Source organism: Vreelandella azerica (assembly GCF_013112225.1).
Classification (GTDB): Bacteria; Pseudomonadota; Gammaproteobacteria; order Pseudomonadales; family Halomonadaceae; genus Vreelandella; species Vreelandella azerica.
Window position 1 is genome coordinate 1 of record NZ_JABFHI010000004.1, and the last position, 115343, is coordinate 115343.

86 protein-coding genes, 4 tRNA genes, 3 rRNA genes, 21 pseudogenes and 1 riboswitch are annotated in these 115343 nt (G+C 54.2%); of the genes and pseudogenes, 49 read left to right on the plus strand and 65 right to left on the minus strand.

The window, feature by feature from the left end; genetic code table 11:
* Positions 1–721: peptidoglycan DD-metalloendopeptidase family protein (locus HLB35_RS10085; protein WP_171702495.1), on the plus strand; the 721-nt coding region annotated here is incomplete at its 5' end.
* 14 nt (positions 722–735) lie between these two features.
* Here HLB35_RS10085 and gcvT read toward each other — a convergent pair.
* Positions 736–1869, minus strand: a complete 1134-nt coding sequence (gene gcvT / locus HLB35_RS10090) for a glycine cleavage system aminomethyltransferase GcvT (RefSeq protein WP_171702496.1) — start codon at positions 1867–1869, stop codon at positions 736–738.
* Positions 1870–2018: 149 nt separating this feature from the next.
* Positions 2019–3428 carry an alanine/glycine:cation symporter family protein gene (locus tag HLB35_RS10095; protein ID WP_171702497.1) on the minus strand — a complete coding sequence of 470 codons (1410 nt, stop codon included), beginning with the start codon at positions 3426–3428 and terminating at the stop codon, positions 2019–2021.
* Positions 3429–3992: 564 nt separating this feature from the next.
* Here HLB35_RS10095 and gcvH point away from each other — a divergent pair.
* Positions 3993–4379 carry a glycine cleavage system protein GcvH gene (gene gcvH, locus HLB35_RS10100; RefSeq protein WP_171702498.1) on the plus strand — a complete coding sequence of 129 codons (387 nt, stop codon included), beginning with the start codon at positions 3993–3995 and terminating at the stop codon, positions 4377–4379.
* 94 nt (positions 4380–4473) lie between these two features.
* Positions 4474–7398, plus strand: a complete 2925-nt coding sequence (gene gcvP, locus HLB35_RS10105) for an aminomethyl-transferring glycine dehydrogenase (protein WP_171702499.1) — start codon at positions 4474–4476, stop codon at positions 7396–7398.
* Between the two features lie 61 nt (positions 7399–7459).
* On the opposite strand, the gene HLB35_RS10110 is transcribed toward gcvP, so the two are convergent.
* The gene (locus HLB35_RS10110) at positions 7460–8353 is read right to left on the minus strand and encodes a LysR family transcriptional regulator (protein WP_171702500.1); all 894 of its coding nucleotides are present in this window, start codon (positions 8351–8353) and stop codon (positions 7460–7462) included.
* A gap of 127 nt (positions 8354–8480) precedes the next feature.
* Here HLB35_RS10110 and ppnN point away from each other — a divergent pair.
* The 4 genes and pseudogenes from ppnN (at position 8481) to HLB35_RS10130 (ending at position 11441) form a co-directional block, all read left to right on the plus strand.
* Positions 8481–9862, plus strand: a pseudogene (gene ppnN, locus HLB35_RS10115) (nucleotide 5'-monophosphate nucleosidase PpnN).
* A 52-nt stretch (positions 9863–9914) separates the two neighbouring features.
* Positions 9915–10340 (plus strand): alternative ribosome rescue aminoacyl-tRNA hydrolase ArfB, encoded by a 426-nt coding sequence (gene arfB / locus HLB35_RS10120; RefSeq protein ID WP_171702501.1) that lies wholly within the window; start codon positions 9915–9917, stop codon positions 10338–10340.
* Between the two features lie 25 nt (positions 10341–10365).
* Positions 10366–10731 carry a CidA/LrgA family protein gene (locus tag HLB35_RS10125; protein WP_171702766.1) on the plus strand — a complete coding sequence of 122 codons (366 nt, stop codon included), beginning with the start codon at positions 10366–10368 and terminating at the stop codon, positions 10729–10731.
* Positions 10722–11441: an LrgB family protein gene (locus tag HLB35_RS10130; protein ID WP_171702502.1), complete on the plus strand. Its 720-nt coding sequence runs from the start codon at positions 10722–10724 to the stop codon at positions 11439–11441. Before HLB35_RS10125 ends, HLB35_RS10130 begins: the two co-directional genes overlap by 10 nt.
* 36 nt (positions 11442–11477) lie before the next feature.
* Here HLB35_RS10130 and HLB35_RS10135 read toward each other — a convergent pair.
* Positions 11478–13063, minus strand: a pseudogene (locus tag HLB35_RS10135) (ABC-F family ATPase).
* Positions 13064–13292: 229 nt separating this feature from the next.
* On the opposite strand from HLB35_RS10135, the gene HLB35_RS10140 reads away from it, so the two are divergent.
* A tRNA-Pro gene (locus HLB35_RS10140) sits at positions 13293–13369 on the plus strand.
* A gap of 167 nt (positions 13370–13536) precedes the next feature.
* Here the strand turns inward: HLB35_RS10140 and HLB35_RS10145 are convergent.
* The 6 genes from HLB35_RS10145 to uraH all read right to left on the minus strand — a co-directional run bounded on the left by HLB35_RS10145 (position 13537) and on the right by uraH (position 18253).
* On the minus strand, positions 13537–14241 hold the full coding sequence (locus tag HLB35_RS10145) for an endonuclease/exonuclease/phosphatase family protein (RefSeq protein ID WP_171702503.1): 705 nt from the start codon (positions 14239–14241) through the stop codon (positions 13537–13539).
* Between the two features lie 78 nt (positions 14242–14319).
* The gene (locus tag HLB35_RS10150) at positions 14320–15645 is read right to left on the minus strand and encodes an integrase family protein (protein WP_171702504.1); all 1326 of its coding nucleotides are present in this window, start codon (positions 15643–15645) and stop codon (positions 14320–14322) included.
* A 478-nt stretch (positions 15646–16123) separates the two neighbouring features.
* Positions 16124–16291, minus strand: coding sequence for a hypothetical protein (locus tag HLB35_RS10155; RefSeq protein ID WP_171702505.1), 168 nt, complete (start codon positions 16289–16291; stop codon positions 16124–16126).
* Positions 16292–16461: 170 nt separating this feature from the next.
* The gene (locus tag HLB35_RS10160; protein ID WP_235937131.1) at positions 16462–16632 is read right to left on the minus strand and encodes a hypothetical protein; all 171 of its coding nucleotides are present in this window, start codon (positions 16630–16632) and stop codon (positions 16462–16464) included.
* 51 nt (positions 16633–16683) lie between these two features.
* Complete coding sequence (locus HLB35_RS10165) at positions 16684–17880, minus strand: urate hydroxylase PuuD (protein WP_171702506.1); 1197 nt, start codon at positions 17878–17880, stop codon at positions 16684–16686.
* A gap of 19 nt (positions 17881–17899) precedes the next feature.
* Complete coding sequence (gene uraH, locus HLB35_RS10170; protein ID WP_171702507.1) at positions 17900–18253, minus strand: hydroxyisourate hydrolase; 354 nt, start codon at positions 18251–18253, stop codon at positions 17900–17902.
* A gap of 91 nt (positions 18254–18344) precedes the next feature.
* Between uraH and uraD the strand changes: the two genes are divergently transcribed.
* A complete protein-coding gene (gene uraD, locus HLB35_RS10175) occupies positions 18345–18884 on the plus strand; it encodes a 2-oxo-4-hydroxy-4-carboxy-5-ureidoimidazoline decarboxylase (RefSeq protein WP_171702508.1) in 540 nt (179 codons plus the stop codon).
* On the opposite strand, the gene guaD is transcribed toward uraD, so the two are convergent.
* The 4 genes and pseudogenes from guaD to xdhA all read right to left on the minus strand — a co-directional run bounded on the left by guaD (position 18881) and on the right by xdhA (position 24940).
* Entirely contained in the window at positions 18881–20218 is a 1338-nt protein-coding gene (gene guaD / locus HLB35_RS10180; RefSeq protein ID WP_171702509.1) for a guanine deaminase, read from the minus strand. The genes uraD and guaD overlap by 4 nt on opposite strands.
* A gap of 63 nt (positions 20219–20281) precedes the next feature.
* A complete protein-coding gene (xdhC, locus tag HLB35_RS10185; protein ID WP_328731534.1) occupies positions 20282–21109 on the minus strand; it encodes a xanthine dehydrogenase accessory protein XdhC in 828 nt (275 codons plus the stop codon).
* A pseudogene (gene xdhB, locus HLB35_RS10190) lies at positions 21106–23500 on the minus strand (xanthine dehydrogenase molybdopterin binding subunit). The gene xdhC and the pseudogene xdhB overlap by 4 nt, the downstream one beginning before the upstream one ends.
* A pseudogene (gene xdhA, locus HLB35_RS10195) lies at positions 23484–24940 on the minus strand (xanthine dehydrogenase small subunit). Before xdhA ends, xdhB begins: the two co-directional pseudogenes overlap by 17 nt.
* 100 nt (positions 24941–25040) lie before the next feature.
* Between xdhA and HLB35_RS10200 the strand changes: the two are divergent.
* Entirely contained in the window at positions 25041–25757 is a 717-nt protein-coding gene (locus tag HLB35_RS10200) for a TetR/AcrR family transcriptional regulator (RefSeq protein WP_171702510.1), read from the plus strand.
* An 11-nt stretch (positions 25758–25768) separates the two neighbouring features.
* Here the strand turns inward: HLB35_RS10200 and HLB35_RS10205 are convergent, their stop codons facing one another.
* Entirely contained in the window at positions 25769–27064 is a 1296-nt protein-coding gene (locus tag HLB35_RS10205) for a D-amino acid dehydrogenase (RefSeq protein ID WP_328731535.1), read from the minus strand.
* A 12-nt stretch (positions 27065–27076) separates the two neighbouring features.
* Positions 27077–27182, minus strand: a riboswitch (glycine riboswitch).
* 382 nt (positions 27183–27564) lie between these two features.
* On the opposite strand from HLB35_RS10205, the gene HLB35_RS16510 reads away from it, so the two are divergent.
* The 3 genes and pseudogenes from HLB35_RS16510 to HLB35_RS10215 all read left to right on the plus strand — a co-directional run bounded on the left by HLB35_RS16510 (position 27565) and on the right by HLB35_RS10215 (position 29132).
* Complete coding sequence (locus HLB35_RS16510) at positions 27565–27741, plus strand: hypothetical protein (RefSeq protein ID WP_216601493.1); 177 nt, start codon at positions 27565–27567, stop codon at positions 27739–27741.
* Positions 27693–27842: pseudogene (locus HLB35_RS18895) on the plus strand (cupin domain-containing protein); the annotation flags it as partial. The gene HLB35_RS16510 and the pseudogene HLB35_RS18895, both read left to right, overlap by 49 nt.
* A gap of 315 nt (positions 27843–28157) precedes the next feature.
* The gene (locus HLB35_RS10215; RefSeq protein ID WP_171702768.1) at positions 28158–29132 is read left to right on the plus strand and encodes a hypothetical protein; all 975 of its coding nucleotides are present in this window, start codon (positions 28158–28160) and stop codon (positions 29130–29132) included.
* A gap of 64 nt (positions 29133–29196) precedes the next feature.
* Here HLB35_RS10215 and HLB35_RS10220 read toward each other — a convergent pair.
* Positions 29197–29957, minus strand: a pseudogene (locus HLB35_RS10220) (SDR family oxidoreductase).
* Positions 29958–30108: 151 nt separating this feature from the next.
* Here HLB35_RS10220 and HLB35_RS10225 point away from each other — a divergent pair.
* From HLB35_RS10225 to HLB35_RS10240, 4 genes are all read left to right on the plus strand, one after another.
* Entirely contained in the window at positions 30109–30630 is a 522-nt protein-coding gene (locus tag HLB35_RS10225) for an FxsA family protein (protein WP_171702511.1), read from the plus strand.
* Positions 30631–30864: 234 nt separating this feature from the next.
* Entirely contained in the window at positions 30865–31158 is a 294-nt protein-coding gene (locus tag HLB35_RS10230; RefSeq protein ID WP_171702512.1) for a co-chaperone GroES, read from the plus strand.
* An 85-nt stretch (positions 31159–31243) separates the two neighbouring features.
* Entirely contained in the window at positions 31244–32887 is a 1644-nt protein-coding gene (groL, locus tag HLB35_RS10235; protein WP_171702513.1) for a chaperonin GroEL, read from the plus strand.
* A 247-nt stretch (positions 32888–33134) separates the two neighbouring features.
* Entirely contained in the window at positions 33135–33440 is a 306-nt protein-coding gene (locus HLB35_RS10240) for a winged helix-turn-helix domain-containing protein (protein WP_171702514.1), read from the plus strand.
* 43 nt (positions 33441–33483) lie between these two features.
* On the opposite strand, the gene HLB35_RS10245 is transcribed toward HLB35_RS10240, so the two are convergent.
* The 7 genes and pseudogenes from HLB35_RS10245 to HLB35_RS10275 form a co-directional block, all read right to left on the minus strand.
* The gene (locus HLB35_RS10245; protein ID WP_422822448.1) at positions 33484–34284 is read right to left on the minus strand and encodes a DUF2797 domain-containing protein; all 801 of its coding nucleotides are present in this window, start codon (positions 34282–34284) and stop codon (positions 33484–33486) included.
* Between the two features lie 28 nt (positions 34285–34312).
* On the minus strand, positions 34313–34597 hold the full coding sequence (locus HLB35_RS10250) for a YeaC family protein (RefSeq protein WP_171702516.1): 285 nt from the start codon (positions 34595–34597) through the stop codon (positions 34313–34315).
* A gap of 14 nt (positions 34598–34611) precedes the next feature.
* Positions 34612–35469, minus strand: a complete 858-nt coding sequence (locus tag HLB35_RS10255) for a rhomboid family intramembrane serine protease (protein ID WP_171702517.1) — start codon at positions 35467–35469, stop codon at positions 34612–34614.
* Between the two features lie 189 nt (positions 35470–35658).
* Positions 35659–36644: pseudogene (locus HLB35_RS10260) on the minus strand (metallophosphoesterase).
* A gap of 2 nt (positions 36645–36646) precedes the next feature.
* Positions 36647–37576, minus strand: coding sequence for an NAD(+) kinase (locus HLB35_RS10265; RefSeq protein ID WP_422822444.1), 930 nt, complete (start codon positions 37574–37576; stop codon positions 36647–36649).
* 92 nt (positions 37577–37668) lie between these two features.
* Positions 37669–38538 carry a carboxylate/amino acid/amine transporter gene (locus HLB35_RS10270; protein WP_171702518.1) on the minus strand — a complete coding sequence of 290 codons (870 nt, stop codon included), beginning with the start codon at positions 38536–38538 and terminating at the stop codon, positions 37669–37671.
* Positions 38539–38647: 109 nt separating this feature from the next.
* A complete protein-coding gene (locus tag HLB35_RS10275) occupies positions 38648–39238 on the minus strand; it encodes a YqaE/Pmp3 family membrane protein (RefSeq protein WP_171702519.1) in 591 nt (196 codons plus the stop codon).
* A gap of 150 nt (positions 39239–39388) precedes the next feature.
* On the opposite strand from HLB35_RS10275, the pseudogene HLB35_RS10280 reads away from it, so the two are divergent.
* Positions 39389–39807: pseudogene (locus tag HLB35_RS10280) on the plus strand (CBS domain-containing protein).
* Positions 39808–39902: 95 nt separating this feature from the next.
* On the opposite strand, the gene HLB35_RS10285 reads toward HLB35_RS10280, so the two are convergent.
* Both HLB35_RS10285 and folE read right to left on the minus strand, forming a co-directional pair.
* Entirely contained in the window at positions 39903–41360 is a 1458-nt protein-coding gene (locus HLB35_RS10285) for an NAD-dependent succinate-semialdehyde dehydrogenase (RefSeq protein ID WP_171702520.1), read from the minus strand.
* A 136-nt stretch (positions 41361–41496) separates the two neighbouring features.
* Entirely contained in the window at positions 41497–42048 is a 552-nt protein-coding gene (gene folE, locus HLB35_RS10290; RefSeq protein WP_171702521.1) for a GTP cyclohydrolase I FolE, read from the minus strand.
* A gap of 372 nt (positions 42049–42420) precedes the next feature.
* On the opposite strand from folE, the gene HLB35_RS10295 reads away from it, so the two are divergent.
* A complete protein-coding gene (locus tag HLB35_RS10295; protein WP_235937133.1) occupies positions 42421–42969 on the plus strand; it encodes a TraB/TrbI/VirB10 family type IV secretion system protein in 549 nt (182 codons plus the stop codon).
* Between the two features lie 152 nt (positions 42970–43121).
* Here HLB35_RS10295 and HLB35_RS10300 read toward each other — a convergent pair whose 3' ends face one another.
* The 3 genes and pseudogenes from HLB35_RS10300 to HLB35_RS17280 all read right to left on the minus strand — a co-directional run.
* Positions 43122–44096, minus strand: coding sequence for a serine/threonine protein kinase (locus tag HLB35_RS10300; RefSeq protein WP_171702522.1), 975 nt, complete (start codon positions 44094–44096; stop codon positions 43122–43124).
* A gap of 29 nt (positions 44097–44125) precedes the next feature.
* Positions 44126–44611, minus strand: a complete 486-nt coding sequence (locus HLB35_RS17275; protein WP_328731752.1) for a ComF family protein — start codon at positions 44609–44611, stop codon at positions 44126–44128.
* Between the two features lie 42 nt (positions 44612–44653).
* Positions 44654–44860 (minus strand): annotated as a pseudogene (locus HLB35_RS17280) (double zinc ribbon domain-containing protein); the annotation flags it as partial.
* A gap of 118 nt (positions 44861–44978) precedes the next feature.
* Between HLB35_RS17280 and HLB35_RS10310 the strand changes: the two are divergent.
* Positions 44979–45063: transfer RNA gene (locus HLB35_RS10310), tRNA-Leu, on the plus strand.
* Positions 45064–45285: 222 nt separating this feature from the next.
* A complete protein-coding gene (locus tag HLB35_RS10315) occupies positions 45286–45573 on the plus strand; it encodes a sll1863 family stress response protein (protein ID WP_171702524.1) in 288 nt (95 codons plus the stop codon).
* A gap of 407 nt (positions 45574–45980) precedes the next feature.
* On the opposite strand, the pseudogene HLB35_RS10320 reads toward HLB35_RS10315, so the two are convergent.
* Positions 45981–47112 (minus strand): annotated as a pseudogene (locus tag HLB35_RS10320) (IS3 family transposase).
* A gap of 270 nt (positions 47113–47382) precedes the next feature.
* Here HLB35_RS10320 and HLB35_RS18390 point away from each other — a divergent pair.
* Positions 47383–48465: a helix-hairpin-helix domain-containing protein gene (locus tag HLB35_RS18390; RefSeq protein WP_328731542.1), complete on the plus strand. Its 1083-nt coding sequence runs from the start codon at positions 47383–47385 to the stop codon at positions 48463–48465.
* Positions 48466–48484: 19 nt separating this feature from the next.
* On the opposite strand, the gene HLB35_RS10330 is transcribed toward HLB35_RS18390, so the two are convergent.
* From HLB35_RS10330 to HLB35_RS10375, 10 genes and pseudogenes are all read right to left on the minus strand, one after another.
* Positions 48485–49594 carry a flavin monoamine oxidase family protein gene (locus HLB35_RS10330; protein ID WP_171702525.1) on the minus strand — a complete coding sequence of 370 codons (1110 nt, stop codon included), beginning with the start codon at positions 49592–49594 and terminating at the stop codon, positions 48485–48487.
* 258 nt (positions 49595–49852) lie between these two features.
* Positions 49853–50145: pseudogene (gene ihfA, locus HLB35_RS10335) on the minus strand (integration host factor subunit alpha).
* 69 nt (positions 50146–50214) lie between these two features.
* A pseudogene (gene pheT, locus HLB35_RS10340) lies at positions 50215–52595 on the minus strand (phenylalanine--tRNA ligase subunit beta).
* Between the two features lie 26 nt (positions 52596–52621).
* Positions 52622–53639 (minus strand): annotated as a pseudogene (gene pheS / locus HLB35_RS10345) (phenylalanine--tRNA ligase subunit alpha).
* 195 nt (positions 53640–53834) lie between these two features.
* Positions 53835–54188 carry a 50S ribosomal protein L20 gene (gene rplT, locus HLB35_RS10350; protein WP_100820269.1) on the minus strand — a complete coding sequence of 118 codons (354 nt, stop codon included), beginning with the start codon at positions 54186–54188 and terminating at the stop codon, positions 53835–53837.
* A 65-nt stretch (positions 54189–54253) separates the two neighbouring features.
* Positions 54254–54448, minus strand: coding sequence for a 50S ribosomal protein L35 (gene rpmI, locus HLB35_RS10355; RefSeq protein ID WP_089725334.1), 195 nt, complete (start codon positions 54446–54448; stop codon positions 54254–54256).
* A gap of 80 nt (positions 54449–54528) precedes the next feature.
* Complete coding sequence (gene infC, locus HLB35_RS10360) at positions 54529–55020, minus strand: translation initiation factor IF-3 (RefSeq protein ID WP_171702526.1); 492 nt, start codon at positions 55018–55020, stop codon at positions 54529–54531.
* Positions 55021–55079: 59 nt separating this feature from the next.
* Entirely contained in the window at positions 55080–57002 is a 1923-nt protein-coding gene (gene thrS, locus HLB35_RS10365) for a threonine--tRNA ligase (protein ID WP_171702527.1), read from the minus strand.
* A 251-nt stretch (positions 57003–57253) separates the two neighbouring features.
* Positions 57254–58120 carry an OmpA family protein gene (locus tag HLB35_RS10370; RefSeq protein ID WP_171702528.1) on the minus strand — a complete coding sequence of 289 codons (867 nt, stop codon included), beginning with the start codon at positions 58118–58120 and terminating at the stop codon, positions 57254–57256.
* A 288-nt stretch (positions 58121–58408) separates the two neighbouring features.
* Positions 58409–58876: a DUF2489 domain-containing protein gene (locus tag HLB35_RS10375; RefSeq protein WP_171702529.1), complete on the minus strand. Its 468-nt coding sequence runs from the start codon at positions 58874–58876 to the stop codon at positions 58409–58411.
* Positions 58877–59097: 221 nt separating this feature from the next.
* Here HLB35_RS10375 and HLB35_RS10380 point away from each other — a divergent pair, with 221 nt between their 5' ends.
* The 4 genes from HLB35_RS10380 to HLB35_RS10395 all read left to right on the plus strand — a co-directional run bounded on the left by HLB35_RS10380 (position 59098) and on the right by HLB35_RS10395 (position 63087).
* The gene (locus HLB35_RS10380; protein WP_171702530.1) at positions 59098–59484 is read left to right on the plus strand and encodes a hypothetical protein; all 387 of its coding nucleotides are present in this window, start codon (positions 59098–59100) and stop codon (positions 59482–59484) included.
* A gap of 146 nt (positions 59485–59630) precedes the next feature.
* On the plus strand, positions 59631–59921 hold the full coding sequence (locus tag HLB35_RS18395) for a hypothetical protein (protein ID WP_328731559.1): 291 nt from the start codon (positions 59631–59633) through the stop codon (positions 59919–59921).
* A 10-nt stretch (positions 59922–59931) separates the two neighbouring features.
* Complete coding sequence (locus HLB35_RS10390; protein ID WP_171702531.1) at positions 59932–60264, plus strand: DUF6482 family protein; 333 nt, start codon at positions 59932–59934, stop codon at positions 60262–60264.
* A gap of 78 nt (positions 60265–60342) precedes the next feature.
* On the plus strand, positions 60343–63087 hold the full coding sequence (locus tag HLB35_RS10395; RefSeq protein WP_171702532.1) for a cation-translocating P-type ATPase: 2745 nt from the start codon (positions 60343–60345) through the stop codon (positions 63085–63087).
* On the opposite strand, the gene HLB35_RS18400 is transcribed toward HLB35_RS10395, so the two are convergent.
* The 3 genes from HLB35_RS18400 to HLB35_RS18410 are packed head-to-tail and all read right to left on the minus strand — an operon-like array spanning position 63084 to position 65547.
* Complete coding sequence (locus tag HLB35_RS18400; RefSeq protein ID WP_328731563.1) at positions 63084–64433, minus strand: ATP-dependent helicase C-terminal domain-containing protein; 1350 nt, start codon at positions 64431–64433, stop codon at positions 63084–63086. The two genes, HLB35_RS10395 and HLB35_RS18400, sit on opposite strands and share 4 nt — an antisense overlap.
* Positions 64430–64981 (minus strand): helicase-related protein, encoded by a 552-nt coding sequence (locus HLB35_RS18405; RefSeq protein WP_328731565.1) that lies wholly within the window; start codon positions 64979–64981, stop codon positions 64430–64432. Before HLB35_RS18405 ends, HLB35_RS18400 begins: the two co-directional genes overlap by 4 nt.
* Complete coding sequence (locus HLB35_RS18410) at positions 64978–65547, minus strand: DEAD/DEAH box helicase (protein WP_328731566.1); 570 nt, start codon at positions 65545–65547, stop codon at positions 64978–64980. Before HLB35_RS18410 ends, HLB35_RS18405 begins: the two co-directional genes overlap by 4 nt.
* A 525-nt stretch (positions 65548–66072) precedes the next feature.
* Here HLB35_RS18410 and HLB35_RS10405 point away from each other — a divergent pair.
* The 4 genes and pseudogenes from HLB35_RS10405 (at position 66073) to HLB35_RS10420 (ending at position 71449) form a co-directional block, all read left to right on the plus strand.
* Positions 66073–66432, plus strand: a complete 360-nt coding sequence (locus HLB35_RS10405) for a hypothetical protein (RefSeq protein WP_171702533.1) — start codon at positions 66073–66075, stop codon at positions 66430–66432.
* A gap of 23 nt (positions 66433–66455) precedes the next feature.
* Positions 66456–67282: pseudogene (locus tag HLB35_RS10410) on the plus strand (AraC family transcriptional regulator).
* A 153-nt stretch (positions 67283–67435) separates the two neighbouring features.
* A pseudogene (putA, locus tag HLB35_RS10415) lies at positions 67436–70623 on the plus strand (bifunctional proline dehydrogenase/L-glutamate gamma-semialdehyde dehydrogenase PutA).
* A 199-nt stretch (positions 70624–70822) separates the two neighbouring features.
* A complete protein-coding gene (locus tag HLB35_RS10420; protein WP_171702534.1) occupies positions 70823–71449 on the plus strand; it encodes an OmpW/AlkL family protein in 627 nt (208 codons plus the stop codon).
* Between the two features lie 67 nt (positions 71450–71516).
* Here HLB35_RS10420 and HLB35_RS10425 read toward each other — a convergent pair whose 3' ends face one another.
* On the minus strand, positions 71517–71849 hold the full coding sequence (locus HLB35_RS10425) for a YqcC family protein (RefSeq protein WP_171702535.1): 333 nt from the start codon (positions 71847–71849) through the stop codon (positions 71517–71519).
* Between the two features lie 307 nt (positions 71850–72156).
* On the opposite strand from HLB35_RS10425, the gene HLB35_RS10430 reads away from it, so the two are divergent.
* The 4 genes from HLB35_RS10430 (at position 72157) to HLB35_RS10445 (ending at position 75152) form a co-directional block, all read left to right on the plus strand.
* Positions 72157–73203 carry a DUF3549 family protein gene (locus tag HLB35_RS10430; protein WP_171702536.1) on the plus strand — a complete coding sequence of 349 codons (1047 nt, stop codon included), beginning with the start codon at positions 72157–72159 and terminating at the stop codon, positions 73201–73203.
* Between the two features lie 9 nt (positions 73204–73212).
* Entirely contained in the window at positions 73213–73653 is a 441-nt protein-coding gene (locus HLB35_RS10435) for an ATP-dependent zinc protease family protein (RefSeq protein ID WP_171702537.1), read from the plus strand.
* 43 nt (positions 73654–73696) lie between these two features.
* Complete coding sequence (gene rimK / locus HLB35_RS10440) at positions 73697–74605, plus strand: 30S ribosomal protein S6--L-glutamate ligase (RefSeq protein ID WP_171702538.1); 909 nt, start codon at positions 73697–73699, stop codon at positions 74603–74605.
* An 88-nt stretch (positions 74606–74693) separates the two neighbouring features.
* Entirely contained in the window at positions 74694–75152 is a 459-nt protein-coding gene (locus HLB35_RS10445) for a hypothetical protein (RefSeq protein WP_171702539.1), read from the plus strand.
* A 26-nt stretch (positions 75153–75178) separates the two neighbouring features.
* On the opposite strand, the gene HLB35_RS10450 is transcribed toward HLB35_RS10445, so the two are convergent.
* The 8 genes and pseudogenes from HLB35_RS10450 to HLB35_RS10485 form a co-directional block, all read right to left on the minus strand.
* The gene (locus HLB35_RS10450; protein ID WP_171702540.1) at positions 75179–75868 is read right to left on the minus strand and encodes a SanA/YdcF family protein; all 690 of its coding nucleotides are present in this window, start codon (positions 75866–75868) and stop codon (positions 75179–75181) included.
* Between the two features lie 87 nt (positions 75869–75955).
* Entirely contained in the window at positions 75956–76525 is a 570-nt protein-coding gene (sufT, locus tag HLB35_RS10455) for a putative Fe-S cluster assembly protein SufT (RefSeq protein WP_171702541.1), read from the minus strand.
* Between the two features lie 18 nt (positions 76526–76543).
* Positions 76544–77807: pseudogene (locus tag HLB35_RS10460) on the minus strand (SufS family cysteine desulfurase).
* 114 nt (positions 77808–77921) lie between these two features.
* Positions 77922–79270, minus strand: a pseudogene (gene sufD / locus HLB35_RS10465) (Fe-S cluster assembly protein SufD).
* Entirely contained in the window at positions 79267–80019 is a 753-nt protein-coding gene (gene sufC / locus HLB35_RS10470; RefSeq protein WP_171702542.1) for a Fe-S cluster assembly ATPase SufC, read from the minus strand. Before sufC ends, sufD begins: the two are co-directional and overlap by 4 nt.
* Positions 80020–80106: 87 nt before the next feature.
* Entirely contained in the window at positions 80107–81549 is a 1443-nt protein-coding gene (sufB, locus tag HLB35_RS10475; protein WP_171702543.1) for a Fe-S cluster assembly protein SufB, read from the minus strand.
* A gap of 68 nt (positions 81550–81617) precedes the next feature.
* Positions 81618–82082: an SUF system Fe-S cluster assembly regulator gene (locus tag HLB35_RS10480; protein WP_171702544.1), complete on the minus strand. Its 465-nt coding sequence runs from the start codon at positions 82080–82082 to the stop codon at positions 81618–81620.
* 427 nt (positions 82083–82509) lie between these two features.
* Positions 82510–82986 (minus strand): YbhB/YbcL family Raf kinase inhibitor-like protein, encoded by a 477-nt coding sequence (locus tag HLB35_RS10485; protein WP_171702545.1) that lies wholly within the window; start codon positions 82984–82986, stop codon positions 82510–82512.
* A 177-nt stretch (positions 82987–83163) separates the two neighbouring features.
* On the opposite strand from HLB35_RS10485, the gene HLB35_RS10490 reads away from it, so the two are divergent.
* The gene (locus tag HLB35_RS10490) at positions 83164–83625 is read left to right on the plus strand and encodes a flavodoxin family protein (RefSeq protein WP_171702546.1); all 462 of its coding nucleotides are present in this window, start codon (positions 83164–83166) and stop codon (positions 83623–83625) included.
* 257 nt (positions 83626–83882) lie between these two features.
* Here HLB35_RS10490 and rrf read toward each other — a convergent pair.
* The 8 genes from rrf to HLB35_RS17290 form a co-directional block, all read right to left on the minus strand.
* A 5S ribosomal RNA gene (gene rrf / locus HLB35_RS10495) occupies positions 83883–83998 on the minus strand.
* 176 nt (positions 83999–84174) lie between these two features.
* Positions 84175–87061 (minus strand): 23S ribosomal RNA (locus tag HLB35_RS10500).
* A 349-nt stretch (positions 87062–87410) separates the two neighbouring features.
* Positions 87411–87486: transfer RNA gene (locus tag HLB35_RS10505), tRNA-Ala, on the minus strand.
* Between the two features lie 109 nt (positions 87487–87595).
* Positions 87596–87672 (minus strand) — tRNA-Ile (locus HLB35_RS10510).
* An 87-nt stretch (positions 87673–87759) separates the two neighbouring features.
* Positions 87760–89292 (minus strand): 16S ribosomal RNA (locus HLB35_RS10515).
* Together the 16S, 23S and 5S rRNA genes with 2 tRNA genes alongside form the textbook arrangement of a ribosomal RNA operon.
* A 330-nt stretch (positions 89293–89622) precedes the next feature.
* Complete coding sequence (locus HLB35_RS10520) at positions 89623–90222, minus strand: protein-methionine-sulfoxide reductase heme-binding subunit MsrQ (protein ID WP_171702547.1); 600 nt, start codon at positions 90220–90222, stop codon at positions 89623–89625.
* Between the two features lie 34 nt (positions 90223–90256).
* The gene (msrP, locus tag HLB35_RS10525; protein ID WP_171702773.1) at positions 90257–91003 is read right to left on the minus strand and encodes a protein-methionine-sulfoxide reductase catalytic subunit MsrP; all 747 of its coding nucleotides are present in this window, start codon (positions 91001–91003) and stop codon (positions 90257–90259) included.
* Entirely contained in the window at positions 90991–91224 is a 234-nt protein-coding gene (locus HLB35_RS17290) for a twin-arginine translocation signal domain-containing protein (protein WP_171702548.1), read from the minus strand. Before HLB35_RS17290 ends, msrP begins: the two co-directional genes overlap by 13 nt.
* Before the next feature lie 264 nt (positions 91225–91488).
* Here HLB35_RS17290 and HLB35_RS17295 point away from each other — a divergent pair, with 264 nt between their 5' ends.
* The gene (locus HLB35_RS17295) at positions 91489–91776 is read left to right on the plus strand and encodes a hypothetical protein (protein WP_235937134.1); all 288 of its coding nucleotides are present in this window, start codon (positions 91489–91491) and stop codon (positions 91774–91776) included.
* On the plus strand, positions 91695–92465 hold the full coding sequence (locus HLB35_RS18415; protein ID WP_328731753.1) for a cytochrome-c peroxidase: 771 nt from the start codon (positions 91695–91697) through the stop codon (positions 92463–92465). Before HLB35_RS17295 ends, HLB35_RS18415 begins: the two co-directional genes overlap by 82 nt.
* Positions 92466–92527: 62 nt before the next feature.
* On the opposite strand, the gene HLB35_RS10540 is transcribed toward HLB35_RS18415, so the two are convergent.
* Entirely contained in the window at positions 92528–93508 is a 981-nt protein-coding gene (locus HLB35_RS10540) for a calcium/sodium antiporter (protein ID WP_171702549.1), read from the minus strand.
* A 178-nt stretch (positions 93509–93686) separates the two neighbouring features.
* On the opposite strand from HLB35_RS10540, the pseudogene HLB35_RS10545 reads away from it, so the two are divergent.
* From HLB35_RS10545 to HLB35_RS10575, 8 genes and pseudogenes are all read left to right on the plus strand, one after another.
* Positions 93687–95062 (plus strand): annotated as a pseudogene (locus tag HLB35_RS10545) (PqiA/YebS family transporter subunit).
* Entirely contained in the window at positions 95055–96749 is a 1695-nt protein-coding gene (gene pqiB, locus HLB35_RS10550; protein WP_171702550.1) for an intermembrane transport protein PqiB, read from the plus strand. Before HLB35_RS10545 ends, pqiB begins: the two are co-directional and overlap by 8 nt.
* A 15-nt stretch (positions 96750–96764) precedes the next feature.
* The gene (locus HLB35_RS18420) at positions 96765–97046 is read left to right on the plus strand and encodes a hypothetical protein (RefSeq protein WP_328731583.1); all 282 of its coding nucleotides are present in this window, start codon (positions 96765–96767) and stop codon (positions 97044–97046) included.
* Complete coding sequence (locus HLB35_RS18425; protein ID WP_328731585.1) at positions 97007–97354, plus strand: PqiC family protein; 348 nt, start codon at positions 97007–97009, stop codon at positions 97352–97354. Before HLB35_RS18420 ends, HLB35_RS18425 begins: the two co-directional genes overlap by 40 nt.
* Before the next feature lie 131 nt (positions 97355–97485).
* Positions 97486–97989, plus strand: a complete 504-nt coding sequence (locus tag HLB35_RS10560; protein WP_171702551.1) for a hypothetical protein — start codon at positions 97486–97488, stop codon at positions 97987–97989.
* 8 nt (positions 97990–97997) lie between these two features.
* Complete coding sequence (locus tag HLB35_RS10565) at positions 97998–99197, plus strand: MFS transporter (RefSeq protein ID WP_235937135.1); 1200 nt, start codon at positions 97998–98000, stop codon at positions 99195–99197.
* Positions 99198–99263: 66 nt separating this feature from the next.
* Positions 99264–100331, plus strand: a complete 1068-nt coding sequence (locus HLB35_RS10570) for an asparaginase (RefSeq protein ID WP_171702552.1) — start codon at positions 99264–99266, stop codon at positions 100329–100331.
* Positions 100332–100521: 190 nt separating this feature from the next.
* A pseudogene (locus HLB35_RS10575) lies at positions 100522–100760 on the plus strand (DUF2789 domain-containing protein).
* A 5-nt stretch (positions 100761–100765) separates the two neighbouring features.
* Here the strand turns inward: HLB35_RS10575 and HLB35_RS10580 are convergent.
* The gene (locus HLB35_RS10580; RefSeq protein ID WP_171702553.1) at positions 100766–101188 is read right to left on the minus strand and encodes an SRPBCC family protein; all 423 of its coding nucleotides are present in this window, start codon (positions 101186–101188) and stop codon (positions 100766–100768) included.
* Positions 101189–101239: 51 nt separating this feature from the next.
* Positions 101240–102650, minus strand: a pseudogene (trhP, locus tag HLB35_RS10585) (prephenate-dependent tRNA uridine(34) hydroxylase TrhP).
* Positions 102651–102828: 178 nt separating this feature from the next.
* Here trhP and HLB35_RS10590 point away from each other — a divergent pair.
* Positions 102829–103122 (plus strand): YkgJ family cysteine cluster protein, encoded by a 294-nt coding sequence (locus HLB35_RS10590; protein ID WP_328731754.1) that lies wholly within the window; start codon positions 102829–102831, stop codon positions 103120–103122.
* A 7-nt stretch (positions 103123–103129) separates the two neighbouring features.
* Here the strand turns inward: HLB35_RS10590 and HLB35_RS10595 are convergent, their stop codons facing one another.
* Positions 103130–107026 carry an ATP-binding protein gene (locus tag HLB35_RS10595; protein WP_171702555.1) on the minus strand — a complete coding sequence of 1299 codons (3897 nt, stop codon included), beginning with the start codon at positions 107024–107026 and terminating at the stop codon, positions 103130–103132.
* Positions 107027–107055: 29 nt separating this feature from the next.
* The gene (locus tag HLB35_RS10600) at positions 107056–107712 is read right to left on the minus strand and encodes a MiaE family protein (RefSeq protein ID WP_171702556.1); all 657 of its coding nucleotides are present in this window, start codon (positions 107710–107712) and stop codon (positions 107056–107058) included.
* Between the two features lie 425 nt (positions 107713–108137).
* Here HLB35_RS10600 and acnB point away from each other — a divergent pair, with 425 nt between their 5' ends.
* The 3 genes and pseudogenes from acnB to HLB35_RS10615 all read left to right on the plus strand — a co-directional run bounded on the left by acnB (position 108138) and on the right by HLB35_RS10615 (position 113389).
* Positions 108138–110741, plus strand: a complete 2604-nt coding sequence (gene acnB, locus HLB35_RS10605) for a bifunctional aconitate hydratase 2/2-methylisocitrate dehydratase (protein WP_171702557.1) — start codon at positions 108138–108140, stop codon at positions 110739–110741.
* Positions 110742–110942: 201 nt separating this feature from the next.
* Positions 110943–111437 (plus strand): ribonuclease E activity regulator RraA, encoded by a 495-nt coding sequence (gene rraA, locus HLB35_RS10610; RefSeq protein ID WP_171702558.1) that lies wholly within the window; start codon positions 110943–110945, stop codon positions 111435–111437.
* A 69-nt stretch (positions 111438–111506) separates the two neighbouring features.
* Positions 111507–113389: pseudogene (locus HLB35_RS10615) on the plus strand (glycerophosphodiester phosphodiesterase family protein).
* Between the two features lie 116 nt (positions 113390–113505).
* Here HLB35_RS10615 and HLB35_RS10620 read toward each other — a convergent pair.
* Complete coding sequence (locus tag HLB35_RS10620) at positions 113506–115188, minus strand: gamma-glutamyltransferase family protein (RefSeq protein ID WP_328731593.1); 1683 nt, start codon at positions 115186–115188, stop codon at positions 113506–113508.
* Between the last annotated feature and the right edge of the window lie 155 nt (positions 115189–115343).

Below are 115343 nucleotides of genomic sequence, written 5' to 3' on the forward strand. Positions count from 1 at the left end.
TCGGCGGTATAGCATCCCGGTAGAACGGCTACAGCGCTTTAATCCTGATGTTAACCCCCAACGTTTATTAGTTGGCCAACAGCTGCTCATTCCCCTGCAACAGGAACGCGCGCCTTCGGCTGGCCCCTATCGCTACCAGATTCGCGCAGGTGACACCTTCGCTGGCATCGCGCGCCATTTTGGTGCCCGCACCCAGGATTTGATCAACGCCAACCCTGGTGTCACCCCCACCGCCCTGCGAATTGGCCAACTGGTCAATGTGCCGCTTTCCGGCGCTGCCAATCGCCCGCAACCAACCTCCAACAACACAACAGCTAGCCGACCGCCGCCTACTGGCAACCTGCCCACATCCGCACGCCGCTGGCCCTGGCCATTGGACGACTACCGGATTGTGCGGCGTTTCGGGCCAGATGAGCGTGGCACTCTGCAGCCCATGTTACTGGCCACCCAGGCAGGCGCTCAGGCAACTGCCGTTGCCTCAGGGGATGTACGTTTTGCGGGCAGCATGCGACAGCTTGGTCAGGTCGTTATCGTTCACCATCCGGACAACCTGCAAAGCGTCTACGCCCTGTGCTCGGAATTACTGGTCGAAGAAGACACCCAGGTGGCCCGTGGCGATGCTTTATGTGAGGTAGGGCTAAACCGTAACGGGCGCCATGACTTGCTGTTTGACCTGCGCCAGGGCGGCAACCCTATCGACCCTCGCCGGGTACTGAAGTAAGCGTAAGCGTTGCCTCAGCCGCGATAATAACCGGGGGTGATAAACGGCATTTTTGTCACGACCATCGGCTGGTGTTTGCCACGTACCAGGGCAAATACCCGGGAACCTGGGCTTTCCCACTCGCGCTCCACATAGCCCATGGCGATCGGCTTGCCGACGCTGGGTCCAAACCCGCCGGATGTCACTACACCCAACTCGTTACCATCTGCATCGACCAATAAGGCACCTTCCCGCACCGGTGCTTTACCTTCTGCCACTAGGCCAACCCGCTTGCGCGTATGGTCTTTAGCGTCTACCTGATGCAGCACCAGATCAGCCCCTGGAAAACCAGCAGCACGATCACCGCCAAAACGGCGCGGCTTGCTGATAGCCCAAATTAGGCTTGCTTCAACCGGCGTTGTCTGGGTATCCATATCATGGCCATAAAGGCATAGGCCCGCTTCAAGGCGCAGTGAATCCCGCGCGCCCAGGCCAATGGCCTCTACTTCCGGTTCGGCCAGAAGGCGCCGTGCAAAGGCTTCTGCGGCATGCCCTGCTACCGAGATTTCAAAGCCATCCTCACCGGTATAACCACTGCGGCTCACCCAGATCTCCTCGCCTGCCAGCCCGTCACCTTCTTTCAGAGTGAAACGTTGATGCTGCATGAACACCAACGCACAGGCTTCAGGACAAAGACGCGCCATCACATCCTTCGCCTGCGGCCCTTGTAGCGCCAGCAAGGCACGCTCTTCCAGATAGACAATCTCCTGCTGGTCGCCAAGATTAACCCTCAGATGAGCAAGATCCTGCTCCTTGCATGCGGCGTTCACCACCAGATAAAAATGATCCCCTGCATTAACGATCATCAGGTCATCCAAGATGCCGCCTTCAGTGCTGGTGAACAGACCATAGCGTTGCGCTCCTTCTGTCAAACCAAGGATATCCACCGGCATCAAGGTCTCCAACGCAAGCGCCGTCTGTTCACCGCTAACAGTTATCTGCCCCATGTGGGACACATCGAAGAGCCCGCATTTTGCTCGGGTATGCTCATGCTCTTTCTTGACGCCCAACGGATACTGTACCGGCATGTCGTAGCCAGCAAAGGGCACCATTTTCGCACCCAGTTCCAGATGAAGATCATGCAGCGGGGTCTTTTTCAGCTCGTTCATTCAATTTTCCTCCTGGCTTAAAAAAACCCGGGAAGACACTCAAGGTGGCTTCCCGGCTTTTATTACCTATTTACCCTGCGGCGCTCCGGCGCCGCACAAGGTTCACTCAGTTTCAGGTGAGTGTTCACGCATGAACACTCACCCTTACCTTATGATTTCTTGTCGTGATCCAGCTCTTCGCCCGGCAGAATATCCTTGCCGTCAAAATAGTCACGGGTCAGCTTGAACACGACCGGCGACAGCAGCGCCAGGGCAATCAGGTTGGGAATTGCCATCATCGCATTAAAGGTATCAGCCATCAGCCAGATAAAGCCCAGGTTTGCCATGGCGCCAAGCGGAATCGCCAGCACGAACAATACCCGATAGAGCATGATGGAACGCGTACCAAACAGGAACTGGAAGCATTTTTCGCCGTAGAAGGACCAACCAATAATGGTCGTAAAGGCAAATACCGCCAGCGCAATCGACACGATCTGGTTACCCCAGCCCGGCAAGGCCGCATCAAATGACAAGGCCGTCAGTGAAGCACCGGCCTCACCATCCACCCAGACCGTTGAGGTCAGGATCACCAGTGCCGTGATGGTGCACACGATAATGGTATCGATAAAGGTGCCTAGCATGGCAATCAAGCCCTGACGAACAGGGTTCTTAGTCTTGGCGGACGCGTGCGCAATCGGGGCACTACCCAGACCGGCTTCGTTAGAGAAGATACCACGGGCTACACCAAAGCGAATGGCGGCCATCACCGCCGCACCGGCAAAACCACCCATGGCAGCATGCGGGTTGAAGGCGTAGTAGAAAATCATGCTGAAGGCTTCACCAATTTCACCTGCATTGATGATTAACACCAGAATACCCGAAAGTACATAGGCAATCCCCATGATCGGCACCAACTTGCCGGCCACTTTACCGATACGCTTGATACCGCCCAGAATGACCGCGCCTGAAAGCGCCATGATCACAATACCGGTCAACCAGGCAGGAATACCGAAGGTCGAATTCATCGCATCGGCGACCGAATTTGACTGAACGGTATTACCGATACCAAAGGCAGCTACGGCCCCGAAGAAAGCGAAAGCGCCGCCCAGCCATAACCATTTACGCCCCAAGCCATTTTTGATGTAGAACATCGGTCCGCCCACGTGAAAACCCGTGCTGTCTGTCTCTCGATAGCGCACCGCCAGTACGGCTTCAGCAAACTTGGTGGCCATGCCTACCAAGGCAGTAATCCACATCCAGAACACGGCGCCTGGGCCGCCCAGGGCAATCGCCGTGGCGACACCGGCAATATTACCCGTGCCTATGGTCGCCGAAAGAGCCGTCATCAAGGCATTGAAAGGCGAAATCTCGCCGTCATCATCGGTCTTGGTTTTACCATCAGGGGTATGTTTGGCATCACGCCCTTGCCACATCAGCTTGAAGCCCTCACCCAGCTTTCTGATCGGCATCAGTTTCAGGCCAATCTGCAGGTAAAGACCTACCCCTAATAATAAAATGAGCATCAAGGGTCCCCATACGACCCCGTTGATTGACCCAAAAATACTGGTCAGCATTTCCATTGTTTTTCTCCTGGAACCCTTTGCGATTGGTCTGCACAGCCGTCATACAGCGGCTGATGCAACGATTGGTATTGTAAGATGGCCATTGGCCACACATCGGCTTTTCAACAGCTGACCGAGACATTGGTACGCTTGAACCCCTTATCATCTGAATAACTCAGGATGACAGCGGCCAAGGTCGTACATTGCCCTATGTCCCGTTGCAGTATTGTCAAGAGGCGAATTTTATCAAGCCATTATTCCAACGCAATACGGTATTTTTATAGTGAGTGGATAGCATTTTAAACAGCATTATCAGAAAAACTGACTATATTTTCTGTCAGATCCAGTAATACCACCGCTATAAACTAAAACATGTCGTCCGTGCTGCAAAGGGCTAACAAGAAATTTGTTTCCTTTCGGAAACACGGTAATATGTGCTGATTACAGCAACTCACCACCTCCGAGGTGACGAGTGGAACCTGTCACGCAAGCCCATCAGGACAAGCATTGCCTCCCGGGTGGCTAATGGCAAGGTTCAACCAAAGCGCCCGTTTTTGATCCACATTCAATACAGGAAATATCATGAGCCAAGTTCCCGCGAATCTACATTACGCTCCTAGCCACGAATGGGTGCTAGACAACCAGGATGGTACCGTCACTATCGGCATTACCGACCACGCTCAGGAAGCTCTTGGAGACGTCGTTTTTGTTGAATTGCCCGAAGTCGGCAATACGCTGAGCAAAGGCGAAGAATTTGGGGTGATTGAATCCGTCAAGGCCGCCTCTGATCTCTATGCTCCTGTGAACGGCAAAGTGATTGAAGTCAACGAAGAGCTCGAAGACTCGCCTGAAACCGTCAACGAATCGCCCTATGAAAATGGTTGGATCATGAAAGTCCGCCTGGACAGCAGCATTGATGACCTGCTGGACGCCGAGGCCTATCAGGCATCGATTGACGCTGACGCCTGAGTCATCGCCCATGCTGTCTTCCGCTGCCCGCCAACCCTTGGCGGGCAGTTCTGTTAACACTGCCTGGCCTTCTTTAACGTCTGGATCTCGCACAATGTCTCCACAATCTATTGAAATGCGGCCTTTTGCGGCACGCAGATTGGCACAACTGGCTAATCACGACGCCTTTATCAAACGTCATAACGGCTCTGACGCCGTTGATACCCAGCGCATGCTGGACGCGCTGGACGTGCCCTCCATGGAAGTGCTCATTCAACAAACCGTGCCTGATGATATCCGTCTGGGACGTGAGCTGGATCTGGACGACCCTCGCAGTGAAGCGGAAGCACTTGATTACCTGGCCCAGCTGGCGCGCCAGAACCGCGTGGCCAAAAACTTTATCGGCCAGGGTTACTACGGCACTCAGATGCCCGCGGTTATTCAACGCAACGTGCTGGAAAATCCGGGCTGGTATACCGCCTACACGCCCTATCAGCCAGAAATTTCCCAGGGGCGTCTGGAAGGCCTGCTCAATTTCCAGCAGGTCATCATGGACCTCACCGGCATGGAGCTGGCCAACGCATCCCTGCTTGATGAAGCCACCGCTGCTGCTGAAGCCATGGCGCTTTGCAAGCGTGCCAACAAGAAGAGTAAATCCAATGCTTTCTTTGTGGCTGAAGACGTATTTCCGCAGACCCTGGATGTCCTCAAGACTCGCGCCCAGTACTTCGGCTTTGAACTGATTGTTGCCCCGGCTGACGCGCTGGAGCATCACGAGGTTTTTGGCGCCCTGCTGCAATATCCCGGCGAAAGCGGCCAGGTGAATGATCTGGCATCGCTGCTGGCCAACGCCCGGCAAAAGCAGGTGATGACCTGTGTCGCCACTGACCTTCTGAGCCTGGTGCTGCTAAAAGAACCCGGCGCCCTGGGTGCCGATATCGTGGTGGGTAATTCACAGCGCTTTGGGGTTCCCATGGGCTTTGGCGGCCCGCATGCGGCTTTCTTTGCTACCTCAGACAAGCTCAAGCGTTCAATTCCAGGGCGCATCATTGGTGTTTCCCGGGATAGCCACGGCAAGACGGCGCTGCGTATGGCCATGCAGACCCGCGAGCAGCATATCCGCCGCGAAAAAGCCACCTCCAATATCTGTACTGCCCAGGCACTGCTGGCCAACATCGCCGGGTTCTATGCCACCTATCATGGCGCTGAGGGCTTACGCACCATTGCCAACCGCGTGCAGCGCCTGACCACGATTCTGGCCCTCGGCTTGCAGCAGGCGGGCACCACTCTTGCCCACGACAGCTGGTTTGATACCCTGCGGCTGACCGATGTGGACAAGGGCAAGATTCACGGCCGTGCCATGACCCATGACGTCAACCTGCGCTATTTCGCCAACGGCGATGTGGGCATCAGCTTAGACGAGACCACCAGCGCTCATGATGTGGCCATGCTGTTCGATATCATTCTGGGCGACGAACATCAGCTATCCATCTCAGCGCTTGATGACCAGATTATCAGCAAGGGAATCACCGGCATACCGGCCAGCTGCCAGCGGGAAACCGATTTCCTGACCCACCCAACCTTCAAGCGCTACCGCAGCGAAACCGAGATGCTGCGCTACCTGAAGCGTCTGGAAAACAAGGATCTGTCCCTGGCGCATGCCATGATCCCGCTGGGCTCCTGCACCATGAAGCTCAACGCCACCAGTGAGATGATTCCTGTTTCCTGGCCGGCCTTTGCCAACCTGCACCCCTTTGCCCCACGGGAACAGGTATCCGGCTATCATCAGATGATTGATGAACTGGCGTCATTTCTGGTCGAAATCACCGGTTACGATCATATCTCCATGCAGCCCAATTCCGGTGCTCAGGGTGAATACGCTGGCCTGCTGGCCATTCGCCGCTATCAGGCGGCTCAGGGTGAAGCCCACCGTGATGTGTGCCTGATCCCCAGCTCTGCCCACGGCACAAACCCGGCGTCTGCCGCCATGCTGGGCATGCAGGTCGTGGTGGTGGAATGTGATACGGATGGCAATATCGACCTGGATGACCTGACCCAAAAGGCCGAAAAGCACAGCGACAGACTGGCAGCGGTGATGATCACCTACCCGTCTACCCACGGCGTATTTGAATCCCACGTCCGCGCAGTGTGTGAAGTCGTACACCGTCACGGCGGCCAGGTATACGTGGACGGTGCTAACATGAACGCTCAGGTGGGTATTACACGCCCCGGTGATTTCGGTGGCGATGTCTCGCACCTCAACCTGCACAAGACCTTCTGCATTCCGCATGGCGGCGGCGGCCCGGGCATGGGGCCAATTGGCGTCAAGGCGCACTTGGCACCCTATGTGGCCAACCACTCGGTCACACCGATTGACGGTATCGACAGGGACAGCGGCGCCGTTGCAGCAGCTGCGTTTGGCAGCGCCTCCATCCTGCCGATCTCCTGGGCCTACATCAAGATGATGGGCGCTCGTGGGTTGCGTGAAGCCACCGAGCTTGCAATTCTCAATGCCAACTACATCGCCAAGCGTCTGGAAGACAGCTTCCCGGTGCTGTATCGCGGTGAAAACGGCACCGTAGCCCATGAGTGCATCATTGATATCCGCCCGCTCAAGGCCGCTTCCGGAATCAGTGAAGAAGATATCGCCAAGCGTCTGATGGATTACGGCTTCCATGCCCCCACCATGTCATTCCCGGTGCCCGGCACCCTGATGATTGAGCCTACTGAGTCTGAGTCGCTGTATGAAATCGATCGCTTCTGCGATGCAATGATCGCCATTCGCGATGAAATTGCCAGGGTAGAGCGTGGCGAATGGACGCTGGAAGATAACCCCCTGGTCAATGCGCCACACACTATGGCCGACATCATGGCAAATGACTGGCAACGCGCCTATGACCGTGAAATCGGCGCCTTCCCGACTGAAGCCGTCAAGGCTGCCAAATACTGGCCTACCGTCAACCGCGTGGATAACGTCTTTGGCGACCGCCAGCTGATCTGTACCTGCCCGAGTATTGATGAGTATCGCGACCCGACCTAACAAGGCCTGAATAGTCGTACTCTACTCACTGCGCCCTCTACGCCAAGGCTACCCAGCCAGGCTATGAGGGCGTTTTCTCGATAAGACGCTGTTCTGTAAAGCCATTCAGAAGCTTCTCATAGCGTTTAGGTAAAGGCGCGCCTGCTCGATAGACGCAGTACAGCACCTCGTCCACGCTCTGGCTCAGCGCCAATTCCTTGACCTGGCGTTGCCAGGGCGATGTTTCCAGCACCAGCCGAGAGACCACGGTAAACCCCAGGCCGCGCGCCACGGCATCCAATACCATGGCAACTTCATTGGTGAACCCCTGGTGGCGGAAATGGCTCATCGAGCGAAAATCGTCCGCATAGTTGGCCTTCAACAAAGCGTTAGCATGGTTGATGCCATCGTAATAGTTGATAAAGCCAATCCCCATCAGATCGCTGAGGGTATTGCCCGCGAAATCGGCGGGAACCACCAGGCACAAGGGTTCCTGGTGCCATTTCTCACACACCAGATCAGGATGCTTGATCGCTTCCGTGACAATGCCGATATCATATCGGCCGCTGAGCAGATCCGCGCTGATCTCATGGTTAAAGGCAAAGCTGTAGTTCACAATCAGATTAGGCTGCATCTGCTGCTGGCCCAGGATGTAGGGGTACAACATCAGGCCCACGCTGCCGGGTGAGGCGATCCGGCATTCGCCGCTATCGAGCAGGTCATCATCCAGCCCATGGCGAAACTGCTCATGCTCAGCAAACAGCTTCAGAGCGTAGTCATAGGCCCGTCGACCGGCCTCAGTCAGGATGATTCGTCGCCCCTGGCGCTCAATCAATGCCTTGCCCAGGTAGGTTTCCAGTTTGCGGATATGCTGGCTCACTCCAGGCTGGGTCATCTCCAGCCGTTGTGCCGTACGCGTAAAACTGCCTGTCTCTACCAGGGTGATATAGGTTCGAAAGTACTGCGCATTAAACATAGCAAGCAGCCAACAGTGAAAATCTAATTATTTTAACATATTCATCCAGTTGCCCTCTGCCTCTGCCATCAGGCAACCCACATGCTAATATGGCGCACCTTGACGAAGACACAATGGAACCCGATCTATGAACAGCCCGCTTCAGTCGCGCCCGACGCTCTCCACGATCATTTCCCCGGAAGGTAGCCTGGAAGTGCTGTCCCAGCACGAGGTCAACCGCTTGCACTGCACCTCGAAGACGGGCTTGCATGACTTGCTGCGCCGCTGTGCCCTGGCCGTTCTCAATTGTGGTAACCCCACCGACGACAGCCTGGCCTTGATGGAAGCCTACAAGGATTTCGATATTGAGGTTCTCCAGCAGGATCGCGGCATCCGCCTCAAGCTGACCAATGCTCCGGCTGACGCCTTTGTTGACGGACGGATGATCCGCGGTATCCGCGAACATCTTTCCGCCATCATTCGCGATATTGTCTACGTCTATAACGAAATTCAGCAGCACCACCGCTTTGACCTGACCACGGGGAAGGCACCACCAATGCGGTGTTTCATATCCTGCGCAAGGCGGGCACCCTGCAGCCCGGACGGGACCCCAGCCTGGTAGTGTGCTGGGGCGGGCATTCCATTTCCCGTGAAGAGTATGAGTACACCAAGGATGTTGGCTACCACCTGGGGCTGCGGGACCTGGATATCTGCACCGGCTGTGGCCCAGGTGCCATGAAAGGGCCAATGAAGGGCGCCAACGTCGCCCATGCCAAGCAGCGCCGCCATAATGGCCGTTACTTGGGCATTTCAGAACCGGGCATCATTGCCGCAGAGGCCCCCAACCCGATTGTCAACGAACTGGTAGTGATGCCGGATATTGAAAAGCGTCTGGAAGCCTTTGTACGCCTGGGTCACGGCATCATCGTCTTCCCCGGCGGGGTAGGTACCGCCGAAGAGATTCTTTACCTACTGGGTATTCTGCTCCACCCCGACAACTGCGAAACGCCCTTCCCGCTGATATTCACCGGCCCTGCCGACTCAGCCGAGTACTTTGCCAGGATTGACGAATTTCTTGTCTACACTTTAGGAGAAGACGTTCGCCGCTATTACTCCATCATCACCGGTGATCCGGTGGAAGTCGCGCGCAAGATGCGCCACGGCGTCGATGAGGTAGCGGAGTTCCGCCGTCATCATCAGGATGCTTTCTACTATAACTGGCGTTTGACCATAGCACGGAATTTTCAGGAAACCTTCGAGCCCAGCCATGCTGCCATGCAAGCACTCAGGCTCGACCGCGATCAACCCACTCACGAACTGGCAGCCAACCTGCGACGCGCCTTTTCCGGTATTGTGGCAGGCAACGTCAAAGAAAAAGGTATTCGCGCTATCGAAAAGCACGGCCCCTTCCGCCTGCAGGCAGAGCCCGAACTGATGCGCCGGTTGGATGCCCTGCTAACCTCTTTTGTTGCCCAGGGGCGGATGAAACTGGATGGCCAGGACTACATACCCTGCTATGTTTTAAGTTGAATCACGTTTTAAACTGAACGCTCTGAACGCTATCACTCAACCAGGGAGCAGCATGCTGCGACTCTCCAATACGGTAACAATTGCTGAATGGGAAATTGAGCTTAACCCCATTCGCGCTCAAGGCGCCGGCGGGCAAAACGTCGTCAACAAGGTGGCGTCGGCTATTCACCTGCGCTTTGACATCCAACGCTCAAGCCTGCCGCCGTTCTATAAAGAGCGGCTGCTGGCATTCAATGATCAGCGTATTACCCAGGACGGCGTGATCATTATCAAGGCTCAGCGCTTTCGTACTCAGGAAAAAAACCGCGATGATGCCCTGGAGCGCCTGGCAGAGCTGATTAAAGCGGCTACCCGAGAACAACGTGCTCGCCGTTCCACGCGGCCCACTCGGTCAGCTAAGCGCAAGCGGGTAGACAGCAAGACGCGCAAGGGCAAGACCAAGGCGCTGCGTGGCAAGGTATCGCCTTCAGGGCATTGATTCACTCACTGGAGGCCTAGTGGCTATGGTACAAGGATTTCTGATTCTGCTGGTCTGCCAACTGGCAGGTGAATGGCTGATGGTCTGGTTTGGCTGGCCAATTCCCGGACCGGTGGCGGGCATGCTATTGCTGCTGGCAGGCCTGCTGGCCGTCGGCCGCGTGCCGGACAGCCTGCGCCTGCCCGCGGAAGGCCTGGTTCGCCACCTGTCATTGCTATTTGTACCCGCAGGCGTTGGCCTGATGCTGTTTGCAGACACTCTGGCGCAACACTGGCTGACCATTCTGGCCTCACTGATACTCAGCACCTTTCTCACCCTGGCGTTAACCGGCTGGATGCTACAGGCCTTTGAAAAGCGGCAGCAAAAAGGGAGGAGTAAGGCATGGAACTGACCAGTTTCTGGGTCTACTTCAACGCTCGACCACTATTCTGGATGGTAATCACCCTGGCCGCCTACCTGCTGGCCAGCGCCCTCAACCGCAAAGCGGGCGGTACTGCCCTTTTGCATCCGGTTCTGGTGGCTATGCTGATGATCATAGCGCTGCTGACCCTGAGCAACACCAGCTACAACACTTACTTCGAAGGCGCCCAGTTCATCCATTTTCTGCTTGGCCCGGCCACGGTCGCGCTGGCCGTGCCGCTGTTTGATCACCGCGCCCGTATTCGCCAGATGGTGGTTCCCATCATGCTGGTCTGTTTGAGTGGCAGCCTGACCGCGGTTGTCACTACATTATGGATTGGCCAGCTGTTTGGCGGCAGCGATAAACTTCTGCTCTCGTTGGCCCCCAAATCAGTCACATCTCCGATTGCCATTGGTATTTCCGAACAGATAGGCGGGTTTCCCTCCCTTTCTGCTGGCTTGGCCCTCACCACCGGTATGATCGGCTGCCTGCTGGCGCCGCTGGTCTTTCGCTTACTGAAAATACACTCAGACACATCCAGCGGATTTGCCCTGGGGATGGCCGCCCATGGTTTCGGCACTGCCTACGCCATGCAGCGCAGTACCCTGGCAGGCGCTTTCGCCGGCTTGGCCATGGGCCTGACTGGGGTGTTCAGCTCCATATTGATTCCCCAGATCGTCAAGCTGTTCGGGCTGGGCTGACCTGAAGACACGACAGCGCCGACGCTTCACTGGGAATCAGACAACGCCCTGGCTGCGCAGGTAATCATCGTAGCTGCCACTGAAATCGACAATGCCTTCATCACTCATATCCAACACCCGAGTGGCCAGCGACGAGACAAACTCGCGGTCATGGCTGACAAAGATCAGCGTGCCCGGATAATTTTCCAGCGCCAGGTTAAGCGCCTCAATGGATTCCATATCCAGGTGATTGGTTGGCTCATCCATCAGCAGCACGTTCGGCTGGGTCAGGGTTAGTTTGCCAAACAGCATCCTGCCCTGCTCGCCACCGGAAATCACCTTGACCGACTTTTCAATATCATCGCTGGAAAACAGCATCCGCCCGAGCGCTCCGCGCACCGTCTGCTCGCCGCCCTGGGTCCACTGGGCCATCCACTCGAACAGAGTGGCATCCACGGCAAAGTCATCACCATGCTCCTGGGCAAAGACACCCAGATCAGCGCTATCAGTCCACTTCACCTCTCCGGCATCCGGGTGAAGTTCGCCCGCCAATGTCTTGAGCAGCGTCGTCTTGCCAATGCCGTTGGGGCCAATAATGGCAATGCGCTCACCGGCTTCCACAGTCAGCGAAAGCCGCTTGAACAGCGGCGCTTCACCATAACCTTTACTGATGTTATCGACATTGACCGCGTTGCGATGGATTTTCTTGGCCTGATCAAAACGGATAAAGGGGCTGACCCGGCTGGATGGCTTGATGTCCTCAAGCTTGATCTTGTCAATTTGGCGCGCCCGCGAAGTAGCCTGCTTGGCCTTGGAGGCATTGGCCGAAAAGCGGCTGACAAACTGCTGCAGCTCGGCAATCTGGGCCTTTTTCTTGGCATTATCCGACTGCTGGCGCTCGCGCACGGCAGTGGCGGCGGTCATGTAGTCATCATAGTTGCCCGGAAACAGGGTAATCTCGCCATAATCCAGGTCCGCCATATGAGTACACACACTGTTCAGGAAGTGGCGGTCGTGGGAAATGATGATCATGGTACTGCTACGCGCCTTGAGAATATCCTCAAGCCAGCGGATCGTATTGATATCCAGATGGTTGGTCGGCTCATCCAGCAGCAGTACATCCGGGTCGGAAAACAGCGCCTGGGCGAGCAGAACCCGCAGCTTCCAACCGGGCGACACCTCACTCATCGGGCCAAAATGCTGCTCTAGCGGAATGCCCAGGCCCAGCAGTAACTCACCGGCACGCGGCTCGGCAGTATAGCCATCGAGTTCGGCAAAGCGCACCTCAAGATCCGCCACGGCCATACCGTCTTCTTCGCTCATCTCGGCCAACGAATAAATGCGCTCACGCTCCGCCGCCACCTGCCAAAGCTCGGTATTGCCCATGATGACCGTATCGATCACCCGCTCATTTTCAAACGCAAACTGGTCCTGGCGCAACTTGCCCAGCCGGGTACTGGAATCCACCATCACCTGCCCGGAAGAAGGCTCCAGATCACCCCCAGAATCTTCATGAAGGTGGATTTACCGCAGCCGTTGGCGCCGATAAGCCCGTAGCGATTTCCGTTGTTGAATTTGACAGAGACGTTTTCAAACAGGGGCTTGGCCCCAAACTGCATGGTGATGTTGGCGGTTGCGATCACAAAATGGTCCAATTGAAGTGCAAAAGTTCGCCATTTTACGCGCTATCTGCCCAGCATTCACCCCAACATGGCAGCATTAGCTCTTAAACACACCTTCACTACCGCAACCAACAAAAAGCCCATCACCACAAGCAACTGAAAAAAATCACAAAAGCACTTTCATTTTGAAAGCTGAAACGCTAGTATACGCACCGTCTTGAGGCACTTATCAGCGCTTCAAAACAGGCATCGGAGCGTGGCGCAGCTTGGTAGCGCGTTGCAATGGGGTTGCAAAGGTCGCAGGTTCGAATCCTGTCGCTCCGACCAGAAATTCAAAGGGTTAGCGCTTTAATTTTGCCGTTAGCATGTTCACGGCAAACAAACAGTCCAATGCTAGTCCACGCAAAAGGCCCTCTCAACATGACTTGGCAGTCATACTGAGAGGGCTTTTTGCTTTCTATCAAGTTAACTTCTTTACATAAGCACTAACTCAACTACAGTCGAAGCTCAAGCGATATTGGCAGGTGGTCACTCAGCTCCAGCCAAGCGGGATCATCATGAACCTTGAAGTCGACTACACGTGCAAGCAGTGACTGCGAAGCAAAGAGATAATCGATGTGGTAGGGACGACTGATACGGCGATGCATGAAGAATGTTGGCTGGATTTCTTCTCCTTGCGCTTCTCCCGTGCAACGATGATACAGACTTTCAATACCCAGTGACGCTAGCTGATTCACAACATCGGAATGATTCCACCAGCGATCCCACTCATCCCATCGAGAATTGCTGTTAAAGTCCCCAGCAATTATCAAGGGTGACTCAACAAAGCGTGGCCAATTATCTTGCAGATAACGCCAGAATTGTCCGATGTAGGCAAAGTTTGGTGAGTTCGCTTGCTTCGTCCAAACGCCAAGCACGTTCAACTGGTTACCAAAAGAGCACGGCAGGAAGAGCTCATAGATGCTCGCTGGCCAACTCAAATAGCCAAGCTTTTCAGGTGTCGGTGAGAAGATACCCAACCCTTTGTTTCGGTTGGCACCTGTCCATATGCCACCTGATGACCATTCCCGGTAACCCTCATGTCGAACATGATTCGGGTCTTCACACTCCTGAATCACGTAGACATCAGCATTGAGTTTCTCTAGCTCCAGATACTTTTTTCGGAATGCCCCGTGGCAATTCCAAGTAACGATCCGCATACAGTCCCTTCAGTCTCACGTGGCAGATACAAAACCACTTTATAACACATCCATAAGGTCGCCCCTCTGGCCTTCCCTTTACTCAGGCGTGTCGAGCGCACCTAGTGCCAAACGAAGGTGCTCTGTTGTCAGATGCCCATAGTGATCAATCGTTGTCGCTATGTCACGGTGCCCCATCAACTTCATGACCGTCATCAGATCGGCTCCCGACATGATGAGCTGAGAGGCGAAATTATGCCGTAGCGTATAGAGGTCAAGATCAGGGTCAAGACTGCCAAGCTTTTTGATGATCGGCCACGGTCGGCGGCCCAGCGCCCCGGACGAAAGTCGCCTACCAGTCCTGGGAGATGGAAAAACATAGCCAGTATTGGAACGACCATTCTCGTCCCACCATATCCGAAGCACCTCCAGCAGGCGTTCAGAGATCGGAAAGCTGGTCGGCCGAGTGCTATGGTGCGCTGTCTTCTCAATCACCTTGGTGATTATCTTTGTCTGGAAGTTGACGTTCTCCCAGCGCAGTCCGTAGACATCTCCTGGCCGAAACCCAGCGTAGTAAATGACCAGAATCGCGGGAACTACATAATCGACATACGTGAGGTGATCCCAGTCAGGAAGATGCCGATTCGACTTTTTGGTGCGCGAGCGACGCCGCATATCCTTGCGGTCTTGCGTGTAAAATTCGAGACCACGAAACAGCCCAACGACCTCATTATCCGTCAACGCCCTTCGTGAACGAATAATATCAATACCATGATCATCACCTGCAATAGGCTTTTTAAGTCGAATACCTTTTATTGGATTCTCAGAAATGAACTTCTCTTCGGCCGCCATGTTGAGCATGTTCTGGAGCACGTCATAAGACCGCTTGATAGTCAGAAATGCCAGTCCATTTTTTTCTAGCCCATGGTGCCAGCGAGTCACGTCAGACTTCGTTAGCTCTGTCATGCGTTTTCGATACCAAGGCTTGAAATGCCGTTCGATACGGTCAAGGTCTTCCTGACCTCTCTTCATACGTGCCTTATGCGGGCGGTAAACAGTTTCTAAAAATGTCTGAATAATCGAAGCATCCTCTCTTCGCCGTTGCTCTTCCTTGCGTCGTTCGGATTCCTTAGCAGCCTCTTCAACCAATCGAGGTTCAACGCCTTGAGAAAGACCTGTTGCCATACTCTTGGCCATCACCCTTGCCTCATCAGGAGAGACTGTTGGATAGCGGCCAATTTTGACCGTCGGTCTCTTACCCGTGAGCTTTGATCGATAGCGGAACGAAAAGGTCGTGACGTTACGGTTGTAAAGCGTGCAGGTGAAACCACTGGTCACAGTGTCGTAGATGATGCGGATGCCTTTTTGTCTTGCATACTTGATTGCAGACTCAGTGATCTTCCGCTTCAGGGTATAGTCAGTCATCTTGGATGCGCCCCCAGTGATGATTAGGTCTGGTCGGACGCCTGAACATGGCTGGGATGGACGGCTCAGAGAGTCGTCCGTTACGGCTCCAGATGATACGGACATTGCATCACTGGACTAGTATATTCCGCCTTCAGTGTCCAAAGTTAATATAAACCTGGAACCATACGGCGATCAAAATATTTTATTGATCAATATGTTATTTGATCTCTTTGCGTTTGGAGCCTTTGCGCCTAAGGGAGCGCTAGCAGGATGGGGTTGCAAAGGTCGCAGGTTCGAATCCTGTCGCTCCGACCAGAAATATCAAGAAAAACGGTCACTTAGCTAATCAGCCAAGTGGCCGTTTTTTTACCACCAACGTCATTGCTGCATATCACCACTCTGTCATTCCTGAATGCTTCTAGCAGGAATCCATTTTAACCTTGGTATGCTGCCGTCGACGTGCAGTTTAATGATGGACAATATCGCCCCCTCAGTTTTAATTTCCGTCCTTGAATTTGGCTTTGCAATTACCGCTCATACACATAATACAGTAGTGCTCTCTGTCTTCGTGTTGAGTACCCTCAGCGAGGGTAGCGCCGCAGCCGTTGCAGAGCAGGGTGCCAATGCCGTCTTCAACTTTCACAACTGCATGTTCGTAGTTCATAAAGTGCTCCGCGTAGAACCCATCCTTCAAGAACGGAGGGTAATAGAGTGTCGGCGAAAAAACGCTTTTGCTTCGTAACTTTCTCGACAGTACTACAGGGTATCAGTTCAGCCGCGCTGGTTAGCATTTCTCCCAGGGGGTTGTAAAAAATGCTCATGAGCTTTTCACCTCTATGGTAAGCGAATAGGCATCACCCACCAGCTGGCCTCGGCCAGGCGCTGTGTATCGATATCTCCCACACCGTTTTCGCGGGCATCCGGCGTATCCACCACGCTATCCAGGGCAAGTTTCAGACGGCGGGTTTCCATCTCGACATCAATTAGCTGATCGCGCTTGCGCACGTAGTCAATCGCCGCCTCAGGGTCGTCCAGGGTTTCGCCCAGGCCATGCCGTCACTCTTGCCAGGCCGAGATCACAGCGCGCTCCTCGTCTGACATCTTGGTGATATTACCCAGCGGCATATAATGGTTGCCAACCACTTGCTGGATTGTCTCCCGCTGACCAAGGGTCTCTTCCCAGCTCTCGAACACGTATCCCGCCGGGGGCGCATTGAAGCCGGCATGTTCAGGATTACGGGCATGGCACTGCACGCAGTGCTGCTCGATAATGGTGCTTACCTGCTCGCTCCCGGGTGCGGACGCTTCCGACGACGAGCCCGTAACACTGGGGGCGCCAACCCAGAAAGCCAGCACGATGAGCGCCCCACCGGCCACCAGATAAAGCGGCTTGTTGTGGCCAGCGTGCATCAGCACGAAGAACTGGCGAATCACCGCGCCCGCGAAAATCAGTAATGCCATGAGCACCCAGGCAAGCTCATGAGAATACAGAAAGGAATAGTGGTTGCTGATCATCAACAGCACCACCGGCAGGGTAAAATAGGTGTTATGCACCGAGCGCTGCTTGCCACGTTTTCCATCAAGCGGATTGGGCGCCTCGCCGGCCTGCATGGCCTTGACCATGCGCCGCTGGCCGGGAATGATCCAGAAGAAGACATTGGCCGACATGGCCGTGGCCATGACCGCCCCGGTCAACAGAAACGCCGCCCGCCCGGTAAACATCTGAGTGCTCAGATAGGCCACCACCACCATCATGACCGCCACGGCCAGACTCAGCAGGCCATCGCGCTCCATGTTGGGGCTGATGCGCTTGCAAAGCTCGTTGTAGACCACCCAGCCAGCCAGCAAAAACGCCAGCGCCAGCCCATTGGCCTGCCAGCCACTCAGTTCCGCCGCCCATGCCCAGGGGCTATTGGTGTTGACCAGGTAAAAATCGGGGCTTGCCATATACAGCACCACAAACAGGGCAAACCCGCTCAGCCAGGTGGTGTAGGCTTTCCAGAATGACCAGTGCAGGCTGTTAGGCAGCTTGGCAGGGGCTGTGGTGTATTTCTGGTTGTGGTAGAAGCCGCCGCCGTGGACGGCCCACATTTCACCGAACACGCCCTTTTCACGATCTTCTGCTGCCTTGGGCGTTCGCAGGCTGTTATCCAGCATCACGAAGTAAATTGATTCACCAATCCAGGCAATCGCTGCTATGACATGCAGCCAGCGCAGCAGCAAATTGACGACATCAACAATATAGCTGTACATGGCACTCCCCTTTTACGCGTTAACTGCCGCGATAGGTGGTGTAGCCGTATGGCGAGAGCAAAAGCGGCACATGATAATGCTGATTGGCATCGGCAACGCCAAAGCGCAGTGGAATCACATCCAGAAAGCGCGGCTCAGAAGCGTCCTTGTGTTGAAGGCGCAGATAAACACCGGCGTGAAAGACCAGCTCATATTCCCCTGCTGTGAAAGCATCACCCTCAAGCAAGGGGGCATCGCAGCGGCCATCGTCGTTGGTGGTCACACTGCCGAGATGTTCTCGCTGGGTGGCTGACAGGCGATACACATCAATCATGATGCCTTGACCCGGGCAGCCCCGAGCGGTATCCAATACGTGGGTGGTTAAACGTCCCATTCTGACTCCTTTTTGGGTTAATCTAAAATATGTTTGCTTGCTTTATTGTATACAATATCGACTTTCAAACTCACACCATACGGGAGACAGCATGCCGCCCTCACCTTCACAACCGCTTCTTGAGCCACGCCCCAGCGCGCTTGACCTGGACACCTTCGTGGCCCATTACGGCAATATCTTCGAGCACTCACCCTGGGTGGCCGAGGCCGCCTGGCAGCAAGGCCTGAACACTGAGCATGACCATCCCGATCGCCTCGCCGAGTTGATGGGGCATATGCTTCAGCAGGCCAGCAGCGACGAGCAGATCAAGGTCATTCGCGCCCACCCGGATCTGGCTGGCAAAGCGGCCCTGGCCGGGGAACTCACTGGCGATTCGACCCGCGAGCAGGCTGGCGCCGGACTGGACCAGTGCTCGCCTGAGGAGCTTGAGCGCTTTGAGCGCCTGAACGCCGCCTACCAACAGAAATTTGGCTTTCCATTTGTGATTGCCGTCAAAGGCCTGGATCGCCACGCCATTCTTAACGCCTTTGCCGAGCGTATCGACAACGACCTGGCCACCGAGCGGCAAACGGCGGTTGAACAGATCATACGTATCGCCAGGCTACGCCTGCGCGCACGGGCCGACGGTTAGCGCCGGTGCTGACAGCGCCCATTGGCCCAGGTTTCCAGAATGGCGCGGTCGTCACCCAGCATCATCAGCGCAAACAGCCGCTCGGCAAGGGTCTGGCAGCGCGCCGTGCGCCGGGCAAGTAACGGTGTGGCGCGGGTGTCCAACACCACAAAATCCGCTTCCATTCCCTCGGCCAATCGGCCGATATGCCCATCCAACGACAGTGCCCGCGCATTGCCCAGCGTCAGGGCATAAAAGCCCTGCCAGGCGGTCAGCGCCTCACCGCGCAGCTGGCCGACCTGATAGGCCGCCTTGAGAGTGGCTAGTCCGGAAAGATCCGTTCCCGCGCCAATATCACTGGCCACGCTGACCGCCAGCCCGGCTTCCCGGGCGGATCGGCGATCAAACAGGCCGCTGCCGAGAAACATGTTGGAGCTCGGGCAGAAAGCGATATTGGCGCCCTGCCCGGCCAGGCGCGCGCGCATTTCGTCATCCAGATGAATGCCGTGGGCAAAGGTGCTGCGCGGCCCGACCAGGCCGGACTGCTCGTAGACGTTAAGGTAGTCGCGGCTCTCAGGAAACAGCTCGGCCACCCAGGCGATCTCGCCGGTATTCTCGGCCAGATGGGTCTGCAGCCACAGGCTCGGGTCGCTGCGCAAGAGCCCACCGGCGGCGTCAAGCTGCGCCCGGGTCGAGGTGGGCGCAAACCGCGGGGTGACGCTGTAACCAAGCCGCCCTTTGCCGTGCCAGTCGGCGATCAGCCGTTCGCTGTCATGAATGCCGCCGAAGGTATCATCGGTGAGCGCCTCGGGGGCGTGGCGATCCATCAGCACCTTGCCTGCCAACATGCGCAGCTCGCGACGTTGGCTGGCCGCGAAAAACGCCTCCATTGATTGTGGATGACTGGAACCAAACACCTGGGCCGTGGTGGTGCCGACGCGCAACAGTTCCTCGATAAAGGCCTCGGCGATGGCATCCGCATGCTCGCGCACGGCAAAGCGGCACTCTTCCGGGAAGGTATAGTCATTGAGCCAGTCAAGCAGCTGGCGCCCATAGGAGGCCATGATCTCCAGCTGTACATAGTGCACATGGCTATCGATAAAACCGGGCATGATCAGCTTGTCGCTGTGGTCCACGATCTCGATGCCCTCGGGCAACTGAGGCGCCAGACGCACGTAATCATCCAGCGCACGTATGCGGCCGTTTTCCAGCCACAGGGCGCCATCGGGCAGGTGCCGAACAGTGCCCGGCAAGGGGGTATCGCCGTCGCCCGGGTCGGCATCAAAGCTGAGCAGTTCGGCACGCAGCACAAGGCCGTGGCGTTGGAAAGAGGTTAACGTATCTATCGCGGTCATGGTCTCAGGTGTCGTCAGTATAAACAGAAGAGGTGGAAAATAACGGCTTTAACGCCTGAGAAGTCAGGCCGCGCTGCTCGCTGGGCGCCGGGTCTGACGCCAGCGGCAACAGCTCGGCCAGGGTAAGCAGCGCAATGGCGTAGGGGTTTTATCATTGACCTTGGTGGTCTCGCCGCCTGGCCCTTTGGCTATGCCCAGTGGGCAGCGCACTGTCTCCAGCGCGTCCGCAGGGTGGCCTTGGCGTAAAAGCCAGCTGCGAAAGCTTGCCCACTTGCTTTGCGAACCAATCAGGCCGATGGAGGCGCAGTCGCCGCGGGCCAGCAGCGCGCTGATCAGGGCGCGGTCTTCACCGTGGTCGTGGGTCATTACCAGCGCATGGGCGGCGCTGGGCAGCGAGGCAACGGCGTTATGGGCCTCATTGACGGGGTAACAGTCAAGGCGTGGTTGCCCTTGAGCCCAGCTCGGAAAGGTGTCTTCGCGGCTGTCGAACCACATGATGCGCCAGCCCAGCGGCTGGGCCAGCTGGACGATTTCGCGCCCCACGTGGCCAGCACCAAACAGCGCCAGCGTTGCCCTGCTGCCAGGAAAAACCTCCAGCAGGACGTTGACGAAACCACCGCAGCACTGGCCGCTGCGCCCGCCGAGCGAGAACGCCTCCAGCAACATTCCCGCCTCGCCTGCGCTGAGCTTGTGCCGGGCAGCGGCAATGGTCTGCCACTCAAAGGTACCGCCGCCCAGGGTATCGAACACGGCCTCCTCGGTGATTACCATGCGCGCGCCCGGCTCCCGGGGAGTTGAACCAGCACTGGTCACCTGAGTGGCCAGCACGTGAGGCAGGCCCTCACGCTGCAGGCGATGGAGGGCGGCATGCCAGGTCTCGGCGACATTCACGCTGACACCTGCTCGCGACGCAGCGCTTCAGCGGCCAGCAGCACCCGTTCCGGAGTGGCAGGAGTATCCAGACGCGGTGACCGGCGATAATCCGCAAGGCTTGCCAGCGCGTCGCGCAGTGCCGACCACACCGAGATAGCCAACATGAAAGGCGGCTCACCCACCGCCTTGGAACGATAGATACTCGCCATTGAATTAGGGTGGCCCTCCATCAGGGCGACGTTAAACACCGGCGGCAGGTCGCCAAAGGTGGGGATCTTGTAGGTAGCGGGGCCCGTCGTCATCAGCTGGCCGTCAGCATTCCAGTCAAGCTCCTCGCTGGTCAGCCATCCCATCCCCTGAATAAAGCCCCCTCTACCTGGCCAATATCAATGGCCGGGTTTAATGAGTTGCCCACGTCGTGAAGGATATCGACACGTGTAACCTGATATTCACCGCTCAGGGTATCAACACTGACCTCGGACACGGCCGCACCAAAGGCGTAGTAATAGAAAGGATTGCCCTGGCCAAGGCTGCGATCGTAGTGGATCTGGGGCGTGGCGTAGAAACCCTTCTCCGACAGCGATACGCGACCAAAATAGGCGGCCTGGATCAACTCCCCCAGCCAATGCGCCGCTCGCTGTTGCCTGCCCCCACAACCAGCTGGCCTTCTTCCAGGCGCATGCTGTCAGTATCCACGCCCTGCTCGGCAAAAAAGTGCTCGGCGGCAAAGTCGAACAGGCGCGCCTTGAGCTTCACACAGGCATCTCGGGCGGCCTGGCCGTTGAGGTCGGCCCCGCTGGAGGCCGCGGTCGGCGAGGTGTTGGGCACCTTGTCGGTACGCGTGGCGCTGATGCGCACTGTGTTGAGATCCAGCCCCAGTTCGCGGGCCACGACCTGGATGATCTTGGTGTGCAGCCCCTGGCCCATTTCGGTGCCTCCGTGGTTGATCAGCACACTGCCATCGGTATACACATGCAAGAGCGCGCCGGCCTGATTAAGATGCTTGGCGGTGAAGGAAATACCGAACTTCACCGGCGTCAGCGCCAGGCCTTTCTTGATCACGCTGTTTTGCGCATTGAAGGCTGTGATTACCTCACGCCGCGCCCAGTAGTCGCTATCCGCTTCCAATTGCGCCATCAGCGTATGCAATAACTCGGTCTGGTCGACCTGCTGACCATAGTGGGTCACATTGCGCGGGGGCGAGACGTTCTGGCAATACAGGTTGCGCTTGCGCACCGTCAGCGGGTCTTCTCCCAGGTGACGGGCAATATCATCGATTGCCGCTTCAATCGCCATCATGCCCTGAGGGCCGCCAAACCCGCGAAACGCCGTGTTCGAGGCGGTGTGGGTGCGCGCCCGATGGCCCGTCACGCAGGCAGCGCCCAGCGAGTAGGCGTTATCGCTGTGGAACATGGCGCGGTCGACAATGGCATCGGAAAGATCCGGCGAGTAGCCGCAATCACCAATCAGGGTGATCTCACCGCCCTGGATCACGCCGTTACCATCCACGCCCAACCGGTAGCGATTATGGAAAGGGTGTCGCTTGCCAGTCGCGCGCATATCTTCGCTGCGCGGTAGGCGCACCCGAGCGGCGCGCCCGGTGCGACGGCTGATCAGTGCGGCGATACACGCCCAGGGCGAGGCCTGGGTTTCCTTACCGCCGAAGCCACCGCCCATACGGCGCACTTCCACGGTCACGGCGTGCAGCGGAATGCCCAGCACCTCGGCCACCAGCTTCTGGGTTTCACTGGGATGCTGGTTGGACGTGTGCACCACGACCCCATCATCCTCGGTGGGCGTGACCAGGCAGGCCTGGCCTTCCAGATAAAAGTGTTCCTGGCCGCCGACAAACTGCTCGCCTTCAATCACATGCGCAGCCTCCTTCAGCGCCTGCTGCCACTCGCCACGCTGCTGCACATGGGTGGGGCGAACCACTTCATCACGCGCAATGGCGGTTACCGGGTCAAGGCTCGGGGTGTCGGCGTCAACGCTGACCATGCCGGCATCAAACGCTGCCTTAACAGCCTCCCGCGCGCCACGGTAGGTCTCGGCAGCCACGGCAAACAGTACCTGGCCGGCGTAGCTGATTTCCGATTCAACCAAAACGGGATCGCCGGGAAATACCGGGCCAATATCAGTGTGCCCCGGCACATCCTCGACCCCGACAGCGTCAACCACACCGGGCAACAGGCGAATACCTGGCAGATCCAGGTGGGTAAGCCGACCATGGGCAACCGTTGAGAGCCCCAAGGCGATGTGCAGCGTATCGGCTGGCGCCTTGAGGTCATCAATGTAGGCAGCGCGGCCGGTCACATGCTTAATGGCACTCTCATGCATGCGGGAATGCTTGTCAGCAGGACGCTTGGCGTCAGCGGGCGTCGCTGGGGGCAGACTAGTGAGCGTACGCATGGAGCATGACCTCCTCGGTCGGACCAGTAGACGACACCACAAGACGCAGGCGCTCCAGCAGGTTGGCAGCGGCCAGTTGGCGATACTCCGCACTGCTGCGCACATCGCTGATGGGCGTGAAGGCCTCAAGCAGTGCCGCGCGGGCGGCGGTAAACGTCGCCTCTGTGGGTGGCTGCCCTTCCAGGGCGGCTTCGACGCTATAAGCACGCTTGGGAATGGCCGCCATGCCGCCAAAGGCCAGGCGCACCTCGCGCAGCACTCCCTGCTCCATACGCCAGTGAAAAGCCCCCAGCAGCGCTGAGATATCGTCCTCGCGGCGCTTGGATCTTTTCCACACCTTGAGCGTATGCGCAGGCTTGGGTGCCGGCAAGAAGACCGCCCGAATCACTTCGTCCTCGCGCAAGACGGTCTTTTTGTAGTCAATAAAAACTCATCCAGCGCCAGCTCCCGCTTGCCCTCTGGGCCTGCCAACCATAGCCGTGCCTCAAGCGCCAGCAACACTGGTGGGGTATCGCCAATGGGCGAGGCATTGGCGATATTGCCTCCCAGGGTGCCACGGTTACGGATCTGCGCCGAGCCCAGGCGGTGAAGCAGATGGGCAAAACCGGGAAAGCGCTCATCCAGTAGCGGCATCAACCGTGTATAGGTAACAGCGGCACCGATCCACCAGCCTTTCCGCCCATCGTCAAGCGTGGCAGCTTCTATCCCCAACAACTCATCCACCCGGGTAACATCAATCACCCGCTCGTAACGCTTCAGGTTTTGGGTGACGTTCAACCACAAATCAGTTCCCCCAGCCACCAGCGGCGCCTCAGGATAACGCTTACGTGCGGCAAGCAGTGCCGCCAGAGTTGTCGGCTGCACAAAGTGCTCGTCGGCTGATGTACTATCTATATGCGCTGCGAGTTCCGGTGCAGAAACATTGTGCCACCAGGCATAGCGCGGCGCCGGGTGATCGGCCATGCTCAGCGCCGCATCACGAATCGGCCGGTAACCGGTGCAGCGGCACAGGTTACCGCCCAATGCCGCTTCCAGGCGTTCGGGTGTCAGTGGCGTAAGCGTTTCAGGCTGAGCTTCGTGCAAGGTAAACAGCGACATCACAATGCCGGGTGTGCAGAAGCCGCACTGGCTGGCATGACAGGTAACCATCGCCGACTGTGCCGGGTGCAGGTTATCCCCATCGGCGAGGCCTTCAACGGTCACCAGGCTGCGACCTTGTAGTTGGTGAGCGGGCATGATGCAGGCGTTTGCACTATGGTAGTGCATTTTTCCTGTATCATTAACGTCACCGACCGCGACGGTACAGGCGCCGCAGTCGCCGGAAGCACAGCCTTCCTTGGTGCCCACCTGGCCAAGCGTCTCGCGCAACAGTTCGAGCACGCTGGTATCGGGCGTGGCCGCCACGCTGCGCGGCTGACCATTTAGCTGGAAGTGGATCATGGCATTAACTCACATGTTGACCAATTGGTCAGGAATAGTTCCAAGAATGGTTCAGTCCTGATAACAATGCAAGTCGCGGGCCATATTTTCAGGAGCCAAAATGACCTCATCCCCTTGCACCGCCAAGCCATCAGCGATATCCAAAGAGGCCACGCGGGCCCACAACGAGCAGCTGATTCTGGCTGCCGCCGAGCGCATCTTTGCCCGCCATGGCTATCGCGGCGCCAGCGTTCAGGCCATCGCGGAAGCCGCCAGGCTGCCAAAGTCCAATGTGCTTTATTACATGGGTAGCAAACAGGCGCTCTATGTACGCCTGCTGGCAAGGATGATGCAGCGCTGGAATGCGCTGCTGGACGATATTTCGGTGGAGGATGACCCGGCAGAAGTGCTCACCGCCTTCATACGCCGCAAGATGCAACTCTCGCTGCGTCATCCTGAGGGGTCCCGGCTATTTGCAGCCGAGATTCTGGGCGGCGCGCCCTTTCTTCAGGAGTATCTGAGCGGCGAGCTGCGCGACTGGGTCGAGAGTCGTGCCCGGGTTTTCGAGCAATGGGCCGAACGCGGCCTGATGGACCCGGTGAATCCGGTCTGGTTAATTTTCCTGATCTGGTCATCCACCCAGCACTACGCTGACTTTGAAGCCCAGGTACTGGGCATCACCGGCAAGGAGACGCTGAGTGAAGACGATATCGAGGACATTACCCGCTTTCTATCCCGTATTGTTCTTAAGGGCTGTGGGGTGCGCCAACATAAAAAAGGACGTGATGTACAGTCGGACGCAGCCCCTGACTTGCCATTTGTCGCTGCGTCCGATTGAAGGCGTGTCGATTAACGAGCCAGCACCGCGCGCGTTTGCACTGCGCTGCTTTCCACCGCATCGGCGAGCAGTTCTGCCGTGATAGCCGATAACGTCCAGCCAAGGTGCCCATGGCCCGTATTGTAGAAGACGGTCGGCAGTTTTCCGTTGCCGACGCGCGGCATCATATTGGGAAGCATGGGGCGAAGCCCCGCCCAGGGCACCACTTGGCGCGTACTGACATTAGGAAAGCATTCTTCCACCCAGCGGATAAGCGGACGAATACGGTCGTCACGGATATCGCGGTTGATACCGCTGAACTCGGCGGTGCCTGCCACGCGAAAACGGTCGTTACCCAGGCGGCTAGTGACGAGCTTGGTATCATCGTCAAGTAAGCTGACCGTCGGCGCGCCCTGTTGAGAGGCAGCATCATTAAGGCCCACGGTAATCGAGTAACCCTTAACAGGATAGATATTCACCCGGTCACCCAGTTTAGCCGCCAGGTGGCGACTGCCAACGCCTGCACAAACAACCACGCCGTCGAAGGTTTGGCGTACGGACTGACCATCAACCTCAGCGACAACCCAGGCGCTGGTTTCATTGGCGCCCAGATCCCGAACGCTATGGCCATAGTTGAGGGTCGCACCGCGACGCTCCGCCGCCTGGGCAAGGCTGTGAGTGAACTTATGAATATCACCTGTGGCATCGCTTTCAGTATAAAAGCCGCCATAGTAGTTACCGGCAAGCGTCGGCTCGATAGCACGCATTTCCTCTGGCGTCACTGAGCGGCGCTCGAGCCCGCCTTTTGCCAGCAGCTTGGAGACATTGGCAGCATGATCAAACCCTTTCTTATCACGGTAGATATGCAATATGCCTTCATGCTTGACGTCAAAGTCGATAGATTCGTCTGCGGCCCACTGAAACAGGTGCTCACGGGCGGCAATCGCCAGCCGAGCTGTTTCACTGGTGTTGTTTTCATACTGGGGAATAGCGCGGATAAATTCGGCAAACCAACTCAACTTGTGCCAGGTGGGACGCGGACTGACCAAAAGCGGCGCATCGCTACGCAGCATCCAACGCAATCCCTTGATCACCGTTGGCCAGTGGTTCCACACCTCAGCGTTAGAGGCCGACAGCTGGCCGCCATTGGCAAAGGACGTCTCCATGGCCGCATAGAGGTTCTTTTCGAACACAGTGACATCAAAGCCGCGTTTGAGCAGGCTGTAGGCAGTGGTAATACCGGTAATGCCACCGCCGATAACAGCGATATGGCGGGGGATGCAGATAGCATGCTTTCTCTCCAGATGTAAGGCGTCAGGAAAAAACACACGGGTTAGGTGTGTGCCCCTTCCGTCCTTAACCTGAGAGATTCGCAAGCCGTGGGCTTGTTTGCTCCTTCGGTGGACTGAATGACGCAGACATCAGCCGCTCTCCGGAAAGTGTTCGCGCAAACGGTCCGGGGGCCTGAGAGTTTCCGGGGCGGTTGCTCCTTTGGCGCTGCTTCGATGCATGATGACAAGATCGAAAGCAATCTCTCCCGCAAGCGCGTGAACTTGTTACGCATTAATTAATACTTCATATAGTAAACAAAGTTCAATTACCTAAACGTCTAGCCGATGATATTTCATATGCCTTTATCTTTTCCAAGCACTCCAATACATCGACAGCAGTCGCCCTATCAGGGCCTTTTGACGCATAATTTCTATGCCCAATGCCTGCTTGAATAACACGTTATTCTTTAAAAGATTAAACATATACCTTTTTGCAAAATCTCATTGCACTTGTTAGGCTGAATTTGAAATACTTTTAAGCCAGTGGAGGTGAAAATATGCAGGAAGTCCGCAAAACCACCCTTCCGATTATCAAGATGGCTAAGGAAAATGAAGAGTTTCGTCAGGTGATCTGGACGGGCGATAATACCCAGCTTGTATTGATGGCAATTCCCCGGGCGGTGAAATCGGTGGTGAGGTTCACGAGGGGCACGACCAGCTACTCTATTTTGTAGAAGGTGAGGGTGAAGCCTCCATTGGCGATACTCAGGTCGAGGTTCAGGCTGGCTATGTCAGTATTGTACCATCCGGGGTCTACCATAACTTTCGCAATACTGGCCCTATCATGCTCAAGCTTTACACAACCTACTGCCCGCCTGAACATGCGCCGGGCACCGAACACGAAACCAAGGATCAGGCAGACGCCTACGAATAAACAGGTATTCTCAAACGGACGGCCCTACACGGTCGTCCGTTTTTGTTTGTCCGCATCCTAATGCCTGGCCGTACCGAATATCGGCTATCACCGCCACTTTTTCCAAAAAACAATGGATGCCCGCCAGCTGAGCTTATAAAGTCATGGCCGTCAACGCGGTTTTGCGTCAGCTCAAGCAAAGGATAAGTAGTAGTGAGAAAACATGTCGTATTGAGCCTGGTCAGCTTATTGTTAAGTCATGGCGTGCTGGCTGACGAACGGGCCGTTGAAAAAGAAAGTGATAGCGACCTGCCTGCCTGGGCAGTGGAGCGGCTGGAACCCACCCGTAAAAGCATTGGCAACTGGGTAGATAATACATCACGCAATATCGACGGTTTTTTTGGCACGGACGAAAGTCTCAGGGTGGAGAACGAATCTTATCTGCGCTTTGGCCAGGAAGTTGACTGGATGGAGGGCGACGGTGCCAGCGGCGACCTGAGCCTGCGCTTTCGTCTTGATCTTCCCACGTCAGAAGATCGGCTACGCCTGGTCATCGAAAGCGACCCGGAAGAATCCCAGGGTACCCTTCAGGAACAGGGCTCAGGGCGATTGAGTAATGATCAGCGTGACCGGCGCTCGTCTATCCTGGGGCTGAACTGGCTGGAAAGCCGTGATAAACGCGAAAACTGGAGCAATCGAGTAGGCGCTGGTATTCGGCTGCGCATTCCGCTGGACCCTTACGTGCGCTTTACCAGCGAGCGGCTCTGGCAGCTGAATGAAGGCCCTTGGCAGCTGGAATCCAACAATCGCCTTTCCTGGTTCAATAACAGCGGCTATTCGGCCCGCACCCGCTGGGATCTCGGGCGCCCCCTTGATGCATCAAAACACCTGCGTTTTCTGACCAATATTCAGTGGCGGGAAGAAGAGGATAATTTAGAATACAGTGAAACGGCTGAACTGAATCATCGTATCAATAGCCGTAGTGCCCTGCGTTATTCCGCCATTGCGCTGGGTGAAAGCGCCTCCAACCCGCGGATTACCAATTATTATCTGCAGACCCGTTACCGGCGCGACCTGCATAAAGGCGTACTGTTTGCCGATGTAATTCCAGAGTTGCATTTCCCTCGTGAGCACAGCTATGACCCGCGTTGGGCAGTCACCTTACGTCTGGAGATGTACTTTCAGCGCGAGATTCAGAAAAACTATTTTTAGCGCCCCAACAAAAAAACCCGCTGTGCCTGTTGGCATCAGCGGGTTTTTTTGTGGTTAGAATGACTTAAAGGCGCAAACCACCATCGCATTCAATCACACGCCCGGAGAAGTAGTCATTGGTCAGAATAAACTCAACGCTCTGAGCAATGTTATCCGCTTCACCCAGGCGCTTGAGGGGCACACCTGAGGCAATGTTTTCGAGAATTTCAGGGCGCATGGCAGCTGTCATCTCGGTATTGATAAAGCCAGGCGCCACGCTGCCGGTACGGATACCGTAACGGGCCAGCTCTTTGCCCAAGTAACCGTCAGCGCATTCAGCGCCGCCTTGGCCGCCGAGTAGTTTGACTGCCCCATATTACCCGCGCAGGAAATACTGGAAATATTGATAATTACCCCTTCCTGATCAGCCTCGATCATCTGGGTCGCCGCTTCACGGCCACATAGAAAGGCACCGGTCAGGTTGACATCAATCACACTCTTCCAGGCATCCAGCGTCATACGCTTTTGTACTTCACCTTCCTTGGCTTTGATCAGCAAGGCATCTTTGGTGATACCGGCATTGTTGACCAGACCACTCACGGCACCCATTTGGTCAAGAATATCGGCAAACGCCTGGGTAACGGAGGCTTCATCGGCCACATTGACAACAAAAGCGCGGGCATCAATACCGCTGCTGGCCAATTTGGCGACAGCGCTATCCAGATTATCGGCATTCAGATCCAATAACGCCAGACGGGCACCCGCTTTACCCAGACGTTCCGCCATGGCGAACCCAAGGCCACGGGCTCCGCCAGTTATTGCAATAATTTTATTGGTTAATTCCATGCTTGAATCACCTTTTGATCTAATGATGGTGCATCGCAGCATAAAACATATGAACAAAAAATGCGATGACATCCATGTTTCACTCCCCTATAAACTTGTGTAAAGACATTATCATCACCATATAAAAGCAATTGATTATCTGGAGCGCCCTATGCCCCTTTTGCTACTTATTTCCTTGTTTACCTTGCTTGATTTCGTCGTGCTATTTTCCGTCGGCAGTGAGATCGGGCTCTTGGTCACGCTGATATTAATTTTCGTTACCGGCGTGGGTGGTCTACATCTTATCCGTCGCGAAGGCGCCTATAACCTTGCTCGCGCTCGCGAAAAGCTCAACGTCGGTGAACTGCCCTCCAGTGAATTACTCACTGGCGCAGCGCTTATTTTTGGCGGCGCTTTGTTAATGGCGCCGGGTTTTCTGTCTGATGCGCTTGGGTTGGCCTGCCTGATTCCCAATGCTCGGCGCTTGATGTTCAAGCTACTTGCCTGGCTGGGTATTGCTCGCGTTAAAGCCCCGAATGAGCCCCCTTACCAAAAGGCGAACAAACACCGCTCGAATGATTGGAACCAGCATAAGCGCCCTGGTTCTGATCAGGCTAGCGAGACAGGACGCGAAGCTGACAGCAGCGAACCGCTGGAAGGTGATTTTATCTCCCGCGACGAATCGCGCCGCTGATAATGCCTCAATAACCCCTCGGCCCATGAAAAATTTGCATTTTTTTGTCTCGCCCCCTTGAAAGGCATCACCTAGCCCCCACCTTTGAGTCAGCACATAGAATCGGTGGCAACGGATGTTTCCACCATTAACAACGAAGGCATGAGCCTTCACATCCTGTTGGTGAAATACTTCAGGATGCTTGATCTGAAACCGCCCAAATGGGCATTGAACGATACTCAGGAGAGCGCAAGCATGAATATCCGTCCTCTGCACGATCGCGTCGTTGTACGCCGCGTTGAAGAAGAGCAAACCACTGCGGGTGGCATTGTGCTGCCGGGCAACGCCCAGGAAAAGCCGACGCGTGGAGAGGTGCTGGCCGCTGGTAAAGGCCGCATTCTGGATAGCGGAGATGTTCGCCCTCTGGACGTTAAAGTGGGTGACACCGTGATTTTCAAGGATGGCTTTGGCGTCGAAAAACAGAAAATCGATGGCGAAGAAGTTCTCATCATGAGCGAGTCAGACATTCTGGCCGTCGTTGAAGGTTAATCAGCCAACGGCTGACTCAGCGGCATAGACCGTTCACGTTTAACGAATTCCCTTAAACCGAACTAAAAGTCAGGAAGTAACGAACATGGCAGCTAAGCAAGTTAAGTTTTCCGATGATGCTCGTAAGCGCATGGCGCGTGGTGTTGACGTTCTTGCCAACGCGGTAAAAGCGACTCTCGGCCCGAAAGGCCGCAACGTAGTACTGGAAAAATCCTTCGGTTCTCCGACGGTCACCAAAGACGGTGTTTCTGTCGCCAAAGAAATCGAACTGAAAGACAAGTTCGAGAACATGGGCGCTCAGATGGTCAAGGAAGTGGCTTCACAGACATCTGACGTGGCCGGTGACGGTACCACCACGGCAACTGTCTTGGCTCAAGCCATCATTGCGGAAGGCCTGAAAGGCGTGACCGCTGGCATGAACCCGATGGATCTCAAGCGCGGCATCGATCAGGCCGTTAACGCTGCGGTTAAAGAAATCAAGGCGATGTCTGTGCCTTGCACCGATCCGAAAGCCATTGCTCAGGTAGGTACCATTTCTGCCAACGGCGACAAGCGCATCGGCGAAATCATTGCTGAAGCGATGGAAAAAGTCGGCAAGGAAGGCGTCATCACCGTTGATGAAGGCCGTGGCTTTGAAGACGAGCTGGAAGTTGTCGAAGGCATGCAGTTCGACCGTGGCTACCTGTCGCCCTACTTCGTCACCAACCAGGACACCATGACGGTAGAAGTTGAAGACCCGTTCATCCTGCTGGTCGATAAGAAGATCTCCAACATCCGCGAACTGCTGCCGACGCTGGAAGCCGTTGCCAAAGCAGGCAAGCCGCTGGTGATCATTGCTGAAGACATCGAAGGTGAGGCCCTGGCGACGCTGGTTGTCAACAACATGCGCGGTATCGTCAAGGTTTCTGCTGCCAAGGCACCGGGCTTCGGCGACCGTCGCAAGTCCATGCTGCAGGATATCGCTATCCTGACCAACGGCACTGTGATTTCTGAAGAAGTTGGCCTGACCCTTGAGCAGGCGACCCTGGATCACCTGGGTACCGCCAAGCGCGTCACCATGTCCAAGGAAAACACCACCATCATTGATGGCTCAGGTGCTGAAGGCGATATCGAAGCACGCGTTAACCAGATCCGCGCGCAGATCGAAGAAACCTCTTCCGATTACGACAAAGAGAAGCTGCAGGAACGTGTTGCCAAGCTGGCAGGCGGTGTTGCCGTTATCCGCGTAGGTGCTGCCACTGAAGTCGAAATGAAAGAGAAGAAAGCCCGCGTTGAAGACGCCCTGCACTCCACCCGCGCTGCGGTTGAAGAAGGCGTTGTACCGGGTGGTGGTACCGCACTGGTTCGCGTCATGGCCAAGGTTCAAGGCCTGACTGGCGACAACGAAGACCAAAACCACGGTATCAACATGGCGCTGCGCGCCCTGCAATCACCGCTGCGTCAGATCGTGACCAATGCGGGCGAAGAAGCTGCTGTGATTATCAACCGCGTCAAGGATAGCGAAGGCAACTTCGGCTATAACGCCCAGACCGGTGAGTATGGCGACCTGTTCGAAATGGGTGTTCTTGACCCGGCCAAGGTAACCCGTACTGCCCTGCAGTCCGCTGGTTCCGTCGCTGGCCTGATGATCACCACCGAGTGCATGATCGCCGATGACCCGGAAGAGAAAGAAGCCGCTCCGGACATGGGTGGCATGGGCGGAATGGGTGGCATGGGCGGAATGATGTAAGGCGACAAACGTCGCTCAGCTAGCCTCGCTAGCTGAATCATGACCCCAGTGAGACACTTGCTCACGAAAAGCAAGTGTCCCACCCAGCAGAAAATAGATTTCCGTTGAACTCCGATATCCGAGCTGATTACCAGCTCGGATATTTTTTCGCCTCATTATCAAGGTCTGTTGACGCTTCGTCGCGAACCGTGAGGCAGCGTCAACAGACCCTGGATATCACACTTTTATAATGCTTACAGGAACGCCCATGTCTGCTAGCTTAAGCAAAACCAAATCAAGCTTTTACCGACGTCTTTATGTGGCGTATCTGATTGATCAGGGCGTGACCAGCGTGCCGGCACTGATGGAAACCACCGGTATGCCAAGGCGAACCGCTCAGGACACGATTAGCTCACTGGCCGAGCTCGATATTGAATGCGTCTTTCAGAACAATGCCGGCGAGCGGCATAACAGCGGCCGTTATCAGATTATCAGCTGGGGGCCGATTGATCCCCATTGGGTCAGCCAGCAGGCAGGCCGTTTGCACACGGCGCTAGGCTACGATGCTGACTAACTTTATTGAATACTGAGTGACACCATCGAAGCTTTAGTCGCCTTCAGTTAACGGCGACTTCATAACCGGTAAATTTGCGCAGGTTAATCACACCAGTATCCAGCATCAGGTACTGGCCCTTGATACCTTGCAGCACGCCTTCAACCTGCGGCTGTTTATCAAAGTTGTGAGAGGTAATCTTGCGCGGAAAGGTCTCGACCGGGTAGTCAAACTGCAGCGGGGTGGCGTCCAGCTTGCGAATGGCGCTGTCACCGTGAATGTCTGCCAGTTGCCGCAAGCCATCACTCAGCTCGCTGAACAGGCGATCCCGCTCGGCGCGCAGATCCATCTCCACCACTTCCCCTTTAAGCATGGCTCGCCAGTTGGTGCGGTCGCTGACCGCTTCCTTGAACAGTACCTCAACAAAACCGGACTGCTGGCGGGTATCCACTTCCAGAATAGGTAGTGCCTGGATGGCGCCCTGGTCCAGCCAGCGGGTCGGCATCTGGGTCTTGCGGGTAATGCCGACTTTCAGCCCGGAAGAATTGGCCAGATAAACAATGTGTGGCTGAAAGCAGTGCTTTTCGCCCCACTCAGGCTCGCGGCAGGTCCCCTGATAATAGTGGCAGGTTTCCGGCTTCATGATGCAGGTATCGCATTGCGCCAGACGCTTGAAACAGGGATAGCAATACCCTTGGGCAAAGCTTTTCTTGGTTGCCCGGCCGCAGTGAGTACAGGCAATCGCCCCTGTCCACGTGAGCGAAAGTGGCTGGCCCAGGCGTTCGTTCAGGGGTAGATAGTGCTCGCCCAGGCGCAAGCTGTAACGTGCTGGCGCCTGAACGCCGGTCCCAGGCTCAATCGCCATCTTGCGCAGGCAACCCTGCAGAGGTGCATCACCCACGCGTTGCATCCTTACCCAGCCCGGCAAGCTCAGGTGACACGCCCTGCCCAGTCGCCCCCGCGCCGCAAGTGCGCTGTTCAAGATAGCCCACCCGGTTCTCTTCAGGCACGTTATTCTCGACCTCGTAGCGCATCACGGCTTCCATGCAAAGCTCTGTCTGTTCAGCCGTCAGGTAGCGTCCGTCTGGCCATTTACGCAATTCAACCGCCTGCTTGAGGCTTTGATAAATGGCTGGCGTCATCTGGTTGATCATTTTTTCGAAGGTCATATCGCTCATTTTGCATGCTCCTGTTAGGACCGTAACTGCCGCGAAGAATAATACCAGCCTGATAGCAAACCGACGAGTAGCCCGCCTAAATGGGCTTCATTGGCGACATTGCCAAAGCCGACGCTGCCCGCCATATCGGTCATGGTGAAGACCATCCAGCCCAACATGAAAACTACCAGCATCTGTGGCACAAAGAAGCCGCTGCCGGGCACTCGCCGCGACATTAGCCACACGTGCCCCAGCAAGGCATAGACGACCCCAGACATCCCGCCAAACAGCACGGTGCCCGTGACGTATTGCGCCAGGTTGGCGCCAATGCCCGCCACTACCAGAAGCAGCAGCATCATCCGGCTACCTTGCAGCATTTCAATCTGCTTGCCGAAGTACCACACCCACATGAGGTTGAAGATAAGATGCATCCAGCCAAAGTGCAGAAAGGCAGGAGATAGCAGCCGCCAGACCTGGCCACTGGTGACGCTGTCCATCAGGCTGCCATAGACCAATTCGTTGCCAGACAGGCCGATAGGCACAATGGTCAGGGTGACAATCAACAGGTCGCCAAACACACCCAGCAGGGCAAACACCAAAAGGCTCAAGCCAATCATCAGTGCAGTGACCGGCACCCGTTTGAGGCCTGGCACCCACTGGCTAAGCTGGCCTGAAAGCTTCGGCCTGGCAGTAGGCTTGGCAATATCCAATGATTCACCCTGCTCCCAGCGCCTGACCAGTGCTTCCAGTTCATGACGCTGACGCGGGTCAGCCAGCCAGAGCAGCAGGCCATCCTCTTCTTCACTGATCTGATGCCCGATACGCTGTTGCCAGAGGGCCTGGCGAAGCGCGGCGGTGTCTGCTTCGCGGGGAAGTCGCATCACTGGGAGCATGGTGTCTTCCTTTGTCTTTCAAGATCCGGATTCATTGATCCTGATTTTATCAGCGCGCTAAAAAGCCCGGCGGGGAAACCGCCGGGCAAAAGCAAGGGATCATTCAAGGGAACACTTGCTATGATTGTCTCACCGCTCTCGGGTTCCCTTGACTGAATAAAAAAATCATTAAATGTCATCTTATATGCCTTAATCCTGATCCAGATCCCAACCAGATACTTGGGGAAGCTCTTCTTTAGCCACCTTGATCCAGGCAAAATGATCGGCATTCAGACAGCTTTCTCCACTCCAGCGGTAAGCCACCAAACGACCGTACTTGACGGCGCTGTAGTCAAGGCAGGCAATATTGGTAGCAGGCAGCGCAGGAATGCCTTCACACCAATAGTGGCCAATAAATAATGGCGGCTGGTGCGGCGCATAATAGCTTAACCGCTGGCGTTCATCGGCCGCCAAAGGGCGAGCCTCAAGGTCACCGGGCAAGTTATCAGGCTGAAACACCACATCCCCCAGACGCGCGGCTGCTCGCACCAGAAGTGTGCCCGAAAGCTTTTACGGGTAAAGCCGTCGCCTGAATGAATCTCCACACCTTTAGGCAAGGGAATATGGGTGCCTCGGGTGAGGCGGTCAACAATCTGAAAAGCCTGGGTTTTCGAGTTTGTTGATTCGACCAGAAAAGCATCATCCATACAGGCATCAGGCAGGCGCTGATCCAATGCCTCAATCAAGGTATCATCCCAACAGGCATGAACAACGCGGAAATGCTCGAACTCAAGATACAGAGGAATCCGCTTGAACCAGGCCAGGGTGTCTTCCCATTCATTGGTGTGGTCGCGGTACTGATCCAGAGTATCCTGAATAATCCGGTTATGGCGTGGCGAATGCTCTCTCAACCAGCGCTTGCCACTGCCTTCGGGCGCCGGGTGACAATAGGCCAGCGCGTTATATTCATGGTTGCCCATGACGATAAAGGCTTCCCCCGCATCGACCATGCGCCGGGCTGTCTGCACGGCCAGACGAATGCGCGGGCCACGGTCAATCAGGTCGCCCAGAAAAATAACCTTGCGCTGTGGGTGGCGGTAGACGCCCTGCTCTTCGCGATAACCCATCTTTTCAAGCAATGCCACCAGGGTGGCGCCACAGCCGTGTACATCACCAATCAGGTCATATCCCTGCATACTTAGTCCCCCAGCCGATGGCTCCAACCGAGCTTGCTGCGCAAGACCTCGTAGAAGTTATGCCCGATAGGATGAACAAGCTGAACACGCTGGGGCTTACGGGTGATAACCAGTACATCATCCGGCTTGGCAACAGCCCGGGTTTGGCCATCACAGCTGATATGGGGATAGGTTTGATTGGTTTCTCCAATATGAATACGGATTTCACTGGCAGCATCAATAACGATCGGGCGACTGGACAAGGTATGCGGGAACATCGGCACCAACGTCACCACATCTAGCTTCGGGTGCATGATAGGCCCGCCGCCGGATAACGCATAAGCCGTTGAGCCAGTGGGTGTGGCCACAATCAGGCCATCGCTGCGCTGGCTGTAGACAAACTGGCCGTCAATGAAGAGTTCAAATTCAATCATGCGCACCGCTTTGCCTGGGTGCACCACCACTTCATTCAGCGCCTCGCCATTCCCTACCGCCACACCGTCGCGGTACAGCTCGGCGTCCAACAGAAACCTTTCTTCAACCTCAAATTGACCGGCCAGCACTTCGCCTACGCGCTGCTCCAGCTCATCAGGGGAAATATCGGTCAGAAAACCCAGGCGTCCGCGGTTGACGCCCAGCATCAAGGTGCCGGTTTTACACAAGGTACGGGCAGCCCCCAAGAGGCTACCATCTCCACCAATGACGATGACCAGATCGCACAGTTCACCCAGCGCCCGTCGGCTTGCCTCAGGCTGGCCGTGGTGGGGAATCACGGTGGCGGTGCGATCCTCCACCACCACCTGATAGTCACGGGCCACAAGGAAGCCCACCAGACGAATCAAAGAGTCAGCTACTTTTTCGCTGCCCAGACGGCCGATCAGACCAATAGTGGAGAAAGGGCGTGATTCCTGGCCATGCCGGGAAGCGTCAGCAGATAAAGGCATTTGTGTCATGGATCAGGCTCATTAACATAGCGTTTCATTATGTCGAGCCTGACGCTCGCAAGCAAATCAAGTCCATTGTTTTAAGGCAGATATTTCAAGCATTACGCGGCTTGCTGCTCCCTGCGTGCGAGCCACCAGTGGTTAAGCCACAAGGAAAAGCCCATGATCAAGGCACCCAGCAACAAACGGCTGATATCGGCATCCCTGTTCCAGATCACCAGATTAACTAATAACCCGGCAGGCACCAGGGCGTTATTCATGATTGCTAAGGTGCCCGCATCTACCTTGGTGGCGCCACGGTTCCAGGCAAAGTAACCCACACCTGAGGCTACCAGCCCCAACCAGGCCAATACCGCCCATTGAGTGCCTGTGCTGGGCAATGCTGCCGGATTGCCCAGCAACACAAAGGCAGGCACTGCCACGGCCAGGGCGCCGAGGAAGAACCACCCGAACACATTGTGCCAGGCCAGATTCTCAGGCAATTCAGCAGATAGACGGCGGTAACCAACCTGGCCTAGCGCAAAGCATAGATTCGCCCCCTGCACGACCAGAAAGCCCCACCAGAAGCCAGCATCAATGCCATCGTAACGAATCACCGCCGCTCCCAGCACCGCCAGCAGCGCCGTTAACAGATAAAAAGGCGTGAATCGCCCGAAGAGCAGATCATCCAGCAGGGCAATATATAAGGGCGTAAAAATCGTAAACAGCAGCACTTCCGGCACTGAGAGCAGCAAAAACGACTGATAGAAAAAGATATACATAACGCCCAGCTGAATGGCACCCAAGCCCATCAGCACCAGACGCTGGCGCATGGTCAGCAGTTTCGGCCGCAGGAAAGGCAGAAAGATCAAAGCCGCCAGCCCTATCCTAAGCAACACCGCAAAATAGCTATCGACCTGTCCTGCCAGATAGACGCCAATCAATGAGAAAGAAAACGCCCAAAGGGCTGTAACCCCCAGAAGATATGTCATGGTAAACCTCGATAAAATTTATAGTTTACAAATTATACCCATGGAATCGGCAATTCATACTGTAAACTTAAAAAATATATGAGGTTTACGCTTAGCGCCTTTTTAGCCACTATCGGGAAAAAATCCAGCGAGCAGCATACACAACGCCAGGAACCCAGAGTAACAATGTCAGGATACAAGCGATCCCGACCCGTTTTGCCTGGCCTCCTGAGAGCCCAACAGCCAGTGGTGGCATCAGCACAGCCAAGGCCATATAGGCTGTTTTTACCGCGCCTGGCATTGCCTGAACGGGCGCTTGCGCCTGGCTAGCGCCTGCATTTGATGGCTGAGTACTGGTCGCCTGCAAATAGGACGCAGATGAAGATGGATCAAAGTGGCCAACACTGCCTTGGCCACCTTGCCCAGCCTGTTTCTCAGAGGTGCTGGCTTGTGTCTTCTTCAGGGCATTGTCCTGCTTTTCTTTTTCCAGCGCCTTGCGATGAGCTTCCTTGTCAATTTTCTGTTCTAGTGTCTCGGCGTCAGCCGCCAGATCGTCGTGATGGCGCTCCCACTCTTCCCAATCAAATGGCGTGCCAGACTTGGGGCGCTGATGGCCTGAGCCTCTAGCGCGCTCCCAAGCCTTTTCTTCAAGAGTATTGGGCTTGTCTGGCTCTCTATCCACCCCGACTCCTTGACGGTTCAAATATTCACGTGCGTCCATGTAGTCGCTCCTAGTATCTGTACCTGTAAAAAGTTAACCGTTGAAAAGCGGATTCGACGCGCTTCAATAATGATCTACATTAAATGTACAGCTGTGTTTCATCCAGTGCTCACTGATTGGCTACTTTCTGGCGTAATAAGGAGTATGAGTATGGGCAACAAGGCAACCAATAAGGTACCGGATACAGTTAGAGATATCATGTCACGTGACTGTTATCGCGTCTCCCCGAGACTTCTATTACGACCCTTGCTCAAGGACTGGCACTGCACCGTTTACCGGGGGCGCCTGTGGTTGACAAGGCAGACCGGCTTATAGGCTTTATCTCTGAGCAGGACGTTATGGGTAAGGTGCTGGACAGTATCTATAACGACGGGGAAGCCCCGCTGGTTAAAGAGTTGATGCAAGAAAGTGTACTCAGCGTGACACCCACAAAAAGCATTACAGACCTTGCCCAGGAAATGCTAGGTGCCAAGCCCAAAATCTACCCCGTCGTCGAGCAGAACCGGCTTGTCGGCATTGTCACCCGCCGCGATATCCTGATTGCCTTGCTGCAAATAAAGCGTCACTAAACACGTAATTTTTCGCTCTACAAAAGCATGAAACCAGCCGCTAGCGGCTGGTTTCTGATTACTGACAAATCAAGGCCTGTTTGATCAGGTACTGATTAGCCCAGATCAATGCACAGGTACTTGGTTTCCAGAAACTCTTCCAACCCCTGGTGACCACCTTCACGCCCGAGACCAGAGGCTTTGACGCCGCCAAAGGGTGCAGCCGCATTGGAAATCAGGCCAGTATTGACGCCTACCATGCCATATTCAAGCGCATCCGACACGCGCCAGACACGCCCCAGGTCACGGCTATAAAAATAGGAAGCCAGCCCGTATTCAGTATCATTCGCCATATCAATGGCGGTCTGTTCGTCATCGAACGGGAAGATGGCCGCCAGAGGGCCAAAGGTCTCTTCCTTGGCTACCTTCATATCTTTGGTGACTGCACTGATCAGGGTCGGCGTAAAGAAATTACCGCCCAACGGATGCGGATGCCCACCCAGGATCAGTTCAGCGCCATTATCAATGGCATCCTGCACATGTTCACTGACTTTCTTGACGGCCTTCTCATCAATCAGCGGGCCAATATTCACTCCTGATTTTGTGCCATCGCCGACGGTCAGCTCGCTGTTCATCGCCACGGCCAGTTTTTCACAAAAGGCATTGACCACGCTGGATTGCACCAGAAAACGGTTGGTGCATACGCATGTCTGACCTGCGTTACGGAACTTGGCCGCCATGGCACCTTCCACGGCTGCATCCAGATCGGCATCTTCGAAGACGATAAAGGGCGCGTTGCCGCCCAGTTCTAGCGAGATCTTCTGGATATGCTCTGCAGCCTGTGCCATCAGCTGACGACCGACTTCGGTAGAGCCGGTAAAGGTAATCTTGCGTACCTTTGGAGACGTTGTCATGGCCTCAGCGATCTCTGCTGCGCTACCCGGCACCACGTTGAAAACGCCGCGAGGTATTCCGGCACGCTCGGCAAGCATTGCCAGCGCCGTAGCGGAAAACGGCGTCTGACTGGCCGGTTTCACGACTATGGTACAACCTGCGGCCAAGGCCGCACCCGCCTTGCGGGTAATCATTGCAGCCGGGAAGTTCCATGGCGTGATAGCACCCACCACTCCAACAGGATGCTTGGTCACGACGATACGCTGATTGGCTTTGGCCGGAGGAATGGTTTCCCCGTAAACCCGCCGTGCCTCTTCTGCGAACCAGCGCAGAAAACTGGCCGCGTAGACAATTTCACCCTGAGCTTCTTTAAGCGGTTTTCCCTGCTCGTGGGTCATCAACATGGCCAGATCCTGTTGATGTTCCAGCATTAGATCGTGCCACTTCAACAACAGGTCAGCACGCTCCATTGATGTCATCGCCCGCCATGCAGGTAACGCGGCATCAGCAGCATCAATAGCACGCAGTGTCTCTTCTTTACCCAGCCGTGGCATATCGCCAACAATTTCCTGGGACGCTGGGTTGATGACGTTAATCTGTTCGCCGCTATCGGCAGCAACCCAGCTGCCGTCAATATAGGCAAACGGGCAATAAAGCTGAGTTTCTTTAAGCGCTTCCATTTCAGACTCCTGATCAAGGGGTAACCCTATGGGCACATTGTTGTACCCATGCTAAGACGAAAGCACCCATTTGACCAAGCGCCAAGCGGTTTTGATGACGAAAAAACACCAAATAACCGGTCTTATATTCGATCACCTAGCTGACCAGCATCAGAAACTCTTGGCGGGTGGCCTGATTGCTGCGGAAATCTCCCAGCATGACTGAAGAACTCATGCTTGAATTTTGCTTCTCGACACCCCGCATCATCATGCACAGATGGCGAGCCTCAATCACAACCGCAACACCACGCGCTTGGGTAACGTCCTGAACGGCCTCGGCGATTTCACGCGTCAGGTTTTCCTGAATCTGCATGCGGCGAGCAAACATATCAACAATGCGGGCGAATTTGGATAAGCCCAACACCTTACCGTTGGGTAGATACGCAATATGGCATTTGCCAATAAAGGGCAGCAAATGATGTTCACACATCGAATACAGCTCGATATCCTTTACCAGCACCATTTCATCCGTTTGTGACTCAAAAACAGCATTGTTAACTATGTCATCAAGGGACTGCTGATATCCAGCGTTCAAAAACTGCATGGCCTTGGCCGCTCGCAGCGGCGTATCCTGAAGCCCTTCCCGTTCAGGGGTTTCGCCCAACAGCTGGATAATCTGGCGGTAGTGGTAAGCAATCTCATCGGTCATATTTGGCCTCGTCAGTCCAAGGGACGCTTGCACGGCAAACCTTAAATGTATCATTCAGATGATTAATAAGAGCTTACATAAGCAAAGCGAAAAATATAGTACAGAAAATATACTTAAAATAGTTTTTGTACAACTATAAATTGGCAACTGGATATTCTAGCTTACTTTGCCAGTCCGATGTCACAGGAAAGCAACCTCAAGTAACATCATGGACCCGAGTAAGATTTTTTAACTCATCGGCGCTGTGGCAGAGTGACACGCGCATCTGCCTACCTATAATGACTGTGGTATCATCCATTACCAATTATTAGCGTCTTCTACAGCACACATGATCAAAAGCGAGATTCCGCCATGTTAATGAGACCGTCACCATTGCAACCATCCATTAAATTATCTGCCACCTGGTTCAGTGTGCTGATGGCACCTTTAATGGCAACGCCTTTGTTTGCCGCTGATGCCGCCCTGGTATTACCAGAACGTGCCACCGTCGGCGTGGAATTTACTGAAAATGTTGCCTTTGCTGAGGGCGAAAATAACCGCGAAAATATTTTATTGCGCCCTAATCATGACGTTGATGCCTCCCATCAGTTACCGCAATACTGCGTCATCATTGGCGATGCCGTACGTTCAGGCGAGCGTGTACGCATTACCGCGCATGACGTTACCTGCATTGAGGCAGAAGACGCGGACAGTGCCATATTCTCAGGCGAGATGGATGGCGGCGTTTACGACACTGACGGCCAGTATGGTCTGACGTGTGAAGACAGCACTTGCACTTTCTTGCCCAGCAAAGGATTCATGCTGACTCTGAATGAAACCCTGGAAATAGAAGCCCAGGACAATCCCTCTGCAGAAATCAATGCCCAGCGCCGCCAGGCGGGCCAGGAAAATAACGAAGAAGGCCAGCCAGAAGATGAGTAATGCTAGCGTTTAAAATGCAAGGCTGATTGATTGGCTTTACTATCTATGATTAAGCAGTTAGCTGACAACAACTTGGCCCTGATAAAGCAGACTTTATCAGGGCCAAGTTGTTATGAGCTGATCATCCAGCATTCAGATTGCACAGTGGCGTATCAAGCCAGCCATTTGGGCGCTCCCATCTGTAAATGCTGCTGTTCCAACTGGCGGAGCTGCTGATCCCAATAACCGCTATTGGCAAACCATGGAAAAGCCAGCGGAAATGCTGGGTCATCCCAACGCTGAACCAGCCAGGCGCTATGACGCATCAGGCGATAACTGCGCAGCGGCTCTACCAATGCCAGTTGGTGGTCTGGAAACGTCAGCGATTCTTCATAGCCTTCACTGAGCTCACTTAACTGCGCGCGCTGAGCCTGAGGTTCATCCACTGCCAGCAGCATCCAGATATCCTGAATCGCGGGCGCCATCATGCAATCATCAAAGTCCACCAGGCTGAAATGGGTCTCGCGGCCCAGCACATTGCCCAGATGACAGTCGCCATGGCAGCGAATCAGCTCCATCGACGGTGGCAATGCCTTTTCCACACTATTTATCAACTGTGTGCTAATGCGTTCATAAGCACGCTGCTGGTGCCGGGTTAAATGACCGCTACCCAGCACTTGCTGTTGAGCCGCCGTCATACCCTCCACCACCGATAAGCTTGGTCGATGCTGGAAGGTTCCTCGCCTGGCGACGGTATGCATTTTGCCAATCACTTGTCCCATGGCAAACAGATGCTCGGGGTTATCCAGCTCCGGCGCTTGGCCCGCACAATACTCAAACAGTGCAAAGCTGAAACCAGCATGTTCGTGCAGCGATACACCATCGGCATTTCGCCATGCCTTACCCACGGGCACACCGGCGGCATCCAGTTCATTGAGGTAGTCATGCTCTTCCTGAATCGCCGCTTTCGACCAGCGCTGAGGCCGGTAGAACTTCACTATCCAGCGGCGCCCCTCATCATTGCGAAACATCAAAACACGGTTTTCATAGCTGTTTAGCGCAAAGGGCTCGCTGTCGGGCTGGATGCCCAGACGCTCAATGGCCGTCATGATGACATCTGGCGAAAGAGCACTATAGGGATGGCTCATCAATCTCTCCATGAAAATCCCCTAGGGTATCACTCAAGCCCCAAGGGTGTACGGGCAAATGATACTACCGCCACATTCTGTGCACCCGCCGCGAGCGCTGCTCTGGCCAGAGACTGCGCAGTGGCCCCTGTGGTCACCACATCATCAACGATAACAACCTTTTCAGCTGACGCCAGGTGCAGCTGAAAAGCGCCGCTCAGGTTATCCCGCCGCCCCTGACGCCCCAACAGGCGCTGACTGGGCGTATCCACAAGCCGGGTAGCGTTTATCACTGGCAAGCCAAGATGATGGCCTAGCTGACGAGCAAACCAGTCGGCCTGATTAAAACCACGCTCGCGCGCTCGGCCTGCAAACAGTGGAACGGGCACCAGTACATCTGCCTCCCAACCCGGCTTTCCATCACACTTCAGTGCTTCCAGATACAGATCAACCATCAAGTAGCCTGAGCGAGGCGAAGCCTCAAACTTGAAGCCATGCACCAGCTGGCGAATAGGCCCCTCGTAGAGAAAAGGCACGTGGGCGCCTGAAAACGCTGGTAGTTCGCTGCGACAATGCCGACAAAGCGATTGCTGTGATGACGCCAGTGGTTCTGCGCAGCGAGCGCAACACCGCTGGTTCCACGGCAATCCGTCAAAACACTCCTGACACCAGGCCTTATCTACTGCAGTTTGCCCTAGACAGAAAGCACAATGCCCTGGCAACGCCCTGCGCAGGCGCTTCTCAAGCCCGGATAAACCTGCATACCAAACCGTTTTCATACCCATTTCCTCCCTGAATCGCTGCTAACCTGTCCTGCCCGAATCACCACTCCTCTTTCTTCACTCAATAAGCACATTGATTCTTGACATTAACGGCATAATTGCTATTATACGCGCCAGTTGTGCGGATGTGGTGGAATTGGTAGACACGCCAGATTTAGGTTCTGGTGCCGCAAGGTGTGGGAGTTCGAGTCTCCCCATCCGCACCAACATGATTTAATTCCCTCCTGAAAAGCATGTCTCGTGCTTCTAGCAGTTCCTACCTTTTTGTCTTAGCAAAAATCATAGCGTCAAAAAACATCGCCAAACACTGTCTATATTATCAAATAGCTAACGCCGTGACTGAATGGTCACGGCCTGCACTATATTTATAACGTGCTAGACTAAGATTGAAGTCAACCGCTCAAATCAATAGCCAAGAGGACTTTGTCATGTCCGAACGTAATGAATATATCGACAAGGCCAAAGCTAGAATCGACCAGTGGAACGCCGAGATCGACAAGATGAAGGCGAAAGCTGATGAATCTGAGGCGGATGCAAAGATTGAATATCAGAAGCAACTTGACAAAGCACGCCAGCAACGCGACGAGGCTGAGGCAAAACTGAAGGAAATGCGCGAAGCCAGCGACGATGCCTGGCAAGAGATGAAAGCAGGATTTGATAGCGCCTGGGACAGCATTTCCAGCGCCTTCGATAACGCCAGGAATCGCTTCAAATAAGCCAGAGAGCGATGATGTTGGGTCGGCTTGTAGGCTATCGAAGCCGTTTCCAGCGTCATCAACCTGCCCGCCGCCCTTTTTGTTGGGCGGCGAGCAACGCATTAGAAAGCTATATACAGTCATGCCAGCTATGTATCAGCGATTACACTCTTGTCCGCATACACTGAGCGCAACAACTAAGTATTTCGCTAAGGCGTTGCCTTATACCTTTACATCAAACTCAGTATTGAAGAACTTGCCAGCATCCAGGTAGAGCAAAATCAAAGGATGAACCTTCGCGATATCGCCCTCCTCCTCGGGCTATCCAACACTCAGAGCCTGCAGCCGCCCAATGAATATTGAGGTGGACCCAATCAGTTGGACAACCTGATGGTATCCCTAAGCTATAATCCGGTTGTTTCCCTGACTCAGGCTGCCAGAGATATGGGTTGCCCGTAGTACACCTCATCGGGCGTTTGGTAATCAAGGGTTTGGTGGTACCGGGTCTGATTGTAATGCCAGAAGTACCGGTGGAGCGCCTGCTTCAAGTGTTGTCCATCCTCGAAAGCGGCAAGGTAAACACACTCGTATTTGACGCTGCGCCAGAGCCGTTCCACGAATATATTGTCATGGTAGCAGCCCTTGCCGTCCATGCTGATCCGGATGCCATGATCTTTGAGAACGTTTGTGAAGGCCTCACTGGTGAACTGGACACCCTGATCGGTATTGAAGATCTCCGGCGCTCCATGGCGCTGTAGAGCCTCCTCCAGGACATCGACACAAAAGTCTGTGTCCATGGTGTTGGAGACCCGCCAGGACAGCACCTTGCGGCTGTACCAGTCGATGATGGCGACCAGATACATGAAGCCCCGGGCCAGCGGAATATAGCTGATATCTGTTGCCCACACCTGGTTGGGGCGGTCGATTTTCAGCCCTTTGAGCAGGTACGGATAAACCTTGTGCCCGTCGCCCGGAATGCTGGTTCTGGGGCGTGGATACACCGCCTGAATGCCCATGGTGCGCATCAGCCTCTGCACCCGCTTCCGATTGACCCGATAGCCCTGGTGCTGCAAATGGGCACGCATCTTGCGAGAGCCATAGTACGGCGTTTCCAGGTGTTGCTGATCAATCAGATACATCAGGTCCAGATCCTCCTGACATGGCTCACGAGGGACGTAGTACACCGATGAGCGGCTCAGCTTGAGCAGCTCGCACTGGCGTGAAAGACTGATTTGGGATGACCACGCTCGATCATTGCCAACCGCTGTTGGCGGCTTACTGATCGAGCTTGCGCGACAAAAAATCGCGTTCCACCGTCAGTCGACCAATCTCACGGTACAGCTCGTCTGTGCTGGGCTCATCGGATTGCTTGCCGACCTTCTTCTTGCCTTCGAAGAGGTCGGTAGCGTTCTCCAGCAAGTCGCGCTTCCAGGTGCTGACCATGGTGGGGTGGATCTGAAAACGAGCAGCAATTTCGGATGTGGTCTGGTCGCCCTTGATGGCGGCCAGAGCGACTTTGGACTTGAATGATGCGCTGTATTGTTTGCGTTTCTTGCTCATGATTCTCCTCCTTGTGGAGATGATGAATCATAGCTTAGGCACCTGTCCAAATTTTGGGGTCCACTTCATATCAAATGACAGATAACCTGGCTACTTTTAACGAATCACTCAATACACTCTAGGTTATTTCTCAAACCACGCTCTACAGATCGAGCAGTTTTTTTCCCGCCATAGCACCGTCCTTCTCAATCAGTGGCACTATCCGCCATTGTAAATTTTTTAGAAACATTTCATGCTGCGCATCCTTAGTTAATATTTACAGGTGCCGCAGTGAAGTCCGTTCAACATCATGCTCACTACATTTGCTGTCTTCTCACGTTTTCCATCGTCATACCCAGCACAGCATGGTCAGATATCGTGGTGGGATCATGGAATATACGCAATCTTGGCTGGGACAACGGCAAGAGTTTCGAGCACGTTGCTCATGTGACTCAGCATTTTGATCTCCTGGCCATACAGGAAGTAATGAATGAAGAAGCCATTCATAAATTGGAGCGCGCACTCGAAGCTTCTTCAGAGGAAGAATGGTCATCAATGGCTAGCCATGCATTAGGCGAATCCAGTTATCGTGAGCACTACGCTTTTATGTGGCGAGACAGCACCGTCGAATACGCTGACGGTGCTGTCGTCTTTATTGACAACAGAGATGCCTTTGCTCGTGAACCTTATTCCGCCAGGTTTCGCAGCCTCGAAAGTGGCACTACCTTTGCACTGGCCAACGTGCATGTTACTTATGGCGACAGCATTAGTGACCGACTCCCCGAAATAGACGCGCTAGCAGATTATTGGCAATGGATGAGCGAGGTATACCCCGATACTCCAAGGCTATTGGCCGGTGATTTTAACCTTGCGCCCTCTCACTCAGGCTGGGAAGCCATGTCATCGGTTGGGGCTTATCCACTGATAACGGAAGGTGCTTCAACGCTGGGGATGTCCAACGGTGAATACGCCAACCTCTACGACAATATCTGGTTGAACGAAGATCACTCACTGAATATTTCAGACCACGGGATCTTTTACTTCCCTGACATACTGAATATCAGCCACAGCGAAGTGCGTGACACTGTTTCAGACCATGCCCCCGTTTATTTGACTTTGGGTAACGCTGAACTTACTCCCATCTCTATGGAAGATGGGGAAGTTACATCGCTATCTTCCACAAAACCGTCCTGTGTCGACCTGAATACTGCCTCGGCATCAGAGCTTGACACTCTTCCACATATCGGGCCTGCCAGAGCGCAAGACATTATCGAGTTACGCCCTTGGTCAGATTTGAACGAACTAACCCGCATCTCTGGCTTAGGAGACTTTCATCTCGATGCCATCACGTTGAGCAACCGTGTTTGCCAGTAATTACAATCTATTCTGACGATTACGACTCAAGTATTGCGTCAACGCCTGCGCTAGCAGCCTCTATTGCCCCCGCCAGGTAGCCTGGAAACTGCTGCCCCCACTCGCTCCCAATGCCAATCAGGCAGCCGCTCCAGACGCCGTCTTGTGCTTTGATGGCCGGTGCCGTTGGGTGCTGGCCAGACGACCCATGCCTGTCATCTTGCGTGGTGGTATAAGGCTCGTAGGCCCAATCCTTGATGATATCAACATCAGGATGGGCGGCTTGGGGGCCAAACAGGCGAGATAGCTGAGCACGGCACTCCTGAACAAGCACATCATTACCCATACGCTGACGCGTGGCCGCTGGCGTGTTAAAAAAGCCGAACAGCGCTGCTTTTCCATCCGGCATAGAGGCATCATGAATCTCGCCCAAGGGGCCACTCAGGCTGCGGGCTTCACCCGAAAGGCCTTGAGCGCGCCAGAAAGGCGTTTTAAATAACGCCACGTATTTGGCATGCGGCGCCATCCAGGTCGGCGTATTTTGCCACTGACTGGAAAGCTCAGCCGGCAAGGCGGGTGAAAATGCCATGTTGGCCGCCAAACGCGGTGGCATGGCCAGCAGCACCTGATCAGCGTGCCAGGTATGACGTTTGCCGTGAGCATCCTGGCTATGAACTTCCAAATCAGATGCCGCCCTATGCAGCGCTTGCACCGGCTGACCGAACATCACACTGGTGTTTTCAAGTGACTGATAGAGGGCTTGCGTCAACGCCTGCATACCGCCGACCAGGCGCATTGAAGGCGGTGAATTCACAAAGCCCTGCACACGCTGCGCAGCCATTGACGATGATCGCTCAATCAGCATATCGCCCTGTTCAAACTGAGCAAACGCCTGCAACCCCAAAGTTTGAACAAGCTCCGCCATCTGATGTTGAAAACCAGGCCAGAACCAGGACGGCCCCAAATCAAACCCGGCTATCTCCACAGCGGGGAAAGCGGGATGATCCGGCGAAGTTGAAACGATACGGCCACCCAGTCTTTCACGCGCTTCAAGCAGCACAATGTCCGTCACGTCTCTTTTTTCAAGCAAGTGAGCCGCATATAGACCCGCCAGGCCAGCTCCCACGATTACGGTGCCTGTTTTCTGCATGAGTTATGCCCCAATAGCGTTGACAACTGATAGCCACGGCCTGTTGATAGTGCCGTGAGAGGGTTCCAAGGTTTACCACCCCGCCTGGGCGATAATTGACGCGTTTTTCGGGTTGTCACAGCAACGGAGTAGCTGCCCAGGGTCAAGCGGAAAAAAGGGCGCCAATAGTTGGCGCCCTTTTTCTACTGGTAACAAACGATGTAACAGTGACCCGATGGTGTTGTTGATACTCGCTTAACGAACCATCAGTAAGAACATCTATTGGCCATCAAATGTCTCGACCTGCTGCTTAAGCTTCTGGCCGGGGCGAAATGTCACTACCCGGCGAGCCGAAATGGGAATTTCTTCGCCAGTTTTAGGATTTCTACCGGGACGCTCACGCTTGTCACGCAAATCAAAGTTGCCACGGAAAGCTTTACCTGCTCATTTTCACGCAAACAGGCACGAATCTCTTCGAAGAACGCTTCCACCATTGCCTTTGCTTCACGCTTGGAAAGCGACAACTCGGTGTGTAGATGCTCTGCAAGTTCTGCTTTTGTCAACGCCCCCATGGGTATCTCCTTATCACCAGCGCTTGGCCCCAGTGTCTGGTCTCAGTAAAGCAGGATGGCGCTCTCTGATCAACTGCGCAATTCTGCGCTATGCTGCTCGCGCGCCTGCATGACGATGACATCGACCAACTGATTGATTTCATCATCATTAAGGGTGCGCGAAGGATGCTGCCAGGTCAAGCCTAAGGCGATACTCTTATGCCCTTCAGCGACACCTTTTCCTGCATAAACGTCAAACAGCCTGGCCTGCTTGAGATGCTCACCGGCATGGGCGCGCGCCATATCCAGCAATGCCTGAACGGGCACTTCCTCGGCCACGGTAAAGGCCAGGTCACGGCGTACTTCCGGCTGGCGCGAAAGCGGCTCAAAGGCAGGTATTGCACCTTCGCTCAAGGCATCCAGGCGCACTTCAAACAACAGGGCATCGACTTTCAGACCCAGTTTTCCGCGCACTTCCGGGTGCAGCCTGCCAATCCAACCTGCCGTTTGCCCATTATGCACCACTCGAGCACACTGCCCAGGGTGTAGCGAGGGATGGTCAGCCGCTTCAAAACGCCAAGCGTCTGGCTGTCCGCTCAAGGCAATCAGGCTTTCCAGGTCACCTTTCAGATCGTAGAAGTCAGCGTTTTGCTTATCGCCGCTCCACCCTTCAGGATAACGCGAGCCACAAACGATGGCCCCCAACACGGGCGTCTGATCCAGGTCATCAAGCGGGCCATTGAACACCAGCCCGGTTTCAAACAGGCGCACACGGGTTTGCTGACGGTTAAGGTTATGCATCAAGGCACGCACCAAGCCAGGGAACAGGCTGGCACGCATCACTGACAGATCCGTAGAAATCGGATTGGCCAACTCAGGAGAAACCGCCTCTGGCAACAGCGTCTTCTGCAAATCAGGCGCCACAAAGCTGTAGGTAACGGCTTCCTGATAACCGCGCGCGACCATCTGATGACGAAGCTGCACCTGGGAGATACGGGCTTCACCTTGAGGTTTTAACGCCAACCGGGCAGCCGGACGACGTACCGGAAGGTTGTTATAGCCATGGATGCGCGCCACTTCTTCAATCAGGTCTTCCTCAATGGCGATATCAAACCGCCAGCTCGGCACAACAACGTGCCAGCCTTCAGACGTTTCGCTGACCTGCATACCCAGACGCGCCAGAATATCGCTCACCTCTTCACGTGGCAAAGACTTGCTGAGCGCTTCACTCAAACGCGCTTCGCGAAAGGTAATCGCCCGCTCGGATGGCAGCGCAGAAGCATCGCTGACACCCTTGATTGGCCCGGCTTCGCCACCGCAGATATCCAGCAGTAGCTGGGTCGCCCGCTCAACGGCCAGTTCAGTTAGCGCCGGATCAACGCCGCGTTCGAAGCGATGAGAGGCATCCGTATGCAGCCCATAGGAACGCGCCTGGCCGGCCACCGCCAGCGGTGTGAAGAAAGCGGACTCAAGGAAAATTGTCTGGGTATTCGGGTTAATGCCCGAATTCTCACCCCCATCACCCCTGCCAGAGCCAAGGGGCCGTTTTGATCGGCAATCAGTAGCGTTTCGGGGCGCAGGGTAACTTCCTGGCCATCCAGCAGCACCAGACGTTCGCCCTCCCGCGCCTGACGAACAATGATCTTGCCATTGAGGTTTTCACGGTCGAAGGCATGCATTGGCTGGCCAAGCTCCAGCATCACATAGTTAGTAACGTCGACGACCGGATCTATCGAGCGAATACCACTGCGACGCAGCCGCTCAACCATCCATAACGGCGTCTGGGCACTGACATCAACGCCACGAATCAGGCGTCCAAGATAGCGCGGACACAGCGTAGGCGCTTCCACACTGACAGGGAAGGTCTCATCAAAACTTGCCGCTACCGGCGTTATTTCAGGGCCAGTAACATCCAATTGATTCAGGACACCAACTTCACGGGCGAGCCCTTTAAGGCTCAGGCAATCACCGCGATTCGGGGTCAGATCAACCTCAATGGTGTGATCATCAAGCCCCATATAGGTGCGTAGCGGCTCACCCGTCGGTGCGTCTTCAGACAGCACAAAAATACCGGGCGAGGTTTCTTCAACCAGACCAAGTTCAGACTCCGAGCAAATCATGCCACGTGATTCAACGCCACGCAGCTTGGCTTTCTTGATCTTGAAGTCGCCCGGTAAAACGCCACCGACCTGAGCAAACGGAACCTTCTGCCCTACCGCAACATTGGGTGCACCGCAGACAACCTGGACGGGCTCAGGAGAGCCATCATTCACCAGACAGACATTGAGTTTATCCGCATCAGGATGCTTGTCCTTGGCGACCACTTCCGCTACCACAACGCCCGTAAAGGCAGCAGCCACAGGTTCAACAGCGTCAACCTCCAGACCCGCCATAGTAATCTGGTCAGCCATGGCTTGTGTATCAAGCTGCGGAGACACCCACTCACGCAGCCATTGTTCAGAAAATTTCATAGAGCTTCCTGTTATCGGCAGCGGAATTAAGCAAACTGACGTAAAAAACGCAGATCATTTTCAAAAAACAGACGCAGATCGTTCACGCCGTAGCGCAACATGGCAAGTCGCTCCGCCCCCATACCAAATGCAAAACCGGTAAAACGCTCAGCATCAATACCTGAATGACGAAAGACTTCAGGGTGCACCATTCCACATCCCATCACTTCAAGCCATCCGCTGTGTGAACAGACACGGCAGCCTTTGCCGCTACACATCACGCACTGGATATCGACTTCTGCTGACGGCTCAGTAAACGGGAAGTACGACGGACGAAAACGCACAGAGAGGTCGTCACGTTCAAAAAAGGCATGCAGGAAGTCTTCAATCGTACCTTTCAGATCGGCAAAACTAACGCCTTCATCTACCAGCAGCCCTTCTACCTGGTGGAACATGGGGGTATGAGTCAGATCCGAATCACTACGATAAACGCGCCCTGGGCAGACAATACGAATCGGTGGCTCACTGTTTTCATGGTGCGTACCTGCACCGGAGACGTATGGGTTCTTAGCAGGCGTGTGGCGTCAAAATAGAAGGTATCGGCCATGCCGCGCGCCGGATGGTGAGCCGGGATATTAAGCGCTTCGAAATTATGATAATCATCTTCAATTTCAGGCCCGACCGCCACATCGTAACCTATCCGGGTAAATAACCCTTCAATACGTTCCAGTGTACGCGTTACCGGATGCAGACCGCCGCCGGGCTGCCCACGCCCAGGCAGGGTGACATCGATACGTTCAGCGGCGAGACGGGCATTTAACGCCTGCTGTTCCAGCGCATGACGTTTCTGATCAATATCATTTGCCAGGTTCTGTTTGGCTTGGTTGATTCGCTCTCCTGCCTTAGGACGCTCTTCCGACGACAGCTTACCCAGGCCTTTCAACAAGGCGGTCAGCTCACCTTTTTGCCCAGGTAACGTACACGAATTTCTTCTAATGCAGCGACACTTTGCGCCGAGTTGATCGCTTCATGCGCTTGAGATACCAGAGTGGGAAGGTGATCCATCCAATTAACTCCGAAGTAAGCTCCCTCCTTGGCGGAAAGGGCAGCAAGTTGCTTGTAATGCGTTATCAGCAGCAAAAAAACAGGGGAAGAGCGGCTGCTCTTCCCCTGGATGGGTCAAAATAATGACCGGGCCTAGATGCTTTGACAAATGTCGTTTACGCAAAAATGCGAACGCACATGCCATGCATAGAAACCTTACTGGGCAGCCTTGGCTTTTTCCACGATAGCCGCAAAAGCAGCTTTCTCGTGAACGGCCAGATCGGCAAGCACTTTACGATCAATTTCGATACCGGCTTTCTTCAGGGCGCCAACAAAACGGCTGTAAGACATGCCGTGTTGACGCGCGCCAGCATTGATACGCTGGATCCACAACGCACGGAATTGACGCTTGCGATTACGACGGTCGCGATATGCATACTGACCAGCCTTGATAACCGCTTGCTTGGCTACACGAAAGACGCGCGAACGTGCTCCATAATAGCCTTTAGCCTGCTTCAGCACTTTCTTGTGACGACGACGGGCAACAACGCCACGTTTGACACGGGTCATAACACACTCCTGACATTAACGATGAGCACACTGAAAATGGTGCTCAAAAAAGAAATCCCGAAAAATTAAAGATTCGGCAGCATACGCTGGATCAGCGCTTTGTCTGCGTCATGAATCTGCTTCATACCGCGCAGTTGACGCTTACGCTTGGTCGACTTCTTGGTCAGGATGTGGCTACGAAAAGACTGCTTGTGCTTGAAGCCATTTGCTGTCTTCTTGAAGCGCTTGGCAGCGCCACTGTTGCTTTTGATTTTCGGCATGAAATAACTCCGCTCGATATTTTTAGAAAACCCAAGGCCAGCCACAACCGTAGTTGTGGCGCGTTTAAAAAGCCGTCGGATCACTTCTTCTTTGGGGCCAGGATCATGATCATCTGGCGGCCTTCCATTTTCGGGAAGGCTTCAACCGTTCCGATCTCTTCGAGGTCTGAGGCTATCCTTTCCATTAGCTTGCGGCCAATGTCCTGGTGCGCCATTTCACGACCACGAAAACGCAATGTGACTTTCCCCTTGTCACCACCTTCAAGGAATCGGATCAGGTTTTTCAACTTCACCTGATAGTCACCCTCGTCAGTGCCAGGCCGGAATTTGACTTCCTTGACCTGAATCTGTTTCTGCTTCTTTTTCTGAGCAGCTTTTTGCTTCTTCTGCTCAAAAACAAATTTGCCATAATCCATGATCTTACAAACAATCGGATCGGCATTGGAAATTTGCACAAGATCCATACCTTCTGCTTCGGCACGCTCAAGTGCTTCAGTTGTGGGTACAACCCCCAACTGTTCACCATCGCTGGCAATGAGGCGCACTTCAGTTTCGGTAATTCTCTCGTTCATTGGGGGCGTTTTTCTTGTGGACGCCCACGCTGGTTGCTTCGCTTGATCGTTCCGTCTCCTTAGGCAATTGACGATGTCGCCAGGGCTGCTCTCTCTACCTCAAGGCGTTTGATGAGTTCATCAATCGTCATGGTGCCGAGGTTTTCGCCGCTACGTGTACGTACGGCCACTGAGTCAGCTTCAACTTCCTTATCTCCTACCACAAGGAGATAGGGAACTTTCTGTAACGTATGCTCACGGATTTTAAAGCCGATTTTCTCGTTCCTCAAGTCCGCATTGGCCCGAAGACCACTTTTTTGCAAACGTTTTTCCAAGTTTAACGCATATTCGCGTTGAGCATCAGTAATTGTCATGATGACAGCTTGCTGTGGAGCAAGCCATAAAGGCATAGCACCCGCATAATGCTCAATCAGAATACCCAGGAAGCGTTCAAAAGAACCCAGAATTGCGCGGTGAAGCATGACAGGCGTTTTACGTACGCCATCTTCATCGACAAATTGAGCGCCCAGACGACCTGGCAAATTAAAGTCCAGCTGTAAAGTACCACACTGCCAGAGACGATTCAGGCAATCTCTCAACGCGAACTCGATTTTCGGCCCATAAAAAGCCCCTTCACCGGGCTGTAGCTCCCACTCCAGGCCAGTCGCTTCCAAAGCGGCTTCCAATCCCTGCTCGGCTCGATCCCAAAGCTCAGCCTCTCCCAAAAAGTCTTCTGGCCGCGTCGAAAGCTTGAGTTCAACGTCTTCAAAGCCCAGCGTCTTGTAGACTTCCAGCGTCAGGGCGATGAAGGCTTCAGCCTCTTTCTGGATCTGGCTTTCGGTACAGAAGATATGCGCATCATCTTGAGTAAAACCACGCACCCGCATCAGACCATGCAAAGAGCCAGAAGGTTCATTACGGTGGCAGCTGCCGAACTCGGCAAGACGCAAAGGGAGATCCCGATAACTCTTCAGCCCCTGGTTAAAGACCTGAACATGGCAGGGGCAGTTCATCGGTTTGACAGCATATTCGCGTTTTTCGGACTCCGTCGTGAACATCAGCTCACTGTAGTGCCCCCAGTGGCCAGATTTCTTCCACAGCGACAAATCAACGACCTGCGGCGTTTTAATTTCCTGGTAGCCATGTTCGCGCTGAATTTTGCGCATATACTCTTCAAGCGCCTGGTACATGGTCCAGCCATTGGGGTGCCAGAACACCATGCCTGGAGCTTCTTCCTGCAAATGGAAAAGATCCATTTTACGCGCCAACTTACGGTGATCACGCTTTTCTGCTTCTTCAAGACGCAGCAAATAGGCTTTAAGCTGCTTCTTATCAGGCCAGGCTGTACCATAAATACGCGTCAACATGGTATTTTCTGCGTCGCCGCGCCAGTAGGCACCTGCCAGCTTGGTCAGCTTGAAGGCTTTAAGGTGGCGCGTATTGGGCACATGGGGCCCGCGGCACATATCGGTGTATTCTTCATGATGATAGAGGCGAATAGCAGCCCCTTCAGGAATTTCGCGAACAATTTCCTGTTTGTAAGGCTCATCGCGATGCAGGAAAGTCAGCATGGCCTTATCACGATCAACATATTCACGAACAACGTCGTACTCATGATCTATCAAAGACTTCATGCGCGCTTCAATCGCCGTCAGATCATCTGGGGTGATTGAATCAGCAAATTCAATATCGTAATAGAAGCCATCCTCAATAACCGGGCCAATGGCCATTTTTGCATTGGGGTATAACTGCTTCACTGCATGACCTATCAGGTGAGCGCAGGAGTGGCGAATGATCTCTACCCCTTCCTGGTCGCGAGCCGTGATAATAGCAACCTTGGCATCACATTCGATCAGGTCTGCAGCATCTACCAGCTCGCCGTCAATCTTGCCAGCAATGCAGGCTTTGGCCAAACCAGGGCCAACAGATGCTGCCAGCTGCATGATAGAAAGCGGCTCGGAAAATTCACGTTGGCTGCCATCAGGCAGAGTCACAATAGGCATTCGGGTAATTCCTTGAGCGCAGTGGTGACCCATACCAAGGGTCACATATCGCTATCAATGGGTATCAGTAAAACGTGTTCAAGGTAATAAGAAAACAGCCGCACGTTGCAACGCGGCATGTTAGCAAAACTCATCATCTGGATAAAGCAAGGCAATCAATGACTACCAACAAAAACGCGGAAGGCATATGGCCTTCCGCGTTTTGATCAACTATCGCCTAAACAAGATAGATAAACTTAATCCTGAGGGGATTAGTTCCACTCATCCAGTTCAACACGACGGTTTTCAGCACGGCCTGCGGCAGTATCATTAGAGGCAACCGGGCGCTCTTCACCGTAGCCAGTAGCCATCATACGATCAGCACTGACGCCCAACTGATTCAGATAAGCAGCAACAGATTCGGCGCGGCTCTGCGAGAGGCGCTTGTTATAGTCAGCGCTACCACGTGAATCGGTATGGCCTTCAATGCTGACGCGAACGTTCGGGTTATTGACCAGACGCTCAGCTACAACACGCAAGATCTGCTGCGCATCTGTTGTCAGTCGCGCGGAGTCAAACTCAAAGTTAACGCCTTCAAGCACCAAAGCGTCAGGGCAGCCCAGAGAATTCACAGCAACGCCTGCCGGTGTACCCGGGCACTGGTCACGGTAATCTGGTACGCCATCATTATCGGAATCAACCGGGCAACCGTTAGCATTCACTGAAACGCCGGCTGGTGTTCCCGGGCACTGATCACGATAATCCGGAATGCCGTCACCATCGGAATCCAGCGGGCAGCCTTCTGCGTCTACAGCTGCACCAGCAGGAACAGCGCCGTAGCTCGGGCACTGCGGTTCAGCTTTGACAGTACGATCTGCACACAATAGACCACCGATCGCGGCACCAGCAGTAGCACCTACCAGGGTGTTTTCGTCTTCATCAGAATTACCGCTGGTTGAATATCCAATGGCACCACCAATAACACTGCCTGCCAGGCCGCACACAAACGGGTGCATTCCACTACCACCATCGGAACTCATAGACGCAGAGCTAGCTGACTGTGAAGCAGAACTTGCACAACCAGAGAGACCTACTACCAGTGCCGATCCAATGAGCAAGCCAGTTGTTGATTTCTTCATTTAAAACTCCTTAAAAATAGTTAAGCAGGCAGCTTGGCCAATGATGAGGCTACCATTCCAGATTTAAGCTCGGCAACTAGCACCCCAACCCAACACCTACAGCACGATACAGAGAATACTCACGTGATTGTGATAATACGCATCAATGAATATAGCAGGTTAGGTGGCTAAGGTGTGCCTGGATGCATAAATATAGTAAGAATCACGGTGCTAATGCCTCGATAGCAGCATTATGCCTTTTTCTAAACCTAAATAAAAATAAACAATTATAAAATGACGTAACATCATCTAATGTAGCGGCTGTTTATTTTCTTGACGCCACGCAATGACTGCTCTCGCTGCTGCAAGCACCTCATCGCGCATTTCATCCTCAACCGCGAGGCGCTCTTTGTCTTCCTGATGGCGCGCCTTTGGGGTTAATTGGCTGCGAGCTGAGTGCGTTTTTAAGTGGCGGGTGCGCTCATAGACATCTGCAAATGCCTGGAAATCGGGATGCTCAGCCAGGCGGGTATCAATGATTTCGAGTAGCACCTTGCAACGCCAACTGCCTTCCGTGATATCTACTTGCTCTTGCACCAAAGCACCAACAACATAGTCAAGATTTTCAAGACTGTTGCTAATCGCGCGGCGCTGTTCTTCTTCAACCAGCGCTTCGCGACGCTTGATCTCCTTGCGCAGTTTTAAGGCGTAGCTACCCAAGCCGATCACCACGACTAACCCAATCACCAATAATACCACTGCTAATGTCGTGCTCATAAGCTCCTCAGCGGTGAGTCAAAAAACCTTCTACTGGAATTGTACTGCTTTTACCCCTTAACCCCAAACCTGGTTTCTTTGGCAACGCCCAGGAATCAACCTAATTTACGAATTTTGCTCCCATCCTCAATCTATATCATCAGAAAAGCTCTGATTGGCTACACTTATAAGGAGAACAGAAAATCATTTCTGCACACTAAGCAAGACGTGAGGAGGCTGTCATGACGACTCAAAATACCCCTACCAACCCTTGGGCACCCTTAGCAACTATGACCCCTTGGTTTGATGCAAGCCAACCGCTATTGAACTGGTGGACCGAGCAAAGCTCCCAGGCCATGCAACCTTTCGCTAAAATCCAACAGGCATGGATGGAGAGCATGTCTCAGGCAATGCAGGCTGAAATGCAGTTTTTTCAAGCCATCACCGCCAGCCATGAAAAAATGGCGCAGTGCATGATGAATGCTTCAGGTACGCCGGAAAGCAACCGTAAAATTGCCGATTGTTATCATGAAGTTGTACAAACGCTTACCGACGCACAAGTGACAAGGCTACATAAGGCGACAGAACTCAGCCATGAGTTTAGGCGCTCACTTTGGGAGGAACTGTAACCTGTTAAACTTTTGACTGACATGAAAGACCCTGGCGTAATGGTTTAATACACTCTAGGGTTTGCACTCAAAAGCGGCCTGAAACATCACCAGAATCGCCTGACCATTGGGTGTCCAGGCGGTTCCTTTATTACAGGAAACAGCTCTTGCCATCTGACAACACATTACCCCAATCAAGTACCCTTGTTTCACGTTCAAACACACTTTCTTCATCCGCCGCTCCCAGAAAACGGCCAGGACTTGCTTGTCTTATTGTTTTGATTAGCTTTACCACCTTAGCAGGATGCACCACCTACACCTGGCCGGACGGATCACAGAAGACGGTGCTAGGCGTACCTGCCGAGGAAGAAAACAGCCGTTATGAAGAAGATATTCAAACCGGTACACAATACAGGCTACCGGGAGAGGTGCCCCCTAAAAAAGAACTTCAGGAGTAGATAAATCGCCATGTCTGACACGATGACCCTTGATCAACTCGCTCGCCAGAAAAACCGCACTGACCACTACCAGATCGAAATTCAGGCGCTGGATCTAGGCTGGTATTTTGTAAGGCTCCATGACAGCAATCAGACCGTTTTCACGCTGGTAGACGATACGGGTGAAACGTGTCGCTTTACAGGCACCCAGTGGGTGAGCCGTGCTTTGCGCCCACTGGGTTTTACACATGCGACCCTGACCTGGTCATCAGTGGCCGATGAAATGGTCGGTGCTACTGCTAGCGTTCCGTCTCCTGAAGAGATGATGGCACACGGCACCAGAGTAAGTTTTGAAACTCGATAAACTCCTTGCACTGGATCACTGCAGTGCAACATGATGAGGATTATAGTTAATCTATATTCATCATCGCAGGGAGTTCAGATGGCTAACCAATCTAAGGGCACTTCCGCAGCGGCTAAGGACACAACAGCCAGAACCGCCTGGCACAGCATCAATACTGAAGATGCCCTCACCAGACTGAAAGTGTCGTCCAATGGCTTAACCAGAGAGGAAGCTCAACAGCGTTTGGCCGATGTAGGCCCCAACCAGCTTCAGCAACAGCAGGGGCGACACTGGACAAGGCGGTTACTAGAACAATTTAACAACGTACTGATGCTGATTTTGCTAGTGGCGGCAGTGGCGAGCTTTTTGCTTGGGCATAGCATTGATGCGGCGGCCATCGTCGGCGTCGTCGTCATTATCGCTCTGATCGGCTTTATTCAGGAGGGTAAAGCAGAACAAGCCCTCGACAGCATACGTAATATGCTCTCTCCCCAAGCCAATGTACTACGTGACGGCCATCGTACTAGCGTCCCTGCTGAAGATCTTGTACCAGGTGATATCGTACTGGTTGAGAGCGGCGATCGGGTACCAGCGGATTTACGCTTGCTGGAAGCACGCCGCTTGAGAACCGAAGAAGCCGCATTGACCGGTGAATCCGTGCCGGTTGAAAAACATACCGAAACGGTGGCTGAAGATGCCGACCTTGCCGAACGCCGTGGCATGGCCTACGCCAGCACCATTGTTGTGCAGGGTAGTGCCCGTGGGTTGGTGGTAGAAACTGGCAGCCACACCGAGATTGGTAAGATATCCGAGCTGTTACGCGGTGTTGAAAAACTCAAGACGCCTTTATTACAGCAGCTTGACCGGGCCGGGCGCGTACTCGCGGTATTTATTCTGACCGCTGCCGCCATCACGGCAGTGCTGGGTGTTCTGATTCATCAGCAACCGGCCAGTGAAATGTTCATGGCGGCCGTCGGCCTTGCCGTTGCAGCCATTCCGGAAGGGCTGCCAGCAATTGTTACCATCGGTCTTGCCTTGGGCGTCCAGAGCATGGCAAAACGCAATGCCATCGTGCGCCGCTTACCTGCCGTTGAAACACTTGGCTCCATTTCCACCATTTTTTCAGACAAGACGGGCACTCTGACCCGCAACGAGATGACCGCCCAGGCCATTTGGATGCATGATCAGCAATATGCCATTGATGGCATTGGCTTTGCCCCTGAAGGCGACTTCCATTATGTACAACCGGACGGTCAAACGTCAGCAGAAGCCGTCAAGCTAGACAATGAAAGTGCTCTGGCTGATTTTCTGAATGCAGCGGTATTATGTAATGACAGCGAGCTTGCCAATAAAGATGGTCGTCATCAGATTTTTGGTGACCCAACTGAGGGTGCGCTGGTAGTGGCTGCCGCCAAGGCGGGCATCCAGGCACACAGCATGCGTGATCACATCTCGCGTGTGGACGCTATTCCTTTCGAATCAGAACACAAGTACATGGCCACCCTGCATGATCATGATGAAGGCCAACAGCGGCTGTTTGTCAAAGGTGCCCCTGACCGCTTGCTTGAAATGTGTGCTAGCGCTTATTCAAAGCAAGGTGATGTTAAACTTGATCATCAACGCTGGGAGGAGCGCATTCACGAGCTTTCATCGCGAGGCCTGCGGGTACTGGCCATTGCAGACAAGCTTACCTCTCCTGTGGATGGCCTGGACCATCATCATGTCCAAGGCGATCTTCGCCTACTGGGTATTATCGGGTTGCTCGATCCCCCGCGCCAGGAGGCCATTGAAGCGGTCACACGTTGCCAGAAAGCCGGTATTCGGCCGGTCATGATTACCGGCGACCATGCCACAACGGCATTGGCCATTGCCCGCCAGCTGGGGTTCGAAAAAACCCAGCGAGCGCTGACCGGACGTGAAATTGAAAGCATGTCAGACAGCCAGCTCGAGGACATCATTCTGGATATTGATGTCTATGCTCGCGCTTCCCCTGAACACAAACTACGCCTTGTTCAAGCGATGCAGTCACGCGGTGGCGTGTGCTCCATGACCGGTGATGGGGTCAACGACGGCCCTGCTCTGAAACGCGCCGATGTTGGCGTTGCCATGGGCATCCAAGGTACAGAAGCCGCCAAGGATGCGGCAGAAATGGTACTGGCAGACGATAACTTCGCCACCATTGTTAGCGCTGTTGAAGAAGGTCGAAAGGTTTACGATAACATTCGTAAAACCATTACCTTTATTCTGCCCACCAATGGTGCCCAAGGTTTGGCTATTATGCTGGCGGTGTTGTTCGGCTCAATGCTGCCGGTTACCCCTTTACAGGCACTCTGGGTGAACATGGTGGTTGCCGTCACCCTCGGCCTGGCACTGGCCTTTGAGCAGGGTGAAAAAGACCTGATGTTGCGCAAACCGCGTGATCCCAAGGCTCCCTTGCTGGATTTCTTCCTGCTGTGGCGGGTGGTTTTTGTCTCCCTCCTATTGCTGGTTGGCGTGTTTGGAATCTTTACCTGGATTCACCAACAAGGCGGCAGCGACGAACTCGCTCGCGCTGGCGCCGTCAATATGCTGGTGACCGGCAGTGCCGCCTATCTGATCAATAGCCGCTTCCTGCTCAACAGCACGCTGTCTATAAAGGGTATTTTCGGCAGCCGCCCGGTATGGATTGCCATTGGGTTGATTATGGTGCTGCAGATGGCCTTTACCTACCTGCCCTTCATGCAGTTGATTTTTGGCAGCGAAGGGTTGGCGTTAAGCCATTGGCTGGCCATTGTAGGCATTAGTGTGCTGGTTTATTTGGCCGTTGAGATGGAGAAAAGTATCTGGCGCCGCCGCCAGAGCTAACCCTGACGGCGCTTGGTGAATGAAGTAGGGTCAGCTGTCAGCGGATTTTCGGGCCAGGGATGTTTGGGATAGCGCCCTCTCATCTCCTTGCGCACTTCGGCGTAACCGTTCTGCCAGAAGTGCGCAAGGTCTTGTGTTACCTGCAGTGGACGACCTGCGGGTGAAAGCAGGTGCACCAGTACCTTGACCCTGTTGTTAACCAGCGAGGGCGTTGCTTGCCACCCAAACAGCTCCTGCAACTTGGCTGCCAGAACGGGCGGCTGCCCATCCCTGCAGGGTCGATAGTCCAACGTCAAACATCTCCCTGCTGGCACCTTCAATTCCGCCGGCACTTGGCCATCCAGCCGCTTACGCGCCTCCCAGCTCAGGGTTTCAAGTAATATATTCCCAAACGACAGTTGATCAACTGCGCTCAGACGCTCCAAGCCATTGAAGTATGGCACCAGCCAGTCCTGTAGTGCCTCAAGTAGGCTGGCGTCTGACCAATCCGGCCAATCGAACTCCGGGTCATGCTCCCTGAGTAGCTGCATACGTCCTTGCAGCTGAAGAAAGGCATTACATCTCGATAGGTAACCACGCCGCTGTATCGCCTCAACCAGGGCTTGATCTATCTGTGCCCTTGGCAAGCGGCTAGACGAAGGACGGCTTGCCAACTCAATCGCGCCCAAGGCCTGAACCTCGCGCGCAATCAACTTACCCTCCTGTTCAGACCAGTAAACCTGTGACTGCCATTGCGTTATTTCTGGAAAAAGAGATGCGATCACATCACCTTCTACCCTCAAAGCAGAAATGATGCGCTGGCTTCCCTGGCGTTCGTGCCAGTCAACGACCAGCAGCCAGGTTTGATGGGCCAGAGGGTTATCCAGAGGCATTTCAGCAATGATGCCATTGGCAAGCTGGAACCGCCCTGGGGCTAGCGGATAACCGATACGCTCCGGATAGGCCAGGGCCAACAAGGTGCCCAAGGCAGCCAGTGACTTCCCATCGTTTAACTCGACACCGGCAATTCTTGCCAAGCGTTGGGCCTCCTGATACCAGGCAGTTGGTTTTTTGGTGGGCGCTGCCAGGGCTTGCGCCAGCATTTGCTCAGGGTGTGGCCCTAAGCGTTCGCCACTTTGCAGTAACGCTGCCAATAGGCACGCCAGCGACACAGCATTAAAGCGTGAAGCGCCTTCAAGCATGACGGCCAGACGTGGCGGCAGCGGCCAGCGACCACACTGCTGGCCAAGCGTCGTCAACTGATAGCGATGATCCAGCACCCCTAGCTGACGCAATCTCTGCTGGCCGCTGCGCCAGGCGCCCTGCGGCGGCGGTGTCATCCATGCCAGTTGTTCAGGATCATTCACCCCCAGCGAGCCAGTTCAAACACCAGGCTTGTTAAATCGGCTTGCTGCACTTCCGGCTCTCGATGCGCCGGCAAAGGCTGCTCCTTGGCCCATAGACGATAGCAGATGCCCGGCCCTTGACGCCCCGCCCGGCCACGCCGCTGATCAGCACTGGCACGATTGACACGCCGGGTTTCAAGGCGCCCCACACCACTGCGATGCTGATAGACAGGCACACGTTCAAGCCCCGCATCAATCACACAGTTCACGCCTGCAACGGTTACGCTTGATTCAACAATGGCCGTGGCCAGAATCACTCTCTGCTGACCAGGCACCCGAGTTAACGCCGCCCGCTGTTCGTTGAGCGGCATACGCCCATGCAAAGATGCGACGAGGGCATCAATGTTCCGGGCTGCAAGCTTTCTGGCGGTTTTCTCAATCTCATTCACTCCCGGCAGGATAACCAGGATATCGCCTTCCTCATTTTCGTTCAGCGCTTCACTCACGACATCAGCACAGTGGGCATCAATCGGGGTTCTGTTAGCGCAGGGGCGATAGACGGTCGTCACCGGATATTGCCGTCCGGCAACTCAATCAGTGGGGTGCTTTCGCCCATCAACTGGCGCAACGCAGCCCTATCCAGGGTGGCTGACATCACCACTAGGCGCAGATCTTCCCGCACACTGTGCTGAATATCCAGCGCCAGCGCCAGGCCCAGATCCGCTTCCAGACTGCGCTCGTGATACTCATCGAAAATGATGCAGGCCACTCCTTCCAGGAAAGGGTCTTCCTGAAGCATTCGCGTCAGCACTCCCTGGGTGACCACTTCAAGCCGAGTTGACGGGCCACAGCGGGTTTCGCCACGCATGCGGTAACCAAGGGTATCACCCACGCTTTCTTCCAACTGTTGTGCCATAAAGGTAGCCGCCAGGCGTGCCGCGACACGCCGTGGTTCCAAGAGCAGAATTTTCTGGCCATTTGCCCACGATTGTTGAAGCAATGCTAATGGAACCCGGGTAGTTTTACCCGCGCCGGGCTGGGCCACCAATATAAGACGCGAGGAACAGGACAAGGCCGCTGCTACATCGTCAAGGTGTGCATCAACAGGCAGACTGGTGACATCATCGTTTCGCATTACAATTCTCATTGAAAGAGTCATTCTACCGTTACACGGCCCCGTAACCGGCATTGCGGCATTAGCAATTCGCGGCGCTTCATTCAGCCTAAACCATCATTGACGGACGCCGATTGCATTTTTGTTGCTCTGAATGTGTACACGGCTGCCCGTTGTCTCCAACGCTGTTCAACGCTGGCTTATAATGATGCCAAGGAGCGATGAAAACCCATTTTAAAGGCCATTGATGAAACCTGAGCTGCTCGCAGGCACCATTGTTGCACTACCCGCTTACAACACTAATCCTCTAATTTTTAGGCAAAAAAAAGCTGCTCAGGGAGCAGCTTAAGCAAGGGATCGAAAACATGAAACCAATTAAGGTTACTCGTCAACACTGCTAGCAACTATCGTCGCCGTGTTGGCTTGCTATACATAAGACACTGTGCTGCAGGAAAGTTCGCTCTTAATGCAATTTTCTCCTTTGCCGCCACAAGGGTATACTGAAGTATCAGATAGGATTCATGCTTTTCATTCAGGAGCATCCGTATGGCGCTCTACTTACTTGTTTTAGGTGTTTGCGTATTGGTGATTGGCGGGGTGCTGGCCATCCTGCTGACATCTGGTACGCCGCGTTATAGAACCGAGCCTGAAGACCTGTTGAATCTGTTTGATAAAGCACTGGAAAGCGAGATCAATGAGACAGAATGGAATGCCATTATTGGCTACCCCATTCGACATAATGAATATTTGGATGGCGTGCGTCGCCGCGCTGGACGCTTGATGGATCAGCATGGACGACACTGGCAGCTTGCCCAGGGCAAATCACTGCTGGACAAGGAAGGCAAAGCCGAACTCCAGGCTTTACGTGACCACCTCGCGGCTCACACAGCATTACACCGTCCATAATATGCCTGCATGAGGACCTCATCATGCCCAGTAAGATTCGTCAGTTACCGTTAGATGCCGTGACGCACCATCATTCTCACGATTTTCACCAGATCGTGATCACCATGTGTGGTACCGCCGAGTTTGAAATTGAAGGTCTGGGCGGGCTGATCAATCCTTTTTCCGGCTGCATTGTACCTGCCAACCATGAACATTATTACTCGGGAAATGCCAAAAACCGCCAGTTGATTCTGGACCTGCCGGAAGATGCCCCTGCCCTGTCCGGTGAACAGCGCGAACTTGTGGCTCTGTTTGACGCGCCGCGTTTTTTCTCCCTTGATGACCCGTTACGCCACTATCTTGCTTTTGTAGAAAGCGAGATTGCTCATAGCGTCAATGACACTAATACCTTTCAGCATGATCGCTTGGCGAGCACCCTGCTTGGTTCATTAAAGGCGCGCCTGGGGGAAAATGCCCAGACCCACCACGAGCGCTTGAACATGAGCCAGATCAATCGTTATATACAGCACCATCTTGCTGACGAGCTACGCGTTGCCGATCTGGCCAGATTAGCTTGCCTGAGTGAAGCGCATTTTTCTGAGCGTTTTCGTCTGCAAACCGGCCTCTCCCCTGGCAGTACGTGCGGCGGCAACGCCTGAGCGCAGCGCGTCAACTGATCATGCAAAGCCGTCTCCCCTTGGCCGATATTGCCGTGCAAACCGGCTTCGCCAATCAGAGCACCCTCTCCCATGCGTTCAAACGCAGCTTTGGCATGTCGCCTCGCCAGCTGCGCCAGGACGGTCCGGCCCCTGCTGCCACAGTTTCACCCCATCCACGCAGAGCCCTTTCCGGGCACAAAACTCTCTACTAAAGTAGTATATTCAGTGCGTTTGCCTTGAAATGGACATGTTTTGCCATGTTTTAGACACACAGGCAAACGCGTTGCCCTCTACATTCGATTGTTAACTTTGGGCTCCATGCCCTTATGTCCCTTTCGTTCCTGCTCTGACTTCTGGGGGCTTCAATGCTCAACGCTAAGAAACTGCGCGACCCTGCCATTTGGCAAACAGATCTTGATACGCTAATGACCCGTGTAAGCGATCATTATGCTGTTGATGAAGAAAGTTTCGTCAATGAACTGATCAAACTGCTCAATGCAGACCGTGACGACTTTGCTCGCATTGAAGCGAACACAGCAGCACTAGTGCGCGACGTGCGCAAGATGGATACGGCGGTTGATACGATTGATGAGTTACTCCAGCAGTACAGCCTGGATACTCATGAAGGTCTGATGTTGATGTGCCTGGCCGAAGCCATGCTGCGTATTCCTGACAAAGACACCGCCGATGCGCTGATTGAAGACCGTCTTGGCCCGGCCGACTGGCAGGCACATCTGGGTAAGAGTGAATCCTGGATGGTGAACGCGTCGACCTGGGGGCTATTGATGACCGGCCGGGTGCTCAAGCTGGATCACCCCAAAGAAGGTCGCCCTGCGCATTTTATCAACCGCATGGTTAACCGCCTTGGTGAGCCCGTCATTCGGCGTGCCATGGTGGAAGCCATGAAGGTGATGGGTAAGCAGTTTTGTTGGCCGCGATATCGACGAAGCACTCAAGCGTTCCAGGCCGCTGTTCAATAAGGGCTACACCTATTCATACGATATGCTTGGCGAAGCGGCGCGTACCCGTGACGATGCCAAACGCTATTTTGACGACTACGCCCACGCCATTGGGCAGGTAGGTAAAACCTGTAAGACACTGGGCGCCAGGACGCCAGCCCCGTCGGTGTCCATCAAGCTGTCTGCCTTGCATCCCCGCTATGAATTTGGCCGTCGCGAACAGGTATTGGCGGAACTGGTCGATACGGTGATCAAACTGGTCACCAAGGCACGCAGCCTGAATGTTGCCGTAACTATTGATGCTGAAGAAGTTGACCGCCTGGAGCTGTCGCTGGAAGTCTTCCGCGCTGTCTATACCAGCGATGCCGTTAAGGGCTGGGGACATTTCGGCCTGGTCGTGCAGGCCTATGCCAAACGTGCCCTGCCAGTCTTGCATTATATTAATCGCCTCGCCGAACAACAGGGTGATGAGATTCCGCTGCGACTGGTGAAGGGCGCCTACTGGGATACTGAAATCAAGGAATCCCAGCAGCTTGGCGTTGAGGGTTATCCGGTGTTCACCCGCAAGGCAGCTACCGATGTCGCCTACCTGGCGTGCGCGCAGTTCTTGCTGTCCAACGACACCAAGGGGCGTATCTTCCCACAGTTTGCCACCCATAATGCGCACACCGTCACCACCATTCTTGAACTCGCCAATGCCGACGATCGCGCCTTTGAGTTCCAGCGCCTGCATGGCATGGGTGAAGCCCTTTATGATGTAGCTCTGACCAGAGCGCCTGAAGGCACTTACTGCCGCATTTACGCCCCTGTCGGCGCCCACAAGGATCTGCTGCCCTATCTGGTGCGGCGTCTGCTGGAAAACGGTGCCAACTCCTCCTTCGTCCATCAGCTGGTTGACCCGGATGTGCCGGTGGAATCGCTGTGCCAGCATCCGGTGGAAACCTTGCGCCAGTATGACTCCCTAGTTAATACGCGCATCCCGCTACCTAAGGATATCTTCGGTAAAAAGCGCCGCAACTCGCGCGGGGTCAATCTTAATATCCGTAGCCACTTCTACCCGCTAATGGAGAAGATGGATACGTTTATGGATAAAACCTATCAGGCCAGACCACTACTGGCGTTTGATGTCGCTGACGACACTGCCAACACCCATAGCGTGACCAGCCCCTATGACCGTCGTAAGGTACTGGGCAGCGTACAGTGGACGACCAGCCAACAGGCTACCAAAGCACTGGATGCCGCCTGGGCAGCCTTTCCCCGCTGGGATGCCACGCCGGTGGCAGAACGCGCGGCCATTCTGGTTCGCCTTGGTGAGCTGATGGAAGCCAACATGGCTGAGCTGATGACCCTGTGTTCACGTGAAGGGGGCAAACTGCTGACCGACGGCGTGGACGAAATCCGCGAAGCCGTCGACTTCTGCTACTACTACGCCATGCGCGCTGAGGAAGGCTTTGGCAAGCCGATTGAACTGCCAGGCCCCACCGGTGAATCCAACCATCTTGTAATGGGGGGCGTGGTGTCTTTGCGGCTATCAGCCCCTGGAACTTCCCGGTGGCCATTTTCTGCGGCCAGGTCGTGGCGGCTGCAGTAGCTGGCAATACCGTGCTGGCCAAACCCGCTGAACAGACGTCTATCGTGGCTCACCGTGTTATTGAGCTGCTCTACGAAGCGGGCATGCCGCGTGATGTTGTCCAACTACTCCCAGGCGATGGCCCCACTGTGGGAAGTGTACTGACCTCAGACCCTCGCGTGACGGGCGTTGTATTTACCGGAGGTACCGATACAGCGCAGATTATCAATCGTGCGCTGGCAGCACGTGAAAATGCCCCCTTGCCTGCCTTGATCGCCGAGACCGGGGGCATGAATGCCATGATTGTCGACTCCACCGCCCTGCCTGAACAGGTGGTCGTTGATGTCATCAATCCGCCTTCCAGAGTGCTGGTCAGCGCTGCTCGGCATTGCGGGTACTTTATGTCCAGGACGATGTGGCTGATCGAGTGACCAGCATTCTCAAGGGGGCCATGAACGAGCTGCATGTCGGCGATCCGCGCCAACTGGGTACAGATGTTGGCCCGGTCATCGATGAAGATGCCCGCAAGGGCCTTCAAGCACATATTGATGCGCTCAAGAGTGAAGGTCGCCTGGTGGCCGAAACGCCTTTGGCTGCTGAGCACACTGAGAATGGCACCTATATTGCCCCGGTTGCCTTTAATATTGACAGCATTGACAGCCTGACCCGGGAGCAGTTTGGCCCTATCCTGCATATTGTGCGCTACAAGGCCAGCCAGCTTGATAAGGTCATTGATGAAATCAATGCCCGAGGCTATGGATTGACGTTCGGGGTTCACAGCCGCAATGAATCCTTTGCGGCTGATATTGCCCGCCGGATGCGCGTTGGTAACGTCTATATCAACCGCAATATCATAGGTGCCGTTGTCGGGGTTCAGCCTTTCGGCGGCCAGGGGCTTTCTGGCACAGGCCCCAAGGCAGGTGGCCCGCACTACCTTTACCGCTTTGCGACGGAAAAAACTATTACCAATAATACGGCGGCCCTCGGGGGCAACGCCTCACTGCTGGCGCTTGACGACGAATAAGCCTCATCCCGTTCACAGGCCTTGCTTGCATATATGTTCTATCAAGCCACCCGCCAGGGTGGCTTTTTAATGTTATTAAAAGCCAACCAAGAATTGCGCTGGATCAATAACACGGCTTTAAAGAGCCGTTACACTGCTAATCATGCACACAGCGGTTATTCCATGATGACCGATAGATACACACTAGGAGTTAGATCCCATGCGCAAATTTACTCTGCCGACTCTTCTTGCTGCTGGCCTTGCTGCCGTTGCCGTCACTGCCAGCACGCAGGCTATGGCTTATGGCCAGGGTGATTTCTTCACGCGTTTCGGTGCCGCCAACGTCGACCCTAAAAACGACAACGGCACACTTGCAGACGGTGCTTTTAATGTTGACGTCGATGACGAAACCCAGTTTGCATTTACCATGGGTTACCGCTTCCATGACAAACTCGGCGTTGAGCTTTTGGCCGCACTGCCCTTTGAGCATGATATTGCACTGAATGGCGGCAATATTGCATCGACCAAACACTTGCCACCAACCCTGACGCTTCAGTACTACCCGCTTGGCGGCACTGAATCACGCGTACAGCCCTATGTAGGCGCAGGTATCAACTACACCACCTTTGATGATGAGTCGTTAGAAATTGCATCCCTTGAACTAGATGATTCCTGGGGCGCGGCCGGCCAGGTTGGCATTGATCTGCTGATTGATGATAACTGGGCACTTAACGCAGCGGCCTGGTATATCGATATTGATACCGATGCCAAAGTTGCTGGCAATGACGCAGGCACCGTTAACATCGACCCGTTGGTGGTCATGGGTGGCCTGAGCTACCGTTTCTAAGCTACATCCATAGAAAAGCCCGCCATGGCTATGCCACGGCGGGCTTTTTCGTTTAATGCCTGTGCCTTCAGTTCTGGGTCACCAGATAATCCACTCGTTCAACCGCTTTGACAACGCGCTGCTGATCAGATGAGCCAAGTTTTTCCTGCTGCAGATAAACCGCCACCGCCGGGGCCACCTCACATTTTGCAGGCATGGCCTCACCGGCATCAGCCAGTGCCTGCAAGCGCTGAATAAAGACAAAGCGCAGCCACTGCGGCAATGACATTGTATCGACGCAAAAAGGCTGTTGACTCAGCATTGCCTCTTGATCTGGAGTTTCAACCTGCCACAGATGTGATGCTCTTAGCGTCTCTTCTAACTCGTCAAGGGCCTGTGAAAGCTGTTGATGAACCGTCATTGCCTTACCTCTGATTGTCACTACGGTGATACCTAATGATTATTATCCCAGGATGGTACTTTCTGTACCACCACACAGCGCTAAATCGGGGCGCTGCGCTAGGTATCCAGGCAATGCACAGAAAACCTGCAAGAGACTGTGGATAACCTATGGAAAGATGGCGAAAAGCCTTTCAACACGGGCGGCTACAGCGAGTGTTTAATTTTTGACCACACCGATCCGCATCACTTTTTATACTTTTCAATCCGCTAGCTGACACGCAGCGTATGGCGCGGTAAAGTGCTCGCCTGAAATACGGAAGGATGCTATGCAACCGATTACAACACTCACTGGTTTTTTTGAACGCAGCGGCGCAGATATTCTGCTGTTCCATATGGGACGTAGAGTGACGGCCTGCCCACGAGATACTCTGGCCGCCCTGGAAAGCCTGGAAGCGCCCTGGCCAGAACCCTGGCAAGCTCAGGCACGGCTGGGTATCGTCTTTCAGCTGGGCAACATGCCAGAACCCGCCATCTGGTTTCTGGCACTGCCGCTTGATGAGCAGGGCTATCTGTCGCCAGGCCAGCGTGATGCCTTTTTGCAGCGTCTGCTGGAAACTCTGGGGCGCAATGCCCAAAACCTCGGTAGCGGCAAGGGTGAAGAAATTGAACATTTAATGCAAGACAACCCGCTGGCCTTCACACCTTCGACGCATTTTCAGGCGATGCTGAATGCTCAAGCAACACAACAACTGGTGCTAGCTGCCAGCCAGCACCTTGAGCTTGTGGAAGCCTATTTCAGCCAGCAGATGACCATTGACTGGCAGGCGCTTGGGCTGCAGGGAATTGCCGATTTTACAGTACGCATGGATGCCAGCCAGGTTCAGCAGCTGATTGACGCCCTGCCAGATATGCCGGCTGAACTGCTGCATGCGCTTGCCTACTGTCTTGAGCATCTTATCCTTAGTGAGGGCCTTGTCAGCGCCTTGATTGAGCGCGGGGAGCAGTCATCCCAGACGGGGGATATCGAGTCACTGTGCGCCTGTATTCGCGCCGTGGGCAGCACCTCCAGCGTGCTAGCAGCCCAGTGGTATTCCGGGCTGCTGGAGGATACAGCTGCCAGCGGGCCTGATACACTGGCCGCCATTGCAGGGCGCGGGTGGATACACCTGGAAGACGGTCAAAGGTTACCGCTATTTCTTGAGCGCCTGGCCGAAGACCCTCGCACGGACTTCGGCGCTGTGATTCGTGATCTAGCGTTGATTCCCCGTTTGCGCTTGCCCGTCATAATGTTCCTTAAAGAGGCTCCCAATGGGTCAACCTTACAACAACGTTTGGCTGCATTAGCGCCGCACGCCGCCAGTGCGCAAGACTGAGGAGGAAAGATGAAGGAATTACCTTACCAGGCAAAAGCGGTGATTGGCCGACGCGAAATGGTCGTACTGCCTGAATTTGATCTGCACCTCTGCTGTAAGGCAGATACCGGCGCGCGTACCTCAGCGTTGCATGCCGAGCAACTCGAAACATCAGAAGACGAGCATGGCCAACTGTGGATAAGCTTTATTACTCACAGCGGAGGGCCTGATTCACCCCCTCACCGAATCCAGGCACACCTCCACGACCGTCGCCGTGTGACCAGTTCCAACGGGCACAGCGAATGGCGTTACGTGGTACGTACACCAATCCAGCTGGGCGATCTTAATTTCCCAGTTGAGCTTACCCTAACCGACCGCAGCAATATGCGTCATCCGATGCTGTTGGGTCGCCGGGCCATGCGCCGCTTACTAATCGCCCCTGGCGCTGAATTTCTCCACGGCGAACCCTGAACGCTAACGAATCACCCCTAATTGACCCGGAAGGGAGCACTCAATGCATATTGCCTTGTTGTCGCGTAATCGTAATTTATATTCAACCCGCCGCCTTGTTGAAGCGGCTGAGGCGAGAGGCCACTCGGCCCGCGTTGTTGATACCTTGCGCTGTTATATGAGCATCGCCTCTCACCACCCTTCCATCCATTACAAGGGTGCTGAAATCGAATCCTTTGATGCGGTCATCCCGCGTATAGGCTCGTCGGTTACTTTTTATGGCTGCGCGGTGCTGCGTCAGTTTGAAATGATGAATACCTATGTGCTTAATGATTCAGTAGCCATTACCCGTTCACGCGACAAACTGCGCTCATTGCAGCTGCTTTCCCGTAAGGGGCTGGGGCTGCCCATCACCGGGTTTGCCCATTCACCGGATGACATCCCTGACTTGATTACCATGGTCAAGGGCGCGCCCTTGGTCATCAAGCTGCTTGAGGGCACCCAGGGTATCGGGGTGGTGCTGGCTGAAACTAATCAGGCGGCTGAATCAGTGATTCAAGCGTTCATGGGTATGAAAGCTAACATCATGGTGCAGGAATATATCAAGGAAGCCAAAGGCGCTGATATTCGCTGTCTGGTGATTGGTGACAAAGTAGTTGCCTCGATGAAGCGCCAGGCGGCTGAAGGCGAGTTTCGCTCCAACCTGCATCGCGGCGGCAGTGCCAGCGTTATTCGTATTACACCGGAAGAGCGTTCAACAGCCATTCGTGCGGCCAAGGCCATGGGCTTGCGCGTCGCCGGGGTTGACCTACTGCGTTCCAACCACGGGCCGGTGATTATGGAGGTTAATTCCTCTCCAGGGCTGCAGGGAATTGAGACCGCAACGGGCAAGGATATAGCGGGATTGATTATTGAACATATCGAGAAAAATGCGGTGACGCCGCGTAAAGCACCACCCAAACCAAAAGGCTAAGGTCTGAAATTAAAATTAATCCAATGCAGGGGTGGCAAAACGCGGCTACCGCGGCGACAATCTGCGTCACCGAAGGAGGTAGACGCTCATGTTTCTTGATAATCGCCAAGTGGCGATGGACAGCGTTCTCGAAGCGCTGGCAGATAGCATTGATTACTTTCAGGACAATATAGAACGCCTGCGTCCATCGCTGCGTGACACCCTGAAGCCTTATTACGAACAGCGGCTGCAGCAGATGGGGCAGCTGCAGCAATTAGCACGTACCCACCTGAAAATGCTGCCCCGTGACGCCGATGTGGAACGCGATGATTTTCTGTGGCTATGGAGCCGGCTGAAAAGCTTTGTTGGCAATGATAGCCAGGTGTTGATCAATGAGCTCCTTGAACAGGAGCGTGTTTTGATGCAGGCACTTTCTACCCTTTTCACCCACCCGCTTCCCGACCCTGTGGAGCCGGTGGTTGAAGAATGCATGAAAGGCTGCCGCCAGCTGATTCGCGAGCTCTATCAGCTGCAGAAGCGTAAGCCGCAGCGCAGCGGGTCTCTTTAGAGCCTGCCTGTCTTTAAAGTGAGTTTTCACGGGTTGTCATCAAGCTCAACGCCAGCGCTTTCGCTGGCGGTTGACACTTCTTCAAGATTGACCGGAAATTCGATTGGCTCAACTGGGCCAAGAAAATAAGCCTGGCGCTTCCATATATACAGATCCCCCAATGTGGCGACCCGCGCCAACCACTCCCTGATGCGTAGTCGCCATTCACCATCAACGCTATGGTTGCTGGCAACACAACCCGACACCTGCATCCCCAAAGCCTGACCAATATATAAGGCCCTAGGCAGATGCCAGCGTTGAGTCACCAGTACCGCCTTATCAAGCTCAAAGACCTGCTGAGCACGCACCAGAGTATCAAAGGTGCTAAAACCCGCGTAATCCAACGTCAGCTGCTCAGGCTGCACCCCAAAACTGGTCAGCGCACGCCACATGGCGCGTGGCTCGTTGTAGGATCGCGTACGGTTGTCTCCGGATAGCAAGAGGTGTTCCACACGCTCGGTATGCACCAAGCCAGCAGCAGTGCTCATACGTGAGTAGAAGTGCGGGTTTTGCGAGCCACCACGCGTCCAATGGGAAGTACCAAACACAATGCCGACCCGTTGCGGGCCACATTGAGCGATTGACGATTCAATCACCGGGTAAGTACGTGCCAGTATCCATAGATTGCTGCCCATAAAAAAAAGCAGCACCAGCAAAAGTGCCGCTCCCAACGTCATTAACCACCACTTGAATCCTGCGACGATTTTCAGACACATCAGCTGATAGCCAATAATGGCAAAGTGATACTTTTGATCCCTTGATGGTTAAAACATGCCCAGCTCAAGTTTGGCCTCTTCACTCATCATGTCTCGACTCCACGGAGGACTAAAGACAATTTCCGTGTGAACATTACTGATTTGTGGCGCACCCAGAATCTTGTTGCGCGCATCTGCGGCAATCACATCCCCCATACCGCACCCTGGTGCTGTCAATGTCATACGGATAGTGACCAGACGCTCACCGCTGATCAGACGTTCAATGCGGCAGCCATAAACCAGCCCCAGATCAACAATATTGACAGGAATTTCAGGATCATAACAGGTGCGCAGCTGCTCCCAGACAAATTCTTCAATTTCATCATCACTGGCGTCTGTGTGAAGCGTCGGACGGGGCAGCGCTGCCAGCCCAAGAGCGTCAAGGTTGCTGCCTTCAATCAAGTAAAGGCGACCCTCGTAGCCAACACTGACCGAACTGCCTTTCGCCTGCATGATGCTGACAACACTGTCTTCAGGCAGGGTATCACTCTTGCCAAAAGGAATGGCAATGGCTTCAACATCCCGCTGTAAAGGGATTGTCTGGCCTCTTTCTAACCGAGCTATCTGTTCGATGTCCATAACGCTCCTTGATGGTGCCTAGCGCACCATATCAATGACACGCTTGAGCGACGTAACGAAAATATCAATTTCATCACGGGTATTATACGCCGCAAACGGGCTCGGCATGTTGCGTCTACACCAAAATGATGCAGAAGTGGTTGAGCACAGTGATGTCCAGTGCGAATCGCGACACCTAACTGATCAATCAGCAGGCCAATATCCTGAGCATGAGCACCATCAACCACAAAGGAAAGCACACCCGCTTTATGCTCTGCGGTTCCCAGAATACGCAGACCATCAATTGTCTCTAGCTGTTGAGTGGAATACACAAGCAACTGCTGCTCCCACTCGCCAATCGCATCCAGCCCAACGCTCTCAGTCCAGTCAAGCGCCTTACCCAGGGCAATCACTTCAGCAATCGCAGGTGTGCCAGCCTCGAACTTGTGCGGAAGGGCTGCAAAGGTGGTTCCCTGCTCAAACGAAACCGTATCAATCATCTCACCGCCGCCCTGCCACGGGGGCATGGCTTCCAGCAGTGACTGCTTGCCATACAGCACACCAACACCGGTCGGGCCATAGACCTTATGCCCTGAAAAGGTATAGAAATCAGCGCCGATAGCCTGCACATCCACGCGCTGATGCGGGGTTGCCTGGGCGCCGTCCACCATGATCAGAGCACCTGCCTGATGTGCCTGAGCGGCCATTTCCTTGACCGGGTTGATAGTACCAAGCGCATTGGAAACATGATTGACGCACACCAGCTTGGTACGCTCATTAAGTAGCTCACGGTAAGCGTCCATATCTAGTGAGCCGTCCGTATGAACCGGAATCACCTTGATGGTAAAACCCAACTGCTGAGCCAGCAACTGCCAGGGCACAATATTGGCATGGTGCTCAAGCATGGAGATAAGCACTTCATCCCCTGCTGCCAACTGGGTCCGCCCCCAGCTATTAGCCACCAGGTTAATAGCTTCGGTCGCCCCCGGGTAAAGATCACCTGACGTGATGCCGGCGCATTGATGAAGGCTCTGACCTTTTCACGGGCGCCTTCAAATGCTTCCGTGGCTTCATCGGCCAAGGTGTGCAGACCACGATGGATATTGGCGTTGTAACGTCCATAATAATCAGCAAAGACGTTAATCACCTCAATCGGTGTCTGGCTGGTCGCCGCGTTATCAAAATAGACCAGCGGCTTTCCATGTACCTCACGATTCAGAATCGGGAAATCTTCACGAAGCTTGGCAACATTGAAAGGTGCCTGATGTGTCGGTTGTGGCGTGACAACAGCGGTATGAGACATTGCAAACTCCTAAGGCACCAATGAAATAAACGGGTATATACACGGTGATAGCACCGCGAGTTAGGCGCTATCACGAGTAATTAAAGGCTAACCCGAGCACTTGAACTTGACGCCTTAATCCTGTTCGTTCAACGCAGAAGCGGCTTCTACCAGCCCAGTCAGGTTAAAGCGTTCCGGCAGCTTGCCAGCGACTGCCAGCTCCACCCGCTCAGATATCACGTCAAGTTTCACTTCTTCCAATACTTCGCCTGCAAACGCCAAGGTCAGCAAGGCACGCGCCGTAGCTTCGTCAATTCCTCGGGTACGCAGAGCGAATACGGCTTCTTCATCCAGCTGACCGGTGGTCGTGCCGTGCGAACATTTAACGTCATCGGCATAGATTTCAAGTTCGGGCTTGGCATCAATCCGGGCACGGTCAGAGAGCAGCAGGTTCTGGTTGCTTTGATAGCCCTCAATCTTCTGGCTATCACGCTTTACATATACCTTGCCGTTGAATACACCATGGGCGCGGTCGTCCAGAATGCCCTTGTAGTTCTCATTGGAGAACGTCAACGGCGCATTGTGGTTAACTTTGGTATGGTTATCAACGTGCTGGCGATCCTGGCCAAAGAACAGGCCGAGGAAGTTGGTCTCCGCCCCTGACCATTGAGATCACTGATCAGGTCGTTACGTACCAGTGCACCGCCCAGATTCAGGCTGTATGAAGTATAACGGCTGTCGCGGTTCTGTTCGACGTGCATACTGGCAACGTGGTAGTCACCAAGCGGTGCTTCCTGCAGTTTGTAGTGCTGAAGGATGGCACCCCGGTCAAGCATGAACTCGCCCACAACGTTAGTGAAATTCTGCGCATCCTTTTCACCGATATAATGCTCGATCACGGTCGCTTCACTGCGTCCCGCTGCTTCTACCAGCACCCGTGGATGGCACATGGTCGGCTGGGCATTGGCACGCGACAGAAATTGCACAATGATCGGCTTTTCAACCACACAGCCAGCAGCAATGCGAATCACCGCGCCTTCTTCCATAAAGGCAGTATTCAGCGCTGCAAAGGGGGAAAACTCAACCCCTGTCAGGCGTCCCAGTGGGCCGCCCACCGCTTCGTGGTTAGCTTCCAGGGCTCTGGAAAGCGGCAGCACCTGCAAACCCTCGGGCAGGTTCTCAAGGTCTGACAGGGACGCAGAAAAAACCCCGTCTACAAACGTCAGACGATAGGCTTCAAGGGGAAGCGTCAGGGTAGCGGCGGTTGCCTGGGAAAACTCTGCGCTATCAGCCAGTGCAAAGTTACCTTGAGCAATACTACGCACATCGGTGTACTTCCACTCTTCGTCACGACGAGTGGGAAACCCCATGGCTTCAAAACGGGCGGCGCCCGCTTGACGGCGTGCCGCTATCCAGGTGGGCTCTGGCCCCATAGATTGGCGATGCTGGTTCAGCGTTTCCAGAAAAGTGTGCGTGTCGCTCATGCTGCAGACCCCTCCTCGATACCTTCGTAGCCATTCGCTTCCAACTCTTTGGCAAGCTCGGCATCGCCTGTTTTGACAATCCGGCCATCCACTAGAACGTGCACCTTATCCGGAGTGATGTAATCAAGCAGACGCTGATAGTGCGTCACAATCAGGATGGCGCGCTCTTCAGCACGCAGGCTGTTGACACCATCTGCCACTACCTTCATGGCGTCGATATCCAAGCCAGAATCGATTTCATCCAACATGGCGAGCTTGGGCTGCAGTACCAGCATCTGCAGAATTTCATTACGTTTCTTTTCACCACCAGAGAAGCCTTCGTTGACGGCACGCTGGAGGAAGCTCGGATCCATCTTCATGTAATCCAGCTTTTCCCTGACCAGCTTCAGAAACTCCGGTGCCGACATTTCTTCTTCACCACGAGCGACACGCTGTGCGTTGAGAGCTGACTTCAACAGATAGATATTCTTGACTCCCGGAATTTCAACCGGATACTGGAAACCCAGTAGAAGACCCGCCTGGGCGCGCTCTTCAATTTCCATTTCCAGTACGTCCTTGCCCTCAAAGGTGATTGACCCTTGAGTCACTTCATAGCCATCTTTACCAGCAATAACGGCAGATAAGGTAGACTTGCCTGCGCCATTGGGGCCCATAATGGCGTGGACTTCACCTTTCTTGATGGTCAGGGTCAGGCCTTTGAGGATTTCGTTGCCTTCTACAGTGACGTGCAAATCTTTGACTTCAAGCATGATAAAACCTTTTCAGAATAAATGATGATGGCGCTCTTAGATCGTCGCGCTTAAAAAAGTAACGTTAAAAAAACGGCTGCAACCGAATTAGCCGACCGCGCCTTCAAGCGTTACACCCAGCAGCGCTTCGGCTTCTACGGCGAACTCCATTGGCAATTCCTGGAACACGTCCTTACAGAAACCATTGACAATCATGCTGACCGCATCCTCTTCAGAAATACCGCGGCTCTGGCAGTAAAAGAGCTGGTCTTCACCAATCTTGGAAGTAGTCGCCTCATGCTCGATAGTCGCCGTGCTGTTGTTAATTTCCTGATACGGGAAGGTATGTGCACCACAGGTATCACCAATCAGCAGTGAGTCACACTGGGTAAAGTTGCGCGCGCCCTTGGCTCTCGGGCCAATTTTTACCAGGCCACGGTAAGATTGGTCACTCCGACCGGCAGAGATACCCTTGGCCACAATGTAAGAGCGAGAGCCTTCACCGATATGTACCATCTTGGTGCCAGTGTCTGCCTGCTGGCGACCATTGGTGACGGCAACAGAATAAAACTCACCTACGCTGTCCTTGCCGCGCAGCATGCAGGAAGGATACTTCCAGGTAATCGCTGAGCCGGTCTCTACCTGAGTCCAGCTGATGCGCGAACGGTCACCTCGGCAATCACCGCGTTTGGTGACAAAGTTGTAGATGCCACCCACACCGTTTTCATCACCCGGATACCAGTTCTGGACGGTGGAATACTTGATATAGGCATCATCAAGAGCTACCAACTCGACCACTGCGGCGTGCAGTTGGTTTTCGTCGCGCATCGGAGCGGTGCAACCTTCGAGGTAGGAGACTTCTGCTTGGTCTTCGCAGATGATCAAAGTACGCTCGAACTGGCCGGTGTTGGCCTCGTTAATGCGGAAATAAGTCGATAGCTCCATCGGGCACTTGACGCCCTTGGGAACGAACACAAAGGAACCATCGGTGAAGACAGCCGAGTTGAGTGCCGCAAAGTAGTTATCGTTCTTGGGAACAACGGTACCCAGATATTGCTTGATCAGTTCCGGGTAGTCGTGAATCGCCTCTGAAATCGAACAGAAAATGACACCCGCTTCAAGCAGCGTTTCCTTGAAGGTAGTGGTCACTGACACTGAGTCAAAAACGGCATCTACCGCGACACCGGCAAGAGCGGCACGCTCGTGCAGCGGAATGCCAAGCTTCTCGTAGGTTTCGAGCAACTTGGGATCGACCTCGTCCATGCTCTGCAGCATGTCTTCAGGGCGCTTAGGTGCACTGAAGTAAGAGATAGCCTGATAGTCAATCGGCGGATAGTCCAAGTGCGCCCAGGAAGGCTCTTTCATTTTCAGCCACTGCCGATAGGCGTCCAGACGCCATTCCAGCATCCACTCAGGCTCACCTTTCTTATTAGAAATAAAGGCAATGGTATCTTCATTTAAACCAGGTGGTAGCGTGTCGCTTTCAATGTCGGTTACAAAACCTTCTTTGTATTCGCGAGTTACCAACTGTTCCATTTCTTCAGTTGCCATGGTGTTACCCTCCGGGGCAGTTGGATGGCGAGATCAGCTCGCCGTCATCATTTGGGATACATCTCGCGTCAAGCTGAAACCGCCTCAACGCTGATACTTTGAATAGGCAGCTGCACAGGCAGCTTGATAGGTGTCGTGGCGGCCAGATGGGCCAGCGTTACGCTTTCCAATAGAGTGCGAATCGCCATGGAAACACGCTGCCAGTTATCAGAGACTCCACAAGTACTGGCCAGCTCGCACTCGCCTTCTGCCTGACTGCAGGTGGTCACCGCAACCGGCCCTTCCATGGCCGTGATAATATCAGCGGCGGTAATTGAAGACGCTGAGCGGGCCAGCTGGTAGCCACCCTGTGCTCCACGCTGTGAAACAAGCAAATCTGCCTTGACCAGCATCTTCAGCGTTTTGCTGACCGTTGGATGAGGCAGCTGAACTGCTTCTGCAAGTTCTGCCGCCGCATGCGGCTTGTTTGGATGCCTGGCAATCTGTGCCATCACCACCGCTGCATAGTCAGTTAGCCGTGAAAGCTTGAGCATCTTGTCTCCTTGCTACCTGCAATCAGTAGGCGGGGTGCCTAGGAAAGACTTGCAGACTGCTTGGCGGTTTAATTGGGTACCATTTTAGTCCTGTATAAAAAATTTGTGAAGACCCTGACTAAATTACTCAACAATTATCTTGCACTTTACATGCAATTTCGACGCATTTACCATCACAAAAAGTAATCATTATCATTTAATTGAACTATACTCTCCTCTCCATCGGATGAGATAATGTGCCTAACGCCCTTGATTAATCACCACATACAATGAAAACCCGCTAACATCAGAAGACGTAGCGGGCAGTCGGACAAAGTGCTGATATAACCAACTAATAGTTTCTGTATATCAGCTGCTTTACGAGGTTTTATATGTTTAACCTATATAAAAGTGACTTGATAGCCTATGAACGGCCTGACATTACTGATTAGCTGCGTTTATAGGTGCCAATCAAACGATTCATACCTAATAGATTCGGTTCAAGAGCCTCCAGTAATTCAGGCAGCGTTAACCCTTCAGGCAATGATGTCTGACAATCCAGGGCGAGTACCCAGAAATAATAATGGTGCTTACCGTGACCTTCCGGTGGCATGGGGCCACCATAGCCCAGTTTGCCAAAGTCATTTTTCCCCACAGTGCCCTGCTGAGTATTTTCTTCCAACGCTGTGACTGTTGATGGCAGGTTATACAACACCCAGTGTACAAATCCATATTGGCCATGCTGGACAAGTGGTGCGTCAGGATCATGGCAGATCACCGCATAACCCTCTGTGCCTTCAGGCGCCCCTTGCCATTCAAGCTGGGGAGAAACATCATCACCCTCCCCAGAATGTTTTGAGGGTATGTCTCTATGATGATCAAACGCAGAACTACTGAGCTGCAAATCCGAAAGCGCAAATGCCATACTGATCTCCTGAACACGCTAATTTTGGGTGGTAGATGATCTATAAAGCTTACCGCAGCAACAACGACTTACAAAAAAGTCTACAAAAATGAAATAGCCATTGCTGTGCCCATAGACTTGTAGAAACCGATTGCAATGTCAACGGGTAACATTTGTTCAACCGACGGAGTGCTTAAGGTGAAAACATTACTAGCGGTTGTTCATGCTCCCTCAGCCAATACTCAGCGCTTATCAGGCGCTTTAGAGACAGGTGCCCATCACCCAGACATCGAAGGTATTAATTGTGTGTGCAAATCTCCTCACGAGACAGTCCCGGAGGATATCCTGAATGCCGACGGCATCATCATCGGCACCACAGAGAACCTGGGTTACATGGCAGGCATGACCAAGGATCTATTTGATCGATGTTACTACGCAGTGCTTGAACAAAAGCAGGGCTTACCCTGTGCGCTATATGTACGTGCTGGACACGATGGAACGGGCACTCAGCGTGGGATTGAGTCCATCATTACCGGACTGCGCTGGCGCTGGGTACAGCCTCCGCTGATTTTGCGTGGCCAGTGGGATAACGCCTTCTGTGATCAAGTTGAGGAACTGGGTACCTATATGGCGGCTGGATTGGAAAATGGACTATTTTAGTGAATCGTGAATCGTGAATCGTGAATCGTGAATCGTGAACAGAAAAGCAAAGCCCTCTGCCGGAGGGAAAGGTTTTTTTAACACGCGCACAGCAAAACGCCCCATGAACAGCGTGCATGGGGCGTTTCTTAATAAGTGCCTGACGAGGACTGCGCCGGGCTGCCGAGCCTCTCCATGGAGAGACCCCTATTTTCCTTTCGCTATTCGCTACACAAACAAAAAACCCAGCCGATTGGCTGGGTTTTTGCGGTATAAGTGCCTGACGATGACCTACTCTCGCATGGGGAGACCCCACACTACCATCGGCGCTAAGCGGTTTCACTGCTGAGTTCGGCAAGGGATCAGGTGGTTCCCACTCGCTATAGTCGTCAGGCGTAACAGGTAATACATCAAGCTGATGCGCAGGCAGTTAATTGATAGCCTGCGCTGTACGTGTTTGTAAACTGTCCGCGCTCCTGCTTTCGCTTTTGCGCGTGTGATGCGTCTCTGCGTATCCGACTGGCTTATTCAGCCATCGTTATCACTGCCACCAGACCCCTTGGGTGTTATAGGGTCAAGCCTCACGGGCCATTAGTACACGTTAGCTCAACGCCTTGCAGCGCTTCCACACCGTGCCTATCAACCAGCTGGTCTCGCTGGGCCCTTCAGGAGGCTCTAGGCCTCAGGGATGTCTCATCTTGAAGGGGGCTTCCCGCTTAGATGCTTTCAGCGGTTATCCCGTCCGCACTTAGCTACCCGGCAATGCCACTGGCGTGACAACCGGAACACCAGAGGTGCGTCCACTCCGGTCCTCTCGTACTAGGAGCAGCCCTTCTCAAACATCCTACGCCCACGGCAGATAGGGACCGAACTGTCTCACGACGTTCTAAACCCAGCTCGCGTACCACTTTAAATGGCGAACAGCCATACCCTTGGGACCGACTTCAGCCCCAGGATGTGATGAGCCGACATCGAGGTGCCAAACACCGCCGTCGATGTGAACTCTTGGGCGGTATCAGCCTGTTATCCCCGGAGTACCTTTTATCCGTTGAGCGATGGCCCTTCCATACAGAACCACCGGATCACTAGAACCTGCTTTCGCACCTGCTCGACGTGTCTGTCTCGCAGTCAAGCACCCTTATGCTCTTGCACTCATTGCACGATGTCCGACCGTGCTGAGGGTACCTTCGTGCTCCTCCGTTACGCTTTGGGAGGAGACCGCCCCAGTCAAACTACCCACCACACACTGTCCTCGATCCGGATAACGGACCTGAGTGAGAACGCCAATGATGCCAGGCTGGTATTTCAAGGGTGGCTCCGCTCGAACTGGCGTCCGAGGTTCAAAGCCTCCCAGCTATCCTACACAGGCAACATCAGCGTCCAGTGTGAAGCTATAGTAAAGGTTCACGGGGTCTTTCCGTCTAGCCGCGGGTACACCGCATCTTCACGGCGATTTCAATTTCACTGAGTCTCGGGTGGAGACAGCGTGGCCATCATTACGCCATTCGTGCAGGTCGGAACTTACCCGACAAGGAATTTCGCTACCTTAGGACCGTTATAGTTACGGCCGCCGTTTACCGGGGCTTCGATCAAGAGCTTCTCCGAAGATAACACCATCACTTAACCTTCCGGCACCGGGCAGGCGTCACACCCTATACGTCGTCTTACGACTTGGCAGAGTGCTGTGTTTTTACTAAACAGTTGCAGCCACCTGGTATCTTCGACCGGTTCGGGCTTGGAGAGCAAGTCTCGTCACCCTACGCCGGCGTGCCTTCTCCCGAAGTTACGGCACCATTTTGCCTAGTTCCTTCACCCGAGTTCTCTCAAGCGCCTTGGGATTCTCACCCTGACCACCTGTGTCGGTTTGGGGTACGGTCGCACATGATCTGAAGCTTAGAGGCTTTTCCTGGAAGCGTGGCATCGATGACTTCCTGACCGTGGTCAGTTCGTTTCGCATCTCGGCTTTAAGCGCCCGGATTTACCTGAGCGCTCGGCCTACTTGCTTTCACCAGGACAACCAACGCCTGGCTCACCTAGCCTTCTCCGTCCCCCATCGCAATCATGTCCGGTACGGGAATATTGACCCGTTTCCCATCGACTACGCCTTTCGGCCTCGCCTTAGGGGCCGACTCACTCTGCTCCGATTAGCGTCGAACAGAAACCCTTGGTCTTCCGGCGAGGGCGTTTTTCACGCCCTTTATCGTTACTCATGTCAGCATTCGCACTCGTGATACCTCCAGCGAACTTCTCAATTCACCTTCATTGGCTTACACGACGCTCCTCTACCGCTCACACCTAAGTGTGAACCCGTAGCTTCGGTACCTGATTTAGCCCCGTTACATCTTCCGCGCAGGCCGACTCGACTAGTGAGCTATTACGCTTTCTTTAAAGGATGGCTGCTTCTAAGCCAACCTCCTAGCTGTCTGAGCCTTCCCACATCGTTTCCCACTTAATCAGGATTTCGGGACCTTAGCTGACGGTCTGGGTTGTTTCCCTTTTCACAACGGACGTTAGCACCCGCTGTGTGTCTCCCACGCGTCACTCACCGGTATTCGGAGTTTGCCTCGGGTTGGTAAGTCGGGATGACCCCCTAGCCGAAACAGTGCTCTACCCCGGTGGTGCTGCATGAGGCGCTACCTAAATAGCTTTCGAGGAGAACCAGCTATCTCCGAGCTTGATTAGCCTTTCACTCCGATCCACAAGTCATCCAAATCTTTTTCAACAGATCCTGGTTCGGGCCTCCAATTGATGTTACTCAATCTTCACCCTGCTCATGGATAGATCGCTCGGTTTCGGGTCTATATCCTGCGACTGGTGCGCCCAGTTAAGACTCGCTTTCGCTACGGCTCCCTAATCGGTTAACCTCGCCACAGAATATAAGTCGCTGACCCATTATACAAAAGGTACGCCGTCACGGAACAAGTCCGCTCCGACTGCTTGTACGCACACGGTTTCAGGGTCTATTTCACTCCCCTCTCCGGGGTTCTTTTCGCCTTTCCCTCACGGTACTGGTTCACTATCGGTCAGCCAGGAGTATTTAGCCTTGGAGGATGGTCCCCCCGTCTTCAGTCAAGGTTTCTCGTGCCCCGACCTACTCGATTTCACAGGATCAGATTTTCGACTACGGGGCTATCACCCGCTATGGCCGCGCTTCCCAGCGCATTCGTCTAATCAGTCACCTGCTTAAGGGCTGGTCCCCGTTCGCTCGCCGCTACTAGGGGAATCTCGGTTGATTTCTTTTCCTCAGGGTACTTAGATGTTTCAGTTCCCCTGGTTCGCTTCCTGTCACCTATGTATTCAGTGCAGGATACTCATCTTGTGATGAGTGGGTTTCCCCATTCAGAGATGCCCGGGTCACAGGTTGTTTGCCACCTCGCCGAGCCTTATCGCAGGCTTCCACGTCTTTCATCGCCTCTGGCTGCCTAGGCATCCACCGTGTGCGCTTCATTGCTTGACCCTATAACCCGAAGGAGTCTGGGGTTCGCAATGATAACGATTGCCGGATACGCTTGAGACGTATCACATAACAATTTACTACGTACAAACCTCTCAGAGTGTTGTTAGTCACACAGAATGTGATTAACCACCCTCTTAAGAAGGTTTTTATCAGCTTGATATATTATTAAAGAGCGACTGTTCGATGAACAGTGATAAGACAACGCATTAATAACGTTTTGACTTATCAATGGTCACAAAACATAAACAAACGGTTGTTAACATAATAAATAATGGTGGAGCCAAGCGGGCGATGCGACGTTTCGCTCGAACCGCTGACCCTAACAAGGTCAGTTCCACATCCATAATAATGGTGGAGCCAAGCGGGATCGAACCGCTGACCTCCTGCGTGCAAGGCAGGCGCTCTCCCAGCTGAGCTATGGCCCCATTATTTTGCTAACTTAGCCTCTTGCCATCAATTTCTGTGAAACAAGGCAAAATGCGACGACGTATAGCCTGCTATACGAGGGGCATTTAACGCAGTATCGCAGGAATTTGGTGGGTCTGGGCAGACTTGAACTGCCGACCTCACCCTTATCAGGGGTGCGCTCTAACCAACTGAGCTACAGACCCAAGAGGAAATCATGCTTAAACCGTTTGCTCTATTATCTGATCAGGTAATTCATTGTGAGCGCTTACCGCGAGGGATGATGCATCGTTTAAGGAGGTGATCCAGCCGCAGGTTCCCCTACGGCTACCTTGTTACGACTTCACCCCAGTCATGAACCACACCGTGGTGATCGCCCTCTTGCGTTAGGCTAACCACTTCTGGTGCAGTCCACTCCCATGGTGTGACGGGCGGTGTGTACAAGGCCCGGGAACGTATTCACCGTGACATTCTGATTCACGATTACTAGCGATTCCGACTTCACGGAGTCGAGTTGCAGACTCCGATCCGGACTGAGACCGGCTTTAAGGGATTCGCTGACTCTCGCGAGTTCGCAGCCCTTTGTACCGGCCATTGTAGCACGTGTGTAGCCCTACTCGTAAGGGCCATGATGACTTGACGTCGTCCCCACCTTCCTCCGGTTTGTCACCGGCAGTCTCCTTAGAGTTCCCACCATTACGTGCTGGCAAATAAGGACAAGGGTTGCGCTCGTTACGGGACTTAACCCAACATTTCACAACACGAGCTGACGACAGCCATGCAGCACCTGTCTCTGCGTTCCCGAAGGCACCCAGTGATCTCTCACCGATTCGCAGGATGTCAAGAGTAGGTAAGGTTCTTCGCGTTGCATCGAATTAAACCACATGCTCCACCGCTTGTGCGGGCCCCCGTCAATTCATTTGAGTTTTAACCTTGCGGCCGTACTCCCCAGGCGGTCGACTTATCGCGTTAACTTCGCCACAAAGTGCGCTAGGCACCCAACGGCTGGTCGACATCGTTTACGGCGTGGACTACCAGGGTATCTAATCCTGTTTGCTACCCACGCTTTCGCACCTCAGTGTCAGTGTCAGTCCAGAAGGCCGCCTTCGCCACTGGTATTCCTCCCGATCTCTACGCATTTCACCGCTACACCGGGAATTCTACCTTCCTCTCCTGCACTCTAGCCTGACAGTTCCGGATGCCGTTCCCAGGTTGAGCCCGGGGCTTTCACAACCGGCTTATCAAGCCACCTACGCGCGCTTTACGCCCAGTAATTCCGATTAACGCTTGCACCCTCCGTATTACCGCGGCTGCTGGCACGGAGTTAGCCGGTGCTTCTTCTGCGAGTGATGTCTTTCCTGGCGGGTATTAACCGCCAGGCGTTCTTCCTCGCTGAAAGTGCTTTACAACCCGAGGGCCTTCTTCACACACGCGGCATGGCTGGATCAGGCTTGCGCCCATTGTCCAATATTCCCCACTGCTGCCTCCCGTAGGAGTTCGGGCCGTGTCTCAGTCCCGATGTGGCTGATCATCCTCTCAGACCAGCTACGGATCGTCGCCTTGGTGAGCCATTACCTCACCAACCAGCTAATCCGGCATAGGCTCATCCGATAGCGGGAGCCAAAGCCCCCTTTCTCCCGTAGGACGTATGCGGTATTAGCCTGAGTTTCCCCAGGTTATCCCCCACTATCGGGTAAATTCCTATGCGTTACTCACCCGTCCGCCGCTCGTCAGCATCTAGCAAGCTAGATCTGTTACCGCTCGACTTGCATGTGTTAGGCCTGCCGCCAGCGTTCAATCTGAGCCATGATCAAACTCTTCAGTTTAAAATCATTGTGATGCTTACCTGTCACCCGAAGGTAACAAAAGCGCATCAAACTTGGCTCAAGGTTCAAACGAATTCATTCAATACACAATCAAAGGCCGAAGCTCAAGATTGTCTTGCTGAGTCGCTTGCCTTGATATTTGGTGATTTATCACCCTCATCGGCAAGCGCCCACATGAATTACCTGATCAAATTTTTAAAGAGCTTGAACCACATGACTGCTGCCGTTCAATGGATGCGTATCCTACCAGTTTTTTTGCTAGGGTCAACCCTTTTTTGAGCGCTTTAGCGACAGGCAACCATGCATAAAAATTGGCTAATATATTGCTGACTACTTACGATGAATCAAGGCATCGATAAGGCGAAAAATAGTCAAACCAGTCAATAGCAAAGCAAAAACAAGAGGCATCGAATAGTCAGCACGGGTAAGCTCCCATACATGGTAGACGCCGAGACCTGCAGAGATGTAAATAAGGCGATGCAACCAGTGCCAGGCTGTCCAACCCATTTTTTGCGGCACCCACTTGAATGATGTCAAAGCCAAGGGCACCAGCAGTAGCAGCGCCAAAATGCCATAGCGAACATAATGAAGCGCCCACATATCATGCCAGATCCATCGCCAATCCCAGTATTGATCCCACCCGAGCCAGGTCAGCATATGGGCTACTAACCAGAAGAAAGCCCACAGACCCATTTGTCGTCGTGCGATCATGATCCCGTGCCAACCGGTTAGCCTGAATGCGGGGCTAAAGGCTATAGTAACGAATAATAAAATCAGCCCCGTTCTACCGGTGAAGTGCACAGCAGCCTCAGCAGGGTTAGCGCCCAAGCCGTCTTGCAACCATAGACCTGTCAAAATGGCACCGGGCGTCACCCCCATACAAAGAACAAGACAACGAAATAGTAAAACCCTGGATGAATCAATCATCATTAAAAGGCGTTTCTCCGCTTGTTTGAGGATGAGCTCAGTAATGTTTTTGAAGATCCATACCGGAGTAAAGCTGAGCTACTTCATCAGCATAGCCATTAAACATCAAGGTTTGCCTACGCCCTCCTTCTCCAATGCGCCTTTCGCGCGCCTGTGACCAGCGAGGATGATCAACATTAGGGTTCACGTTGGCATAGAAACCGTACTCTTCAGGATTCTGGGCTACCCAGGAAGTGGTTGGCTTCTCCTCTAAAGCGCGAATTGCCACTACGGACTTAATGCTCTTAAAGCCATACTTCCAAGGCACTACCAAACGCATAGGAGCACCATTCTGATTGGGCATTTTTTCGCCATACATACCTACCGCTATCATCGTCAATGGGTGCATAGCTTCATCAATTCGCAATGCCTCACGATAGGGCCATTCAATAATTGAGCTGCGCTGGCCGCGCAAGTTATCAGGATCAAGAACGGACTCAAACTCAATGTAGTTCGCCCGCGATGTTAAGCCATAGTGGTTGAGCAAATCAGCTAACGGAAAGCCCAACCAGGGAATGACCATTGACCATGTTTCCACACAGCGCAGGCGGTAGATTCTCTCTTCAAGCGTGTAGCGGCTGAGTATATCTTCAAAATTCACCTCTGCCGTTTTTTCAAACTCTCCTTGTATGCTGACACGCCACGGGTCTGTTTGTAGCTTGTGAGCATAAACTTCAGGGTCGCTTTTGCGCACCCCAAACTCATAGAAATTATTGTAAGTCGTTACGTCTTTTATCGCAGTAATGGACTCCCCGTCAGCGAAATTTTTTCACTAACACTTTGCTTCACCTTGTCAGCAAAGGTTTGCTGCCAAGCGCCTGCTCGTTCAGATAACAACATGCCTGGTGCAAAGCTCAAGGCCGCCCCCAAAGTGGCGCTTTGGCGAAGGAAACGGCGACGATTTTCGAAAACATGTTTTGGGGTAATTTCAGATGCCGCCACTGCTGGGTAACGATAGCGCTTCATAAACACCTTCTAAAGTAGCAAAAAAACCTTCAACAAGCATCCTTTACGACAAACATCACTAATAAATAAAAAGTTAAATAAAGTACACACCTCAAACATACTATAAAAATATACGCAATTACTGATCTGGCTCAATATTTGGCTTTTTCCGACTAGTTTACTAGGTTGAATTTCAATAACAATTAAACCTTACTGTAGACTAAGACTAGCCAAAATAGTTAAACAGCTCTCGAATGAGAGTGGTTGATGCAAGGGGAGATCCACATGAAGAAATTATTACCCGCAATGATCGCAGCCGCCGCTATGATTCCTAGCAGCATGGTGGCTGCAGAAGACCTACAAAACTATAAAGATCGCTTTGAAGCGCTGCCTCATCTACCGCCCATACCGGCAGATAATTCCATGACACCGGCAAAAATAGAATTGGGCAACATGCTGTTTTTGAACCGCGAATTTCGTCTAGCGGCGTCATCAGCTGTGCTACCTGCCATAACCCTGCTCTGGGCTGGGCTGATAGAATACCAAGAGCGACTGGGCACGACGGTCAAGTAGGCGAACGAAACACGCCTACCGTTCTCAACAGCGCCTTCCTCGGCTCTCAGTTTTGGGACGGGCGTGAACCTGACCTGGAAGGACAAGCGCTTGGCCCAATAGAAGCTGATGTTGAAATGGCCATGGATCTGGATGTCGCCCTAGAGCGGTTGACCGAGTTCGAGATTTATCGCAACAAGTTTGCTGAAGCCTTCCCAGAAGATGAAAATCCGATCAATGCCGATAATTTGGCATATTCGATTGCAGCATTTGAACGCACACTGAATACACCCAACTCACCTTTTGATCGCTACTTAAGTGGCGATGAAAACGCTATCAGCGAGCAAGCCAAAGATGGCATGGTGGCCTTTGTCGACAATGGATGCATCGCATGCCATCGTGGCCCCGCCCTCACAGATAGTCAATTCCACGCCATTCAGGTACCTGGCTCCAAGGATCTCGGGCGCTATACGGTGACCGGCGAAGAAAGTGACAAATACCGCTTCAGAACTCCCACTTTGCGTAATGTTGCGGTCACCTACCCCTACATGAACAACGGCGCAACTGAAACACTTGAAGAAGCCGTTGCTGTTATGGGCAAAGAAATGTTGGGACGTGAATTTGAGGAACAAACCATCAACGACATTACTGCCTTCTTGAACACACTGACAGGTGAGATGCCAGAATTTGAGATTCCAGCACTGCCCTGATCATTAGGTTTAACCTGAAATGTTATAAAACTGCTAGCGGTTCGCCGCTAGCAGTTTGTCGTTCAGGGCCGACTCGCGACAACCAATGAGATCATATATAAGGTGTAAGCAACAAACATCAAGAGCAGAAAACCGCCTTCCCAGCGATTAATACGGCGCGTGCGCCCACGCCAGGAGAATGCGAACACCATCATCACCACTGTCATCACCACCATGACCAACCAGTCTCGAGTCAATACCTCACTGCCCGTCTCAATCGGCGCAATCACACCCGCGAGCCCCACAACTCCCAAGGTATTGAATAGGTTCGAACCCACCACATTGCCAAGCACCATTTCATGATCTTTGCGACGTAGCGCACTGATTGAGGACGCAAGTTCAGGAAGAGAGGTGCCAATTGCCACCACTGTCAGCCCAATAATCAGCTCGCTCACCCCAAACGCGACGGCGATATCAACAGCTCCCCATACCAATAAACGCGAACTGATGATTAACAGCGTCAGCCCAACCAGTGTCCACATCAGCGCTTTGCCGCGAGACATGGACTGGTTTTCCAATGTGGCCGACACTTCTTCAACAAATGCATCATCCTGGCTGCTACGGGAATAAACAATACTGATGGTTATCAGCAACACCAGCGCTGCGAGCAGGAATACCGCTTCCCAACGGGATATCCATCCATCCAGCAACATCCAACCCGTCAACAGGGTAACCGCAAGCAATACCGGCATTTCTCTACGTACAACACCAGAATCAACAGCCAGGGGAGACAACAAAGCAACAACACCCAGCACCAGCCCGATATTAACTATATTGGAACCATACGCATTACCGACTGCCAAACCTGGGCTACCTTGAATCGCAGCTAACACTGAAACCATCATTTCAGGCGCTGATGTACCAAAACCGATGACCAACATCCCGATTAACAGCGGGGATAGACCCAGCCAACGCGACGTGGCGGCAGCGCCATCAATAAACTTTTCCGCGCTCCAGATAAGCAGAACGAGTCCAACAAGCACAGCCAGCAAAGGCATTAACATTGGATTTCCTTTATTCATTCACGGTATGCACAATGGCTGCAGCATCCTTGGTTAGACCTGTAAAATAGTCAAGCACTATGTCGCTTGTCTCTTTAACAATGCACTAGCAACAACGCACTAGCGCTTAACATCAGCTTATTCACAAGGCCGTCATATGAAAATACAGCAACGCTCCTCGATGACGCGCCCTGAGCTGGCCAAAGCTCGCTTTAGAAAGCTGGCAGCCACGGCCTCCTATGCCGACCTTTCACCGCCTGAAACCAGAACCCAACGCAGACGCTTAAGAGCGTGCCAGGAATGCGATTGGGTGTCCGCCCCCCCCCTTTGAAGTCAGGTGAAAAAGCCTGTTGTCCGCGCTGTGAACATACGCTGGTCAAACGTCATCGTTATCCGGCTCAACGCAGTATGGCACTGGCTATTTCAGCGCTGGTGGCCCTTTTGCTGGCCGTGTCATTTCCGTTTGTGCGCTTTAGTGTCAGTGGCATCGGCAATGAAATTGAACTGACCCAGACAGCCACCACCCTGATTGGCTTTCATCAACCCGTTGTCGCTATTGCGGTCATCATGAGCATTGTTATTTTGCCAGCGCTCTATCTTATCGGCTTGATATGGCTGCAGTTCAGCTTGCTGATTGATCGTAAGTTACCCTTCAGCAGAGACGTGGCACGTTCCTTAACTCACTTAACTCCCTGGCTGATGGCAGACGTTTTTATTGTCGGCGCACTGGTCAGCCTGATAAAGATTGCCGGTATTGCGCAAATCACCTTAGGGGCTTCTTTCTGGGCCTTCTGCGCGTTTGCCGTGCTATTGCTGTTTACCATCCAGTCGGTAGATGCCGACTGGATGTGGTTTTCTCTTGAAGACGGTGAGCCTCTGGCGCCAAAAGGCACTCAGACAGGTACAACGGCTGCCAGCCAGGGCGTGATAGGATGCGCCACCTGTGGGTTGATCAACCGCCCGGACGTGGATACTCGAAAACCTCGCTGCAAGCGCTGTCACGAACGCCTGCATTCGCGTTATCCACACAGTTTACAGCGCACCTGGGCACTTCTGGCAGCGGCCATGGTCATGTATATTCCCGCTAATCTTTACCCCATCATGACCACCACTAGCCTGGGCAACGAATCGCCCTCAACCATCATAGGAGGTGTTGTCGAGCTAATTCAGATGGGGTCATGGCCAATTGCACTGGTGATTTTTGTTGCCAGCGTCATTGTCCCTGTTGGCAAGTTGGTGGCTTTGGTCTGGCTGTGTCTGGTAGTGAGCCGCAGTAGCGAGCTGAACGCCCACAATCGCACCGTCATCTACCGGGTAACCGAGTTTATCGGCCGCTGGTCAATGGTGGATGTGTTTGTCGTCGCCATACTGGTCGCATTGATTCGCGCGGGTTCATTAATGTCGATCACGCCAGGCCCTGCCGCACTGGCCTTTGGAGGCGTGGTAGTCTTGACCATGCTGGCCGCCATGATGTTTGACCCGCGCCTGATCTGGGACACTCCTTTACCGCGTAGGCGTCGCCGCACACACGTCAACCAGGAACCTGTTGATGGATAATGAAACACGTAAAGAGCAACACGAAGAAGAAGCATTACATCGCGCTAAAGCTTCACCCCAAGCAAGGCTTTCACCTATATGGATTATTCCTCTGGTCGCCATTGCGATCGGTATATGGCTGGTCTATGACAACTACACCAGCCGCGGCATTCTTGTCACGCTGACCATGGATAACGCCGACGGCATTGAGGCAGGCAGCACCTTGATCAGAAGCCGTAGCGTTGAAGTTGGACGCGTCGAAAGTGTCCAGCTATCGGATGATTTATCCCATGCGGTCATCTCCGCACGGATCAATCAGGAAGCCCAGGAAATGCTCAATGAAGGAAGCCGTTTCTGGGTTGTAAAACCGCGTATTGGCAGAGAGGGCATCAGTGGATTGGGCACTGTACTGTCAGGCGCTTACATTCAGCTTGAACCCGGTAATTCAGAAGCATTTCAGGATGAGTTTAGCGTCAGCGATGTACCGCCTGTTGCCCCTGCAGGCATCTCCGGCCTACAGCTAAAGCTGGTCAGCCAATTGGGCAATTCCCTGCGCCCAGGAGACCCCGTTTCCTATCAGGGTTTTACCGTGGGGCGCGTGGATGAGGTACGTTTCAATCCGGAAGAGCGTACCATGCATCACACCATCTTCATTGAAGACCCTTACTCTAACCTGGTGACAACGGGCACCCGTTTCTGGACGGCCAGCGGTGTCGATTTTCGCCTTGATGCTGACGGCGTACGCCTGAACCTGGAGTCGCTGGAAGCCTTGCTCGGCGGCGGTGTGACCTTTGGTGTGCCAGAAGATATGCCCATGGGCCAAGCGGTTGAGTCCGACACCCGCTTTGATCTTTTTGCCGATGAAGACAGCGCCCGCCAGGGTACTTTTAAGCATTACCTGGAATATGTCCTTCTGGTCGATGACACCGTTCGCGGATTAAAAAAATCAGCCCCTGTCGAGTTTCGAGGCGTCAGGGTAGGTACAGTAACTGCGGTGCCCTGGAATTTTACGGCATCACAGCCGGAATCACGCACAAGTTTTGCCATCCCGGTATTGATCAGAATCGAGCCTCAACGGCTGGGCATCGAAGGTAGCGATATTGACCTTGACGATTGGGAAGAACGCTTCGAGCGGATGTTTTCGATGGGGTTACGCGCCTCACTGAAAAGCGGCAACCTGCTGACTGGCGCTCTGTTTGTTGACTTAAACTTCCAGCGTGATCTGGCTGGTGATTATACTCAGGAAACATTTTCCGAGCGCCGCGTGTTTCCCACCGTAGCCGGCGAGTTCGCTCAAATCCAGGCCCAGATTACGGCTTTGCTCGACAAGCTGAACGAGCTTGAAGTGGAACCCTTACTAGCCGGACTGGATCGCAACCTGCAAGCCTCAGAGGCGGTGTTAAATGAGACGCAGTTGCTGGTCAGTGAAACTCGCGATGTATCCAGTTCCATCAACCAGGTGCTGAATGATCCTGAAACACGGGCGATGGGCAGCAATATCAATGCCACGCTGGAGGAGCTGCGTAACACCATGCAAGGTATCTCGCCGTCTTCACCTGCCTATGAGGAATTAATCTCTACCACGCAGCGTATCGATCGCCTGTTACGTGACCTGCAGCCGTTGACGAAAACCTTGAATGAAAACCCGCGCGCCCTGCTGTTTGATAACCTGGATACCACAGACCCTGTTCCACGGGCACCGCAATAAGTAAGGAGACTGAATATGGCAAGGCGTTTTGGTTTGTTCACAGCGATGCTGTTAATGGCACCTATGCTGGTGGCCTGTGCCAGCAGCGTCACACCACCAGCGCGCTATCTGCTCCCTACCGTGTCAGCGCCTGGCGTTCCGGCAACACCGGTGGTTGATATTCAGGTGGAAGTGCCCCGCCTGGCGCATTATCTGGATGTCGAGGGCATCGTGCTACAGCTTGATGATATCGAAATGCGCGAGGCCCGTGAGCATCAATGGGGGATACGCTGGATCGCCAACTGGAGCGTAACCTGAGAGGCGAATTGGCACAGGCGTTACCGGCATCGCGATTGTCGCGTGCCAACAACACCCCGGGCGACGCCCTCTCCATACGCCTGGATGTTGATGAATTTCAGGGCCGCTATGACGGCTATGCCGTCGTCAGCGGCCAATGGCAGTTACGCGACGCCGATAACCAGCTGCTGCACCTGGGCATTTTTAATCAAAGCGCAGCCTTGAGTGATGACGGCTACCCGGCACTCGTCAGAGCGCTGGGCCAGGCCTGGAGTAATGTAGCCGACGAAATCGCCCAGACGCTGCAAAACAAAGGCTATGCCCGTTAGCCGCTGGTACACTTATACACTTAACTGTCACAATTAGCCTGGCAATATCTCATCAGTGTCGCACCATGGAAAGATGAGGACATTGCCATTATTTATTTCATATGCCGTTTTATTTATTCAGGAGTCACTCGATGGCGTCATCGCAATTAATGGCAGAATACCGCCGCTGGCTGACCTTTCAACGCCAGGAACAACTGAGTCGTGAGCATCAAGGAATCGTGCAACGCCTTGAAGACGCCCGAGTATCAGCCCCCAAGGTCGTACAGGCCTACCGCAGCATGGCTGAAAAAGCCGCCAAGGAAGGCGCCTGTTACCGCACCTTGTTTCTACGCACCACAGCAGATCAGCCGTCGCTGGTATGCGAAGGCTGGTTGTTTGTGCGCCGCATGCTAAGTGAGGGACAGCAAACACGCATCCGCGCAACACTGTTGGAAACCTTCACACTTGAAGATGGCATTATTCCTCTGGGTGATAAACCTGCTAGAAAAATCACCCTGGAAATCTACGACCATTTGGATATCAACAAAGGAATGCACACATCAGCCAGAGTTGATGCTCTGGAATCATCACAGGATACCCAGTTTCTGACATTGCTGGATGCCGTGCGCGGCGATTTACGTCCACACATGAAATAAGTCTAGCAATGACGAGACGTCACCCTTTTATTTTTCTCATCCTGATGGTGGTCGTCGGGCTTAACTTACGCCCAGCGCTTTCATCCGTTGCGCCACTGCTGACCCGATTACAGGAAACGGCGGGGCTTACGCCGACAGCCGCTGGTTTACTAACAACGCTCCCCGTGCTGTTTCTCGGCCTGTCGGCCCCACTGGCTCCCCAGCTCGCCAGGGCAGTCGGCAGTGAACGCGCCTTGAGCATTGCCCTGTTCATGCTCACTGCGGGGCTCATCTGGCGCGGCCTACCTTTTGGCGGAGCGCTATTTATCGGGTCAGCCATGGCAGGCTCGGCAATTGGCCTGGGCGGCACCTTACTACCAGCACTGGTCAAACGCGAAGTACCAGGCAGCGCGGACCTGGTAACCGGCCTATATACCATGGCGCTGTGTATGGGTGGTGCCATTGGCGCTGGCCTCAGCGTTCCGCTGACCGCCTGGCTAGGCAGTTGGCAAGCTAGCCTGATGAGTTGGTCACTGCTAGCCGTTTTCGCGCTCCTGCTCTGGCATTTTGCCTTTCCTCACCCCAAGGCCGCTGATATCACACCGCTTCACGCCAGCGGTTTGTCCAAGATGCTCAAGCAGCGGCTGACCTGGCAGATCATGCTATTTATGGGGCTGCAATCTTCCATGGCTTATGTGGTGTTTGGCTGGCTGCCCTCACTGCTTGTCGATCGAGGTTACAGCGAAGCAGGCGCCGGTTGGACCATGGCGATTTCAATCATGTGCCAGCTTTTTGCAGCACTGGCAGCTCCATGGCTCGCGCGCCTTGGGCGCGACCAGCGACCCGCCCTGATCATCGTTCAGATTATCACTGCTAGCGGATTATGGATCTTGTTGATTGGCCCGCTCAGCTGGAAATGGCCAGGCGCAGCGTTGCTGGGCATAGGCCAAGGTGGCAGTTTCAGCCTTGCCCTGAGCCTTCTGGTCTTGAGAACAGCCAATTCGCGCCTGGCTGGCCAACTATCAGGATTGGTGCAAGGGGGTGGTTATACGCTGGCATCCCTGGGTCCTTTTATCGTGGGCTGGCAATTACAGTCAGGTGCCAGTACGACCTTTATCGGCTGGTTTCTGATTGGGGTGATCGCCCTTTGTTCCTGCTTTGCCCTGTTTGCCGGGCTCAACCGGCGCCTGGATGATGACAGCGGGCAATTAGTGGTTCATCGTTACTGAATCATTCTCTTTCCATCGTTGCCCACTGGATGATGTTTGCCGTCTGAATAGCACTGGAGTTACGCAATGAGCACCCTTTCCCTTACTGCCTGCGACCCGGAACAACAACGGGTGCTGATTATTTACACGGGTGGCACTATCGGCATGCAAGCCTCATCCGCAGGCCTAACCACTCGTGGCGACATAGCAACAAGAATTGCCCAGGCACTTTCCACCCTGTCCATCAAAGAGCGCCAGCAGTTGCCGGAGTATGATGTACTCAGCTATTCCACACTGATTGATTCAAGTGCTGCCACGCCATTGAACTGGCAGCAACTCGCGGCCGATATTCACGCCAACCTTAACCGCTATGCTGGCTTTATTATCCTGCATGGTACCGACACCTTGAGCTGGACGGCTTCAAGTCTTGCCTACCAGCTTCAGGGGCTGGATCGTCCGGTTATTCTGACAGGCGCCATGCAGCCTCTTGACGTTGCCAACAGCGATGCACTGGAAAATATCGTAGGCGCTTTACGCTTTGCAACCCAGCCAGACCTGCAGGAAGTCACCGTCTACTTTGCTGGCCGCTTGTTACGCGGGGTGCGCAGCACCAAGCAGCACACAGAAGCCGCTGATGCCTTTATCACACCCAACTATCCGCAGCTCGGCGCACGGGTAGGCGATGACTGTGTTTATTACAAAGCGCGCGGGCTTGCCTATCAGCAACAAGGAGCACCGCGCTTTGAATTGCCTGATTACGCTCCACTGGCTAATGGAGAAGTTGCCCGGATTACCTGCTGGCCGGGCATGGCTGCCTGGCAGCTGGAAAGCTGGCTGGCCGATTCGCGGGTAAAGGGCGCGCTGATACAGCTTTGGGGGGCTGGCAACCTGGGAGACAGTCCTGCCCTGCTGGAGGTACTGGCCAGCGCCAGCGGTGAAGGAAAGTTATTGGCTGCCACCAGCCAGTGCCCATCAGGCAGTATTCATCTCGGCGCTTATGCGGCAGGTCACGGCGTGTTTGAAGCAGGGGTGTTATCAGGCACGGATATGACAGCGGAAGCCGCTTATACCAAGCTGGTTCACCTCTTGGCTCAACCACTGTCAGACAAGCAGCGCCGGACGCTTTTTGTGACCTCTCTGATTGGAGAGCGTTAGGCCGGTAGACGTTTACATTCAAGATGGCCAAGGCAGTGGCAAAGCTGATCTATTAAGCTATCTTAGTAAAAGACCTTTATCACCACCCTTCAAAACAGATAGGTTAATGAAACAGATGGGGTAATACTGTCATCCATGCATAATGACCTGTGATAACACAACCCGCTAGCAGAAGACTTGGAGAGCCGCAATGGAAAAACCCGTGCATCATTTCAGCGAACTGTTTGAACAACTCGGTCTGGCAAACGATGCTGAGTCAATCGAGCGCTTTATTGAACATCACTCCCCCTGGCAGACGATATGCCACTAGCGGATGCCCCGTGCTGGAACGAAGGGCAGGCCGAGTTTTTGCGTGAAGCGGTTGACGAAGATGCCGACTGGGCAGAAGTTGTTGACCACCTTGATGCTTCCATGCATAAAACGGGCTGAAAAACTCACTCAGCTGCTTTCAGCTTGGCTTCAACCCGCTCAAGTATCTGGCGGCTGACCTTACCGACCAAGGGAGTCGCCGCTTTGTTGACGGCTCTCTCCATCAAGCGGTTACGAATCTCATAGGTCAAGGTCAGCGAAACTTCGGTACCTTCTGGCACAGCGCGTAACTGATAACGGCCATAATTTTTGACCCCATCCACCGACTCCCAGGCCAGTACTTCTGGTGCTCGGGATTCAGTCACCTCTACATCAAACGTCCAGTCCACCCCCACTGCCCGCACATGCCAGCGATAACGCTCGCCGCCCAAGGGTTCAATACGCTTGATAAGGTCTGAGTAATCAGCGAAGTCTTCTACCTGGCACAGCACGCTGAACACCTTTTCAGGCGGAGCGGCTATGATTTCGCTGTGTCGGATAGTAGCCATGGGAAGTTTCCGTGTTGATCAAATATGCAGGATGACCGATAAAATCTCGGTTCAACCCTTGGGTAAATCACGCATCAGCAGCGCGAACTCAATGCGTTCTGGCGCAATGGCATCGCCAGGCACCGGGATACGTACCACATGGCCTGACCCTGGGGCAGCGTTAACAGATTCGCCGCGTCGATTTTCAATATGCTCAAGCGTAAGGCGTCGATTGCCCCCGGCAGCATCAATTCCATACCGTCACCAACCTCAAAGCGGTTCTTGACCTCAATCTCAACCACTCCCCGCTCGGGGTAATATGCCGTTACTTCGCCCACAAACTGTTGGTGCACGCCTATTGAATTACCCTGCTGGTAGTTCTGATACTCATCATGCACATGACGGCGATAAAAACCTTCGGTATAACCGCGATTGGCCAGATTATCCAGTTCATCCATCAATCGCATATCAAAAGGACGACCAGCCACTGCATCGTCAATGGCACGCCGATAGACCTGAGCCGTGCGCGCAACGTAATAGTGTGACTTGGTACGGCCTTCAATCTTCAGCGATGTCACTCCCATACGCGCCAACTCAGGCACATGCTGCACCGCACGCAAATCCTTGGAGTTCATGATATAGGTGCCATGCTCATCCTCAAACACCGGCATTAGCTCCCCGGACGGGTGCGGTCTTCAATCAGTGCCGAAAGCTCGTCCTGCCCCTCAACACCTCCCGCTGTCGCCGTTGACTCAGCGCTACCACTGGCGGCTGCAATCAGGCCATTCTCGTCTGGCGACCACACCCCTGCTGAATGAGCGCGTGCAGAATTGGCTGGCACCAGATCGCCGGTTTCATCCTGAGCCGCCGCGACCGTGTTATATTTCCAGCGGCAGGCGTTTGTACAGGTACCCTGGTTGGGGTCGCGATGGTTAAAATAACCGGATAGCAGACAACGTCCTGAATAGGCAATGCATAGGGCGCCATGCACAAAAGTCTCAATTTCCAGATCAGGGCACTCAGCACGAATTTCGCCAATTTCAGCCAGCGACAATTCACGCGACAGTATGATGCGGCTAATGCCCTGCTGCTGCCAGAACCTGGCCGCCGCCCAGTTAACCACGTTAGACTGTACCGAAAGATGGATAACCTGTTCAGGCCAACGCTCGCGGATCATCATGATCAAGCCAGGATCCGACATGATCAACGCATCCGGTCCTGCCTCTATCACCGGCTGCATATCACGCAGATAGGTTTTCAGCTTACTGTTATGCGGCGCAATATTGGACGCCACATAAAACTGTTTGCCGCGCTCATGGGCGTAGGCAATGCCCTTGTGCAGATTATCGACCTTGAAATCGTTATTGCGCACTCTCAATGAGTAGCGCGGTTGCCCCGCATAGACAGCGTCAGCGCCATAAGCAAACGCATAGCGCATATTCTTGAAAGTACCTGCTGGGGACAGCAATTCCGGAGCATTCATTAACAGAACCTACTTCTTTAAACAAAACAATTATAGTGACCTGACCGACGACTGAAACTCTATGATATTACAGATAAAAGCTAACTCTCTTAGAACTGGCCCTGGTAGCACTGGCGCTGGTAGAACTAACACCAATTTTCCCAAGCTGATAAAGACTGACCAACCGGATGTAACGGATATCAACTCCCTGTCTGGCGAAGGTCACGATAACTGCCGCCCAGGCTGCGGCGCCTGTTGCATTGCGCCCTCCATCAGCAGCCCGATTCCCGGAATGCCACACGGCAAACCCGCTGGCGTTCGCTGTCAGCAACTTGATCAGAATAACCTGTGTCGGCTGTTTGGCGACAGCCGACGACCTGACGTTTGTCGCCAGTTTACCTTTGACCGCGCTTTGTGCGGCACCTCACGCCAGCAGGCTCTCGACAACCTGACATGGCTGGAAGGCCACACACTCAGCCCCTCAAAAACGTAAAACCAGCCTAACCTTCCAGGCTTTCCGGCGCCATGCGATGATCCAGCAGGCTTACCCAGCGCACCAGCACCGGTGCATCCGTATGATTCACCTCTGCCAGCAGGCAGCGGAACGCTTCCCTCGCTGAGGCATCATCAGGGGCAATGCGCGTTAACCACAGCGCCCAGGCAGCCAGCTCCTGGTGCCGGTTGCCATGTTCCTGCGCCTGCTCAATCGCCAGTTCCAGCAATCGGCGAACATCATCCGGAGAATACCCCATCTTGTCACGCACCTGAGCCAGCTGCACCGCCAGTTCCGGTAGAAACAGGGTGTTACGTTCACGTGCAATCACCAGACACTGATCAAGATAATCTTCGGCAGCCGCCAGCTCACCCACGGCTATACACGCATCGGAATACCATAGAACCGGGCGTTGATAATGGTCACGGCCGTTAAGCTCGGCCATCTGCTCAAGACTTTGGCGCAGCTTCAGCACACCTGCGGCATCGCCTGAAAGCGCCTGTTGCCACCCGATCACACCTTGTGCAGAGATCTGCCAGAGCTGTAAATCCGGCGTCCCGGTCATGGCCTCAGCGCGCTCAGCGTGACGCGCCGCCAGATGCACGTGCCCCAGTTGACGGTATAGGGCGGCGGCGAACAGCAGCGCCATGGCCAGCGTGCCTGGGTGGCCAATCTTCTCGGCCAGGCGAATAGCAGCCGATACTTGCCGCTCAGCGCGCTGATAATCACCGCGCAGGCATAACGCCCACCCCTGAAAACAGGCCGCTGTCACCTGTGGATGATCTGAAAACGGTAGCCACTCTATCATCATCGGCGAATTAAGCGGGTCGATCTCATCCAGATGGTCGTAGGCCTGTTGAATCTTGCCAGCCCAATACTCGCAGTGGGCGCGAGCATAATCCGCTAGACGCTGATAGCGCGGGTCGTCAAGCTTAGCGGCCAGATCGGCCAGCGTGGATGCCAATGCAAAGGCATCGGCGTGGGCATAGCGCTGGCTGCGCCCGACCCACAACCCCCATTTCACCAGGAAGATCTGCTCAATATCTTCAGGCTCATCAGACGCTTCGCCTTCATCGCTAAGTAACAACTCTCGGGCACGCAGGAAACTTTCATGGGCAGTGGGTGAACCGTGCCCTTCCAACGCAAAGGCAGCCTGACCTCTCACCGTCAGCAGGCTGATTTCGCGCTCGGCCTGATGCTCCACATGGCGCAAACTGGCCAGGCCAAAATCGGCCATACGTTGCGCCGTTCTGTTGGCACTGACTTTGAGCGCCTCACGCGCGGCCAACTCGAAGTAGCGTGCCCCTCTGGCATAATGGCCACTGCGACGCAGATGGGCCGCAAAGTCGCCGGGATGACGGCTGATCCACATTGGGAAACGTTCTTCAATCAGGCTCACTACCTGCTGATGCAGCCTGACCCGCACATCCCGAGGGCAGGAAAGATAGGCGGCCTCCTGAAGTAGTTGGTGGCTGAACTGGTATTCATATTCCTGGCTTTCGTGCTCCACCGGCTCAATAATTTCCAGCTGACGCATATGCGAAAGCGCCTGTTGCAAAGCTACCTGATCAAGCTCACAGCATTCAGCCAGAAAATCCAAGCGGAAACGCTTGCCCAGCACTGCCGCCACGTGGGCCACATGGCGATCCTGTTCCAGCTGATCAATCCGGCTGGCCAGTAAGCCCAGCAGGCCCTTCGGCAGATCATCGAACTGCACCGTACGCCCCTCCCGACGATCCATATCCAGGCGCCGACAGATTTCCTGCATATACAGCGGAACACCGTCGCAGCGCTCAATAATCTGGGTACGCAAGCGTGGGCTGAGATGAATGCGATAGCGCCGTGAGAGCTGCGAAAGCAGGCGCGACGACTGCAACTGATCCAAACGCCCGAGGGTGACTTGTTGATCCCAGTGAAGTTTGACTGGCAGGGTTTCACGCCCATGGTGGCTGGCGACCAGCATGAACGCCGTATTGATCGGCAAGCGCGCCTGCAGGCCGGAAAGCACCTTGAACGAAGGCTCATCCAGCCACTGCAGGTCGTCCAGCATCAACACCAGGGTACGCTCAGCGGCCTGATACTCAATCACGGCATGCAGTAGATTGACAACCAGCTCAAGCGCTTCACCATTATGAATCAGCTGCGAGACTTCCTGGACGTCGCGTACGCCCAGCGCCTCTTCAAGTAATTGCTGCTGGCTATCACTCAGGGTCTTCATACCTAAACGAGCCTGCAGTTGTAAAAGCGTCTCAACGTCAAGCGTTGCGTCCAGGTGCCAGGCGACCAGATGACGTGCGACGCCGTAAGGTTCCAGCACCGAAAGGCGCGTAGCGGGTTGCCAGCAGATGGCCGCATCCCGGCTGAGTTCAAGCTGGCGAAAGCCTACCATCAGGGCTGATTTACCCATCCCGGAAGGGCCGCGGACTAATACACTCTGACGCAGGCCGATACCTGCCCGCGCCAGCGCATCCCGCAAGGTTCTAAGCGATGTTTCGCGCCCGACAAGATTGGGTGGCATGGCATCCCGGCCACCTTCATTACGGCCCAAGACCAGAGCACGCAGGCGAACCCGACCGTCACTTGCCACCAGGCGCGATACCAGGCGAGGCTGTAGATCCAGCGCGGGCGGCATGTGCTGGCTGGCTTCCTGAGAGATCACCAGCTCACTGCCTTCCGATGCGCTCATCAATTCAAGCGATGTCTGGGTTACCTGCCCTAACGGGTCCGCTAACTGACGCTCAGGCAAATAAACTACCCGCCCGCTGTGCAGACCGGCGGCCAGTTCAAAGCGCGGTGGGTCACCTTCTCCGCTCCAGTGGCGCTGGCATTCCAACGGCAATGCCTGTCGACAGTGTTCATATAGAGCAACCAATTCCGCCAGCTGGTGCGCCGGGCCGTGGGTGCCAAAGCAGGCAAGACCCAGGCCGCCGGTTGCTCCAGGCAGCCAGAAGCCGCCCAGATGGTGACATTGACGCTCCAGCCAGCGCAGCAATTCAAGCTGTAACGACAGGCAGCTACGGGTAGCATCGCGATCCTGCCAGTCACCTTGCAGACGCAGGCGAATGGCCATAACCGACAGCTGACGCAGCTCGATCTCGTCTTCTCTGAGCGGCTTACTGTCAGCAGCAAGCACCCGGCTGTAAGCGCCTTGGGGTGACAGACTACGCGGGTCTTGCGGTGCATCTGACCAGAAACTGGCAAGCTGTAAAAAACTGGGTTCCGGCTGTTGGCCAGACAAGGCCAGTAACTGCAGGTAGCTATTGTAATGCTCATGCGCCGCTGCCATCTGATCCTTTTCCGCTAATTGCTTGACCAGACGCTCGTGAAAGGGGCCATAGCCTGAAAAACGGCTGACTAAGGCCTCCAGCAACTCATCAGGCACCTCGGCACATTCCTCAAGTACCTGCTCGGCAAAACGGATGACTCGCTGACGCCACTCGTTACGCACCTGTACCAGCCAGCGCTGAAACTCACCGCAAGTCGCCAGTTGTAACTCTTCAACCAGATCTCCCTGGTAACAGCTCATCACCGCTTCCAGGGTTTCAAGGTTCTGCGGGCCTTCCAGCAAACGCTGCAGTTCATGGAGATCCACCCGCCAATGAGGGAGAAGTTGAAAAGCAATTGTTTGCCTGGAAACGGTCAACACCTTGTCGGCGTTATCACCTAACGATTGACGCAGGCAGTGCAGAGCATGACGCAAATTGGTGCGCCCGGAGGATAGTCCCTGATCCGGCCATAGCAGTTCTGCCAGGGCAGCCCTGTTAATGGGCTGACGATGAAGCAGAAGATAAACCAGTAGTGCTTTTACCTTGTCGTAACTGAAATGGGTGATGACATCATCGCCCTGAGTTAGCGAGAAATGCCCCAAAAGCACCAGTTGATCAGTTTCACGAGCATCGAGCATGGTACATATCCTGGTGGGCAGCCAGCGGTTCAGCGTGGAACACCGCTGTGAAAACGGAACGCCGTATCGGGCGATGTAATAAGCGCCTGTTCACACGCGACAAACAGGGCAATGCGATCATCAATGGGGGCCTGCGTCTGCTGACGCGCCAATAGAAGATAGTCTTCGAAATGACGGCCTTCTGACTTTACCAGCGTACGATAAAATTTTGCCAGTTCTTCATCGAGATACGGTATTAGACGTGCAAAGCGCTCACAACTGCGCGCCTCTATCAGGGCACCGATAATCAACAAATCAATCAGGCGCTCTGGGTCGCTGCTGCGCATGTGTTGACGTAGACCCTCAGCGTAACGGGATGCCGTCAGGTGATGGTAGCCAACGCCACGGCTCTCCATCAGGGTCACCACCTGCTCAAAATGCAGCAGCTCTTCACGGGCAAGCTGTGACATCTTGCTAAGCAACAGAGGCTGATCCACGTAGCGGTATAGAAGACTCATGGCTGTCGATGCCGCCTTCTTCTCACATTGCGCGTGATCAATCAACAGGATATCCGGGTTGGCATACGCCCATTCCAGCCAGGCAGGCGGTGTCGGACAACCCAGGAAGTCCAGGAGACTTTCCGGGAGAAGATCATCAGCTTGCAAATGATGAGGCGCTTTCTGTAATGCAGCAGGAGGATTCGACATAGCGTTTTTACTCAAACCTTTTATAAAGATTGTACAATAGTTAAGCGCAGTTACCTACGACCTCTCGGTAACGGCTGAACTCTTTCGCTATATGGTAACGCGCCACCCATGGAATCACATCTGCCTGAAGCCCGAACAATTGGCAAATATGCTTGCTGCTAAAATACTTGCTCCCAAAGTACTTGCTCCCAAAGTGCTTACTCCCAAAGTGCTTACTCCCAAAGTGCTTGCTCCCAAAGTGCTTGCTCCCAAAGTACTAGGACACTCCACCAGCATCATCTTAACATTGTCGACAGTTTACCGTAGAATAATCAGCATCCAACTGGACGCTGTTTGTCAAGCGTATAAGTGAAGCTGGCGAGACGCTCATTGCCACGCAATGCTCTTATCGGCAGTTAACATAAAGTAAATGAGAGGACCCCATCGTGCTTGAAGCTTACCGCCAACATGTCGAAGAACGCGCTGCAGAGGGCGTCCCACCCAAGCCGCTGAATGCAGAACAGGTTGCTGCACTCATTGAGCTTTTGAAAAACCCACCCGCCGGTGAAGAAGAATTCATTCTTAAACTGATCACTGATCGCGTTCCTCCAGGTGTGGATGAAGCTGCCTACGTCAAGGCAGGTTTTCTGACCGCCATCGCCAAAGGTGAAGCATCATCTCCCCTGATTGACAAAATTCACGCCGTCAAGCTGCTTGGTACCATGCAGGGCGGCTACAACATCGTCTCCATGGTCGAGCTTCTGGACAACGAAGAGCTGGCAAAAGAAGTCGGCGAACAGCTCAAGCATACCCTTCTAATGTTTGATGCCTTTCATGATGTGGAAGAGCGCGCCAAGAACGGCAATGCAGTCGCCAAGGATGTCATCCGGTCCTGGGCAGAGGCTGAGTGGTTCCTGTCCAAGCCAGCGCTTGAAGAGAAAATCACCCTGACCGTCTTCAAGGTGCCGGGTGAAACCAACACTGACGACCTTTCTCCGGCGCCGGATGCCTGGTCGCGCCCGGACATCCCACTGCACGCTCGCGCCATGCTCAAAAACGAGCGTGACGGTATTGAGCCTCAGGAACAAGGCCAGATTGGCCCTCTTCAGCAGATTGAAGACGTCAAGACCAAAGGCTTCCCGGTTGCCTACTTGGGTGACGTCGTGGGCACAGGTTCTTCACGCAAATCAGCCACCAACTCAGTGCTGTGGTTCTTTGGCGATGACATTCCCAATGTGCCCAATAAGCGCGCGGGCGGTTTCTGTTTTGGCGGCAAGATTGCTCCTATCTTCTTCAACACCATGGAAGATTCCGGCGCTCTACCGATCGAAATGGATGTTTCCAACCTCAACATGGGCGACGTCATCGACGTTTACCCCTATGAAGGTAAGGTCTGTAAGCACGGTACTGATGAAGTGCTGACTAGCTTTGAACTCAAAACCCAGCTTATTCTGGATGAAGTTCGCGCAGGTGGTCGTATCCCGCTGATCATCGGTCGCGGTCTGACCGGCAAAGCACGTGAATCCCTCGGCCTTGAAGCTTCCGACGTGTTCCGCCTACCGGACCAGCCTGCTGATACTGGCAAAGGCTTTACCCTGGCTCAGAAGATGGTCGGCAAGGCGTGTGGCCTGGAAGGCGTTCGCCCCGGCATGTACTGCGAGCCCAAGATGACCACTGTCGGCTCACAGGACACCACTGGCCCGATGACCCGCGACGAGCTTAAAGATCTGGCTTGCCTGGGGTTTCAGGCAGATCTGGTCATGCAGTCTTTCTGTCACACAGCCGCCTATCCGAAGCCGGTTGACGTCGATACTCACCACACCTTGCCCGACTTCATCATGAACCGTGGCGGCGTTTCCCTGCGCCCGGGTGACGGCATCATCCACAGCTGGCTGAACCGTATGCTGCTGCCTGATACTGTAGGTACTGGTGGTGATTCACACACCCGCTTCCCGCTGGGTATTTCCTTCCCCGCTGGTTCCGGCCTGGTGGCCTTTGCTGCAGCCACTGGCGTTATGCCGCTGGATATGCCGGAATCTGTCCTGGTACGTTTCAAAGGCAAGCGTCAGCCGGGCGTTACCCTGCGTGACCTGGTGCACGCTATTCCGCTTTACGCCATCAAGCAAGGCCTCTTGACCGTTGAGAAATCCGGCAAGAAGAATGCCTTCTCGGGCCGCGTCCTGGAAATTGAAGGTCTTGAAGATCTGACCGTTGAGCAGGCGTTCGAACTTTCCGATGCCTCTGCCGAACGCTCGGCGGCGGGTTGCACCATCACCCTGTCTGAAGAAAGCGTGACCGAATACCTGAACTCCAACATCACCCTGCTTAAGTGGATGATGGCCAACGGTTACGGCGACGAGCGCACTATCAGCCGTCGTATTGAAGGCATGCAGGAATGGCTGGCTAACCCGAGCCTGATGCGTGGCGACAAAGACGCCGAATACGCCGAAGTGATCGAGATTGATCTGGAAGAAATCAAGGAGCCGGTTCTCTGCGCGCCGAATGATCCGGACGATGCCCGCCTGCTTTCCGATGTTGCTGGCGAGAAGATTGATGAAGTCTTCATCGGCTCATGCATGACCAACATTGGCCACTTCCGTGCGGCAGGCAAACTGCTTGAGAAACAGCCCGCTGGCAGCCTGAAGACACGCCTGTGGCTGGCACCGCCGACCAAGATGGATCAGCACCAGCTCACCGAGGAAGGCTACTACGGCATCTACGGCCGTGCTGGCGCACGCATGGAAATGCCGGGCTGCTCGCTGTGCATGGGTAATCAGGCGCGCGTTGCTTCCAAGAGTACGGTAGTATCCACCTCAACCCGTAACTTCCCCAACCGTCTGGGTGATGGCGCCAATGTCTATCTGGCTTCAGCTGAACTTGCTGCTGTTGCCGCAGTGGAAGGTCGTCTGCCGTCGGTTGAAGAGTACCAGCGCTACATGAGCGAGTTTGATGCCATGGCCGGTGAGATCTACCGCTACATGAACTTCCACGAGATCGAGGAATACCAGAAGATCGCCTCAAACGTGATTCCGGTTGCACAAGAAGCCTGATCCACGCAACATAAGACATGCTACATCAGCAACGTTATCGCCGATGCTCGCAACATCGCAGGTGCAAGGCTTCAGGATAGAGCCAATCACCTGAGTCGATGACCCAACGCCTCGCACTGGATCACCAGGCGGGGCGTTTTTTATTTGCCCCTACACCCACTCTCTCATTTGACTGTTCAATACCTAAAAAGGAGTCTTGTCATGAATACCTCTTCTATCGTCACCCCAGATATCTGCGATGCCCACCCAGACGTGGCCGTTTTAGAGCCTATCTTCGCCAATTTTGGTGGCTGCGATGCCTTTGCAGGCCCAATCCGCACCGTCAAATGCTTTGAAGATAACTCCATGGTTAAGCAGGCTGTCGCGGAACCGGGTGAAGGCGCAGTGCTGGTCGTCGATGCCGGAGGCTCTTACCGCTGCGCCATGCTCGGCGACATGCTGGCGAAACAGGCTGTTGCCAATGGCTGGGCGGGCATCGTGATGTACGGCTGCGTCAGGGATGTAGATGTGCTGGCAACTCTAAACCTGGGTGTTCAGGCGTTGGGTAGTCATCCACGCAAGAGCGAGAAACGCGGTGAAGGTCAACGCGATATCAGCGTGCATATCGGTGGTGTAGAGATGGTGCCTGGCCAATGGTTATATGCCGATAACAACGGCATTCTGGTTGCTGAACAGCAGCTTGCACTGCCCGAATAACCCGGATCTGCTTGCCAGCGCGAGCCATGAATGCCACGCTGGCATTTTTAGCCTCTATTCTAGGGTGCCATGCAGCCACTTAACATCCTTGTTCGTTTACTGCTAAATACCCTGCGGGAGCACCTGCGTCCGCTAATTGCCTTTCATCTGTTTTTTACCTTGCTGGCCTCCTTACTGCTCCTGCCTGGTGTGGGCTGGATCTTGCGGTGGATATTTGCCCAGCTTGATCACAGCGTGATTACCACGGATGCATTAATCGACCTGCTGTTCAGCCCCATAGGTTTACTGATCGCCCTGCCGGTATTGTTAAGCGCTTTCATTGTGCTTTATTGGCAACAGGCTGGCATGTTACAGGTTGCCATACGCCCACGCGCCAATCACTATCGGCTGGCCCTGATAGCCTTATGGCTCAGCACGCGCCGCTTGCCAGCCCTTATCGGGCTGGCGACTGTTCAGGTCGGCGCCCACCTACTGCTGGTGGCGCCTTTTATGCTCGCTATTACCGGGCTTTATGATAGCTGGCTCGGTGGATTGGATATCTATTACCTTCAGGTGGTACGCCCACCGGTGCTGTGGTATTTCATTGCTTCAGCCTTGCCTATCGTCGGTATCTGGGCATGGCTGGCCAGCTGGCTTTACCTGCGCTGGGTGCTGGCACTGCCTCTGGTGTCACTAGAAAGCATCCCCCGCTGCAGGCACTCAAGCAAAGCGTTAGCTTGACGCGTGGGTGGCAGCGCTCAATCGGTTTTGCGGTGTTAGCCGTTCTTGCGATCATCATTGTCCTGCCTATTCTGGTCACCTGGATGTTTGATCACCTGTTCACACCATTATTGTGGTGGCTACCCGAGCATAACGCCCTACTGATTCCTGCCACCCTGGCCTACCTGACCGGCTATGTGCTGCTAACTCTGGGCATCACCTTTCTGGGCATTGCGGTTAATGCGCTGCTATCTGCCAACCTTTATAGCCAGTTAGCCCACCCTAGACCACAGGTAGAACTGCCCCCAGCTTCTCACCCCGGGCGCTTGGCCTGGGCAGTTGAGCTTGGGGTGGTGATATTTGCTGCGTTTCAGGCCTGGTGGATTCTGACCAGCTTTGAGCTGGACGATAATGTCGACATCATTGCCCATCGTGGCAGCTCCATGGTGGCACCTGAAAACACCCTTTCCGCTGTACGTCAGGCCCTGGTTGATGGCGCCAACAGTATAGAAATTGATGTCCAGCTATCCTCTGATCAGGAAGTTGTGCTTTACCATGACCGCAGCTTACAGCGCCTGACCGGGGATCGGCGCAAACTGACGGAGTTGACCCGCACTGAACTTGGCGAGTTTGACGTTGGCCGCTGGTTTGATGAGCGTTTTCAGGGCGAGCGTATTCCTGGCCTTGATGAGACACTCAAAGCTGTTCGGGGCAGTGCGAGCCTAATGATCGAACTTAAACCGCAGTTTGGTCAGGAGCGCCAGCTTGCCGATAGGGTTCTGCAGGTACTTGACGAGGAAAACCAACAGCGGCTGACCTGCTGGTCAGAGGCCACTGATAGCATTCAGGCATACGTTGACTGCGGTTTTCCTGATGTATTTACTGAAATGCGCATTGCAGCAATGTCACCTTCACTATTGCGCTATGTTGAAAGCGCCACCCCACAACTGCGCACCACCCTGCTGGCTCAGCTGATCATGCCAGGCACCCTTAACCGTCGAGGCTTTGATGCGCTCGGGTTACGCCATAATCGGATTACCCGCAATGAGATCCGCCTGGCCAGAGCTTACGGTTATGAGGTGCATGCCTGGACGGTAAACAGCCAGGCACGCATGTCGACGCTTATTGACATGGGCGTTGATGGGATTATTACTGACTATCCGGCACAGCTTAACCAACTCCTGACCGACCGCCGCGAACTCAGCGACGGCGGCCTGATGCTGGTCAAACTGCGTAACTGGTTACGCGAATAAACGCTTATTCGCCCATGACAATGCCTTCGCGGCGCGGATCAGCGCCACCGAACAGGCTTCCGTCCGGCTGGCGCATAATCGCCTGTAGCCCGCTGGTCAGATCCCGCTCACTGACGTCATGGCCCAGTGCTTCCAGAGCAGACAGCGTCTCTTGTGGATAGCCCTCGGCTTCTAAATAGACCGCCCCCCAAGGTCACGGCATGGGGCAAATTCAGTGCTTCCTGGGCATCAAGCCCCCAGTCGCGCAGCGCCACCAGGGTTCGGGCGGTGTAGTGAATGATCGCAGCACCGCCGGGCGAGCCCAGGCTTGCCAACAAGTCACCACTCTCACGATCGAACACCAGGGTCGGGCTCATACTGGAACGCGGTCTTTTATTCGCCTCAACCCGGTTAGCAACCGGCTGGCCATCCACTTCCGGCACAAAGGAGAAATCGGTCAGCTGGTTATTCAGCAGATAACCACCAGAAAGCCCTGTGCCACCATCAGCCAGAATCCGCGAGCCAAACGCCTGTTCAATCGAGGTGGTCATGGCCACCGCGTTGCCATCCTGATCAATGATACTGATATGGCTGGTGCCGTATTCTGGCTGCGCAGGTGCAGGGGCGAAACTTACCTGCATATCACCCGGTTTACCCGGCTGAGCAGCGCCGCTACCCATGCTGGCTTCCGCCTCGATCAGGCTGGCCCGCTCTGCCAGATAATCACTGTTCAGCATAGTGTTCCAGTCACCGCCGGGGGCCTGAACAAAATCAGGGTCGGCGATATACAGGCCGCGATCAGCAAACGCCAGCCGTGAGGCTTCCAGGAACTGATGCAGCCAACTGCTGGAAGGTAGCCCATCATCAAGCGGCGCCTCCAGCATAGGCTGATTATCCATCATACCGAGTATCTGCATGATGGTGAGATGACCTGAAGACGGTGGCGGAAACCCACACACCTCCCACTGCTGCCAGGGCGTACACAGCGCTTCCCTCTCTGGTGCTTCGTAGGCAGCCAGGTCGTCCATGCGCATATTGCCCGGGCGCTGCGGATGCGCCGCCACGCGATTGACAATATCTTCGGCGATCGGGCCGGCATACAGCGCCTGGCTTCCCTTGGCCGCTATCTGGCGCAGAATGTCGGCCAGCGCTGGATTACGCAGTGTTTCACCTACCGCAATGGGCTCGCCTGTATCAGTATAATAGAAAGCCCTGGCAAGCTCGTTGTCACGCAGGGTGGCATCATCAGCCAGACTGGTATGAAGGCGCTCGCTGACGGCGAAGCCTTCCTCGGCCAGCGTAATAGCCGGTGCAAACAGGCTTTCCCAAGGCAGCTGGCCATGCTGTGCATGCGCGTTTTCAAGCATCCTGACAAGCCCCGGTACCCCAACGGACAGACCACTGTTAACCGCATCCGCAAAGCTCAGCGGTTCACCGTCTTTACCTATAAACAGGGTTTCATCAACGCCTGACGGCGCTTTCTCGCGGCCATCGAATGTCTGAACAAACTGGCCATCATAATGCATCAGAAAACCACCCCCGCCGATACCGCTGGACTGGGGTTCTACCAGAGTCAGCACCATCTGCACGGCCACCGCTGCATCAATGGCATTCCCTCCGGCTTTGATCACCTGATAACCGGCATCGGTTGCCAGCGGGTTAGCTGCCGCCACCGCAAAGTTCTGATTTTCCCAGCCAGGCTTTTCTGCAAAGCCTGTTTCCGTTTCTGGTGAGATAGCCGGTGTTTCATAGCTGAAACCACTGGCATACAGCGGCAGCAGCATAAAGCTCAACGGTAAAGCATATTTCCAATGGCGCATGAGACGTCCTCTTGATGAATGATCCTGACAACGCACTGTCTTTACAAAGTGCTGTTTTTACAAAGTGCTGTTTTTACAAAGTACTATATTTACAAAGTACTATATTTATAAATTACTATATTTATAAACTACTATACGCCATTAATAACGCCAGA

What these genes read in the sequence shown, in the direction of transcription:
- rimK (WP_171702538.1), top strand. Translation starts at nt 73,697, where the DNA reads ATGCATATTGCCTTGTTGTCGCGTAATCGTAATTTATATTCAACCCGC.
- sufT (WP_171702541.1), bottom strand. Translation starts at nt 76,525, where the DNA reads ATGGACATCGAACAGATAGCTCGGTTAGAAAGAGGCCAGACAATCCCT.
- HLB35_RS18425 (WP_328731585.1), top strand. Translation starts at nt 97,007, where the DNA reads ATGGGGGATACGCTGGATCGCCAACTGGAGCGTAACCTGAGAGGCGAA.
- HLB35_RS10255 (WP_171702517.1), bottom strand. Translation starts at nt 35,469, where the DNA reads ATGCTCCCAGTGATGCGACTTCCCCGCGAAGCAGACACCGCCGCGCTT.
- HLB35_RS10130 (WP_171702502.1), top strand. Translation starts at nt 10,722, where the DNA reads ATGGAACTGACCAGTTTCTGGGTCTACTTCAACGCTCGACCACTATTC.
- guaD (WP_171702509.1), bottom strand. Translation starts at nt 20,218, where the DNA reads ATGACCGCGATAGATACGTTAACCTCTTTCCAACGCCACGGCCTTGTG.
- gcvH (WP_171702498.1), top strand. Translation starts at nt 3,993, where the DNA reads ATGAGCCAAGTTCCCGCGAATCTACATTACGCTCCTAGCCACGAATGG.
- HLB35_RS18420 (WP_328731583.1), top strand. Translation starts at nt 96,765, where the DNA reads ATGGCAAGGCGTTTTGGTTTGTTCACAGCGATGCTGTTAATGGCACCT.
- infC (WP_171702526.1), bottom strand. Translation starts at nt 55,020, where the DNA reads ATGAACGAGAGAATTACCGAAACTGAAGTGCGCCTCATTGCCAGCGAT.
- HLB35_RS10380 (WP_171702530.1), top strand. Translation starts at nt 59,098, where the DNA reads ATGACGACTCAAAATACCCCTACCAACCCTTGGGCACCCTTAGCAACT.
- HLB35_RS10580 (WP_171702553.1), bottom strand. Translation starts at nt 101,188, where the DNA reads ATGGCTACTATCCGACACAGCGAAATCATAGCCGCTCCGCCTGAAAAG.
- HLB35_RS10330 (WP_171702525.1), bottom strand. Translation starts at nt 49,594, where the DNA reads ATGCAGAAAACAGGCACCGTAATCGTGGGAGCTGGCCTGGCGGGTCTA.
- HLB35_RS10600 (WP_171702556.1), bottom strand. Translation starts at nt 107,712, where the DNA reads ATGTCGAATCCTCCTGCTGCATTACAGAAAGCGCCTCATCATTTGCAA.
- HLB35_RS10250 (WP_171702516.1), bottom strand. Translation starts at nt 34,597, where the DNA reads ATGAGCGATATGACCTTCGAAAAAATGATCAACCAGATGACGCCAGCC.
- HLB35_RS10110 (WP_171702500.1), bottom strand. Translation starts at nt 8,353, where the DNA reads ATGTTTAATGCGCAGTACTTTCGAACCTATATCACCCTGGTAGAGACA.
- HLB35_RS10270 (WP_171702518.1), bottom strand. Translation starts at nt 38,538, where the DNA reads ATGACATATCTTCTGGGGGTTACAGCCCTTTGGGCGTTTTCTTTCTCA.
- HLB35_RS10230 (WP_171702512.1), top strand. Translation starts at nt 30,865, where the DNA reads ATGAATATCCGTCCTCTGCACGATCGCGTCGTTGTACGCCGCGTTGAA.
- HLB35_RS10375 (WP_171702529.1), bottom strand. Translation starts at nt 58,876, where the DNA reads ATGAGCACGACATTAGCAGTGGTATTATTGGTGATTGGGTTAGTCGTG.
- HLB35_RS10125 (WP_171702766.1), top strand. Translation starts at nt 10,366, where the DNA reads ATGGTACAAGGATTTCTGATTCTGCTGGTCTGCCAACTGGCAGGTGAA.
- rraA (WP_171702558.1), top strand. Translation starts at nt 110,943, where the DNA reads ATGAATACCTCTTCTATCGTCACCCCAGATATCTGCGATGCCCACCCA.
- HLB35_RS10430 (WP_171702536.1), top strand. Translation starts at nt 72,157, where the DNA reads ATGCAACCGATTACAACACTCACTGGTTTTTTTGAACGCAGCGGCGCA.
- HLB35_RS10435 (WP_171702537.1), top strand. Translation starts at nt 73,213, where the DNA reads ATGAAGGAATTACCTTACCAGGCAAAAGCGGTGATTGGCCGACGCGAA.
- HLB35_RS17290 (WP_171702548.1), bottom strand. Translation starts at nt 91,224, where the DNA reads ATGAAGCGCTATCGTTACCCAGCAGTGGCGGCATCTGAAATTACCCCA.
- HLB35_RS18410 (WP_328731566.1), bottom strand. Translation starts at nt 65,547, where the DNA reads ATGCGAAACGATGATGTCACCAGTCTGCCTGTTGATGCACACCTTGAC.
- HLB35_RS10095 (WP_171702497.1), bottom strand. Translation starts at nt 3,428, where the DNA reads ATGGAAATGCTGACCAGTATTTTTGGGTCAATCAACGGGGTCGTATGG.
- HLB35_RS10565 (WP_235937135.1), top strand. Translation starts at nt 97,998, where the DNA reads ATGACGAGACGTCACCCTTTTATTTTTCTCATCCTGATGGTGGTCGTC.
- HLB35_RS16510 (WP_216601493.1), top strand. Translation starts at nt 27,565, where the DNA reads ATGCAGGAAGTCCGCAAAACCACCCTTCCGATTATCAAGATGGCTAAG.
- HLB35_RS10225 (WP_171702511.1), top strand. Translation starts at nt 30,109, where the DNA reads ATGCCCCTTTTGCTACTTATTTCCTTGTTTACCTTGCTTGATTTCGTC.
- uraH (WP_171702507.1), bottom strand. Translation starts at nt 18,253, where the DNA reads ATGGGACGTTTAACCACCCACGTATTGGATACCGCTCGGGGCTGCCCG.
- thrS (WP_171702527.1), bottom strand. Translation starts at nt 57,002, where the DNA reads ATGCCTATTGTGACTCTGCCTGATGGCAGCCAACGTGAATTTTCCGAG.
- HLB35_RS17295 (WP_235937134.1), top strand. Translation starts at nt 91,489, where the DNA reads ATGAAGAAATTATTACCCGCAATGATCGCAGCCGCCGCTATGATTCCT.
- HLB35_RS10420 (WP_171702534.1), top strand. Translation starts at nt 70,823, where the DNA reads ATGCGCAAATTTACTCTGCCGACTCTTCTTGCTGCTGGCCTTGCTGCC.
- HLB35_RS10390 (WP_171702531.1), top strand. Translation starts at nt 59,932, where the DNA reads ATGTCTGACACGATGACCCTTGATCAACTCGCTCGCCAGAAAAACCGC.
- HLB35_RS10200 (WP_171702510.1), top strand. Translation starts at nt 25,041, where the DNA reads ATGACCTCATCCCCTTGCACCGCCAAGCCATCAGCGATATCCAAAGAG.
- HLB35_RS10315 (WP_171702524.1), top strand. Translation starts at nt 45,286, where the DNA reads ATGTCCGAACGTAATGAATATATCGACAAGGCCAAAGCTAGAATCGAC.
- sufB (WP_171702543.1), bottom strand. Translation starts at nt 81,549, where the DNA reads ATGGCAACTGAAGAAATGGAACAGTTGGTAACTCGCGAATACAAAGAA.
- folE (WP_171702521.1), bottom strand. Translation starts at nt 42,048, where the DNA reads ATGACCGATGAGATTGCTTACCACTACCGCCAGATTATCCAGCTGTTG.
- HLB35_RS10540 (WP_171702549.1), bottom strand. Translation starts at nt 93,508, where the DNA reads ATGTTAATGCCTTTGCTGGCTGTGCTTGTTGGACTCGTTCTGCTTATC.
- arfB (WP_171702501.1), top strand. Translation starts at nt 9,915, where the DNA reads ATGCTGCGACTCTCCAATACGGTAACAATTGCTGAATGGGAAATTGAG.
- gcvT (WP_171702496.1), bottom strand. Translation starts at nt 1,869, where the DNA reads ATGAACGAGCTGAAAAAGACCCCGCTGCATGATCTTCATCTGGAACTG.
- HLB35_RS10595 (WP_171702555.1), bottom strand. Translation starts at nt 107,026, where the DNA reads ATGCTCGATGCTCGTGAAACTGATCAACTGGTGCTTTTGGGGCATTTC.
- gcvP (WP_171702499.1), top strand. Translation starts at nt 4,474, where the DNA reads ATGTCTCCACAATCTATTGAAATGCGGCCTTTTGCGGCACGCAGATTG.
- HLB35_RS10300 (WP_171702522.1), bottom strand. Translation starts at nt 44,096, where the DNA reads ATGAGCCATCCCTATAGTGCTCTTTCGCCAGATGTCATCATGACGGCC.
- pqiB (WP_171702550.1), top strand. Translation starts at nt 95,055, where the DNA reads ATGGATAATGAAACACGTAAAGAGCAACACGAAGAAGAAGCATTACAT.
- HLB35_RS10370 (WP_171702528.1), bottom strand. Translation starts at nt 58,120, where the DNA reads ATGAAGAAATCAACAACTGGCTTGCTCATTGGATCGGCACTGGTAGTA.
- rpmI (WP_089725334.1), bottom strand. Translation starts at nt 54,448, where the DNA reads ATGCCGAAAATCAAAAGCAACAGTGGCGCTGCCAAGCGCTTCAAGAAG.
- HLB35_RS10560 (WP_171702551.1), top strand. Translation starts at nt 97,486, where the DNA reads ATGGCGTCATCGCAATTAATGGCAGAATACCGCCGCTGGCTGACCTTT.
- HLB35_RS10520 (WP_171702547.1), bottom strand. Translation starts at nt 90,222, where the DNA reads ATGATGATTGATTCATCCAGGGTTTTACTATTTCGTTGTCTTGTTCTT.
- HLB35_RS10450 (WP_171702540.1), bottom strand. Translation starts at nt 75,868, where the DNA reads ATGACGTTGGGAGCGGCACTTTTGCTGGTGCTGCTTTTTTTTATGGGC.
- HLB35_RS10165 (WP_171702506.1), bottom strand. Translation starts at nt 17,880, where the DNA reads ATGTACAGCTATATTGTTGATGTCGTCAATTTGCTGCTGCGCTGGCTG.
- HLB35_RS10145 (WP_171702503.1), bottom strand. Translation starts at nt 14,241, where the DNA reads ATGCGGATCGTTACTTGGAATTGCCACGGGGCATTCCGAAAAAAGTAT.
- HLB35_RS10245 (WP_422822448.1), bottom strand. Translation starts at nt 34,284, where the DNA reads ATGGCGATTGAGCCTGGGACCGGCGTTCAGGCGCCAGCACGTTACAGC.
- HLB35_RS10425 (WP_171702535.1), bottom strand. Translation starts at nt 71,849, where the DNA reads ATGACGGTTCATCAACAGCTTTCACAGGCCCTTGACGAGTTAGAAGAG.
- rplT (WP_100820269.1), bottom strand. Translation starts at nt 54,188, where the DNA reads ATGACCCGTGTCAAACGTGGCGTTGTTGCCCGTCGTCGTCACAAGAAA.
- groL (WP_171702513.1), top strand. Translation starts at nt 31,244, where the DNA reads ATGGCAGCTAAGCAAGTTAAGTTTTCCGATGATGCTCGTAAGCGCATG.
- HLB35_RS10285 (WP_171702520.1), bottom strand. Translation starts at nt 41,360, where the DNA reads ATGGAAGCGCTTAAAGAAACTCAGCTTTATTGCCCGTTTGCCTATATT.
- HLB35_RS10485 (WP_171702545.1), bottom strand. Translation starts at nt 82,986, where the DNA reads ATGGCATTTGCGCTTTCGGATTTGCAGCTCAGTAGTTCTGCGTTTGAT.
- sufC (WP_171702542.1), bottom strand. Translation starts at nt 80,019, where the DNA reads ATGCTTGAAGTCAAAGATTTGCACGTCACTGTAGAAGGCAACGAAATC.
- HLB35_RS10395 (WP_171702532.1), top strand. Translation starts at nt 60,343, where the DNA reads ATGGCTAACCAATCTAAGGGCACTTCCGCAGCGGCTAAGGACACAACA.
- HLB35_RS10620 (WP_328731593.1), bottom strand. Translation starts at nt 115,188, where the DNA reads ATGCGCCATTGGAAATATGCTTTACCGTTGAGCTTTATGCTGCTGCCG.
- HLB35_RS10240 (WP_171702514.1), top strand. Translation starts at nt 33,135, where the DNA reads ATGTCTGCTAGCTTAAGCAAAACCAAATCAAGCTTTTACCGACGTCTT.
- HLB35_RS10480 (WP_171702544.1), bottom strand. Translation starts at nt 82,082, where the DNA reads ATGCTCAAGCTTTCACGGCTAACTGACTATGCAGCGGTGGTGATGGCA.
- uraD (WP_171702508.1), top strand. Translation starts at nt 18,345, where the DNA reads ATGCCGCCCTCACCTTCACAACCGCTTCTTGAGCCACGCCCCAGCGCG.
- HLB35_RS10155 (WP_171702505.1), bottom strand. Translation starts at nt 16,291, where the DNA reads ATGAACTACGAACATGCAGTTGTGAAAGTTGAAGACGGCATTGGCACC.
- HLB35_RS10265 (WP_422822444.1), bottom strand. Translation starts at nt 37,576, where the DNA reads ATGACACAAATGCCTTTATCTGCTGACGCTTCCCGGCATGGCCAGGAA.
- HLB35_RS10275 (WP_171702519.1), bottom strand. Translation starts at nt 39,238, where the DNA reads ATGGACGCACGTGAATATTTGAACCGTCAAGGAGTCGGGGTGGATAGA.
- HLB35_RS10570 (WP_171702552.1), top strand. Translation starts at nt 99,264, where the DNA reads ATGAGCACCCTTTCCCTTACTGCCTGCGACCCGGAACAACAACGGGTG.
- HLB35_RS10445 (WP_171702539.1), top strand. Translation starts at nt 74,694, where the DNA reads ATGTTTCTTGATAATCGCCAAGTGGCGATGGACAGCGTTCTCGAAGCG.
- HLB35_RS10150 (WP_171702504.1), bottom strand. Translation starts at nt 15,645, where the DNA reads ATGACTGACTATACCCTGAAGCGGAAGATCACTGAGTCTGCAATCAAG.
- HLB35_RS10405 (WP_171702533.1), top strand. Translation starts at nt 66,073, where the DNA reads ATGGCGCTCTACTTACTTGTTTTAGGTGTTTGCGTATTGGTGATTGGC.